Below are 100,391 nucleotides of genomic sequence, written 5' to 3' on the forward strand. Positions count from 1 at the left end.
TATACGTTTTTGCCCATGCAAAAACACCTCCGAATTTGTACTTTGTTCAAGTGTACCATTTCGAAGGTGTTTTATAGTGTCTCATTTTCTTAGGTCAGTCTACTCGCGTACATGCTTTTTATTAATGTTTTAAAAAAAAGAAAAGAAGGAATGGAAGTACAGGCTAAATACGAAAGGGTGTTACCAATGAATCAGCTCATTCTCGTTATGAAAGATGAAGATCATCAAAAGCCTCAATTAATATGGAAAAGCAATCAGGTAGATGATAAGGAAAACAACGAACTATTTGAACAACTTGCAGCGCAATTTGATGAATACAAGGTAGAAGCGATCGAAAAAAATGAACCATTCGTTACATTGCAATTAGAACCGGTTGAAGCAAACGAAATCGCTTCTTATAGCAGAGACTTCTCAATTGATGCCGAGAAAAAAGACCTGCTTCTAAATCAATTAAAGAAAAGCAATTTAGGTGAGTAGAAAACCAGCGCGGACCAGTCCGCGCTGGTTTTTTAGAAGAAGTCAATTAATCCTGGTTCATTACCTGGAATGAACCGACAGAATGAAGCAATTGCCTCGGCTTCTCCTGTAATTTGCCCACTCTTCAGATAAAAAGAAGGGCGACGATAGCCGAGCAACAAGCCGGTTAACGTTCCGATTGTTAGACTGAATTGAGGAGTGTCTTCGGTTCGTATACAGCTAATATGATTTTCATCAACCGATAAGGAGAAGGTCTGATTGTTCCACTCTGCAAATTCGTCCATAATAGTAAAGGTAAAATGCCCCTTGCCTGCAAACGGAAAAACAGACATAAAGCCTTCAACATCAACGATTCTAGCCATGAAGTAAGGGGAAACCTCTGCTTTTGTATGTGGATCAGGTAAAAAATAATGAAGTGTATCTGCGCCAGTAGCCGGTATAGAGGCTGATTGAATCATGGAGTCGTGTTGGCCAATGAAAGAAAAAATCGCTTCCAGCGCGGCGATATCGTTATAAATTAACTCATTGACCTCTAGCTTATTCTCTTTTACTTGGTACACCATATACGCGGCTGGAGTGCCTGAGTTATCAGTGTAAAGGGCTGTGTGAAAAGACGCGTACTTTTCTGCTAGGTTTCGCCACCAAAAATCTTCTCGGACTAACATTCCGTGACTGCATTGGTGTTGATAAAGTGTGCGAATACGCGGGTCGTTGAAAGAAACCCGTTCTATACTTCCATCGTAAACCGGCGCTGGCTTTGGCAGCTGCTTCTCCGTTAATTCAAAGCTTACCTCGTCGCAGAAAATCTCCCAGCCGTATTTTCGATAAAAAGGAACGGAAAATGGAGCTAAGTAGGATAGTAGTTGGCCATTCTCTTTCATCGTGTAAAGTGCATGATGCAAAAGATGTTTAACATGACCTTGACGACGGCCTTCTGGATAAGAGGCAACGCTCGCTATCCCACCCATCGGAACGGTTCTACCATGTAGGTTGACCTTAAGCGAGAGCAAGGTTAGTTTAGCTTGAATGGTGTCACGATGCTTTAATGCGAAATGCGCTGCGTGAGCTTGATCCCAAGCCCGTTTCGCTTTTTCACGCTGTTCTTCTTTGTCAGTAACTTGAAAGGCATAGCAGCCTAAATCATAGGCTTGCTCGAAATCTTCTCTGCCTAATTGATGAACGTCCACCAAATCTCCCCCTTTCTTATCTCGTTCAGTTTACCATGATCGATTGAACCGATGGAACTATGGTACAATCAAAAAAACTAGTTAAATGAGGTGTTCGTGTTGGAACAAGCCCTTACCTATTTACAACAGCATCGGGAAGAACATTTACAGGAATTAAACGATTTTTTGAAACTGAAAAGTGTAAGCTCATTATCCGAACATAAGCAAGATTTACGAGATACAGCCCAGTGGTTAAAAGAAGCATTTCACCGCGCCGGACTTGAAACAGTTGAAGTAATTGAAACAGCTAAGCATCCGGTTGTGTATGCAGAGTGGCTTGGAGCCGGTCCGGAGGCTAAGACGATCCTTGTATACGGTCATTATGATGTACAGCCAGTTGATCCGCTTCATTTATGGGAAACTGAGCCGTTTGAACCAACGATTCGTGACAATAAGCTCTATGCGCGTGGGGCTAGTGATGACAAAGGGCAGACATTTATGCATGTGAAAGCCGTTGAGGCAATGCTAAAAACCGAAGGAAAGCTACCGTTTAACGTGAAGTTTCTTGTCGAAGGAGAAGAAGAGATCGGTTCACCCAATCTTGATACCTTTGTTGAACAAGAAAAAGACAGGCTTGCGGCCGACGTCCTTATCATCTCCGACACGCCAATGCTTGAAAAAGGAAAACCTGCAATCTGCACAGGTCTACGAGGCTTGGCTGCGATTGAGCTAAAGCTAAAAGGCACGAAGGGCGATTTGCACTCTGGATTGTACGGAGGGGCGGTTCAAAATTCGCTGCATGCGCTTGTTCAGCTGCTGGGCACAATGCGTAACGACAGCGGCAAGATCATGGTTGAAGGCTTTTATGATGGAATTGAAGAACTTTCTACTGAAGAAAAAGAAAGCATTGCAGCACTTGGTAGTGGAGATGATTCAATGAAAGCCGAAGTTGGTGTCGATGAATTATTCGGAGAACCAGGGTACACGGCAAGGGAACGGACCTGGATTCGACCAACGCTGGAAATTAACGGTCTGTTTGGTGGGTTCCAAGGTGAAGGAGTAAAGACCGTTATTCCTGCTGAGGCAACAGCAAAGATTACGTGTCGCTTAGTCCCAGGACAAGATCCAATTGATATTCTTGAAAAGATTGAAGCGCATGTGAAAGCAAACACCCCGCCAGGAGTGACGGTTGAAACAGAACGTCATGATACCGGTAAGCCGTTTGCCGCTCCAGTCACGGATGAAGCATTTGCAGCGGCAGCGAGAGCCTACGAGCGTGTGTACCATACAGAGGTTGCCTACACGCGGATGGGCGGCTCGATTCCTGTCGTAGAAACCTTCGATACGCAATTGCATATTCCAATTGTGTTAATGGGATTTGGACTACCGAGTGAAAATTTTCATGCGCCAAACGAGCATTTCCATCTTGAGAACTATGACAAAGGCTTAGAAACGATTTTGGCATTTTGGGACGAGCTTTAACAGTAAGGACAAACGAATAAAAGGGAAGGGAGAGGAACTCCCTCCCTTTTTGTGTTGAATGCGGTATGAGAATTAACAAACTGCAAATAATAAGGCGAACAGGAATACATCCCCTATTAGAATGTAGTAAACTAAAGAAGAATGAACGTATCGGGAAGGGGTCAATTGCATGGGTTTGGAAGAAACACCAACAATTAGATTAATTGCGTTAGATATGGATGGGACGTTGTTAAACGACAGCCATGACATATCGCAAGGTAATCGAGAAGCGATTGCAGAAGCGCAGGAGTTAGGCGTTCCTGTCATGATTGCAACAGGTAGAACACGTGCGACTTGCGGAAAGTATGCTCAGTCACTTGGACTAAATACGTTTTTAGTCACAGCGAACGGTGGAGAGATTTATGACCATAAAGGCGAACTTTTCTCCGCAAATCATTTGGCCAAAGAAGCGGTTGATCATATTTATGAGTTAACTGCTGAACACGGTGTGCATGTCTGGGGTGCATCGTCAACCAACTTATATCGCGGTGAACTACCAGAAGAACGCCACAGTCAACAATGGCTAAAGTTCGGTTTTGACACGGAAGATGATCAGATACGTGAGCGTATTCGCACTGAATTACAGGGGAAGGGTATAACCGAAATAACCAACTCCAGCCCAACAAATATTGAAGTGAATCCAATTGGAATTAATAAAGCAATGGCGATTAAACTCGTTTGTGAAGAATTGGGCATATCAATGGATCAAGTCATGGCAGTTGGAGATAGCCTCAACGATATAGCCATGATTGAACAAGCAGGTTTAGGAATTGCAATGGGGAATGCCCAAGACATCGTTAAACGAAAAGCAGACTGGATTACGGCAACCAACATAAATGATGGTGTTGCCGCTGCGATACGAAGATGGGTTGTTTTACCACATGAGATGAGTGAAGACAGCGAGTGAAAACTCCTGTCTTTTTTTTTGCGTTGAAAAGAAATTCCTTGACAAAGTTGGGACAGGTAATTAAAGTTGCATTAAAGAAACTTTATTGTGGACAGGAAATTATTAAGGATTAATGCATACATTAAAAAAGTGACAATTTTAGGGGGAGATTGAAGATGAAAAACCAAACGCTAAAGCTAGGTATAGTAATGATTGGAGCGACAGGAATATTTGCTGCCTGTAACGACAATGGTGGTGACAGTGAAACGAGCGATACAATTAATGTTGTTGCGACGATTGCCCAAATTGGTGAGCCGCTTGAGCAAATAGGCGGTGACCTAGTTGAAGTCGAAACGATTATGGGACCAGGTGTAGATCCTCACCTATACGAGGCAACTCAACAAGACATTCAATTGTTGCAGAACGCTGATGTAATCTTTTACAATGGTCTAAACTTAGAAGCGCAGCTTTCTGATGTCTTTGAGAACGTCGACACAAATGCGTTGGCAGTCGGGGAAGCAGTGGATACAGGTGATCGCTTAGAGGATGAAGAAGAAGCGGGTATGGATGATCCGCACATCTGGTTTGATGTTAACCTGTGGACGCAAGCACTTGATTCTGCTGTAGAACGTTTAAAGGAAATGGCTCCAGAACATGCAGAGACTTTTGATGAAAACAAAGAAGCTTATTTTGCGGAATTAGACGAACTTCATACGTATTCGGTCGAGACACTTGCACAAATTCCGAGTGAACAGCGTATATTGGTTACGGCTCATGATGCTTTTCAATACTTTGGACAAATGAACGATATGGAAGTAGTCGGCCTTCAAGGGTTAAGTACAGAAGCGGAAGCAGGAATTGCCGATATTCAATCGACAATTGATACAATCGTTGAAAAAAATGTACCTGCTGTATTTGTGGAAAGCAGTGTAAATGATTCATCGATTCAGGCAGTCATTCAAGGAGCGCAAGAAGCAGGGTTATCTGTAGAACTAGGTGGAACACTATTCTCAGATGCGATGGGTGAAGCTGGTACCGATGAAGGAACGTACATCGGAATGTACCGCCATAATGTCGATACAATCCACGATGCATTAATGCAGGAATAAGCGAACAACGATGAACAAGATCATCAACAGGAGATGAAAAAGCATGGGTGTTCTTCATGTGAAAGACGTAAGTGCAGCATATCGAAAAAATACCGTATTAAAAAACGTTTCTTTTGATGTAGAAGAGGGTTCATTAACTGGCATTGTCGGGCCAAACGGAGCAGGTAAGTCAACGTTAATTAAAACGTTACTGAACCTGCATCCGCGCCTAGCAGGTGATGTTACGTTTTTTAACTCCGATTTTAAAAAAGAAAAAACACGCGTTGGATATGTGCCACAACGTGGCTCAGTTGACTGGGACTTCCCGACAGATGCCTTAGATGTTGTTTTAATGGGGTTATATGGAAGAATTGGCTGGCTAAAATGGCCGATGAAGCGTCACAAAGATAAAGCGATGGAAGCACTCAAAAAAGTTGGAATGCAAGATTATGCTAAGCGTCAAATCAGCCAATTGTCAGGTGGACAGCAACAACGCGTTTTTCTAGCGCGCGCATTAATTCAAGAAGCCGATTTGTACTTTATGGATGAGCCGCTTGCTGGTGTGGACGCAGCAACAGAGCGGGCAATAATGGATATTCTAAAGCAACTGCGTGAAGCCGGAAAAACCGTTCTGGTTGTGCACCATGATTTACAGACAGTCGCAGATTATTTTGATCATGTCTTATTTTTAAACAAAACCGTTATTGCTCACGGTACGACTGAAACAACGTTTACATCCGACAACATTGCCAAAGCATACGGAGGTGCTGTGCAATTTATGAAGGAGGGAGCGGCGAATGTCCATTCTGCTATCCATTAATTTTCAATGGGTTCTTATTAGCACCATCCTTCTTGGCATTGCATCTGGCATGTTTGGTACCTTAGCCTATTGGAAACGTCAAAGCTTAATGAGTGACGCGCTCTCGCATGCCGCACTACCCGGTGTTGTCATTGCCTTTATAATTATCGGGGAGAAGAATTTATTTGCGCTTATACTAGGAGCGGCGGCAAGTGCACTGCTTGGCGCTTGGTTTATTCATGTTATTCGCTCGTCCAGTCGAATTAAAGAAGATACGGCGATGGGCATTATTCTCTCCGTTTTTTTCGGGGCTGGAATTGTCTTATTGTCCATTGTAAACCAATCCGCTTCTGGGAACCAAAGTGGTTTAGACACGTTTATATTCGGTCAGGCAGCAAGCATGGTGCGGACGGATGTGTATACAATGGCTGGCCTAGCTATTGCCATTATTTTATTAATCGTCATCGCCTTTAAAGAATGGAAGCTTTATTTATTCGATAACGATTTTGCACGAGGCTTAGGGCTTCCCTCATCTGTTATGAACAGTTTTTATGTTATCGGGCTCGTGACGACGATTGTTATAGGAATTCAAGCAGTAGGCGTTATTTTAATGGCAGCTTTGCTCATTATCCCTGCAGTAAGTGCACGCTATTGGACGAACTCGTTTAAAACAATGATGGTTCTTTCAGCTATTTTTGGCGGATTCTCGGGCGCTGCGGGTACATTTCTAAGTGCGCAAGGCGCGGGCTGGCCAACAGGTCCCTTTATCGTCCTTTCAGCAGCGGTTTTCTTTTTGTTTTCTCTCTTGTTCGGAAGAGAGAAAGGCCTAATTGTTGAGCGTTTAGAGTTTAAATATCAGCAGCGAAAAGCGATAGCGCAAAATGAGGCTCCTGGCATGTTGAAAGAAGGTGGGCAGGAATGATTTCATATGAAGGCTGGATTTTAATTACAGGTGCGCTTGTTGGAATTACGTGTGGAATTGTTGGTGCGTATCTTGTTTTACGCCGAATGGCGATGATGGCGGATGCAATTAGCCATACGGTTTTACTTGGTATCGTCGTCGCATTCTTAATTACAAGTAGATTAGACGGCGTTCATATGCTGATCGGTGCCGTAATAGCCGGGTTGTTAACGACGTTCTTAGTACAATGGTTTCACTCAAAAGGTGTTCAGCATGATGCGTCGATCGGTGTGGTGTTTACAACGTTATTTGCGATTGGGGTTATTCTCATCTCCACCTCTGTTGGCAATGTTCACTTAGATGTGAAGCATGCCTTAATGGGGGAAATTGCTTTTATCCCATGGAATACGGTGAGCTTATTTGGTTTTGAGATACCGGTTGCCACACTCACCTTACTCATTGTACTAATCATTGTTCTGACGCTGATCCTTGCTTTATATAAAGAATGGAAGTTAACGGCGTTTGACCCAGCGCTTGCTTTAAGTCTGGGGTTACCCGTTGTCTTTCTTCATTACTTGTTTATGGGACTTGTCTCCATTACAACGGTAGCGTCCTTTGATGCTGTCGGGGCGATTATGGTTGTAGCGATGCTCGTTACGCCAGCAGCAGCTGCTTATTTGTGGACCGAACGCTTATCGGTCATGATTGGACTAAGTGCTTCGTTTGGGGCAATATCGGCGATAGCTGGTTATTATGTCGCTCTATGGTTAAATAGTTCGATTTCCGGAGCGATGGCGATGATGACCGGGGTTGTATTCTTAATTAGCTTCGTTGCTTCGCCCACTCATGGACTTCTAGCCAAATGGATTCGTCCGCCAGAAAAAAAGAAACAGGTTCCTACTAATTAGGAGCCTGTTTCTTCTTGTAGTTGTCTAAGCTGTCTTGATAATCGAGCAAACTCTGCGTGGTTGCGATCATCAAGTGCTTTATCAATCGCTGCGCGAATCAAGTTCATCTGATTTTCTGCAGTAACATGGGCAAGAACTTGGTTTGTTGCTTGTTCGTATGCTTGAAACTGCTTATACTGCCGGTAAGGTCGATGAATCGGCGTTTCGACTAACTGGCGGTATAAATGGTTTAAACGACGTCCGTAAAAGTGAACGATTAAATAAATTGGCTGGGACGGATTGGTTGTGATGTCTTCCAATGCTTTTGAGACATCATCGGTTTTTCGTTTTCCGTGAACATAAAAAAAGCCTGTTTCATCGGATTGTGTACTAGCGACTACCAAAGTCCGCCCACGAGGCTGAATGGTTTCTACGAATTGGAGCTGCGTGAGAAGATGGGGGGTTGACTGGATATGGATAAGAAGCGCCCGGGCATCTCTATGTTTTAAATGATGTTTCTCAACGAACCATTGTAGAAAACGCTTTTTTAATTGATTGCTCAAGCACTCCCCTCCTTTTTATCTATTAAAGCATGAAAAAAGCCGCAACTCTAGAAAAAGAGCGCGGCCTTGGTTTATTAAAATGTAAATTGAGCATCTTGGTTCGTGACAACCACGATTACTTTACCTTGATCAAGTCGCTCTTCTAATTGCTCTGATTCATTCTCAGAAAAACCGAGTTCTTCAAACTGCGCTCGAAGCTCGTCACCTTTTTTTCTAAACGTATTCTTAACGGCTGTTCCAATCCCCGTTTCAGACATAGAAACTTTGTTTGCATCGGCGTTATCAGCAACACGATCCGTTCGATCATCATCGTGCGTAATGACATAAATATCATCTTCTAATATATTTCTTGCTTTTAACGCTTGAACAACGTCAACTACTTCTTCATCATTAAAAAATTCTTTGTATACAGGTTTCATTGAAAATCGCCTCCTGGTATATGGATACCCAACCGTTTTTTCTTAAAACATGGACAAAGACCTATTTTTTTTGAAAGAAAAAAACAGACAATCGTTGTGTATTGTCTGTTAAGGATGATCTTCTTAAATTGCTGGTGGCTGCTGTTGTTTAATAATCCGATTTTCTAACACAAATGGACCAAACGGAATAATTGATGCAATACTGGCAAGCAAACTTGTTTTAAACGTCCACTGTTTGCTGAAAAAGAAGGAAGCAACAAACAACATATAAATGATAAAGAGCACACCATGCGCCATTCCAACGATTGAAACAGCTTCATGAATATCGAACATATATTTAAGCGGCATTGCAATAAACAATAGTAAGAGCAATGAAGCACCCTCGGTATAACTAACCCATTTGAACATTGATAACCCCCACCTTTCCATTCATTGATAGTATAGCAGTGTTTGTCCGAGATATGTATAGCATCGTAAAAAACAGATAAAAAGGTCGAGAGTCCTGTCACAAGAAGGTAACATTTTAATGAAAATGGAAGACCAGATTAGTGAAGAATGTTTCAGAAAAAACGATGTGCTATACTAGCGTTGAGGTGAAACAATGGAGTTTAGTGAACGGAATGTAACGATAGATGATGAACGAGCAAGAGCGATTAAATCAGGGTATCCCCTATTAGATAAAGAGGATGTTTCGATGCAGCCAGAGCAAGAAGGCGATATTGTTTGCATAAGAAATAAAGCAAACGAATTCGTCGCAAGAGCCTATTTAGGAAAGCAAAATCGTGGTCATGGCTGGGTCCTAACAACAAAGGAGCATCAGAAAATCGATGCATCTTTCTTTCAAAATAAAGTCGAGAGTGCAGTAAAAAAGCGAACGGACTTATATAACTCGAATGAAACAACGGCTTTTCGTGTCTTTAATGGCGAAGGAGATGGGATTGGCGGTTTGACGATTGACGATTACGATGGTTTCTATCTACTGACGTGGTATAGCGAAGGTGTTTACACCTTTAAAGAGTTTATCGTGCAGGCATTAGTGAATACCGTTTCTGTAAAAGGTATATATGAAAAGAAGCGCTTTGCAACCGATGGAAAATATGTGGAGGACGATGATTTTGTATACGGGGAACGAGGTCAATTTCCGCTCGTCGTTAAAGAAAGCGGGATGTTTTTCGCTGTTTATTTAAATGACGGACCGATGACCGGCATCTTTTTAGATCAGCGGAATGTAAGAAAGCAAATCCGTGATCGCTATGCGGCAGGGAAAAAAGTGTTGAATCTATTCTCTTATACAGGCGCGTTTTCCGTGGCTGCCGCACTCGGTGGTGCCTCCCAAACAACAAGTGTTGATCTTGCTAACCGGAGCAGAGCAAAAACAGAAGAACAGTTTCTCATGAACAGCATTCCACTTGAGCAGCAAAACATCGTTGTAATGGATGCCTTCCGTTATTTCTCTTATGCGAAAAAGAAAGAGCTTGAGTTTGATCTCATTGTGCTCGACCCGCCAAGCTTTGCCCGTTCGAAAAAGCGTACATTTAGCGCAGCGAAGGACTACAAAGCATTGGTTAAAGAAGCAATACCTGTGACAGCCCAAAATGGTGTCATTATTGCCTCAACCAATGCTGCCAATGTGTCGCTGAAGCAATTTAAACGAATGATTGAGTTAGCCTTTAAAGAAGAAAACAAAGCATATAAGCTTTTAGAAGAGTACGGCGTCCCAGCCGACTTTGCAACGACAGAAGCCTATCCGCAAGGAAACTATTTAAAAGTACTGATGATACAAGTGCTGAGCAAAGGGTGATCAAATGAGTAAAAAAGTAGTATTAGCAGAAAAGCCATCTGTTGGTCGGGATTTAGCTCGTGTACTTGGTGCTAATCAAAAAGGACATGGCTATTTTGAAGGAAAAGAATACATCGTAACCTGGGGACTGGGTCATCTCGTTACCCACGCTGACCCGGAACATTACGGAGAACAATACAAAAACTGGCGCTTAGAAGAGTTGCCGATGTTGCCGAAGCGCTTAGATCTCGTTGTTATTAAACAAACGTCAAGGCAGTTTCACTCAGTAAAAAAAGTCTTAAATCGAAAAGATGTTAGTGAAATCATAATTGCGACAGATGCAGGACGTGAAGGAGAGCTTGTTGCCAGATGGATTTTAGTGAAAGCTCATGTCAATAAGCCTGTTAAGCGTCTATGGATTTCTTCTGTAACCGATAAGGCAATTAAAGATGGCTTTAAGAAACTGAAGGACGGCAAGCAGTATGAAAACCTCTATGCTGCCGCCGAGGCAAGAGCCGAAGCCGATTGGTATGTGGGTATTAATGGTACAAGAGCGTTAACAACGAAGCATAACGCCCAATTATCATGCGGACGCGTGCAGACACCAACGCTCGCAATGCTTGCTGACCGCGAAAAAGCGATTCAATCATTTGTGCCGAAGCCATTTGAAACGGTGCAGGTAAAGACGCAGGACGGTCTTGCGCTGCGCTGGTTTGATGAGAAATCAGGTGATGAACGTATTTTTGATGCGAAAAAAGCTAAAGAAATTCAAGCGAAATTAAACGGCAGTCAGCTGACCATCACAAACGTGCAGGCCAAAACAAAGCGTGTCCCCGCGCCACATCTCTATGATTTAACGGAACTGCAGCGGGAAGCGAATAAGCGCTTTGGTTACTCTGCTAAAGAAACGCTTGCTTCGCTACAGCGTTTGTATGAACAGCATAAAGCGGTGACGTATCCACGGACCGATTCGCGCTTCTTGTCTTCAGACTTAGTCGAGACGTTAAGTGAACGCCTGCAGGCAATTGACGTGCAGCCGTTCCGCAAAACGGTTGCGACAGCAAAAAAACAAGGGTTATCTCATGCGAAAAAACAGATGGTGAATGATGCGAAAGTGTCCGATCACCACGCGCTAATTCCAACAGAGCAAGCGGTCGCAGCGAGTGCAATGAGCGACAAAGAATACAAACTGTATCAGCTCATCGTCCGCCGCTTTTTGGCCAATTTCTTTCCGCCAAGTGAGTTTGAGCAAACGACGGTTGAAGCAAAAGCGAATGAAGAGCTGTTGCGTACAAAAGGAGAGCGACTGATCACACCGGGCTGGCGTGCCGAAGATCTTGATGAAAGTGGAGAAGAAGCAGAAAGCAAGCTGCCGCAGTTAACAAAAGGTGACAATAAAGCAATTGCCAATGTGAGCTTAACGCAAGGGAAAACGAGTCCACCTCCACGCTTTAATGAAGGTTCTCTTCTAACGGCGATGGAAAAGCCTGCGCAGTTTATGGCGGAAAAAGATGCAGCTATTTCAAAGACGCTTGCTGAAGCTGGTGGGATTGGTACCGTTGCGACAAGAGCCGATATTATTGAGAAGCTCTTTTCAAGCTTCTTAATTGAGAAGAAAGGCAAGGAGCTTTATGTTACATCTAAAGCAAAACAACTGCTTGAGCTCGTTCCTGAAGAACTAAAATCAGCTGCTCTAACCGCGGAATGGGAACAGCGTCTTGAGCGCATTGTCCAAGGAAAAGAAAAGAAAGCTGCGTTTATTGCGGACATGAAGGAATATGCAAAATCGGTTGTAGGTCAAGTTAAAGCAGACACGACAACGTTCCGTCATGACAACAAAACGGGTGAGAAATGCCCTGAATGCGGCAAGTTTCTGCTTGAAGTAAACGGAAAAAAAGGCAAAATGCGTGTTTGTCAGGACCGTGAATGTGGCTACCGCAAAAACATCGCAATGACAACAAACGCCCGTTGCCCGAAATGTAAAAAGAAGCTTGAATTACGCGGTCAAGGCGAAGGTCAAGTCTTTGCTTGTGTATGTGGGCATCGTGAGAAAAAAGCCCAATTTGAAGAACGACGAAAGCATAGTAAAAATAAGAATGTCTCCAAGCGCGAAGTGAATAATTATATGAAAAAGCAAAACAAGGAAGATGATTTCGCAAACTCAGCTTTAGCAGAACAGTTAGCAAAGCTAGGTTTGAATAAGAAAGACTAAATCGAACCGTGTATCGTTCATTTGCGATACACGGTTTTTTTACAAGCTTTACAAACACTTTGCAAAACTTCGCTCGAGCTAAATCATTTCTTAACACCCGTTTGCTACAGTTTACTTGTACATAAAAAACGGTTGAGGAGATGGTTTGATGAAGAAACGATTCAAATCTTATGCAACGCTTGGACTTGTAGCAACGGTCATCCTTGGAGGAACAGCAGTATCCGCATCAGATGGTGGAGAACCAGTTGAACCAAGTAACCAGGCAAAGAACGTCATCTTCTTAATTCCTGATGGTTTCTCACAAAGCTATGCCAACAGCTATAAGTTGTATAAAGATGAGCTACCAATTTGGGATGAACTGAACCTATTCCGCTCCCACGTCATGACGCATTCGAGCAATGAAGCGATTACCGATTCAGCCGCGGCAGGGACGGCGTTTGCGACAGGAAAGAAGACCGATAACGGAGTGATTGGTTTATCTCCTGATGGGGAAGAGCTCCCGACCATTGTTGATATTGCTAAGCAGGCTGGAAAACGGACAGGACTTGTTTCTACATCAACGATTACCCATGCCACACCAGCCGCTTTTGCTGCAAAAGTAGAGTCTCGTGGTAGTTATACGGAAATTGCCAAGCAGATGATTGAAAACGACAATCTTGATCTGTTATTTGGAGGAGGACGCACTGAATTTCTCCCACCTGAAAGCGGCGGAATTCGTGAGGACGGACTTGATTTGATCGATTACGCTGAAGAGAATGACTATACATATCTTGAAACAAGAAGACAGCTTTTGAACTGGGATGGGGAAAGTGAAAAGATGCTTGGTTTATTTGCTGAAGAAGCATTGGAACCTGCATTTACTCAGCGGACGGACGAGCCTAGTCTAGGGGAAATGACGGAAACGGCTATTGAATTCTTATCAGCCGATGAAGATGGTTTTTTCCTAATGGTTGAAGGTAGCCAAATTGATTGGGCCGGTCATGATAATGATCCTCTCTATGCGATGACGGATACGGAAGCGTTTGAAGAAGCAGTCAAGGCCGCAATTGATTATGCGGAAGAAAATCAAGATACATTAGTTGTAATGGTTGGCGATCATGATACAGGTGGCATGGCTGTACACGCAAGCGAAGCAGCGCATCCGAAGCATTTAAAAGAAGTAAATGCGCTTGGGCTGGATATGGCGCAAATGGTTGACCACAACTACTCAAACCTACGAGACGTTTTAGAAGAACAAACAAACTTTGAGTGGACGGATGAAGAATTGGACGAATTAAAAGAGGCAGAATCGTTGAAGCTGGCAATCAACCACGCAATTAGTGAGAAAACAGGTTTCGGCTGGTCCTCTTATAATCACACAGGAATTGATGTCCCACTCTACGCCTATGGTGCAGGAGCTGAGAAGTTTAGCGGCACAATTGATAATACGGATGTTCCGAAGAAAATGCTTGAAGCATTAGGCTTAAGCGGACTTTAAAAAAGACATTGGCGCTCGCGCCAATGTCTTTTCCTATTTATTTTTTCGAGAAGTTCTCGACAAGCTCTTTTACGTCAATGCCGCTTGAAGCTTTTAATGTTTCTTGTAGACCAGCCATCAAGTCAGTCGCATAACCAGTAACGCGGTTAGCGCCACCGCCTTCGCCAGAACCTGATCCTGTGTCCACGACCGTAATTTTATCAATGTTTGAAAGTGGTGATGCCACTTCTCTTGCATATTCAGGCAGCATTTCGATAACCATGCTTAGTTTAGCTGCTTCGCCGTATTTCTCAAATGCTTCGGCAATCTTCTCTTTTGCTTCTGCTTCTGCAAGACCTTTCAGGCGGATAACGTCTGCTTCAGACTCCCCGCGAGCACGAACCGCATCGGCTTCTGCAAGACCATCAACCCGTACTTTCTCAGCTTCTGCTTTGGCCATCGCTTCAACGCGGTATTTATCCGCATCGGCTTCGGCAAAGTGTTTGCTCTTCTGTGCTTCGGCTGACTGCTCGACGGAGTAACGATCGGCATCGGCTTTTTTCTTTACTTCTGCATCATACTGTCGTTCACGACGAACAATCTCTTTCTCTTCGAGCTCAATTTGTTTCTGACGCTCAATAATTTGAATTTGCATTTGTTGTTCGGTTACGTCCTGCTTAGAACGCGCTTCTTGCAGGTGGTAAGCTTGGTCAGCTTGGGCTTTTGCTTGTTCCTGCTCGCTACGGTAAGCAGCCACTTTTAACTGATTGTTTTTCTCGGATTCGGCAATTTCCGTTGCTCGCTCAATTTCAGCACGTTTTGCTTGTGTATTTGCATCAGCTTGACGGATACGGGTTTCCTTTTCAGCGTCCGCCGTAGCAATATCTGCATCACGCTTTACTTGAGCAATTCGTGGTTTACCAAGTGATTCTAAGTATCCATTTGTATCGCGTAAATCTTTAATCGTAAAGGAGACTATAATGAGTCCCATCTTTGCTAAATCCTGTGAAGCTACTTTTTGAACTTCTTGCGAAAACCGTTCGCGGTTTTTATAAATCTCTTCCACCGTCATTGAGCCAAGAATCGAGCGCAAGTGACCTTCAAGTACTTCTTTCGCTTCCTGTTCGCGGTCTTCCCGCGTTTTACCAAGAAACTGCTCCGCTGCAGTCGCGATCTCACCGATTGAACCCCCAATTTTAATAATAGCGGTTCCGTCAGCGATAACAGGTACGCCTTGTTCGGTATACACTTCAGGCGTTTGTACATCTAACTTACTTGAAAGCAACGATAGAGGTTTTGCTTGTTGGAAAACAGGCATGACGAACGTACCGCCACCGCGGACAATCTTAATTCGATTGCCTGCCTCGTCCATATTCACGTTTTTCCCACCAAGATAGCTTCCCGTTACGATCAAAGCTTCATCAGGTCCGGCCGTACGGTAGCGAGTAACAAACACGCCGAGAAGCACAGCTAATATAACAACAACAATACCGATAATAACCATAATTTCCGTTGCCAAAATAAAGTTCCCCCTTCAAATCTGTAAGTTAAAAGTTAAAATGAGTCCTCAAAATCAAGTGGTGCTACATAAGCAATGCCGTGCTCTATTTTAACAATCACGACATTTGTTCCAGATTGAATGACCGTACCATCAACGCTAGAGGCGGTCTTTGAAATGGTCCCGCTATCTCCGCGCATGATCACTTCACCAAAGCCATCCTCAGGAATGGATAAAATGATTTCGCCTGTCCTCCCCTCTAAATCTTCATCACTATACGCATTTGATTCTTCCGTATGCTGAAGAGGCGTCAAGATGAAGAGATTAAATAAAATTGCGAGAATAAGTGCAATAGCCACTGCAATAGCAGCTGAGACCGGGCTTGTAAAAGGTGCAAAGCGTTCTAGTATGTAAGCCGAGGCCCCAAAAAAACTTAGCGTTGAAAGAATTAAAGTCGGTGAAAGCCAGCCATCAAAGACGTCAAACAAGCCATCGAGCACATCTGATAGTAAGACATAGATGATGGTGAGGCCACCGCTGACGAGAAGGATGGTGAAGTACATCGTTGTTAGTTCCATATCGTCACTCCTTTAACCTAAGTTTACTTTATATACGTAGGAAATAGGTGGAGAAGTTTCAAGAAAATGAAGAATGTTTTTTAGAAACGTAAACGAATGAGAATTTATTTCAACTATCTGTATAATGATTAAATAAAGGAGCTGGAGGTGTTCGGAGTGAAAGATGAAAAAGAATTGCCAGAACAGAGAAGAGAGAAATTGAGACAAGAAGAACTGAAGAACAATTCAATGGGGAACTTTTCAGATGCGGTTAATCGTTCACAAGGAGGTGGGTTAGTAGATTTAATCAACAGTCTAGGTTGGAAAGGGACTGGGGTTACTCTTTTCATTATAGTAACTGTTTTTATCCTATACAGGTTATTTTTTTCAGGATAATAACTGCTCAATGTCATTAGATGAAAGAAGTTTGTAGGTATTTGTCGATTTAAATTTAATTTTACTTATTTTAGCAGAATGTATATTGGGAAATATCTAATTTATCTTACATTTATTGTTTATTGCCTTTAAAATGGAAGTATTAAAAGAAAGGAGGTGGTAGGATGATTGAAACGAAACCATCAGAAGAAGTCGGTGCGAAAATCGTAGAATGGTACAGTTGCATTATCGCTCGTTCAATAGACGAGGCTGTTCTGTTACACGATGAAATTAAGCAGATGCTGAAGACGATGGAGCCTAGTGACAGCATTCTTGCCTACTATTCGCTTGTGGAATACCGCTATACGATGATGAGGGATCAAGCAACGAATGAACAAGCCGGAGAGGAAATGATTGAGCGCGTTTCATCAACAATAGATGAATCGGTCGATCATATGCTGCGGTACATGTACTATTTTGTAAGCGGTCAACATGAATTTATGCATCATCGCTACCGTTCTGCTATTCGCTTGTTTCGCAAAGCCGAGCGCCTGCTCGAATATGTGAATGATGAAGCAGAAGAGGCGGAGTTTCAATATTATATGGGGATGGCGCTTATGCAAATAGGGCATAATGCTTATGCTTGTTCTTACCTAGAAGAAGCAATCGTAATGTTTAAGCGGTTAGGTTATACGGAACGAATAATTTTTTCTACAAATATATTAGCAGGAATCTATTCAATTTCAAATATTCATGATAAAGCGAAGGAAATACTTGATGAAAATATATCCTTAAGTGCAAACTTTCCTTATTCAAGTCACTTAGTTACTTTTACAATGGGGATAAATGCTTACAGAGAAAAAGATTATTATAGTGCGAAAAGATATTTTGAGCAGAATATATCATCCGTAAAGTTTAAAAATTATCTTGTAACAGCAAAAGCTAGATATTGCTTAGCAAGAGTATTATTTATGCTTGGGTATCAGGATGAGGGAGAAAAAGAGCTAAAACAAGCAATTGAGGATTTAGAGCAGAACAATAGCAAGGAGTTCTTAATAAGATGTAACATACTTAAAAAGATTTTTGTGGAAAAGGATTTTATAGGTTTAGATCAAGAATTTGATGTATTAGAAGAACAAAATATGCTTTATGCATGTGAAGAACTTTCAGAAGAGCTGGCCACTATTTTTCATGAAAAACAAGAACTGGAAAAGGCACTTAGTTATATGAAAAGAGCTTATCGTGCAAAACAAAAAACGTTATCATTAGGAGTTGGTCTAGATTGAAAAAGTGGCTATTAGCAGTTGTTTTATTAGGATTAATAGCAGTTTCTCCATCAGCAAATACAGCTCTAGCAGATGTTGAAATTGAAACTTATGTTTTGCCTCATGGTGGACACTAACAAATGTGCCTGTGGGATAAAAAGTAATTTAAGGACTGTAACCTGTTTATAGCTTCAGTCCTTTTTGTATTACCCAATTTTTACTCTCCCAAGTTCATGCTTTTTTACATTAAAATATTAACCGCTTTTAAGTTAGTCTGATACCAAGGTAAAATCAATTATCATTATAGAAAAACAATTAAATCAGAGGAATAAACATTGCTCCCGATATTAATGAAAAAAACTGTGCGCCCTCGGCGACACAGTTTAATTTAGTTTCTTTAACGCTTTTTTTGCTGGGCCTTCAATGACGTCTCCTGTATAGGAGAACCGTGATCCGTGGCATGGGCAATCCCAAGTTAAGTCGGCGTGGTTCCAGTTGCATTCGCAACCGAGGTGGGTACAGGTTGTATCGACAAGGTGGACGTTTCCGTCGTTGTCTTTAAACGCCCCCGCTTTTTTGCCGTTATGCTTCACAACGGCTCCTTGTCCGTGATCGAGTTCATTTACATCTTCAACTTTGTGATTTAGCTTTCCTTGTATTAAATGCTTTGCGACGTTTACGTTTTCCTTGATGAAATGACGGATGCTTGGATCTGCATGGAAACGCATTGGGTGATAAAGTTCACTGTATGAACTGTTTCCGTCAATAATTAAGTCACTCAGTAATTGCGCCGCGCAAACGCCGCCAGTCATGCCCCATTTTCGAAAACCGGTTGCGGTGAGCACGCGAGGCTCAAATGTCGAAAGCGGACCGATGTAGGGAATATTATCAAGCGTCGTTAAGTCTTGGGCAGACCATTCTTGTTCAACTGAAAAGGATTGAAACTGGATGTCGGCAAATTCTTTTAGTGCATCATAGTGATTCCGCGCATCCATGCCTTGTCCTGCTTTATGGTGGTCACCACCAACGAGGATATAGGACTTACCGTTTAATGATAATCCCCGTAAAGAGCGCTTTGGTTGTTCTGCACATAAATACATCCCTCCTGGCCAAGTGGTGTCACTTGAACCAGCGACTACATAGGAGCGGTCAGCTTTAAGTCGTGACATATACAGGCCGCCACCATCGATAAAGGGAAAATGGGTTGCGGCAACAACAACTTTTGCTGTGACGGTCTGACCGTCCTGTGTATGAACCGTTACCGAATCTTTTTCATTTGTTACTTTTGTACAAACCGTATTTTCAAACAGCTGCGCTTGATTTGACTCAAGCTTTTTACACAGGTGAGCTACGTAACGCAAAGGGTGAAATTGAGCTTGATTGGAAATTTTAAGGGCTGCGCGAATTTCTAACTCAATCGGCAGGGAAGTGACCCATTCGTATGGAATATTTAATTTGTCATAAGCTTTCATTTCACGGCGTAATTGATGTTCGCCGTGGTGTGTTGTTGCATACAAAAAGGTATCTTCGTCGGTAAAGTCACATTGAATTTGTTCTTTTTGAACAAGGTTGCGTACGAAGGTTAGCGCATCGTTTTGAGATTGGTAATATTGCGATGCCTTTTCTTTTCCGAAAAACGAAAGAAGTTCGTCGTATATTAGGTCGTGTTGGATTGTCAGCTTGGCAGTGCTATGTCCAGTTGTTCCTCTGCCAAACTGGTTTGCGTCAAGTACAGCTACTTTTTTTCCGGCTTCAGCCAAAATATAAGCGGTTGTTATACCTGTAATTCCACCACCAACAACGGCAACATCTACATCTATATTGGCTTCAAGCGTAGGATACGCGGGATGATCTGAGGATAATTGCCAGATTGATTGAAGTGTAGATTGTGGTTCATTCATGGGTGACGCCTCCATCTATTGTAGTCTGTTATCTACGATAGACAAAAAAACAGGCTTTTAACCCAAAGTATGCTAAATTTTAACTTTGTCATCCTTTTTTAATGTAAAAAGATCAGAAAAGTTCGCGTAATCGCCATTTGTTTAAGTAGGCATTTGCTATACAATGAACAAATAGAACAAAAGCGGGAGGGGCGCCTATGAATAAGAAAGTCGAGAGCGGACTGTTATTTGCCTGGTTTACGTCGCTCGTTGCTACGCTCGGCTCGCTTTATTTCTCGGAAATAGAGAAGTTTGAGCCGTGTGCACTTTGCTGGTATCAACGAATTTTCATGTATCCATTGGTTATACTGATTGCGGTTGGTGTCATACGAAAAGATTCTGGCGTAGCGATCTATGCAGCGGTCTTATCCGGTATTGGCATGTGTATATCGATTTACCATTACGCAATGCAGAAGCTTCCGATTAATGAAGATGATGTGATTGGCTGTGGTCTTGTTTCGTGTACAGGTCAATACATTAACTGGTTTGGTTTTATCACGATTCCGTTTTTAGCAGGAACAGCATTTATTCTTATTTTTATAACAAGTTTATACGTTATTCGAAAACGTAAGGAGTGAAAAGCATGAAGCGATTAGCAATTATTGGTGGAGCGGTAGTCGTTCTTTTTATCGCGCTCATCGTTATTCAAAATATGGGGCAAAACGACAAGTTGGCAAACAACACGCAGTACGATACGGATGATTTGCGCCCATCCACGATTGATCAGTTGGACAACCCAAATTATCAAAACATCATCATGCCTGATGATTTAGCTAGTAAGCTCGAAGCTGGTGAAGATGCAGTTGTATATTTCTTCTCACCAGAATGTAGACATTGTGTGGAAGCAACGCCTGTTTTAATGGATGTTGCGGGTGACGAAGATATTGAGATCGACCAGTTTAATGTACTTGAATATAACGATGAGGCGGCACCTTACCAGATCCAGTCAACACCAACGATTATCGTGTTTGAAGATGGTCAAGAAGTACGTCGCATTGACGGCAATCGACCTGAAGAAACGTTTCGCGCCTTTTTAACGAATCAAGAAGTTGGATCGTAAGGCTGGGACAAAAGCATATGTATAGAATGAAGAGACGAATGATCCTACTTTGGATTGATCGTCTTTTCGTATATTCCAGGGGGAATGAGCGTAAGGAGAACCTCCTGCAGGACAGCACGAGTCTGAAGACTCTGGAGTGGCGGTTTTCCACGGAGGAGGCTGAGGCCGTGTCTGCGGAAAGCGAAGGATTCTCCTGTAGCGGTTCAGTAGCAGTGTTTGTAGAGCTCGTTCTATTCCAACCTTTTTAGTCGTCCGACTCAGGACTAAAGTCTTCATCTATTGGGTATAGTGTTTATCTAAGCCAATTAATGGAGGAGTCGGATGGAGAAAAAGTTACGTACCCCATTTAAGTGGGCTGGTGGTAAACGGCAATTATTGCCGCTACTGCATCAGTATGTGCCACTGCACTATGAACGCTACATTGAACCGTTTGCGGGAGGAGCTGCTCTGTGCTTTTCGTTAGCGCCGCCGAAAGCTTTGATTGGAGACGTAAATCAACCGTTAATAAATACCTATAAGGTGATACGTGATAAATGTGAACAGTTACTAGAAGATTTGCAGCTTCATCAGAATCAAGAAGCATACTATTACGCCATGCGAGATTTGGACCGTCAAGCTAATTATCAAGCGCTCTCTGCCGTTGAACAGGCATCCCGTTTTTTATTTTTAAATCGAACATCCTACGGTGGGTTGTATCGCGTTAACAAAAAAGGTCAAGCCAATATGCCGTTTGGCCATTATAAAAAACCAAATATAATGAACGAAAAAGTCATCCGGCAAGCAAGTTCCTATTTGCAACAAGAGCATATTCATATAGAAAAAGCTGATTTTGTGGAGACGGTATTACAAGCAGAAGAAAATGATTTTGTCTACTTTGATCCACCGTATTATTCGGAATCAAAGCGGTCGTTTGGGGCTTACACAAAACCATTTACGTTATATGATCATATTCGACTGAAGCGAATGTTTAAACAGCTCGATGAGCGCGGCTGCTACCTGTTACTTAGTCATTCAGATCATGCAATGGCAAGGGAACTGTACGGTGAATACCCGCTTTTTGCAACAAATGCGACAAGATTGGTGAACGCAAATGTACATGAGCGCATGGGCGAAAAAGAAGTACTGATTATGAACAAGCGTTTGTGGGATGAAAAAGCAGTTCTTGCATAGGGAATTTAATTATGGTAAGATTAATCTTTGAGAACACGGAGCGCCTTTTGTGCGGACGTACAAAATAAGTCTTTTGTAAAAGTAATTGATTAATAAGGCTGTCTCGATGTTGAAAGCGAGCCTTGCTACTGGCTTTTTGCATCAAGACAGCCTTTTCTATGCGCGAGAGGCGTTTCAATAAATTAATGGGGAGTTTTTAACACTTGGCACAATTTGAACAATTTGGTTTGGACGCATTAGTCGTTCAAGCTTTAACAAAGATGGGCTTCACAGAAGCTACACCAATTCAGCAAGATACAATTAAGCTCGTGTTGGATGGTAAAGATGTAATCGGTCAAGCACAAACAGGAACAGGAAAAACGGGAGCGTTTGGTATTCCACTTATTGATCGAATCGATGCTACAAATCCGATCGTACAAGGTTTAGTTCTTGCACCAACTCGTGAGTTAGCGAGTCAGGTAGAACAAGCTTTAAAACAATTCGGACGCGATAAAGGTGTTCGCACAACTGTTGTATACGGTGGCGAAGACTTCGGAAAGCAGATTCGTGCACTTAAAGCACGCCCGCATATTATTGTTGCGACACCAGGTCGTTTAATGGATCATATGCGTCGCAAAACAATTCGTCTTGAAACGGTTCAAACCGTTGTCCTTGATGAAGCAGACGAAATGTTGAACATGGGCTTCATTGAAGACATCGAGACGATCTTAGCAGAGACACCAGAAGACACGCGCCAAACATTGCTTTTCTCAGCAACAATGCCGCGTCGGATGGAGTCACTCGCAAGCAAGTTTATGAAAGACCCAACTCGCATCGCTGTAAAGGCGAAAGAAGTAACAATGGAAAACATTGCACAACAGTATATTGAAGTACATGAGCGTGAGAAGTTTGATGTGCTTTGTCGCTTGATTGACCTAGAGACACCGGAACTTTCAATTGTTTTTGGTCGTACAAAGCGTCGTGTTGATGAGCTTGGAGAAGCGTTAATTAAGCGTGGATACCGTGCAGAAGGTCTTCACGGTGATTTAAACCAAGCGAAGCGTAACAGTGTCCTTCGCAAGTTTAAAGAAGGTTTGATTGATGTACTTGTTGCAACAGATGTAGCTGCACGTGGCCTTGACATTAGTGGCGTCACTCACGTCTTTAACTTTGATCTTCCACAAGATCCTGAGAGCTACGTACACCGTATTGGTCGTACAGGTCGTGCAGGACGTTCAGGGATTGCAATTACGTTGTCAACGAAGCCTGAAAGAGACCATGTGAAGTTGATTGAGCGCGTATCTAAGAAGCGCATGACTCAGCGTCCAAAGCCTACGTATGAGGAGGCGCTTGAAGGACAAAAGAAGGCAGCTCTTCTTGAACTTCGTGAACTAGCTTCAGAAGGTGGTCAAGATCATTACCGTGTTGCTGCAAAAGAATTATTGCAAGAGACGGACGCAGTAACGGCATTGTCAGCAGCGTTGAAGTTGCTAACTAGAGAGCCTGACCAAACGCCGGTTAAATTAACAAGCGAAGCACCACTTCGTTCGAAGAAGCGTCCTGGTGGAGGCGGCGGTGGCCGTGATGGTCGTCGTCCACAAGGAGACCGTCGTTCATACAGTGGTCAAAAACGTCGCGACGATCGTCGTAGTGGCAGTGGAAGCGGACAAAAACGCAGCTGGGCTAATTCTTCAAGCAGAAGCGGTTCAAAGCGTCCATCATAAGGAATAGTGAGCTTACGGATTTTCCGTGAGCTCTTTTTTTGTAAAAAAAGTCATTTCTGTGTTACGCACCTGTATTTTATGATACGATCATGTTTAAGCAGATCTATACATAGTGTAAAGAGAGATACATAAATTAAGGAGCGATTTAATTGAACAATGTAAAACGTACAGGAGAACGAGTGCTTGGTATAATTGGACTCGTCATCTTCATGATTGGGGCTTTGTTATTTGTCGCCTTAGAAGTTGCGGAAAACCAAGGCTTTTTTGAAGAAATTGCGGTGGAAATGACCAACGAGAATAGTGATCTCCTTGCTGAACAAGGTGTTGCCCCGTTAACTGAGCAAGAAGCAAATGAATTTCTTGAAGTGGTTTCGTCGCTGAACTTCACAATGTTTGCGCTTGTTGCTTTTATTGCAGCCGTAGCGGGAATTGTTGCAGTTGTCATTATTAAGAACAAGCCCGTGATTGCAAGTATTTTATTCCTCGGCTCAACGATTTTGTATGCGGCCCTTGCATTTATCACGTTAATTTTTGTAGGACCATTAATTCCAATGCTGCTTTATATTATTGCGGGGATTATGGCACTAGTGCGTAAGCCAAAACAAGTAGACCCAGTTTAAAAAAGTGTCCCCAGGGCGCTTTTTTTATTTGAGAAGTTAACTGATATGTATGTCAGATAATCTAACAAATCGATTGCAGCTTGGCTGAAATCATCATAGAGTAGTAGTAAGAGAAAAGATGATAGTGCATCTTAAATTCAGGGGAGTGTTCGAGATGACGACACAAGCGCCAACGAGAGAAAGTTTGATTGAGACAATTCGGGAAACAATTGCAAAGAAAAATGTAGAGCTTTTGCACATGCAGTTTGTTGATATTGAAGGAATGTTGAAACATGTGACGATTACAGCTGATCAGCTTGATCAAGCAGTAAACGGAGAAACGATGTTTGATGGTTCTTCAATCACAGGGTTTACACCAATTAATCAATCGGATTTGTATTTAAATCCGGACTTAACCACGTTTGCAGTCTTGCCTTGGACAGAAGAAGAAGGTTATTCTGAAGCGCGATTCTTGTGTAGCGTAAAAAAGCCAGATGGCTCTGACTTTGATGGCGATCCGCGCAACGTTTTGAAAAAAACAGTAAAGCGTGCTGCTGATAAAGGCTATTCCATTAGTGTCGGGCCGGAACTTGAATTCTTTTTATTTGATACAGATGAGTTTGGTCAACCAACCCTTCGTACACAAGATGTTGGTGGATACTTTGAACCATCTCCAAAAGATGATGGAGAAAAAGTCCGCTTAGCGATTTACAAAGCACTTCGAATGATGGGCTTTACAATCGAGGCATCACACCATGAAGTAGCTGTTGGTCAACATGAAATTAACTTTAAATATGCCGATGCGCTCGGTTCAGCCGACGCAGCGACTACGTATAAATGGGTTGTAAAAACGGTAGCAAAACAATTCGGTTTACACGCGACGTTCATGCCAAAACCACTTGGTGGAGAAAACGGGAACGGCATGCACGTGAACATGTCCTTGTTTGATATCGAAAAGCAGGAAAATAGCTTCTACAATGAAGATGATAAGATTGCGCTCTCAAAAACAGCGTATCACTTTATTGCTGGACTACTTGATAATGTAAAAGATTTTGTTGCGGTGACAAACCCGCTTGTTAATTCATATAAGCGCCTTGTGCCAGGTTATGAAGCGCCTTGTTATATCGCTTGGTCTGCATCAAACCGTTCTGCGCTTGTACGTATTCCAGCAACTCGTGGAGCTGGAACGCGTGTTGAAATTCGCTGTCCAGATCCATCGGCGAATCCGTACCTTGCCTTCGCCGTTGTTGCGTCTGCAGGTCTTGACGGAATTGATAACGAAACAGAATGCCCTGCTTCGGTTGATGCTGATATTTTCAGCATGACGGCTGCTGAGATTAAGGAACGTGGCATTGAGAACTTACCAACAAGCTTAGAAGCAGCTGTAAACCGTTTTGAAACGGGAGAAATCGGCCGTAGAACGCTAGGTGATCATGCGTTCACTGTATACGTAGCCCTTAAGCGTAACGAGTGGGATGATTTCCGCACAAGTGTTCATGCTTGGGAGCTTGATGCGTATCAAAGCAAGTTTTAATTACGAAAGCTCGCTGCAACGAAACGTTGCAGCGAGCTTTTTTGTTAAGGTGCTTGTTCTAGGGCAAAGGGGACTTGGTGCGGTATAAACGTATATGGTGAGTCTTGATAATTGTTAAAGGAGACCACTAGATAGGATGGCTGATATGTATTTTCTTCTTCATTATAAGGAGCGGCGATTAGTGTGCTATCGGTACTTGTTAGCACGATGTGTAACTCATCTTCTTGATAGAATACTAAATAGTCGTTTTTCCAATGAATACTTTGATTGCCGATAAAAGAAGCGAGCTGTGGCAGCAGTATAAAAATGAGGAGAACATACAAAAGCCGTTTTTCTAACTGACGCTTTTGAATACTTTCCGGGATAAGGGCCTGAAACAACTCCTTAAACGTACCCTCTTTTTTAATTTGCCTTAAGAGTGTTTCTTGATAAGAAATCGTATCTCTACTGAAGAAAGGCATAATAAATCGATAAAGAATAAGGAGAAAAACGAAATAATAGAATAACTCAAATTCAAAAATAATGCCGGTGGCGATGTAAATAATGATGCTTGGAATGAGATTACGAGCGACGGCTTCCCAAAAAGGTGAAAGCTGTTTGTAAAACCATTGCAGGGCAACTTGAACAATGTAAACGGCAATTAAGAAGCCTGTTACCGCCGTAACAGCGATGATAATATGGTTTAAATAAATTTGTCCAAACAGTGCATCATCAATACCGTAATAAGAAAACTGGCCCATTTGAAAGCGATAGGCAACTAAGTAGCCGAGGACGGTTGCCATTGCAATAATAATAGCGGAATCATATGAAAAAAATTCTGTTGTTACTTTTCCTGTTGGTTTTATACCTCGCTTGCGTTTTCGCTTCATCTAGTCGGTTTCTCCTTTTGCAGACTTCATTGACAATTGTAGCATGCGCGCATACACTATAGTTATCAGAATCATGCAAATGGAGATGGTTTTTTTGACCGCAAGTTTGAAAACTAAAAAGAAGTACCACAACATACATAAGTCGAAGAGGTTGTTCGTTTTGAAAAAGCTATTTTTCAAACAACAACTTCTTTTTTTGTGGACTTTAGTAAGATAGAGGGGTGAAGCTATGATTGCATTAACAGGTGATTCGTTGACATTTAAAGAGCTTCAACGAATTTTGTACAATGGAGAAAAAGTAGAAATTGATCAAACCTGTCTCGAAACCATACATCAGAGTAGGCGGGCGGTTGAAACGATTGTTCAGGAAGGTAGAACAGTCTATGGCATTAATACGGGCTTCGGTAAATTCAGTGATGTGCGGATTGATGTTGAAAACGTAGAGGAACTTCAACGCAACTTAATTTTGTCACATGCTTGTGGAGTCGGACCGTTGTTTTCTGAGCGTGTCACCAAAGCAATGACCCTTCTTCGAGCGAATGCGCTTGTAAAAGGCTATTCGGGTGTGCGGCTAGTTGTTATTGAGAAGCTATTGGAGTTTGTTAATTTAGAGATTTACCCGTGTATTCCACAACAAGGATCGCTTGGAGCAAGTGGTGATCTAGCGCCCCTCGCTCATTTAGCGTTGGCATTGATGGGCGAGGGGGATGTGATTTACAAGGGGCAACGTATGTCAACAGCTAGCTGTTTTCAGCTGCTTGAGATAGTTCCGTTAACACTGCAAGCAAAAGAAGGGCTTGCGTTAATAAATGGAACGCAGGCAATGACGGCAGCTGGAGCTGTTGCTTATATGGAAGCAGAGCGACTCGCTTTTCAAGCGGAATGGATTGCTGCCTTAACAATGGAAGGTTTAAATGGGATTATTGATGCATTCGATGAGGATATTCATATTGCCCGAGGGTACCCTGAACAAATTGAAACGGCTGCAAGAATACGTGCGCACTTAGATGGAAGTCAGCTAATTACAAGGCAAGGAGAGATCCGTGTCCAAGATGCTTATTCACTCCGTTGTATTCCCCAAGTGCATGGAGCAACCTGGCAAACGTTGAAATACGTTAAAGAAAAGTTGTTAATTGAAATGAATGCAGCAACAGATAATCCACTTATTTTTGATGAAGGCAATAAGGTCATCTCCGGCGGAAATTTTCATGGTCAGCCGATTGCGTTAGCGATGGATTTCTTAAGCATTGCTGTGGCAGAATTAGGGAATATCTCGGAGCGCCGGACGGAAAGGCTCGTTAATCCTCAATTAAATGACTTACCACCGTTCTTAAGTGCCAGTCCTGGATTGCAGTCAGGCGCGATGATTATGCAGTATGTGGCGGCTGCGCTTGTGTCTGAAAACAAAACGCTCGCACATCCTGCAAGCGTCGATTCCATTCCCTCTTCGGCAAATCAAGAGGATCACGTCAGCATGGGCACAATTGGAGCGAGGCATGCGCTGCAAGTTATTGCCAATGTGCGCCAAGTGTATGCAATAGAAGCGATTTGTGCGATGCAGGCGGTTGAATACCGTGGGTTTGAGAAGATGGCGCAGGCAACTCAATCACTTTATCAAGAAGCGCGGCTTATTGTCCCTTCGATTGTAAAGGACCGCGCGTTTTATGTAGATATTGAAAAAATGAATAGTTGGCTCGATGATGTTGATATCGAACACATTGAGCAAAAAAAGCCTCTCGCGTGAGAGGCTTTCTTTTATTTAGAATCAAAGTGGTAGGCACCATGGGCAACGGAACCGACATACTCGTTTAAGCGGCTACCGTGTTTAATCGCTGCGGTGACGAAGTCTTTGGCAATATGAATTGCTTCGCCAACTTCTTTTCCTTTAGCGAGGTTAGCGGCAATGGAAGCAGCGAACGTACAACCAGCGCCGTGCGTATACGTCGTGTCAATCTCAGCGGATTCGAGCAACTCAAACGTTTCACCGTTATACCAAACATCTACGGCGTTGGCTGAATCAAGCTTGCTCCCGCCTTTAATCACAACATGCTTCGCGCCAAGTTCATGAATCGCTTTTGCTGCTGTTTTCATATCTTCAACAGATTCAATCTTTACTCCTGAAAGCTGAGTCGCTTCGAATAAATTAGGCGTAACCACAAAGGCTTTTGGTACAAGCACATCGCGTAAGCAAGCATCTGTTTCTGGATTTAAGGCTTCATCTGCACCTTTGCATACCATAACTGGATCAACAACAAGCTGATCAACACCATACTCGTCCACTTTTTTAGCAACAAGTTCAATAATCGCAATTGAACCGAGCATGCCTGTCTTTACGGCATCAACGCCAATTCCTTTTAACACCGTGTCAATTTGTTTCTCAACAATCGCCGGGTCCTGTGGAAATACTTCATGCGCCCAGCTTTTAAATGGGTTTTGCGCAACGATTGTCGTTAACGCGTTCATACCGTAAACACCAAGTTCTTGAAACGTTTTTAAATCTGCTTGAATGCCAGCACCGCCACTCGTGTCTGAACCAGCAATTGTTAATGCTTTGTATCGTTTCATATGCGTCTCTCTCCTTTTATCTATCTTGTGCTTATTATACTAAAAGATTTGCAATCATTAAAGCAAGCGATTGAGGTGGAAATCGCTTACTCTTCTTCCGATAAAAAGGATAGAGAGGCAGGGAGGAAGAATATGATTCAGAAGAAATTGATTGGTGGCTATGTTGCCATTGCTGTTTTAATGCTTTGCCTAGTAGGAGCAGTCTCGTTTTTTGGAGGATCGGTTAAGGACGTTCTTCATGAAAATGGAACAGAATCTTATCACACATTTGAACAACAAAATGAATCGTTGCAGATTTGGAATGAGATTGAAGCAAATGTAGCTGCTGCTTTGATCTCCGGAGAAGCTCCCGCTATTCCAGCAGATGTTCCTGAAGAATGGACAGAGCTTGTTACTCAGTTAGAAACAGCAGTTATACCAGCAATTGTCGAAGGCGACCTTGATGCAGCAAGAGTAGCATGGAATGCACAATTAGTTGAAGCAGGAGAGATTGGTGGATCTATTTTGCTAGAACAACAAACACTACTAGAGAATGGCATCGGGCAAATGGAAGAAGCAAGTGCAATGATTAATAACCAGATGCTAGTAGCTTGGGTGATTTTAGTTGTATCCATCGGCGTTGGGTTAGCAATTGCAATTCAGCAAGCGCGGATGGTTTTGATTCCATTGAGACGCCTCCTGCGCAGGTCAAACCAAATTGCCGATGGAGATTTTTCGAAAAAACCATTGCGACTTCATGTGAATGACGAGTTTGGTTTGTTTACACAGTCTTTTAATCGGATGACTTCAGAATTAAAAAAATCACTTGAACAAACAGCTGCTGCTTCAGATGGACTTGTAACGACTTCAGCTCATTTAACAAATCAAGCAGAGAAAACAATTAAGGATGCTAGCTACATTGAGTCTGCAAGTAAAGTTGTTGAGAGTGCGATCGCAAAACAAATAAAAACGAGTCAGCAAAGCGTTCAATCCACAGATGATTTAGCTCAACGAGTTGAACATATTACACTGGCCCTCTCTACCGCTGAGGACGCAACCGAAGCCGTTCATACCCTTGTTCATGATGGCACAATAAGAGTAACCGAATCTTCGAACCAAATGGACATTATTGCAACAAATACAGATCGAGCATCTGCCTTTGTCAATCAATTAAGCGGACGCTCTCATGAGATGCTACAAGCTGTCGATAGTTTAAGTGGCATTTCTAAGCAAACGAACTTACTTGCGCTTAACGCTGCGATTGAAGCAGAACATGCGGGTGAACACGGGCGAGGGTTTGCTGTTGTCGCAGATCAAGTCCGCAAGCTTGCCGCCGAATCTGAACAGGCCGCAAACCGAGTCGATCAAATGATTCGGTCCGTGCAAGCAGATGTTCTAAGCGTGTCAGCAGAAATGAAAACAGGAGAGGCTGGTATTCTTGCCGGAAAAAATGCGATGGAAGAGATGCGTGCCGTCTTTGAACAAATCCAAGAAGCGGTTGAAAAGCTTAATCAAGAAATCTATATTGTTTCGAATGCAACGCAATCGATTGCTGGAAGCACGCTTGATTTAACGGTGCTTATTTCTGATTTGAAAGAAGCGAGTGAGGAAAGTGGCGAACAAACGAAGAAAGCTGCACTTGCAGCAAGTGAACAACTATTGGTTATGCGAGAAGTGGTTGAGCATATCCTAAGAATAGAAGAGACTGCGCAGCATTTACAGGTTGCAGCTCAGACATTTAACTTAAAAGAAGAAAAAATGGAAGAGGAATAGGAACCCTTTTAAAAATTTCCATAGCGTAAGATGATAAATGCATGTATAATGATTCATTATATCTTATACTTATCCGTTCGGGGGATTTACAAATGAAAAGGGACATTACAATAAAAAATACATTATTATTTTTAATACCATCTTTAATCGGAATCTTTTTATTCATGACGCCACTTCCGTCAGTTGATGGCGATGGGAATTCGACCGTGCAGCTGCCGGTTAAATTTGCTGCAGATACGGTAATGGACGTCGTTCCAGAGAATGGACTTATTCTCACTGTAGCAATTGTGATGGCTATATCGGCCGTGTTATCGATTATTGCTACTGCCAGTAAAGGCAATCAGTCTGAGAAAAGCTCGTTTTGGTTTGATATTTTTGCAACAACACCTATCTGGATTGTGGTTCGTATCGTTGGAGCGATCTTCGGATTCATGGCATATTTTGGATTCGGTCCTGAATTTATTGTTTCAGGAGATACAGGCAGTCTTCTATTAGCTGATTTACTTCCGTTCTTATTTACGATCTTCTTATTTGCTGGACTACTGCTACCGTTACTGCTGAATTTTGGCTTAATGGAGTTTTTCGGTTCACTCTTAAAAAACATTATGCGTCCGTTATTCCGTTTACCAGGGCGTGCATCGATTGACTCAATCGCCTCATGGGTTGGTGATGGGACAGTTGGGATCATGATGTCAAACCAGCAATACGAGTCGGGAAAATATACAGCTAGAGAAGCTTCGATTGTTGCTTCAGCATTTTCAGTTGTCTCGATTACATTCAGCATTACAATTTTAGCGATGCTTGATATTACACATTTGTTTTGGCAGTTCTTTTTAACCTTGTTTGTAGCTGGATTTATCGCTGCTGTTATTACGCCACGTATTCCACCACTTAGCTTGAAGTCTACCAAGTATATTGATGGAAGTGAAGGAAGAGAAGAGCCGAAGGTGAAGCAACCTTTCTCAAGTGGTTTTGTTCAAGCGGTAACGCGGGCGGAAGATAGCTTTAAAAATGGAGACAACATTAAAAGCGGTTTGAAGAATGTGTTTGATCTATGGTTTGGTGTCTTACCAGTTGTCATGGCCATTGGTACATTGGCGGCAGGTGTAGCGACGTTTACGCCTGTGTTTGAATGGCTTGCTGTACCGTTTGTACCAATCTTAGAACTAATGAACGTTCCAGAAGCGGCCGCAGCAAGTCAAACCTTGTTGATTGGCTTTGCGGATATGTTACTCCCAGCAATTATTGCCGATTCATTAGGAATTACCACAGAATTAACGTTGTTTATTATTGCGGCTTTGTCCGTATCTCAACTTATTTACATGTCTGAAACAGGTGGCGTATTAATTGCCTCAAAGATACCGTTTACGTTCTTAGATGCAGTTCTTGTTTTTGTGATTCGGACGATTATTACGTTGCCAATTATCGTGTTAATGGCTCATATACTGTTGTAAACAGGAAGAATCGGCATCTTAGCCGGTTCTTTTTTCTGTTTGTCAGTAAGCAATTAGAGGCGTATGATTAAAAAAGAGAGACAGAGGAGGAGTGTGCCGTATGTCTATTTTGCATAATGACTGGCAGGAAATCATTGGAGAAGAATTTGAAAAACCCTATTATCAAGAGCTACGAGCATTTTTAAAGGAAGAGTATCAGAATGAAGTGATCTATCCTGAGATGGATGCGATTTTTAATGCGTTGCATTCAACCGCTTACGAAGATGTAAAAGTCGTCATTTTAGGACAGGACCCTTATCATGGTCCGAATCAAGCACATGGCTTGAGCTTTTCTGTTCAGCCGCATATTACAACCCCGCCCTCGCTGCGAAATATGTATAAAGAATTAGAAGCTGATCTGGGTTTTCCTCCAGTTGATCATGGTTACTTACAAGCTTGGGCAGATCAAGGTGTGCTTTTATTGAATACCGTTCTGACAGTTCGAAAAAAACAGCCTGGTTCTCATCAAGGTAAGGGGTGGGAGCTGCTTACGAATGAAGTTATTAAGCAACTCAATGCGCGTGAAGAGCCAATTGCTTTTGTTTTATGGGGAAAGCATGCTCAGAAAAAAGTGTCACTAATTGATACGCAGAAACATCTTGTTATTCAGTCGGCGCACCCAAGTCCATTTTCAGCTCATCGTGGATTTTTAGGTAGTCGTCCTTATTCAAACATTAATCAGTGGTTGGAAGGAAGAGGCGTAGAGCCAATCCAATGGCAGCTCCCTTTCAAAGCGGACTTATCGGCTTCAGATGATGAGTAAACTGTTATTCTTTGCGTCTTCGTTCGTGGTCGGCTGGGTTATGCAAGCGATTGGTCTGCCTGCAGGATGGTTACTTGGAGCGTTAATGACAGGCATGATTTGGTCTTTTTATATAGAAAAATTGATCTTTAGAAGTGAATTATTTACGCTGTCCCTAGCCCTTGTTGGTGTTGTCATTGGGTTCATGGTTGTACCAGAAGAAGTGTGGGCGTATCGAACCTTGCTGCCTGCGTTTATTCTGACATTAACGCTGACGTTGGTTGGCGGCATCGCCCTCGGAAAGTTATTCGGGAAATGGACGGGACTAAGTGGGAACACAGCTTTTTTCTGTTGTCTTCCAGGAGGCGCGTCTGAGGTCATTGCTCTTAGTGAAAGGTATCAGGCTGATCAGCGCATTGTTGCAGCTTTTCATACGGCAAGAATTACGCTATTTGTATTTTCTGTCCCGCTTATTGTGGGGCTCGGTGCGCAAACTTCAGCAATTGACCTTGTTGTTCCTGAGCAGGCGCTCTCATGGGATTTCATTTTAGTCGGAATCGCTTTTCTACTTGCGCTGTTCGTGTTTGGCTTAAGTCGTTTTCTAACCTTTCCCGGCGCACCAATGTTTATAGCCATCATATTTGGGTTTGCGGTACACCAGTGGGTCGTTCCTGCTTACAGTATGCCAAGTATTGTCATGGGAGTAGCCCAAGTATTAATTGGCTCTGTGATCGGCATGCGTTTTGATCGAAAAACACTGCACGAATTAAAACGAATTGGGAAACCGAGTATGCTGACACTGGCACTTTATATCCTCATGAGTCTAGGCTTGGCTTTCACGTTCTTTCTTTTAAGTCCACTGCCATTTTATACGACGCTTTTGGCGATTGTCCCTGCTGGAGCGGCAGAAATGGCCTCAACTGCTGCGACCTTGCAAATGGATGCAACCGTTGTAGCAACCTTGCAAATGTTACGTGTGCTTGCGTTATTTCTAGCCTTACCCTTTTTAATCCGTTGGTTCGCGAAAAAACCAATATAAAAAGCAGCTACGCCAACTCGGCATAGCTGCTTTTTCTTATTGAATCGGTGCTTTAGGTTGCGGCATCGTTACCGGTTGGCTTTTAACAGATTGATACGCACTTGTCATTGCTTGTGCATCCGAATCTTTTAGCTGAGGTACTTGATAGTATTGGTGCTTGTTCTGATAAAGGAAAATTTCATAAGCAAGCTCAATGAAATTAGGTACCGTATCAGCAACAATTCGACGAACAATTGGGTTTGTAATCTCTGAAGCTGCCATTCCCATTAAGGAAGCCTGTCCTTTAATTAAACCGAGCATGTGGGCAGAGAGTCCTGCTTCTTTTACGTCGGCCATTGAGCGGTTTGGCTTTTTTGGTTGGGAAGGTGTAATGCCAAACTGGACATCGTGCGAAAGCTTCATTTTGTAAACGCCAGTAGATTCACTTGGTTTTTGCCCAGTTGAAAAGGCTTCAGCAAGCACGTTGTACTGACTTTCAATGAATGAATACTGACGATCAAGTAAGGCGAGCAATTCTTGATCTTTAATAAACGTTCGAAAAATCATGAACTGATCAAGAACATTTATCATTCCAGCAATGATTTCGTGGCTATCAAATAAATCATGACCGCCATGATTTATTTTTGGCATGACTTGCTGAGAATTTATTGTCCCTTGCTGCTGCATCCCTTGTTGATTCATTTAATCACGATCCCTTCACGAATAGTAACGGGCTCACAACCCAGAATTAGTGTAGGCATCACTTAGGGAAACTATGCTAGAGAATTTACCCAAAAAACCATGTCAGATAAACTGACGTATTTATGGAACAATTCCGACATCGGTCTATAATAACCGTTATAGCTAGATATCGTGTGAGGGGGAGACGCACTTGGAAGAAGGAATCATCTTAATGGATAATCTGTGGTTAACGGTTGCTGCAATACTCGTTTTACTCATGCAAGGTGGATTTATTTTGTTAGAGGCTGGTTCAACAAGAATGAAGAACGCCGGGCACATTGCCGGTAAAACGGTGTTTACAGTTGGGATTGCATCACTTGTCTTCTGGGCAGTTGGTTATGGTTTTATTTATGGAGATGGAAATCCGATTATTGGTCTTTCTAATTTCTTTTATGGTGATTTTGCAGATGGATATGGGTCTGTTGATTTCTTTTTCCAATTAACGTTTGCAGCGATTGCTTTAACGATTGCTTTTGGGGGATTTGCTGAACGTGGTAAATTAGCAGCTTATGCGATCTTTGCCGTTCTATTCTCCGCTTTTGTTTATCCGCTTGTTGCGCATTGGATTTGGTCTGATGATGGTTGGTTAGCAGGCTTAGGAAAACAAGATTTCGCTGGTTCAACCGTTGTCCATTTAACAGGTGCAATGGCCGCATTAGCAGCGACCATTATGCTGAAGCCTCGTTTAGGTAAATACGGTAAAAACGGACAAGTGAATGATTTATCCGGTCATAACCAAGTATTTACGGCGCTAGGTGTGCTAATCCTTTGGGTTGGTTGGTTTGGGTTTAATGCTGGATCAACAGGTGGGGTTGCAGATGCATTCTTTGGTTATGTTGCTTTAAATACACAGCTTGCTGCAGGTGCTGGAACAATTGCTGCTTTATTCTTAGTTTGGGCAATCAATGGCAAAGCTGATGTGCCGACAACATTAAACGGTGCTTTAGCAGGTTTGGTTGCCATTACAGCATCTTGTGCGTTTGTAGAACCGTGGGCAGCCGTCGTGATTGGTGTAATTGGTGGACTCATCGTTGTCGTGAGTATGAAAATGTTTGATAAATTAAAAATTGATGACCCGATTTTTGCTTTAAGCGTGCATGGCATCGCGGGTATTTGGGGGACGTTATCAAACGGACTGTTTGCAACACCAGAGCTTGCTGCTTATAACGGAAGTGGAAGCGCCGGACTTTTCTACGGTGGCGGTTTTGAGCAATTAGGCGTTCAAGCATTAAGCGTTGTTGTATGCGCATTGTTCGCTTTTGTTGCCTCATACTTACTTCTGTTAGTAACAAAAGGTCTTGTTGGTGGCACGCTCCGAGTAACGGAGGAAGAGGAGATTTTAGGTCTTGATATGAGCGAGCATGGTTCGTATGGTTATCCGGAAAACGTCCAATCATCACATAGTAAAACAGGATCTTGATGATGGATTTGAATGCAATAAACGATAAGCTTGAACAGCATGAACAAAAACGGCTGAATGCCGTAAATCAAGCTGTAAAGCAAACGATTGCGGAGCTAGGGGACATCCCAGCTCCCTTTGCGTTTTTTTTGATGGGTAGTGCAGGAAGAAAGGAGCAGCTGCATGCGACGGATCAAGATCATGGATTGATCTGTCATTGCAGCGACGATCAGCTCCCATATTTTCGTAAACTTGGACAGCAGATCGTTATTCGAATGGAGCAAGCAGGATACGAACGGTGTTCGGGTGGGGTAATGGCCTCAGAAGTAAGATGGTGCAAAACGAATAAACAGTGGGAAGCGCAACTATCTGATTGGCTTAATCAGGATACATTCGAACACATCCGCCACTTGCTTACCTTTTTTGATGGTAGGGTCATTTACGGAGAAGCGGCTTATTTAGATGAGTTAAAAAAAGCGATTTTCATGGCGATTGATGAGAATCCCAGGCTCCTGTCTCGCTTTGCAGAAAACACAGGGAGGGTGCCACTTGCAATGAACATTTTTGGAAAACTTCTTGTAAAAAAGCATGGGTCAAATCAAGGAACACTTCATATAAAAGAACAGATCTTGTTTCCTTATGTTAATGGCATGCGTTTGCTCGCATTGGCGGAGAAAAGGCTTGAATCATCAACACTTGAACGAATGAAAGCTTGCTCAAATCATCTAGACACTACAATGATTAACTCATTTTCTGCGCTACTGGAAGCGCGGCTGAACTGGCAGACAGAATATCAAGCCTTCGCACACTTAAACCCCAAGTTTCTTTCAAAAGAAGAGCAAAAACAGGTAAAGCAGTGGGTTATTGAAGGAAGAAGACTGTACGACCATGTTGAAAAAGTAGTTGATGAACATGTTTAACTTTATGCGTCAGCTCTCAGCACGCTTAACCACAATGGATTCCTCATATCAAGCACCAAGCGCAAGCGATATGGCGAGACTTCGCTTTTATCAAAAAGAAGCGCAGCGTGATGTGTTGAATGTCCCGTTTCAAAAGTTGCCAATCGTTGTGTTTGATTTAGAGACAAGTGGCTTTAACCCTGATCAAGGCGACAGTATTCTTTCGATTGGGGCCGTTAAAGTGACTGGATCTGAGGTTCACGATGAACACTTTTATCATACAGTGAAGCCGAAGAAGGAACCGAGTCAAGCTATTTTAGATTTAACGGGCTTGACGATGAGAGAGTTAAATCAATCTGCATCGATTTCTGAAGTTCTGCTGGCTTTTTATGAATTTGCAAAGTCAGCGACCCTCGTGGCTCACCATGCCGCGCACGAACGAGCGTTTATGCGGCATCTTACCTGGCAGGAGCTCGGGCGGACGTTTACGCATCGTCTTGTTGATACGTCATTTCTAACTTCGATCACGGCCCAGCATCTGGAACATTTCGAGACGTTGGATGAGTGGTGCGCCGAATATGAAATTCCGATGAGCCACCGCCATCACGCGCTTGCAGATGCGCGGATGACGGCGAACTTATGGACAAAGCACATTACAATGGCGGAACACAGTGGATTTACTTGTTTAGCTGATATCTACAAGGAGCTTGCGACGAGAAAATAGGTAGATCTCTGTTTCATTTTTTAAATCAATTCATGCTATGATAAGCAGGTATCCGGAAGGAGGAGCACTTGTGCTTATTAAAGTAGAAGATTTAATCACGCAAATGGAACGCCAAATAGAGAATCTGCGTCGCTCTGCTGAACAGGACGATGTCGCGCGTGCGAAAGAAGCGGCGTTAATCATTGAAAGCTACTGTCAGCTTATTACAGCAAATGCTGGCGAGGTAAAGAAACAAGAGATGCCTGCTTCCTACGCAGTGCAGCAACCGCTGCCGACACTAACACCGCCAAAGCAGCAGCCGATCGCACCAACAACTGGAAATGACGATGGTGACGACAAGCGAAATCTGCTTGATTTTTAATTAGGGCTGTTCAATTTCACAAAAAGTGTCGAAGATGTTCATTCATCCTTCTGCACTTTTTTAATTTTTCAACCTACCTTTCACTTCTCAGAATAGGTGTTTGTTCTAATCTGGTCATTCTCAGGTAGGTGCTGTGAGCTTTTTTACCAAGTACAATTAGTGAAAAGTGATTTTAATACAAAAAAGGGCTGTCCCGATCAAGATCTTAATGATGATCTTGATTGGGACAGCCTCTTTCCTTAGGGGCGCCATTCAACAAACACACCGTTATTATGTGATTCATTGTCTTCAACATAATTAGGCTGTACGTGCTTTGCTTGCAGTCCTTGTTTGAACATGAATGTAAGGACGGGGTCAGTTAACTTGCCCGTCTGCACAAGCTCGACATATTGTTCTGGCGTGTAGGTGTGGGCGACGATGTGGTAACCGGGGATACGACAGACGGTCGCGTAGCGGTCTAGCTTTAAATCACGCACCGTTTGTTTACGGGCATCATAAAACGCTTTAGCTACACCTTGTTTGCGTACAGAAGGACGGACGCATAGGTCAATTCCATAAAGGGTTTTTCCCGTTGGATCATGCGTTCCTGCAATCAAGCCATTGTCACTCACTTCTGCCCAAGTGTGGGGCTGATCCGCATGATTGACCAAGAGAGATGTAGCGGAACCGACAACTTCACCATTCCATTCTGCTAAGAGAGCGCCTGTCGGAAACGTTTTAACATGGGAAGCAATTTCTTCTTGGCTCCACCAAAGTTCCGGTGGAAAAGGAGGTGGGAAGGCTTCTTTCTGTACCTGCAACAAGCCATCATAATCTGCAAGAGTATAAGGTCGAATGGTAATCATGAGACTGACCTCCTTCTGGTTACTTTTATAAGTAGGATAGCATGTCTGAAATAAGAGAGTCGAATATCTGGTTTTACATATGCTATAGTAGAGGCATTGATGAGAAGAAGGTGAAGAAAAATGGCAAAACTATTTCTCTTATTAGGTTCCATTATAATGGCTTTAGCCGTCGCAATTGGTGCTTTTGGTGCCCACGGCCTAGAGAGTCGACTAAGTGAACGAATGATGAAGAATTATCAAACGGGTGTTCAATATCATATGATTCATGGGTTAGGTTTAGTGGCAACGGCAATTTTAGCAGTGAAGATGGGTGCTAGCGGACTTTTGCAAGGAGCGGGCTGGGCATTCATCCTCGGAATTGTGCTGTTTTCAGGTAGTCTATACGTTATGGCTTTAACGGGTATCACGAAGCTAGGAGCAATTACGCCGATTGGTGGACTAGCCTTTATTGTTGGCTGGGTATTACTTGGAATTGCTGCTGTTCGTCATCTCTAATGCAAAAAAGCTTGAGCACAATGCTCAAGCTTTTTTTATCGTGGTGAGTATTGGGACAAGCTTGGTTCAGATCCATAATGATACGTATAATCAATGGGCTCATCAAATGTAACAAAATCCAAATTAACCATTAGCAATAAGTAATGTTCACCTGTTTCAGGATTTCCTAAAATAATATGGTCGCGGCCGGCTTCTTCTATGCGTCCGCGAAAGACACGGGCGTTCCATTCGCTGTTTCCTTCAAACGTTTGATGAACGGTAACGAATTTCCCTCTGTTTAAGCGAAGAATGTTCTCGATGAAGGATTGTTCAATCGGCAACATGCTCATATCTGATCCTTGCACAGATGTAGGTGTTTGTTGCTGAACAAAACCAGGTACGCCATAGTTCTGTGAAGAGAAATAACCTTGTTGTCCCTGAGGCTGCTGTGAATATTGAGGTTGCTGCATTTGCTGTCCGTAGTTCTGCTCCCCGCTCATTTGTCCATAGCCTTGCATTTGTTGACCGTATCCTTGCTGCTGCCGTCCGTCTTGCCATTGATTCGGGTACATGTACACCTCTCCTTACATCTAGTAGGTATTAAAAACTTCCTCACATTCTGCTGGCGTTGGTTGATAAAAACAATGCGCTTTGTAGCGTCCTGTATTCCACTGGCCCCACCACTCTGCTGGACAAGGACCGTCTGGGCGGAAAAACCATAATGAAAACTCAGCTGGATGCAATCGTTCACCGTTTACAACTCGGCGAGCTAATCGTCTATCTCTTTCACGAGCACGTTGATAAAAATAGCTTTTTTGAACGGCTTCAAATCCTCCTGGTGACTGAAAAGCCATATCAGGGATAGAATTTACGTTTGCAAAGTCTAGACATCTGACTCGTGTTCGATTAACCATGACGTTGCCTGCCATTAACATGCCTTCTTCGCCTTCACCCTCAGCTTCAGCACGCATTAGACGAGCAAGTACATCAATATCACTCGATGATGCTTTAATGACTGCCATTCTTCCACCTCCACAAAGATCGACTGACTATTTACCAAGTTCGGAAGCGTGTGCAACCACACAGGTTCGTTTAATCATATGAAGAAATAAAGAAGTTATGCAAAAAAAAGAATTTAAACAATTTGTTGAAATCAGTTTAAGTAGTGTGTTACTGTGTATATAGATATAAACACATGAACAGTGGAGGTGAGGTGAACAGATGAAAAAGGGCTGGCATTTAATGAAGGTTGAATTAGCGTACATGCCATTAAAACGCTGGATCTACTTGCTTGCAACAGCCTGTATAGCAGGGATTTCAATGGGTCTTATCGTGCCAATGCTCCTTGAGAACGCAATGGAAAGATCACTGCATTTCCTCGTTGGTTTTTTTATGTTCTGTCTTTGGTTTATGTATCCAACCATGGTTATTCGTGGCGATGCCTACCGCACAAAAGATCCTCATGCAAAAATGGTCGTGCCAGATATTTATATACTGCTGCAGTTAATGCCGTTGGCGCATAAAGAAAAAGCGTGGAACCGATTATTGAGCATGTTGCTTTTTGTTCTTCTATTTAATGGATTCGCTTACGCGGTTGCTGCAGTAACGATGATAATTGATGGAACAATCTCGACTATTGGGTTAGAGACGCTCGTTTATTCAGCAATAGGTTGGCTCCTGTTATCAAGTTTTAGCGGTCTTTTATTTGTTATTTCAGAGCCAGAATCACGCCAATATAGGCATCGGGATATGGGCATTTTTTTAATGGCATTGTTGCCCTTTATAGCAGTATTTGCTTTAATCGGCTGGTTGACTGATTTATGGTTTTTTGGAATTTTCCTTGAAGGCATTGTGTCGATGCCTCTTATGACTGTGGTTATTCTCGCTGTTCTTTTGATTGCCGGGGTCCGAGTCAGCATCAAGTACTTGGAACGAACCTTTGCAAAGGTTGATTATTATGTCTAGTTTACTGCCAATTACAATTGATGATATGAGCAGAACACCAATTTACGACCAAATCGAGGCCCAGATAAAAACATTAATTATCAGTGGGAATTTACCACCAGGAACGGCATTGCCATCGATCCGCAAACTAGCAACGTCTCTTTCTTGCAGTGTGATTACAACGAGGCGCTCTTATCAAAACCTTGAACAAAAGGGATACATTAAGACCGTTCAAGGTAAAGGAACCTTTGTGAATGAAATGGCGCAAACTGACCAAACAAAACAAAAAGAAGAGGCAGTAGAGAGCGGACTGAAACAGGCAATTGAGAGCGGTTTTCGCTACGGCTTTACGACAGAAGAGCTTGAGGCAATGTTTCTCAAACTACTAAGGCAAGGAGGGAACTGAGATGATTGTTTGTTCTGAAGTGGAGAAGAAAATTGATTCCACCTTTTCCGTTGGTCCATTAACGTTAACGGTCGAACCAGGCATCGTTACCGCTTTAGTCGGTTCAAATGGTTCAGGAAAAAGCTCACTATTACGGCTGATTTCAGGCCTTATTCAACCTGATCAAGGTTCAATATCCCGTTTTCAAAGAGAGGAAACGAACTGGCGCGAGAAAATAGCATTTATCCCTCAGTCGAGTAAGGGTTTTGAGAAATATACACTCGGCCATCTTGCTGCAATTCATCAAGTAGGCTTTAAGAATTGGGATCAGAAGAAGTTCGAATCATTACTTAAGCGATACGATCTCCCAGTTGATAAAGATGTGGAGGAGCTGTCGGGTGGGATGCAGCGTCAAGCGCTTGCAGTTCTCGCATTATCAAGGAGCTCAACAATGTTAATCATGGATGAACCATTGGCTGGAGTCGATGTCCATGCACAGGAGCGGCTTCAGCAAGACTGGCTTACTTATTTAGAAGAAGATCCAATCAGATCGATTGTTTTTGCAACGCATGTGCCGGATGAAATAAAGGATTTAGCTGATCAAATAATCTGTATGAACGCAGGTCATCTTGTTGGCAAGTATGAAAAAGATGAGTTGCTCTCACGCTATGCTCGTTTTTGGACGAATGAATCAATTGAGCAGGTACGAAACCTTGAAGGCGTTCATTCCGTATTTGAGAGAGGACCTCAAGTAGAAATCCTTTCAGAAGACCGTGAGAAAACAGAGTTAGCGCTCCTCGAGAAGCAACTAAATGTGACGCTGATTCAACCGATGAAAATGGCAGAAATTCTAAGAATGTTATTAAAAGAAGGAGAGGAAATAAATGACGCTCATTATTAATGATGTAAAAAAGAAGTTCGGGCAGCACCACGCAGTTGACGGAATATCACTTCAGGTAGAAAAAGGCTCAATGTTTGGCATGTTAGGAGCAAACGGAGCAGGAAAAACAACGACCTTTCGAATGATTTTAGGTCTGCTTGATCCAACTGAAGGGGACGTAAAGTGGAATGGAAATAGACTTTCCTATAAATATACAAACTTAATTGGTTATTTGCCGGAAGAAAGAGGCTTGTATCCTAAATTAACCGTTCGTGATCAGCTTATTTATTTAGGGAAATTAAAGGGCATGAAGAAAAACGCCATTATTGAAGAAATGAAGTTTTGGCTGGCCCGCTTTAAAGTAGAGGAGTATGAAACGAAGAAAGTAGAAGAGTTATCAAAAGGAAACCAGCAGAAGATCCAGTTCATTGCGGCTGTTTTACATAAGCCTGAATTATTAATTCTTGATGAACCTTTTAGCGGGCTAGACCCAGTCAATTCTGACATGCTGAAAGCTGCCGTTCGTTATTTACAAGAGCAGCAAACAACAATTGTCTTCTCCAGTCACCAAATGCGTAATGTAGAAGAAATGTGTGAAGACATTATGATGCTAAAACGAGGTAAGGCGGTTCTGCACGGTAATTTGAACGAGATTAAACGTAGTTATGGCATGAAGTCTGTGTCCATTCGCGCTGATTTTGATTTAACATTTCTTAAAAACAGTCCACATGTTGATAAGTTTACGGAGGCAAAAAATGGTGTAACGGTTCAGGTGGAAAATGAAGAGAAAGCGAAAATCATTTTTCAAGAACTAGCCGAAAAAGGTTTTGTACGTAAGTTTGAAGTAGAAGAACCAAGCTTGCATGACATCTTTATTGACAAGGTAGGAGGGGACGCAAATGAATAATTTCTGGACGATTGTTGGTCATACCGCATCAAGCCGTTTAAAAACAAAGTCTTTTGTTATCTCTACAATTATAACAATGGTTTTGATTATAGGAATTGTTAATATCGGTACGATTATTGATCTTTTTTCTGGAGATGATGAAGGCTCAACGCAAAATATAGCAGTCGTAGATGAATCTGATGGCGCAACAGAAATTGCCGAGGCGTTAGCAGCGCCACCAGAGGATGAAGAAGCATACATTTATCAGCTTATTAATCAACCTTTGGATACGGTAATCGAAGAAGCTAGAGATGGCGAATATGATGGCGTTGTTCAGTTAACCGGAACAACGGAAACACTTAATGCGACGTTTTATGGAGAAAACAATGGCATGGCGATGGATGTCCAGCAAGAGGTCCAACGCTTAAAAGAAGGCTATATGACGAGTGAACTGGATATTGATGAAGCTCAGCTTGCAGCGGTGTATCAACCGATTGGTTTTGAGCAGATGTCTCTTGAAGACGGAGAAGCAACTGAGTCAGCAGGTATGGGGATTGAAGCGAATATAACTGTATTCGCAGTTGCATACGTACTGTTCTTTATCATCATTACGTACAGCACGATGATCGCTACGGAAGTCGCAACAGAGAAATCGTCACGCGTAATGGAGTTAATTGTTTCAAGCGTCAACCCGATTGTGCAGATGTTTGCCAAATTAACCGGGATTGGCTTGACCGCATTTATAAATATTGTAACGATACTAGTTGCAGGTATAATTGGAATCTATGTAGGTGGCAATACGATATCGGACTTTTTATCAAGTGATTTCATTGATATAACCTTAATCGGCTATGGACTCATTGTACTGTTTCTCGGCTACTTCTTATTCGGTGGTATTGCAGCAATGCTTGGTGCACTAGTAAGTCGAACAGAAGATGTGCAACAAGCGGTACAGCCTTTGATTTATCTGGCGATGATTGGATTCTTTATTGTCACATTTGGAATGAGCAATGCTGAAGCAGCGTTTGTTAAAGTAGCCTCATACATCCCATTCTTTACACCACAGTTGATTGTGCTGCGTATTGGTTCTGGCACAATTGAAGTGTGGGAAATCGCATTACTATTAGTGATTCTGGCTATTAGTGCAGTAATTGTGAACCTTGTCGCCGCACGAGTCTATAAAGGTGGCGTGTTAATGCACGGAAAATTCTCCTTTAAAAATGGGATTAAACAGGCACTTGTTTTATCGAAAAAAGAAAAATAAAGATCCTTTTAAACAGGTTTGTTCTTGGTAGACGAGTGTGGTAAGATGGAAATATTGTGAAGCGGGATGATGGGAGGTGAAAGAGGGATGCTTGATATTTTTATGGAATTGACGCTTCTTTGGTTAAGTGTTGGTTTACTTGTTCCGATCATGGCTTGTTTAGCATATGAAAACATTCGACTCCATCGAATTCATGTGAAAATGAACCGGACGGTACGAAACACTGATACGACAGGGCGTTTGAAGTTAATGCCTCTTTCACCCGTTTTTATTCGAGTCAGACCAAAGATTCCATATTTCCGCGATAAAAGCTGCCAAGATGATGATGACCTGTTCTTTGTTGTCTAAGGAGATTCAGCTAGAGACAACAAAGGAGGAACAGATAAAAGATGAAAAGAAGAGTGTTACTGACGGCTAGTTTACTGATGATGGCGCTTGTATTAGCTGCCTGTGGAGTAAACGAGCCAATTACCGCAGAATCTGAAGGGTTCTGGAATTCGTTTTTTGTATACCCAATGTCTTTTTTAATTCAATGGTTTTCTGATTTAACCGGGGGTCATTTTGGTTGGGGAATTGTTATTGTCACGATTTTAATTCGACTGCTAATCTTGCCACTTGCGTTAAAATCACAGAAAAGCTCGCGAGCGATGCAGGCGTTACGTCCACAAATGCAGGAGATCCAAGAGCGTATGAAAGCTGCTGCGGGTAACCCTGAAAAGCAAAGAGAAGTACAAGCTGAGATGATCGGGCTTTACCAAAAGAATGGCGTTAATCCTGCTGCGGGTTGTTTACCTGCCATTGTTCAAATCCCAATTGTTATGGCTTTATACTTTGCGATCATGCGCACGGAAGCAATTGGTATGGGACCTGAAAGTGATTTTCTATGGTTTAACTTAGGCGAAGTCGATTATGTTCTACCGTTCATCGCTGGTTTAACGACGTTTATTCAGTTCAAGATGTCAATGAGCCAAATGCCTGCAAACCCATTAGGTGAAGGAATGCCAAATCCAATGAGCATTATGCTGTGGATTTTACCAGTGATGATTATCATCGCCGGATTAACTTTACCTTCTGCACTAGCCCTTTACTGGGTTATCGGTAATATCTTCATGATTATTCAAACGTACTTCATTATTGTCAGACCGAACATGACGAAGGAAGATGTTAAAGAAGATCGAGCATAAGAAAAAAAGCGCCCAAGGGCGCTTTTTTTTATACGTAAAAGTAATGAGCAAGCTGTTCTTTTTCAAGAATATTTCCGACGTAGAACGAGCCAAATTCGCCATAACGTGCAGAAACTTCATCAAAGCGCATTTCATAAACAAGCTTTTTAAACTGCAGCACGTCATCTGAGAATAACGTCACGCCCCATTCCCAATCATCAAATCCGACAGAGCCAGAGATGATTTGTTTTACAATTCCAGCATAGCCTCGACCAATCATACCGTGACTGCGCATCAAGTCTTTGCGCTGATCCATCGGCAGCATATACCAATTGTCTTCACCTTGTCTGCGCTTGTCCATCGGATAAAAGCAGACATGCTTCCAACGCGGGAGCTGTGGGTATAAGCGTGAACGTACATGTGGATTTTGATATGGATCTTCATTGGAGTCGCCAGCTAAGTAATTGCTAAGTTCGACAACTGAGACGTACGAATAAGTTGGAATGGTGTAGCTAGCTAAACCTGATTTATCGAGCGCAAGCTCAATCACGTTTAATTCTTCCATTGTTGGACGTAGAACCATAATCATTAAGTCCGCTTTTTGCCCAACGATTGAATAAAGCGCATGGCTTCCTTTTCCTTCTGATTCGGTTTGATTCCAGTTATCAAGTAGGGCAGTAAATTCATTTATCATTTGTTCCCGTTCTTCTGAAGGTACCGTCTTCCAAGAGGTCCAATCAATCTTACGGAAATCATGTAAAACATACCAACCATCAAGCGTTTTTGCTGCTTCGTTCATGTGACACCCTCCTAAATAGCATTAATCTACTTCAACTATACCACATGAGGATACCATTTTTTAAATGAACAAATTAACGACTTTTTTTATTCACAAAATGAGCAAGCGCCATGCGGTGTTCTTTGGATTCACTTGCTTCTCTTTGTGCTGTAACTTCACGTTCTAATACCTCAGCTAAATGGTGGTCAAAACTTTCTCTGAAATTTTCTTTCATTAAACGGTACGCTGTAGGTGGGAGTTTTTTGCAACGCTCGACATACGTATCTAACTCCCCGATGCTATTGATTAACCCAATTGATTTAGCTTCATTTACGTCAAATGTGTCCTTTAGCGCAAGCTCAAGCGCGGTTGGATAACCGACGAGTCTTGGCAGGAAGTAAGATGCTCCAGCATCTGGTACAAGCCCAATCTTTAAAAATCCAAGTCCAAAGACCGCTTCTTTATTAGCTACTCGATAATCACAGGCGAGGGCAATGCTTAATCCGGCGCCAACAGCAATTCCGTTAATAGATGCAATAATTGGCTTGCCAATATGTGACATTAATGTGATCAACCGATTGTACGTTTCTCTTAGGACGCGGCCATAATTAAAATTCTCAATATCATTAAGATCGACTGCTTTTAAATCAGCCCCTGAACAGAATGCATCTCCGCTACCGGTTAAGACAATGACCTTTACATCTTTTCGTTCATCTGCTTCTTCAAATGCATCATAAAGCTGTTCGTGCGCCTCTTGGTTTAAGGCATTTTTTACTTCGGGGCGGTTTAGTGTAATCGTCGCAACATCGTTTTCTACATGTAAGGTAACAACTTCTGTATTCATAAGATCCTCCTGATTTTTTCATTCATTCTACCTTAAATCATTCGCTAAAGAATGACAAATACCCTCTTTTTGAATGTAAGCGCAATCTAAATGTCTATTTTTAAAATTGACGCTTTACGTAAGTCGGTTTCCTTTTTTATTAAACAAGGGTATCCTAAAATAGAGGTAGATTGAAATAAAATAAGGGGGTTTTTAAACGTGAGCGATTTATTTGCTGACATTAAACAGCAGGTAGGGTCACTTAAGCCAAGCATTGTTTTGCCTGAGGGCACAGATGAGCGGGTGTTGGAAGCGGCGGTTAAGCTTTTAACAGACCAAGTAGTTGAACCAATTGTGATTGGAAATAAAGACGAGATTGCGTCTCTTGCAGATAAATTGAATTTAATTATTGCCGATTTAACGATTATTGATCCGAAAACCTATTCCCATTTAGATGAGATGGTTGAGGCTTTTGTTGAGCGTCGTAAAGGAAAAGAAACAGAAGAGTCGGCGCGCAAGCTGTTAATGGATGTTAACTATTTTGGAACGATGCTTGTTTATATGGAAAAAGCAGATGGTCTTGTAAGTGGTGCTGCTCATTCAACAGGTGATACGGTACGCCCTGCCTTGCAAATCATTAAAACGCAACCAGGCATTAAGCGTACATCTGGTGTGTTTGTTATGGTGAAAGAGGACAAGAAATTTGTTTTCGGAGATTGCGCAATTAACATTTCTCCAAATGAAGAAGAGCTTGCTGAGATTGCAACCGCAACGGCTGATACAGCTAAATTATTTGGGATTGATCCTAAAGTTGCGATGTTAAGTTTTTCAACGCTTGGCTCTGCATCTTCACAGGAAACGCAAAAAGTTTCCGCAGCGACAAAGCTTGCACAAGAAAGCCGTCCAGATCTTGTTATTGACGGCGAATTCCAATTTGATGCAGCGTTTGTTCCAGCTGTCGCTCAGAAAAAGGCGCCAGATTCTCCATTAAAAGGAGAAGCAAACGTATTTATTTTCCCAAGTCTTGAGTCTGGGAACTTGGGTTATAAGATTGCCCAGCGTCTTGGTGGGTACGATGCGATTGGGCCAATCCTTCAAGGTTTAAACAAGCCTGTAAATGATTTGTCCCGTGGGTGTAACGTTGATGATGTCTACAAATTAAGTCTCATCACTGCCATGCAGGCCATTACGCAAAAAGCGGCACATGTATAATAGATGAAAGCGTTCGGGATTTCCCGAACGCTTTTTTTATGGACGCAAACAGCGGTTATGTCGATCGACCACTCGCTCAAGCTGAGCTTCATAAAGCAATTCTTCTTCAGCAGAAAGAGGATCTTCATATAAGTGTAAATTAAGGGCATTTGCACTAGTTTTAGCTCGTTCAATAATTTGCGCAACGGTATAATTTTCATTTAGAAGTTCATTTAAAGAAGCCATTACCACTGGTTCAATTTGTGGGTAGTCAAACTTTGGTTCACTGTCTTGCACGGCTATTTTATACATATTCTTTACAGCAATGGCTCTTGCTGAACCACTTCCAGTAACGCATAAATAAATTTGGACAGCAATGCCGTTTCGAATCCGCCTTTGGGAAATTCCTGCGAATTTCTTGCCGCCAATGCTTAAATCATAGCTTCCTGGACAGTAAGAGCCGATAATTTCACCTGTATCAATTTGCACCTGGGGAAACATATGGCGAATAAGAGACACCATCCGCTCATAGCCTTCATTAATTGAGAACGTTGCTTCACCAGGAAAGATCAGCGAGATGTTTAATACACCTTTATCAAGATAAACAGCAAGTCCACCGGAATTGCGAACAACAACGTCAATGTGTTGCTTTTGTAAAAAAGTAAATGCCTCCTGAATATATGTCAATCTCGTGTCTTGTGTACCAAGGACAATTGTATCATTGTGTACCCAAAAGCGTAATGCAGATTGATTTTTCTTACCAGCAATTGTGCAAAGCATATCATCATATGCAAACGAACGGAGTGCACTTTCGCCCATGTAATTCGTACTATTATCAACCATTCGGCATTGTTCGAATGTGCCAGATGCAGACTGAAAAACCATGAAATCCTTCCCTTCACCTAATTAATGCTAGTATACCATGAAAGAATCGTTCCTATAAAAAGGAAGTTGCGCAAATGCGATTCAACCGTTATACTGAAAAAAGTTTTACAAAGAAAGCGATTAACAAGATCGCCTTAAAAGAGAGAACATTATAGAGGGAAACGATTGAACGATTGAACACTATTGCTTGTAGAAGATTGGGGGAAATTAGATGAATAAACTGACGATTAAGATTTTAATAGGACTATTTTTGGGAGCCGCTTTAGGTCTCACCATGCCCGCTGTTTATCAAGAAGGATTTGATTGGCTTAATCAATATGTTCTTGATCCAGCGGGTTCAATCTTTTTAAGATTAATTATGATGGTTGTTGTACCACTTGTATTTCTTTCCTTGGTTGTAGGGGTTTCTGACTTAGGAAGTCCAAAACAATTAGGCCGAATGGGTATGAAAACCATTGCGTTCTTTTTAGCAACATCTGCCATATCGTTAACATTAGGTATCGCTGCGGCTTTAGTTATACAGCCAGGAACACCGAACTTACTTGGTGAAGGTGTTGCTGAAGAATATCAACCACCTGAAGCTGTTCCGGTGATGGATACATTAGTAAACATCATTCCTGAGAATCCGATTCAAGCTATGGCTAATATGGAGATGCTGCAAATCATTGCATTTGCAATTTTTGTAGGACTGGCAATGGCTGTATTAGGTGACAAAGTGACTACTGTGAAATCCTTCTTTACACAAGCAAATGACATTATGATGAAAATTGTAACCTTCGTAATGGGATTTGCGCCAATCGGGGCGTTTGCTTTAATTGCTTCTGCTCTAGGTGAAGCTGGATGGGGCGCAGTTGGAGACTTACTAGCCTATATGCTGACTGTAGTAGGGGTTCTGTTTTTCCATATGTTTGTTGTCTACAGTTTAATCGTGTGGTTCTTAGGAAGAATGAACCCACTTACCTTCTTTAAAGGATTTGCTCCGGCAATTACGATGGCTTTCAGCTTGTCGAGTTCAAATGCTGTCCTACCATTATCAATGAAGTCAGCACAGGAAAACTTAGGTGTTTCTAAGCAGGTATCTGGTTTTGTGCAGCCGCTTGGAGCAACGATCAACATGGACGGTACCGGAATCATGCAAGCCGTTGCGACTGTATTTATTGCTCAAGTTTACGGGCAAGATCTTTCACTTTCAGCGATGCTTGTTATTGTGTTAACAGCGACCTTAGCAAGTATTGGCACGGCTGGTGTACCTGGTGTTGGAATGATTATGCTTGCGATGGTGCTAGCCTCTGTTGGCTTGCCAGCAGAAGCGATTGGCTTAATTATCGGGGTAGACCGTATTTTAGATATGATGCGTACATCTGTTAACATCACAGGTGACGCGGTTCTTGCTGTAATTGTTGACCGCAGCGAAAAGAAGCGTGGCGCGATCGACGAAAACGGAAACGCTACTGAAGCGTCTTAATAAACGAATAAACCTGAGTGAGGGAGTTGTGTCAGCACAGCTTGCTTCATTCAGGTTTTTCTTTTTCAATTAGAAAAGATGCTTTTGTTGCAGAGAACTGACGGATATAATAAAAGAAAAAAGAGGATAGGGGGGACGGAAATTTGAACAAAGAACTTAAAGAAGAAAAAGTATTTAAGGACCCTGTCCATCGGTATATTCATGTCCGTGATCAACTCATTTGGGATTTGATTGGAACAAAGGAATTTCAACGATTAAGACGAGTACGTCAACTAGGAACAACATCGCTGACGTTTCACGGCGCGGAGCATTCGCGCTTTAACCATTCGCTTGGTGTGTATGAAATTATGAGGCGACTCACAACAACGTTCTCAGGCAAAGTGCACTGGCGCGAGGAAGATCGGCTTTTAGCGTTAACCGCGTCGCTGCTACATGATATTGGGCACGGCCCATTTTCCCATTCCTTTGAGAAAGTATTTGATACTGATCACGAAGAGTGGACACGGAAAATTATTCTTGGGAAAACAGAAGTGAATCAAGTATTGATACAAGTTGATCCCACATACCCTCAAGCAGTCGCCGATGTGATTGAAAAAACGTCGGCTAATAAATTGGTAACGAGCATGATTTCCAGTCAAATTGATGCCGATCGCATGGATTATTTATTGCGTGATGCCTATTATACGGGCGTTAGCTATGGTCAATTTGATTTAGAGCGCATCTTGCGCGTCATGCGACCAACAGAAGATCAAGTCGTTGTGAAAGCGAGTGGAATGCACGCGGTAGAAGATTACATAATGAGTCGTTATCAAATGTATTGGCAAGTGTACTTTCATCCAGTGACGCGAAGCTCTGAGGTCATTTTAAGCAAGATCTTAAAGCGAGTAAAAGCATTAACAGAGGGCAACTATTCGTTTAAGCAAGAGCCGATTCATTTTCACTCTATCTTCTCTGGGGAAATGACGCTGCAAGACTATTTGCGTCTTGATGAATCCGTTATGCAATTCTATTTTCAATGCTGGCAAGAAGAGACAGATCCAATTTTAGCCGATCTATGTGATCGCTTTTTAAACCGACGTTTGTTTGATTACGCTGAATTTCATCCAAAAGAACGGATTTATGATTGGAGCAGACTGACGCAGCTGTTCGCCCAAGCAAACATTGATCCTGATTACTATCTTGTGATGGATTCTTCTTCTGATCTGCCGTATGATGTTTATCGCCCGGGTGAGGACGAACGTATTCCGATCCAATTATTGTTGCCTGATGGAAGCTTAAAGGAGTTATCCAGTCAATCGGACGTTGTTGATTCAATTTCAGGTAAAAAACGAACCGATCACAAATTGTACTTTCCAATTGACCTTATCATAAATGACCAGATCGATCCTCAAATTAAGAGCGAAATTCGCTCCATTATCGGCTGGTAAGGAAGGAGATAGGCTGTGCTTACAAATCATCTTCACCTCTTATCTTTTTTTGCGATAACGGGTGAGGCGATCCCTAAAAGTAAAATTCAAAAGATGGCTTATATCGCAAAGCAAATGGGTATGCCATTAAATGAACGGTATCACTTTCATCGGAATGGACCGTACTCAGAAGCGTTAACGGTGCGCATTGAAGAGTTGTGTAACCTCCACTTTCTAGAAGAGAAGCGTGAGAAAGGAAGCGTAACGTATCATTTAACTACTCAGGGACAGACATTTCTTGATCAATTTCATTTTTCACCTAATGCCTTTGAATCACTGTGTCAGAGGTTAAATCACTGTTCGAATGTCTCATTAGAAATTATGTCTTCCATTCTCTACTTTGAACAACGAGATGGACATGCTGGGAATTTTATTGAGCGGGCACGTTCAATCTATGAAGAAAGAGAGCTGACAGATGCTATGAACAGCTTAGAAAAACAAAGAAACGTCGGTTTGTTTAACTAATGCTCACAGTATTACATCTTCTTTTACAGCCATTTTGTAGTTATGGTGAGCGGTTTTCGATAAACTAACAATAGTCTAAGAAAACCAGTTGAAGAAGGGTGGGACCATCTTGGTCAGCTTCGCGGTGATTTTACTATTGTTTGCTATTGGCATCCCTTTGCTTCTCATATTGTTTTTACATGCACCATTACTTGGAATACTGGCTGTTGCAGTCATTTGTATAAATTGGTTTATCGTACCGAATCTTTATCGGAAATATACGCGTGTACACCACTCGCAAAAGAAAGACGGACTTTCCTAGGAAAGTCCGTCTTTCTTTTATTTGTCACTTGTCCGAATACCGGCTTGTGCAAAGTTCGTTGGCTTCATCTCGTTAATAATGATGGAAACACGTTCTGGTGGCGCATCAATTGTTTCGGAAACGGCTGCGGTCATTTTTTCTACTAATGCTTTCTTCTGTTCATCGGTACGCCCTTCTAACAGTTGAATGGTTACGATTGGCATTAAAAAAGCCCCTTTCATCTTTAAGTATGTCCAGTATACCAGATGAAAAGGGCTTCTTATAAAGGAATTACTCGTTAAATTGAGCAAGCAGTTGATTTACTTGACTATCAACTAAATCAGCTACTAAAACGTAACGATCAGGCGCGAAACCAAGTTCATTAAACGGATAACAGGTTGTCACCGTTAGCTGCGCTTCATCAGTTGAAACGATAACCGTGCGATCATCTTCATCAACAATGCGAACTGTATGCACAACATAGGTATAGGTTCCACTTTTTGTTTGAACAATCAGTTCGTCGCCCTCGCCAACGTCGCCTAAGTTGCGGAATACGGTGTTGTTATGACCAGAAAGAACGGAATTATCGGCTTCACCAGGCAACACGCTCCCCGCAAAATGGCCAACGCCGCGATCCAACTCCGGATCATCCGTTCCGTGAATGAGCGGAAATGCTGTGTTTAAAACTGGAATGGTTAAAACACCCATTTCCTCGCCAATCTCAGGTTGCCAGTTAAGAACCTCTTCGTTATATGCTAGTTCAACGGCATCATTCTCACCTGCTAATTTAAGTGGTGCCGGCACAGATGCCAGCACCTCCTCCTTAGGCATCGTTTTAAAAAGAATGTAGCCATGCAGCAGCTTAAATCCAGTTGTTGTTGTCAGGTAGAGCCCACCAACAAGTAAACTGAGAGCAAATAAGGTCAGGAAAACCTTTTTCTTATTTGTTTTTTTTCGCCGAGCCAAGGTTACGCTGCCTTCTTTTCACGTAGAACACGACGGAATACAACCGCACCAACAACCATTAAGCCTAAACCAAGCATCATATAAAGCGGATAGTCACTTGCTGTTTTTGGCATTTTTGCGCCATCAACGGTTTTAGTAAGTTTGCCAGACTGAGTGTTGTCGTTGCCGTTAGTATCACTACCGCCAGATGAAGGGCTCTGTTTGTCCGACAAATCTATATCATCAAGAGATGGTTTTTTGTTTTTAGCATCTTCCACTTCTTTACCAATATTATTAACGTCATCTACTACTTTTTTAACGAAGTGTGAATTAAACATTTCAGCTGTAATGTAGAAATCAGCAAGGAACTGCCCGTCTGCATCATATAATTTCACAAGCAAATCATATCCTTTAATTGCGTTTCCGCTCATTAAAGTCTCAAAAGTGATTGGTTTTGGATCTTCGCCAACTTTATCCAAGAAGAATTCAGGATGAAGATCAAGAACATCGATTGCTTTTTGACCAATTGCGAATAATTCAGCAACATCAGCTGCATTTAACTCGCGAATCGATTCAAATCCATCGAATTGATACGCTCTATTTTTTAAATCTTCAAGATCGCTAGCAAGGTGCGGGTTGTTTTCGCTAATGTACCAGAAATGATCATACAATCTAAACTCTTCCTCATATGAAAGCGAAAACTCTTTTAAGAATCCTTCAAAGTCAGGATAGTAATAGTCTTCTTCTGTCTCAATGTATAAAATAAAATCCACAATCCAATAAAATGTGTTGTAAAAAACAAAATCAAGCGGGGACATACCTTCAAACCACTCGTCAAGATAAGCAAATGCATCTTCACTTGTAACGCCATAAACGTCTGCTAATTCAGCAACAATGTTGTTAACATCTTCTGTTGTTAAACGGTATCCAAGCATTTCAGCAAGTTCGTCTACACTTTCAAAATCATAAAGAGACATCTGATAAAAATCAGTAAGGTGTGTAACAAGTTCTTTTTCCGTAACTTGTGCTTCTTCAAGATATTCGTCAAGCTCGTCCTGGTTTAAATCATGTGCCAAACTAAGACCTGGTGTGATAAGTGCAAGAATCAATGAAAAGATGAGTGATAAAGATAATAATTTCTTCATGTGTTCCCCCTATATTCGATTGTAAGATTTTGCCTAGCAAAAAGTATTATATAGTCAAATAGACGTATTTGTCAGCAAATTTTTGATTATTTTATAAAAACTTTATAATATCAGCTAGATGTTCTAAATTTCGACTAAATACTCCAAAATACTCTATGATGCTTTTAGCTGATGAGCGTGAAATGCTTCCTGCAAATAAGTGTGATACAATGCAGGAAAGATAATCTGGAAAAAGAAAGAGGGCGGATGAACGTGGATTTGCTCAATAATGATAATTTAAAGAAAGCGAAAAAATCTTCAAACTTTACGATTTTAAGCAATGACTCAACGGACGGACATGGCGGATATGGAGCTGGAACGATTAATTTGGATCATGTTACGCCACTATTTATTGATATAGATGAAGAGGAAGCGTTTGTTGATATGGGGGCCTTGCACGCGCGTTCATTAGTAGAAAAGCGTGTGAAATTCATTTCCAACCAAGAAGAAGTCCCAACTGAGGGCTTAAAGCGCTATTGGCTTGTATGGGTAACGATTGGAATGAAAGAGAAGAAACCATACTACAGCGGCGTTGCTGGTTGCTATATGACGGTAAATAAGCAGGCGAAACGCGGGTACAAGAGTATGCCGGAGCATGTGAATAACATGGATAAATCGATGAAGGGCAAGATTTTTGTTGATCAAATGGATTATGCATCACGTCAAGTGCTCAAGCAGTTCCTGCAAAATCACAACGAGGCGTTTTGGACTCATTCAGAGAAAGAACTCCATGAAGCGTTGGATCTGAACTGATTTTGAACAAATTGTGAATAAGTATGTAACATACTTGTTTCTTCACGCTTGTTCGATTACTCTTAAGAATGTACTAGGACAAAAAAGTAGCCGAGCGGTGTTTTCACCGCTTGGCTATTTTTTTATAGTTGGTTCAATTCGTCCACAAGTTCAGAGAATGTCTTCATTGCTGCTTCAACTGGCTCTGATGTTGTTAAATCAACGCCTGCGCGTTTTAATAGTTCAAGTGGATCATCTGAGCTACCGCTTTGCAAGAAGGTTAGGTAGGATTCTAACGCGCCTTCTTTTTGCTCAAGAATACGAGAAGCAATTTGAATCGCTGATGCGAAACCTGTTGCATACTGGTATACGTAAAATGCTCTATAGAAGTGAGGAATGCGCGACCAACCATACTTCACTTCATCATCAAAGACGATGTCTGGTCCGTTGTAGGTGCGGAATAATTCTTCGTAAAGCTCATTTAGGCTTTCTGCATCAAGTGGCTCGCCTGCCTCAGCACGTTCGTGTGTTTGTTTTTCAAAATCAGCAAACATGACCTGTGTGAAGAATGTTCCTCTAAATTGTTCAATGAAATGATTAAGTAAATAAGCACGCATTTTCGTATCGGTTGTTTGATTGAGCATGTAATGAATTAACAAGATCTCATTTACAGTGGAGGCAACTTCAGCTACAAAAATACGGTAATTAGCTGTAATTTGCGGCTGGTGCTTACTGGAATAATGGCTGTGTAAAGCATGACCCATTTCATGAACGAGTGTGAACAAGCTATTCAAATCATCATGATGGTTAAGCAGGACAAATGGATGTACGCCGTAGACGCCCATATTGTACGCGCCAGAACGCTTTGCCGGTGTTTCTCGTACATCGATGTAACGCTTTTCTTTAAATTCCTTTAACCGCTCAACATAGTCGGTACCTAATGGCTTTAAGGCTTCAATCATTTTATCGTATGCTTCGTCATAAGGAATTTCTGCTTTAACCCCAGAAACGATTGGTGCATTTAAGTCATACTGTCTTAATTCATCCACACCAAGCTTTTCTTTGCGAAGACGAGCGTATTGATGCAATGGTTCTATATGTTTTTTGGCAGCATCAATTAGTTGCGTGTAAACAGTAAGGTCAATGTTGTCAGAAAACAATGCTTTATGAATGGCCGAGTCATAATTGCGCACCTTTGCCATTGTTGCATTTGTTTTGACCTCAGCGGCGAGCGTTGTAGCGATGGTGTTATTGAGTTCAACATACGGCTTGTAATACGCTTTATACGCTTCTTTTCGGACGTCTCTATTCTCATCTTCAATCAGCTTTGAATACATCCCTCGTGTAAGCTGTACGCGTTCGCCTGCTTCATTTGTTACCTCGCCAAATTGAATATCAGCGTTATTTAACATGTTAAACGTGTCTCCAGGTGCTTGGAACGACTCGCTTAGCTGGGAAAGTAGCTCTTCTTTTTCTTTTGTTAATACATGATCTTTGAAACGAAATGATTTCCAAAGCTCATCTTCAAAATACTCAAGCTCTTTTTCCTCTGACAAGTAGCTACGTAATGTTTCTTCTTCTAGACTTAGTAGAAACGGCATAAAGAAAGAAGTGGATTCGCTTACTTTTACGCCGAGTTTTGTTGTTTTTGAGCTTAGTTTCTGAGCGTGAGAATCTCTTGTATCAATGTCACTTAAGAACATTGTATAAGCAAATACTTTTCTAATATGAAAAGAAAGCTCTTCTTGCGTTTTTAAATAGTGAAGCAAGCTGGATCCATCGGTAATCTTACCATCGTATTCTTTCAGTTTGTCAGCGAGCTTGGAGCATTCATCTAGCTTTTCTTGCCAAGCTTCTTCATTGGCAAAAAGGTCGGTTAAGTCCCATTTCTCTTCATTTGGTACATCTTTCCGTGATTGATAAGTCTTCATGTTGATCTTCCTCCTAAACGAGTATCTCCCTCTAGTTTAGCACTCATCGCTAGAATTATGTTTAATCGCGACTTCAATTTTTAAAAGGAATGCGAATTTTGTCAAATAATTAGGAAATATTAGTCTGTAGCCTATGCTATACTAATTAGAAAGGGTGGTGAATGATGCTTACAGCAGAGCAACGGAAAGCAATTCACGGTTTGCAGCAAATTGTAGAGAAAGAAGACGTCATTCAGCTTAAGTTAAATTGGGATATGTTGGCGAGTGAAAATCGATCTGTCAACAGACCGGAAGATTATTTTCATTATGACGCAAATGGAAGGTTACTTGGTTTTTTGGCTATTTATCAATTTGGCGATAAAGTAGAATGCTGTGGAATGGTTGACCCGATGGCAAGAAGACAGGGGATCGCCCAAAAACTATTTAATGAGGCAGTGAAAGATTGGGAAACGGCGTCACAATTTCTGATTAATACACCCGTTTTATCCAGTAGCGGTGCTTCCTTCTGTGAAGCAAATGGAGCGAACTATGCGTTTACAGAACATCAATTGGTTTGTAGTGAACTGCCCATTCCTTATACGAAAACAGGTGTTAAAATTAGACCTGCGGTTGCAAATGATGAAAAGATGATTTTACAATTCGACGAAGATGGATTTGGTTTAACGAAGAAAGAGGCAAAATCGCTTTATTCAAGTCGTGGGACACAGGGAACTTACATGATTGAAGAACACGGAGAACCTGTAGGAAAACTACGTCTTGATCGGCAAAAGAAAGAAAGCTGGATTTATGGTTTTGTGTTAATGAAAGCGAAGCGCGGCAAAGGAATCGGACGCGCGGCATTAACGGATATTGTTCATCGAGAGGTTAGCAATGACAAGACAGTTTGGCTTGATGTAGCGGTCGATAATGAGGCAGCGCTATCCTTGTACAAAACATGTGGTTTTACGGCAGATGGTGCGCAAGCTTATTATGCCTATAAATAAAGAAGACGTCCCGTCATCCAAACGGAACGTCTATTTTTATTCTAGTTCAAACTCTTCGTCTTCTTCCAGCACATCCGGCTGACTTGGATCGCCGTCTTCAATACTAAACCATTTGAAGAATCGTTTAAAAAAGCCATCTTTCTTTTCTTCCGGTTCTTCTTGTAATTCTTCTGCAGCTTCAGGAGAAGAACAGGATTGAATCGGTGCCGTTCCTTGCAGAAAAGCTGTTTGTCTTCCACCAGGACATGCGTCATTAGCGAGTAATCCAGTGTGAGGGTCAATCGTCGCATACTCTACACCAGCTGGTTTCTTAAAAGGAAGCTTTAGCTCGTCCTTCATTGAAAATTCCATCAGGTCAGCCCAAATACGTTTAGCGACCTGACTTTCTGTCTGATTGATTTCTTTGTCTTTATCGTAACCAGTCCAGACGCCGATAACAAGTTGCGGCGTATAGCCTACCATCCAGCTATCTCTAGGGGTCGAACCAGACTTACCAGCTGTAGGATGTGTGAGCTGTTTGGCGACGCTACCTCCTGTAACAGAGGTATAGCTATTAAGCGCTGGCTCAAACACACCTTGCATCATATGCGTTAGTACATAAGCTGTATCTTCGTGCAGTACTTGGCGTACTGGGGGTTTCTGTTCGTAAACAAGCGTTCCATTTGTATCGGTCACGCTGCGAATAAAAATCGGTTCGATTTGTTTTCCACCATTTGCTAGTGGTGAGTAAGCATTTGTCAAATCGATGATGGATACAGGCTGAGCGCCAAGAGCAAGAGAAGGCCTTTCAGTAAACGGACCTAAACCCACGTTTTCTCCAACAGAAACGAGTTCACTTGTGCCAATGGAAAGGTGAGTCTTTACGGCATAAATATTATCGGAATAAGCAACGGCTTCCAGCATCGTGATGTAATCATCGGCATAGACATTGTTGAAATTTCTTGGTGCATACTCCTCGCGCCCATCATCATAAGAAAAAGCTGTCGCTTCACTTAAAAAAGTGGACATCGGAGTAAATCCACTTTCAAGCGCTGCATAATAGAGAAATGGCTTCAGCGTGGACCCTGGGTTTCGTTTTGCTTGCGTGGCCCGATTAAAGGCACTGGCCTCATAGTCTTTACCGCCAACGAGTGCTTTCACTTCACCATTGCGAGGGTCGATCGCGACTAAACCAACCTGCAGCTCGGAATCGGGCATATGGGTATCGACTAATTCTTCCGCTTTTGCTTGAATGGCTGGATCAAGCGTTGTTTCAATTTTTAATCCGCTTGTTCCTATACGATCTTCATCAAAATCAGTTTGTTGATTGATTAGCGCTTTTACATGATCTTGATAATAAGGCGCAATTTCCTGAGCTTCAGTCGCCGCTTGATCTACAAACGCCAGCTGCTCTTTTTTAGCTTCATCCGCTTCTGCTTGCGTAATAAAACCAACGGATGCCATGCTGTCTAAAATTAGTTCTTGTCTTGCTTTTGCGCGCGGCAGGTCATTACGCGGTGAATAATAGCTTGGCCCTTTTGGAATACCTGATAACATAGCTGCTTCTGCGAGAGTTACGTCTTTGGCAGATTTGCCAAAAAAGAGCTGGGAGGCAGCTTCAATTCCGTAAGCACCATGTCCATAATAAATCGTATTCAAGTAGCCAGTTAAAATCTCGTCTTTCGAAAAATTCATTTCTAAGCGCAACGAATACAATAGTTCGTTCCATTTGCGCATATACGTTTTATCGTGGGACAGGTAGAGATTACGAGCGTACTGTTGCGTTATGGTACTTGCACCTTGTGCTTTATTTCCAGACTGGATGTTTGCAAGTACGGCACCACCGATTCGTTTTAAGTCAAAGCCATAATGGGAGTAAAATTTACGGTCTTCTATGGCAATCGTAGCTTGTGGAATGTATGGCGCCATGTCGTCTAACGTAATTGTAAACCGATTTTGTCCATCTTCATCATTACCAATTATCGTGCCGTCACTCGCTAAATACTGTGTCGGAAGTGCAAAATCAATTGGTGGAGGACCCTGCATGCGTGTATAAGAGAGAAGGACGATTAAACCGAGCGTAAAAGCCATAAATAAAAGCAAAATAAAGCGAAACAATAATCGCGTCCGTTTAAAGCGTTTCCGCTTGTTTCTTGTAGCTGGTATCAATTGGCTCACCTTTCCTTTTAAAGGATACTAACCAGTTTGGGAAGAAACGTTAAATTTTAAACAGGAGTTGCAATTCCGTGGACATCCGATATACTTGCTCTTAGCATAGAAAACTAGTGCACAATAATGGTTGATTGATGAGAGGTGACGATCGTGGAATTTTGGTTTACAGAAAAACAAACAGAACGATTTGGCATTACAATGAAAATAAAGAGAACGTTGCATACAGAAAAGACTGATTTTCAACAATTAGATATGGTTGAGACAGAAGAATTCGGTAATATGTTGCTGCTTGATGGTATGGTAATGACGACAGAGAAAGATGAGTTTGTCTATCATGAAATGGTCAGTCATGTGCCGCTATTTACGCATCCTAATCCAAAGCATGTATTAGTCGTTGGTGGAGGCGACGGCGGGGCGATTCGTGAAGTGATTAAGCACCCGTCTGTTGAAAAAGCAACGCTTGTAGATATTGATGGCAAAGTGATTGAGTACTCTAAGAAGTATTTACCTACAATTGCCTGCGCATTAGAGGATGCCCGTGTTGATGTTCAGGTGGATGATGGATTTATGCATATTGCAAAGTCTGAGAACCAATATGATGTAATCATGGTTGATTCCACAGAACCAGTTGGACCAGCTGCGAAATTATTTGAGCGTGGGTTCTATGAAGGGATTTCAAAAGCGTTAAAAGACGATGGCATCTTTGTCGCACAGACGGACAACCCGTGGTTCCATCAAGAGTTAATTACGACTGTCTATAAGGATGTGAAGGAAATCTTCCCAATTACGCGTCTTTACACAGCGAACATTCCAACATACCCAAGTGGCTTATGGACATTTACAATTGGTTCAAAACAGCATGACCCACTGGAAGTACCAGAGTCACGCTTCCATGAGATTGATACAAAATATTACACGCCGGACATCCATAACGCTTCCTTTGTACTGCCTAAGTTTGTCCAAGATTTACTGAAGTAGGATGGTGAAGAGCTAATGCGCTTTGATGAGTCTTATTCGGGCAAAATATTTATTATGAGTCGTGCAACCTATGAAGAAGCTGACGCTGTTATTTATGGAATGCCAATGGACTGGACGGTTTCTTTTCGTCCAGGCTCGCGTTTTGGCCCTGCGCGTATCCGCGAAGCATCACTCGGATTGGAAGAATACAGTCCTTATGCAGACAAGCATTTAGAAGAAGTCGCTTATTTTGATGCTGGCGATATTCCATTACCTTTTGGAAATGCTGCGAGAAGCTTAGATATGGTTGAAGAATATGTTGATACGTTAATCAAGGACGACAAATTCCCGCTTGGATTAGGTGGAGAACACTTGTTATCTTGGCCAATCTTTAAAGCGATGTATAAAAAATACCCAGACTTAGCAATCATACATATTGATGCACACGCTGATTTGCGCGAAGAATATGAGGGGGAAGTATTGTCTCATTCAACGCCAATTCGAAAAGCTTGTGGTTTAATTGGGCCAAGCAATGTTTATTCTTTCGGGATTCGTTCTGGAATGAGAGAAGAGTTTGCTTATGCAAAAGAGTCGGGCATGCATTTGTTTAAATACGATGTGGTGGAGCCTTTAAAACAAGTGCTTCCACAACTAGCAGGAAGACCTGTTTATGTCACAATCGACATTGATGTACTTGATCCGGCCTACGCTCCAGGAACAGGAACAGCTGAAGCTGGCGGCATCACTTCAAAAGAACTGCTTGAGGCGCAAAAATTAATTAGCGAATCGGACTTGCAGATTGTTGGTGCTGACTTAGTAGAGGTAGCGCCTGCTTATGATCAATCCGAACGAACCGCTATTGCCGCAAGTAAATTTGTTCGAGAAATGCTGCTCGGGTGGGTTCATAAGAAACAAAAATAAACAGGGAACACGCAAGGAAGCAGCTTGCGTGTTTTTGAGTTAAGTAGAAATGAACAAAACAAGTTCAAACATTGCAACCCGTATACAAACGCAGTAAAATAGAATAGGAAGATACTGCGTGTATGAAATATAGAATGGATGAATAAATAATGAAACGAAAAGTCCAGATTTCATTTCAAACAATGACTTTTGTTGAAGGACAAGAACCTGATTCATTTTCATTTCAAACAGAGGGCGACTTGTATGTGAAAGGGAATGCTTCTTATCTGAGATTTAAAGAAGCGCATGCGCATCAACAAGATGTGTTCTCAACAATGAAATGGGATGGAAAAGAGCTTATGCTCATTCGACAAGGAACGATTATTATGAGACAAAGCTTTGTCGCTAAGCAAGAAACGCTTGGACGCTATGTAACACCTGAAGCCTCATGGGAAACAAGGGCAAAGACGGACACATTACTTGTCCAATTACCAAAAGCAGCAAAGCAAAAAGGAAAGATATATATCCGCTATCAGTTCTTTTTACAAGGACAAGCTACAGGAGAGCATGAAATTAGACTATCGATTGAGCGAAAAGATGAATAGATGCCTTGCAAGGAATCGCTTGGTATTCCTTGCATTATTTTATTGAATAAGTGATCTGGTAGATGTGAGAAGGAGAGCCTCAAAATGAACAGTATGGAACAACGAAAAAATCAATTAATACAAGAAATTCATGAAGCTGTTTTGCGTGCAAATTTAGCGGATTTAGCAACGATTCCCATCGTCATCTTAGAAGCACCTAAAGACAAAGCCCATGGCGATTATGCCACCAATATGGCAATGCAGCTGGCGAGAATTGCCAAGAAAGCACCGCGTCAAATTGCTGAAGAACTAGTCCAGAACATTGATAAAGAAAAAGCCGGAATTCGTGAAATTGATGTTGCTGGTCCTGGCTTTATTAACTTCTTCATGGATAATGCCTATCTTCGTGATATTATTCCAGCTGTATTAGAAGCAGCTGAGCAGTATGGCGAGAGTAAAGTAGGAAACAATGAAAAAATCTTAATCGAATTTGTTTCGGCTAATCCGACTGGAGATCTTCATTTAGGGCATGCTCGTGGTGCTGCTGTAGGAGATTCACTCGCGAACGTAATGGAAAAAGCCGGCTTTGATGTAGCGAGAGAGTATTATATAAATGATGCTGGAAACCAGATTGATAATTTGGCTTTATCTTTACAAGCGCGCTATTTGCAGGAGCTTGGGCACGATGCAACGATGCCTGAGGATGGCTATCAAGGTAATGATATTATTGAGATTGCAAAAGAGCTTAAAGCCGATGTGGGAGATGAGTATGTCCACTTAACTGAAGCTGAGCGTCTTTCCTTGTTAAAAACATACGGTTTGAAAAAAGAGCTAGATAAAATTAAGCAGGATTTACAGGCATATCGCGTTGAGTTTGATCATTGGTTCTCAGAAACATCATTATATGAGTCAGGTCAAGTTGAACGTGGCCTGCAAGTATTGCGTGAACAAGGTGAGACGTATGAGCTTGATGGAGCTACTTGGTTGCGCTCCACGACTTATGGCGACGATAAAGATCGTGTGCTCGTTAAACAGGATGGGAGCTATACGTATTTAACACCGGATATCTCTTACCACTTAGACAAATTCGATCGTGGTCACCATCGTTTAATAGACGTTCTTGGCGCAGACCATCATGGGTATATCCCAAGAATGAAAGCTGCCATTCAAGCATTGGGCTATGATGCAAACCGTTTTAATGTCCAGATCATTCAAATGGTCTCGCTCTTCCAAGGCGGAGAAAAGGTAAAAATGAGTAAACGAACTGGGAAAGCAGTGACGCTACGTGAACTAATGGAAGAAGTAGGCGTTGATGCGACGCGTTATTTCTTCGCAATGCGAAGTGCAGACACTCATCTTGATTTTGATATGGATTTAGCTGTCTCTAAATCAAATGAAAACCCTGTGTATTACATTCAGTACGCACATGCACGTATCTGTTCCATCCTTCGTCAAGGAGAAGAGTTGGGGTTAGCATTTTCCGTAGATACAGATTTGTCGGCACTAACAGGTGAAAAAGAATACGATTTGTTAAAGGCGATTGGTGATTTTCCAACTGTAGTTGCCGAAGCTGCAGTAAAGCAACTGCCACAGAGAATTGCCAACTATGCTTATGATTTAGCACAGACTTTGCATAGCTTCTATAATGCGAACCGCGTCATTGATGAGGAAAGTAAAGAGACTTCAACGGCAAGATTAGCCTTAATGAAAGCAACGCAAACAACGATAAAAAATGCGCTTGCCTTAATTGGAGTTCAAGCGCCGGAGAAGATGTAAGCAATGGACGTTCTTTGGTGGCTTCTCATTGGACTGTTTTTTGTTGCCAGCTTTGTTGGACTCATTGTGCCGATTATTCCCTCGGTTCTCGTTTTATGGGGAGGATTTCTCGTTTATTTGTTTGCTCTTTCTGGAACGCTAAGCGTCTGGTTCTGGATAGGAATGAGTGTGTTAACGGTCTTTTTATTAGTCGTAGACATTTTGGCGAATATTGTGTTTGTCAAGCGAACAGGCGGAACCAAATGGGGTGAACGGTCTGCCTTGATTGGCGTCCTAATTGGTGCGTTTGTGTATCCTCCATTTGGATTAATTTTAGTTCCGTTTGCGCTCGTTTTTATCACCGAGCTCATCCAGCAGAAAACGGCAGGAGAAGCAGTTAGGGTTGCTTTTGCTTCCTTTCTTGCCTTCTTAAGTGGCACCTTTGCAAAAGCCGTTGTCCAAGTTGTAATGATCGTTTGGTTTTTTATAGAAGTATGGTTATAACGCATAAAAAGACGACTTATCTAAGATAGGTCGTCTTTTCATTGTGAAGAATACAAAACGTAACCTGTAGCAAGTGGAACTGGATGTATAAAGCAAGTCCTATTACAGTAGTCCAACAAATGGGGTTGCGATACGTTCCTTTACCTTATCAAGCAATGGTCGTTTGAACAACTTCTCTTCGGTTACGTTTGTCGATGTTGAAAGATCATAATCAAACACAGTCTGCATAGAAGAAACGAGAGTAGGGTCCGTTGTGATGCAGGACATTTCATCATTTAAATGCATGCTGCGCCGATCAAAGTTGGCTGTTCCGAAAAAACAGGTTTGCTTATCGACAATCATGGCTTTAACATGATAAAAACCGCGGTAATAATGATAAACAAGAACACCCGCATCAATTAATTCACGTAAAAAAGGGGTGGCCCCGTGCTTGACCAGAGGGTGGTCTGCTTTTTCCGGTAAAACAAGTGAAACCGTTACGCCACGTTTGGTTGCGGCAAGAATGGACTCTTGCAATGCTTGAGTCGGGATAAAATAGGGTGAGCCAATTAACAGTGATTTTGTGGCATCATTAATTAGCTTAAGCAGCTGCTCCTCAAGGCCAACGCCTTGTGTACTTATAAAATAAAGTGGCTGTTTTCCCTCGAGCAAAGTTGGATAAAACGATTGGCGATTTGGAAGCTTTGTTTCTTTTGCAAAATCGGTCAGAAATTGGCTTTGGATTGGCTTACTGCCTTCACCTGTTATTCGGAGATGATAGTCACGCCAGAAGCCAAAAAAAGGATTTCTACTCAAATATTCATCGCCGACGTTAAAGCCACCAATGTAGCTAATCGCACCATCAATTACCGCAAGTTTGCGGTGATTTCTCTGATTAAAAGAAAAAAAGAATAGGGGCCATCGCGCGGGGGCTGAGCATTGATAATTTACGCCTGCTTTAGCAAGCTGCTTTTTTAATTTACGGTTAATCTTGCACCCGAATTGATCAACGAGCAGCCGCACTTCAAGATTTTCTTTAGCCTTATCGCAAAGAGCGTCAATAACCCGCTGACCGGTCGAATCACTGCGGAAAATATAAAATTGAATATGCACATGTTTCTTTGCACTGGCAATATCATTTAATAGAGCGTCAAAGAAATCTTCCCCGGTTATAAAAAGCTGTGTATCGCTGTGATAAGGTCCTGATAAGGAAGGCTCATCTTGACGTCGCAGTTGGCGTAAGCCCTTATTGAAATCAAATCGACACCACAAACAGATTACTATTGCAATTGAAGCAACGATTATCAACCACAACATCACTCCTCTTCCTTTCTACAGTAAGGTAATCACTCAAGTTTACAATCATCTTATCGTTACCCAAAAGACAAGAAACATCCAAAAAGATAAAAAAAATTACATTGACTGAATGCTCATTCATTCATCTTGTGTTATACTACGCTTAACAATGGGTTGGGGAGGTACATTATGGAAGTCAATACAGCATTACTCATAACAAACTGGGCTTTATTTATTCTTGTAACCGGTTACGCTGTTTTCTTGTTTGCTTATCTTGTCATCACACGCATTAAATTTATTCAATTGGGTAAAAAAGCAGAATTCGACCATTCGATGAATGAACGGATGCAAGAAATCTGGAAAAATGTATTTGGTCATAAAAAATTAATGAAAGATAAGAAAAGTGGGTTCATTCATATTCTCTTTTTCTATGGGTTCCTGCTTGTGCAGCTTGGGGCAATCGATTTAATCTGGAAAGGCTTAAACCCGGGAAGTCACTTGCCATTAGGGCCAGTTTATCCTTATTTTACGCTTATGCAAGAGATTGTCGTGGCCATGATTTTAGTTGCTGTTGTCTGGGCATTTTACCGCCGCTATATGGAAAAGCTTGTCCGTCTTAAACGTGGTTGGAAAGCCGGGCTTGTCCTCATTTTTATTGGTGGATTAATGATCTCCAAGACAATCGCAAAAGGAATGGAAATGATCTGGCTGGGTAAGGAGCTATCGTTTTACGAGCCACTAGCGTCAGCAGTTGCTTTTGCTGCTAGCAGTATTCCTGTTTCAGTAGCCAGTACGCTGTTTTTTGTCTTTTGGTGGGCTCACCTCTTGTTCTTGCTTACTTTTTTAGTGTACGTACCGCAATCAAAGCACGCGCATTTAATTGCTGGACCTGCAAATGTATTTTTAGGAAGAACGCACAAGGTCGGTCGTCTTGCTACAGTTGACTTTGAAGATGAAGAGGCGGAAAGCTTTGGTGTGGGGAAGATAGAAGATTTTAATCAAAAACAGCTACTTGATTTATACGCGTGTGTCGAATGCGGTCGTTGTACGAATATGTGTCCAGCTACGGGAACAGGTAAAATGCTCTCGCCAATGGATTTATTATTGCGGATGCGCGATCATTTAACGGAAAAAGGGGCAGCGATTACGTCACGCACACCGTGGATGCCAGCATATGCTTTTGGCGGAACACAAGCAAACACACTTGCTTCAAAAGGCAGAGATGAGGCGGCAGCTGGCTACGATGTATCTTTAATCGGCGATGTTATTACTGAAGAGGAGATCTGGGCTTGTACAACATGCCGCAATTGTGAAGATCAATGTCCGGTAATGAATGAACATGTTGATAAAATTATTGATTTACGTCGTTATCTTGTTTTAACCGAAGGCAAAATGGATCCTGATGCACAGCGAGCCATGCAAAACATTGAACGTCAAGGAAATCCTTGGGGAATTAGCCGGAAAGAACGCGAAAACTGGCGTGATGGTCGTGATGATATTGACGTACCTACCGTGAAGGAGTTAAGTAAAAAAGGCGAGGAATTCGAATACTTATTCTTTGCAGGTTCAATGGGTGCATACGATAATCGCAGTCAAAAGGTTGCACAATCGTTTGCTAAATTATTAAATCTTGCAGGTGTCTCATTTGCGATCATTGGCAACAAAGAGAAAAACTCGGGCGATACACCAAGACGCTTAGGAAATGAATTTTTATTCCAAGAACTTGCAAGCGCTAACATTGAACTGTTCCAGAAAAACAATGTCAAAAAAATCGTGACAATTGATCCACATGCATACAATACGTTGAAGAATGAGTATCCTGATTTTGGTCTAGAAAATGTTGAAGTTTATCATCATACGGAACTTCTTGCAAAATTGTTGCAGGAAGGTAAGCTAGTTCCGACGAAAGAAGTAAATGAAACAATTGTGTTCCATGATTCTTGTTATCTTGGACGATATAATGATGTATATGATCCGCCACGAGAAATTTTGAAACATGTGCCTGGAGTAAAAGTTGTTGAGATGGAGCGCAACCGTGAGAATGGTATGTGTTGTGGCGCAGGTGGAGGCCTAATGTGGATGGAAGAAGACAAAGGCCAGCGCGTAAACGTAGCTCGTGCTGAACAAGCTCTTGCAGTTGCTCCATCCGTTATTGGGAGCGCCTGTCCGTATTGTTTAACGATGTTAAGTGATGGAACAAAAGCATTAGAAAAAGAAGATGACGTTCAAACGCTCGACGTAGCAGAGATTTTAGAGAAATCAATGGAACAGACAGCTTAACAAGATTCGCTTAGCGAATCTTGTTTTCCCAAAATTAGTGACCGAGCGTTCGCTCGGATAAAGGAGACAGGTCGATGAAAACCGTTATAGTTAGTGGCGCACGCACTCCAATTGGAAAAATGGGTGGAGCTCTCGCTTCATTAAAAGCAACAGAGTTAGGTGGAATCGCATTAAAAGAAGCGTTAAAGCGAGGTGATATTGCTACTGATCAAGTTGATGAGGTCATTATGGGCAACGTGCTTCAAGCAGGAGTTGGTCAGCTGCCATCACGACAGGCCATGCAACATGCAGGGCTGCCATGGTCGGTTAAGACGGAAACAATTAATAAAGTCTGCGCTTCAGGAATGCGCGCCATTACGATGGCTGACGTAGCCATTCGTGCCAACGAAGCAGAAGTCATCTTAGCAGGTGGCATGGAGTCGATGTCAAACGCGCCTTACTATATGCCAAAAGCCCGGTTCGGGGCAAGAATGGGAGATACGTCGCTAATAGATGGTATGGTTTATGACGGTTTAACCTGTTCTTTTACGAATGTTCATATGGGTGTTTACGGCAATCAAACAGCAGAAGAGTTGAATCTTTCACGAGCTGAGCAGGATCGATGGGCGGAAAGAAGCCAACAAAAAGCAGTTGAGGCGATTGAAAGCGGTATCATGAGTGAGGAGATCGTACAGGTAGAAGTGAAGTCTCGAAAGGGTACAACAGTTGTTAAACAGGATGAGGCACCTCGCGCAGGAACAACGAAAGAAGCGCTTGCATCACTTAAGCCTGCGTTTGGAAAAGATGGAACGATCACTGCAGGAAACGCCCCTGGGGTAAATGACGGTGCTTGTGCAATGGTGCTTATGAGTGAAGCAAGAGCAAAGCAAGAGCAAAAGCAAGTATTAGCAACAATTGTTGCACATGATCGAATTGCGGTTGCCCCAGAGGATTTTCCGAAAACACCAGGACTCGTCATTAAGACGTTGTTGGATAAAGCTGGAATTGAGCTTGCGGAGATTAAACGCTTTGAAATTAACGAAGCGTTCGCAGCCGTTGCGCTAGCAAGCAATCAGTTAGCGGGGCTTGATGAAGAGAAAGTAAATGTCAACGGTGGTGCGGTTGCATATGGTCATCCAATCGGCGCAAGTGGGGCTCGAATCGTGCTTGCGCTGGCGTACGAACTGAAGCGTAGTGGCGGAGGATATGGCATTGCTTCCATTTGCAGTGGTGGTGGTCAAGGAGATGCGGTATTAATTCATGTGGAGGGTCAGGAATGATTAAAAATGTAATGGTCATTGGTGCCGGACAGATGGGTGCAGGTATTGCTGAAGTGTTTGCGGCAAAGGGATTTTCCGTTTCCTTACACGATCGTGAAGAAGCTCTTGCAATCAAAGGAAAAACAGCGATGGAAGCTCGTTTGCGGAAATTAATTGCTAAAGGATACGCTGCCGAGGAAGATGTGCAATCAACGCTTGAGCAGATTCATCCAACTGCGGATTTAAGCGTAGCAAACGAGATGGATCTTGTCATAGAGGCAGCAACTGAGAATATGGAGATTAAGAAACAGATATTTGCAGAGCTTGATCAAGTTGTTGGACCGAAGACAATTTTAGCGACAAATACATCCTCGTTGCCAATAACAGACTTAGCAAGCGTCACGCAAAAACCTGAGCGTGTCATCGGTATGCATTTCATGAATCCAGTTCCGCGCATGAAGCTAGTTGAGGTCATTCGCGGTCTTGCTACAACGGATGATGTATTTGAAACCATTGTAAGTTTATCAAAGCAGCTTGATAAAGTGCCTGTCTCGGTTGAGGACTTCCCTGGATTTGTTTCAAATCGTATTCTAATGCCGATGATTAATGAAGCGATTTTTACTTTGTATGAAGGAGTTGCGTCCGCTGAAGACATTGATACGGTTATGAAACTTGGAATGAACCACCCAATGGGGCCACTTACACTGGCTGATTTCATTGGATTGGATACTTGTTTATCGATTATGAATGTACTCCATGAAGGTTTTGGTGATGACAAGTACAGACCGTGCCCGTTGCTGAAAAAGTATGTTCAAGCTGGTTGGTTAGGGAAAAAATCAGGTAGGGGGTTCTTCCAGTATGAGTAACGTGATGTTCAACGAAGAACAATTAATGATGAAAAAAATGGTGCAGGAGTTTGCAAGAGAACAAATTACACCTGTCATTGAAAGAATGGAAGAAGAAGAGTACTTCCCACGTGATGTTTTGAAAAAAATGGGGGATTTAGGCTTGCTCGGTGTACCCATTCCTGAAAAATATGGCGGGGCTGGAATGGATTTTGTTTCTTACATCATTGCCGTACATGAAATCTCGAAAGTTAGTGCGAGCATCGGCTTGATTATGAGCGTTCATACATCCGTTGGAACAGTACCGATTGTTTTATATGGTACAGAAGAGCAAAAGCAAAAATATGTTCCTAGACTCGCTTCTGGTGAAATGATCGGCGCTTTTTGTTTAACTGAGCCCAATGCCGGTAGTGATGCAAAAGGGTTGCAGACGAGAGCGGTAAAAGATGGAGATAACTACGTTTTAAATGGTTCAAAAGTGTTTATTACCAATGGGGGCGAAGCAGGAACGTACCTTGTCTTTGCGGTAACGGATCCAAGCGCGGGTTCTAAAGGAATCTCTTGTTTTATTGTAGAAGATGGCACCGAAGGACTCTTAATTGGAAAGAAAGAAAAGAAACTTGGACTTTATGGATCTTCCACGACAGAAGTGTTGTTTGAAGACTGTCGTCTAAGTCGCTCTCAGCTGCTTGGTGAAGAAGGTGAAGGATTAAAAATTGCGCTAGCCAATTTAAATTCAGGACGGATCGGCATCGCGGCACAGTCGCTTGGAATAGCTGAAGCGGCGCTTGAAGCTGCAAGTGGTTACGCAAACGAGCGAAAGCAATTTGGCAAGAAGCTGCTTGAACATCAAGGTTTAGCGTTTAAGCTTGCTGACATGGCCACAGATACAGAAGCTGCTAAGCACCTTACTTACGCAGCGGCTTTCCTAAAAGAACAAGGTCTACCATGTGCGAAAGAAGCATCTATGGCTAAGTTGTTTGCTTCTCGCACAGCAATGGATGTTTCAACGAAAGCCATTCAAGTATTCGGCGGCTATGGTTATATGAAAGAGTACCCGGTGGAGCGCTTTTTTAGGGATGCAAAAGTGTGTGAGATTTATGAAGGAACAAGTGAAATTCAACAGATGGTCATTTCGCGGCATTTATCTAGCTAGATGCAGGAATAATTACTTCATGATACGATAACGGTGGCAATCATGTAGCAGGGAGTAGGTTGAGAACATGACTAAAAAGATCGTTCCATCGATGGTTAAAGATGAACAATTAATTAAAAAACGGCGAGAACAGATGATAAAAGGAGCGGTCAGTCTCTTTATAGAAAAAGGCTTTCACCGGACAACAACTCGAGAAATCGCGAAAGAATCTGGATTTAGTATTGGAACACTTTACGAATACATTGGGACTAAAGAAGATGTACTGTATTTAGTGTGTGACTCCATTTATGATGAAGTGATGGACAGTGTAACCAGTCAACTCGATTCTAAGGGGACAGCATTAGAGCGTTTAAAAAAAGCCATCCGTGCTTATTTCTCTGTTGTGAATGAGAAGCAAGAAGAAGTTCTTGTTATGTATCAGGAAACAAAGTCATTGCCAAAAGAGACACTTCCCTATGTATTAAAAAAAGAGTTTGAGATGGTTACGCTTATGACTTCTTTCATTAGAGAGTGTGCCAAAAGCAACGAAATGACCATTTCAGAGAAGGAACAAGATCTGCTTGCTCACAACATCCTCGTTTTAGGTCAGATGTGGACATTTAGACGTTGGGCCGTCCAAAAGAATCAAGATATTGATGAATACATTGAGCAACAGACAAAGCAGCTACTTGCGTCTTATGTGCAATAAATACCGCGTGGCGATAACGCCTGCGGTTTTTTGATTTTAACTGGTAATAAACTTTATTCTTGTTTATAATGGGACGTATGATTTTATCAGCTAATGGCTTACAATAGATAGGCGAGACTAATTTGGATGATGATGGAAAGGGTGTGCTCGGTTGTGGTTGAATTAAATGCCTTAAGTAAAGAAGAACTTGCAGAAATGTCCATGGTAGAGACGGCTTATGCGCTTATGGTAAGTGAACATAAGTCTTATAATTTTTATGATTTGCTGGAGGAAGTTGCAAAACGAAAAGGACTCTCAAAATCTGAAATGGATGCAAAAATTTCCTTTTTATATACAGACCTTAATATTGATGGACGCTTTTTAACGCTTGGCGATAATCAGTGGGGTTTAAAAGCATGGTATCCACATGAACAGTCGGAAGAAGAAATTACAAGTTCAGTTAAACCAGCTAAACGTCGTAAGAAAAATAAAGATGATGAAGACGAGGATTATCTACTGGATGACGAGCTAGAGGAAGACGAGTTCGAAGATCTTGAGGATGAGCTTGATGAATTGGCTGATGAAGAAGATCAAGATGACGATGAAGAAGATGATAGCGATGAATTCTCTGATAAAGATGAAGATCTAGATGACTATGGTGACGAGGAAGAGGACCAATCCGAGGAAGAAGAAGATTAATTGTTTTCTTGACTTCTGAGGTAGGAGTCGGTAAAATCATTTTTGGGCTCATCATGAGCTTATATAATGGAAATGATAAACAAAAGTGCGCCCCCATCTATGGGTGACGTGTCACTTTTGTTTTTTTTTTTTTTTTGATAGATGTACGTATAAATTCAAGATCCCCTTAAAATTGAAGGAGGAAATGTGATGTCAACAAAATATATCTTTGTAACAGGTGGAGTTGTCTCTTCTTTAGGGAAAGGTATTACTGCCGCTTCTCTTGGTCGTTTATTAAAAAACCGAGGTTTGAAAGTAACCATTCAAAAGTTTGATCCATACATTAACGTCGACCCAGGAACAATGAGTCCTTATCAGCATGGGGAAGTATTTGTAACCGATGATGGTGCGGAAACCGATTTGGACTTAGGTCACTATGAACGATTTATTGATATTAATTTAAGCCAGAATTCAAACGTAACAACAGGACGCGTTTATTCAACTGTATTGAAAAAAGAACGTCGTGGCGATTATCTTGGCGGAACGGTACAAGTTATTCCTCACGTTACGAATGAAATTAAAGAGCGTGTTTTTAGAGCAGGTCGCGAAACAGGTGCAGATGTTGTTATTACGGAGATTGGTGGAACTGTCGGCGATATTGAGAGCTTACCGTTTCTAGAAGCAATTCGCCAAATTAAAAGTGATGTGGGCATGGATAATGTGCTTTATTTACACTGTACGTTAATTCCTTACTTAAAAGCAGCGGGAGAAATGAAATCAAAACCAACGCAGCACTCTGTAAAAGAATTACGTTCTCTTGGTATTCAACCAAACGTCATTGTGGTGCGGACAGAGCGTCCAGTACCAAGTGAAATGAAGGATAAGATCGCCCTTTTCTGTGATATTCGAAAAGAAGCAGTTATTGAAGCGAGAGATGCGGATACGCTTTACCAAGTACCGCTTGATCTTCAAGCGCAGAATCTTGATCAAATTGTTTGTGATCATTTGAAGTTAAATCCTGGGAAAGCGAATATGGACGAGTGGAATGCACTTGTTGATCGCGTAAACCATTTATCAAAGAAAGTACGTATTGCATTAGTTGGAAAGTATGTTGAACTACAGGATGCTTACTTGTCAGTAGCGGAAGCGCTTCGTCATGCTGGTTACAATGTTGATGCTGATATTGATATTAAATGGGTTTACTCAGAACAAGTAACAGCTGCAAACGTTGCTGAACTGCTGCAGGATGTGGACGGAGTTCTAGTTCCAGGTGGATTTGGTGATCGTGGTATTGAAGGTAAGATTGAAGCAACACGTTATGCCCGCGAGAATAAAATTCCGTTCTTAGGAATTTGTCTTGGTATGCAGCTAGCGTCGGTTGAGTTTGCGAGAACGGTGCTAGGTTTAGATGGAGCAAACTCAGCTGAGTTAAATCCTGAAACACCCTATCCAATTATTGATCTCTTACCTGAACAAAAGGATGTAGAGGACTTAGGTGGAACGCTTCGTCTTGGACTATATCCATGTAAGTTACAAGAAGGTACGGTTGCTCGCACAGCGTATGGTGAAGAAGTGATTTATGAGCGTCATCGTCATCGCTACGAGTTTAATAATGAGTACCGTGAGAAAATGGAGCAGGCTGGGTTTATCTTTTCTGGAACAAGCCCAGATGGACGCTTAGTTGAAATTATTGAGGTGGCGAACCATCCGTTCTTTGTAGCGAGTCAATTCCATCCTGAATTTGTTTCAAGACCAACAAGACCTCAACCACTATTTAGAGAATTTATCCGTGCTTCCTTGGAAGGACAAGCTTAAGATACAGCATATGCTGTATCTTTTTTTGTGGAAGCCCTTGTTTATTGTTTGAAATGATAAAATTATAAAAAAAATCGATGTTTCAGAAGAGCTCGATTCGGTTATAGGTAGTGGCATCAACTTCATGAAGAGGGGATACAAAGATGAAAGCAGAAATTATTCATACCAATCGGTTCTATTATGAAACAGCGGTTGAGCAAAGCTTAAATTCGTTTCGCTTAAAACCAAAGACGGACGAGTTACAGCGATTGCTGTCTTATCGAGCTGATATTAATCCTGCATCAACAACGGCCCAGCAGGTGGATATTTGGGGGAATAATGTAGAGACCTTTTTTATCGCGCAATCCCATCAATATTTAGAAATTAAGACAACGTCGATTATAAGTGTACAAAGAAGCCCAATTATCGATCATCTTGATTACACAACGGAAATGAAGCGTATCTTTCATTCGGAGCTGTTTCAAAACCAATACCTTGCTTCACTAAAACAAACGCCTTATACGTCGATCTCATTTGATCAAGCAGAAAAGGTTGTAACTGAAGTAGGCGATGCATCAAATCCGCTCGTTTTTTCCAAGAACCTTATGTCCTATTTGTTTGAAAAATTTACTTATGATACGGATGCTACCGATGTAAACACGCAAGCGAACACGGTCATCGAGTCTATGCGGGGAGTCTGTCAAGATTATGCCCATGTAATGCTCGGGATCTTACGCTCACAAAAAATTCCAGCACGTTACGTAAGTGGTTATCTCTATGTCGGAGAAGATTCTGCTTTAATTGGAGATGCGGCTAGTCACGCTTGGGTAGAAATTATGGCCCCCGGTATTGGTTGGATTGGACTTGACCCAACGAATAATGTGGAAGCCTTGGAAAATCATATCATTGTTTGCACAGGCAGAGATTATGCGGACGTTAGCCCAGTTGAAGGTGTTTATCGTGGTGGTGGGCAATCCTTAGACGTAAGCGTTGGTGTACGCTTATTAGAAAAATAAAGCAGGGAGGAATCCCTGCTTTTTAGTCTTCAAATTCAGTAAGAATGTCTTGAACAAGAAGGTGAAGTTGGTTATAAAGAAATAGAGCGGCAATTGTACCTGGATGACCAATGCGATTTCCTTTATCATCAGGGACAAGCCCTTTTGTTGCATGAGTAACTAAAAGCACATCACACGCATCTGCAATAGAGTCCATTTGTTTAGATGCAACAACAATTGTCGGTGTTTGCGATCGTTGGCATAATTCTAGTAATGCTAGTGCTTGATTTTCTGATGTGTCTGATAAAAACAATAAGACTCGGTCTCGAGACGTCAGCTGCTGATTGTCTAGAATCGTGGAATGCGGCAGAGGTTCAGAACCAGCTGTTACAGCAAGTTCAAGTGCGCCAAATGGATCGAATGCCTTAACGTAAAGTGTGCCATCAGCGGAAAGAGCTTGGGCAAGTAACCTGCCTGCATCTTCAAATGATTCAACCTGTGTTTCATTTATTTTTTTGAACAAACCGGTCAGTTGTGTCGTGTACATTTTATCCAAAATACTCGTATCCTTTCAAACCAAATGATTTGCCTATCATTTTAGAGGGAAGGTGCGTGGATTGCAAATAAATAAAGGAATGGGAAGAAAAAACGCGAATTAGATTAGAATATACGTTGGGAGTAAAGGGAGGATTCGTATGAACCATAAAGTGCTTATCGTTGATGATCAGTTCGGAATAAGAGTTCTGTTAACTGAGGTGTTACAAAAAGATGGTTATGAGATGTTTCAAGCAGCGAATGGGAAAGAGGCATTGGATATCCAGGCAATGGAGGATATTAGCATTGTTTTATTAGATATGAAAATACCTGGCATGGACGGTGTTGAAATACTAAAGCAATTAAAACAAAGACAGCCATCTATTAAAGTCATTATGATGACGGCTTATGGAGAACTAAAAATGGTTAATGAAGCACTGGAAAATGGTGCGATCAGCTATATGGCAAAACCGTTTGATATTTCTGATGTTCGTCAAGCAATCCGAAAAAATTTGATCAGCTGATCCAATCGTAAATTGGTATCGCTTTCTTAGAATTTCCGTCTCTTTCCTACGTTACATCCAAAAAAGTTATGCTATAATGGACACGATCTATGTATTAGTGTGCAGAGATGAAGTCGAATAACAGCGTTTTTTTGCTAACGTACATAACTTCACTATCTGAGGTTATTTTAACAAAGAAATGTTGGACCCTCGTTCCGTCTGTTGCAGAGAATTTAAGGAGGACAATTATGCCTTTAGTGTCTATGAAAGAAATGTTGAACAAAGCGAAAGCGGAAAGCTACGCTGTTGGACAATTTAATTTAAACAACCTTGAGTTTACTCAAGCGATTCTACAAGCAGCAGAAGAAGAGAAATCTCCTGTTATACTTGGTGTTTCCGAAGGTGCCGCTCGTTACATGGGTGGATTTAAAACCGTTGTCGGATTGGTTACAAACTTGATGGAAGAATACAATGTCACTGTACCAGTTGCAATTCACCTTGATCACGGTTCAAGTTTTGAGAAATGTGTTGAAGCGATTCATGCTGGATTCACTTCTGTCATGATTGATGGTTCCCATTATCCGCTTGCTGAAAACATCGCCTTAACAAAGCGCGTTGTTGATGTTGCACACGCACTTGGTGTCTCTGTTGAAGCTGAACTTGGTCGCATTGGTGGACAAGAAGATGATCTTGTTGTAAGTGATGCTGAAGCGGCATACGCGATTCCTGAAGAGTGTAAAGAGCTTGTTGAAGCAACAGGCGTTGATTGTTTTGCTCCTGCTCTTGGTTCTGTGCACGGTCCTTACAAAGGTGAACCAAACCTTGGTTTTGATCATATGAAGACGATTGATTCTATGGTAGGTATTCCACTCGTATTACACGGTGGAACAGGGATTCCGACAAAAGATGTTCAAAAAGCAATTGAATTTGGTCATGCGAAGATCAATGTAAACACGGAAAGCCAGATTTCATCTGCTAAAGCAGTTCGTGAGACACTTGAAGCTCAACCAGAGCAATATGACCCACGTAAATATTTAGGACCAGCTCGTGATGCCATCAAAGCAACAGTCATTGGCAAAATGAAAGAATTTGGTTCTTCAAACAAAGCATAATAAGCTGATTGCAAATCGAATAAAAGCAGTCCCGACGGCTGCTTTTATTTTCATTTTAAATGTAACCGTTTTTTTAGAAAGGGGATACGTATGAAATTTTTTATTGATACAGCCAATTTAGACGAAATTAAAGAGGCGAAAGAGCTTGGAATATTAGATGGGGTTACAACAAATCCATCATTAGTAGCAAAGGAAAACGTTGATTTCCACGAGCGAATCCGACAAATTGCCGCAGTTGTGCCTGGAAGTGTAAGCGCAGAGGTTATTGCTTTAGACGCTGAAAACATGATTAAAGAAGGAAAAGAATTAGCTGCAATCTCGGAAAATATCACGGTAAAAGTACCGATGACAGTTGATGGGTTAAAAGCAGTTCATGCCTTTAGTGAGCTGGGAATTAAAACAAACGTAACGCTCATTTTCTCCGTACCTCAAGCTCTTCTAGCAGCGCGTGCTGGAGCAACATACGTATCACCTTTCTTAGGAAGACTAGATGATATTGGGCATGATGGTCTTCAATTAATCTCTGATCTAAAAACGATTTTTGATACGCATGGTTTGCCTACACAAATCATTGCTGCCTCCGTTCGTCATCCAATTCATGTAAACGAAGCAGCAAAACGAGGCGCACATATTGCAACCATTCCATTAAAAGTAATTAAACAATTGACGCTTCATCCGTTAACAGATAAAGGAATTGAAGCATTCTTAGCTGATTGGAACAAGTAAACAGACGTAATGATGGAATCCAACCGCTTTTAACGAAGTTTGGTTATGCGGCACACGTATGATTAACTGGTAGTAAAGGAAGGGATTTTGATGCATAAGTTACTAATTGAAGGTGGCCACACGCTTGAAGGTTCGGTACAAATAAGCGGTGCGAAAAACAGTGCGGTCGCCTTAATTCCAGCAGCTATTCTAGCGGATAGTCCTGTTGTGATTGATAATCTACCCGCTATTTCTGATGTGGAGCTTCTCGCTGAATTGCTTCGAGAAATTGGTGGCGAGGTTGAAATGGATCAGCAGATGATGAAAATTCATCCAGAGAACATGGTTGCCATGCCGCTTCCGAATGGTCGAGTGAAAAAATTACGAGCTTCTTATTACTTAATGGGTGCGATGCTTGGTAAGTTTAAAAAAGCCGTAATTGGTCTTCCTGGTGGATGTAATCTAGGTCCGAGACCGATCGACCAGCATATTAAAGGTTTTCAGGCACTTGGCGCAAGAGTAACAAACGAGCAAGGTGCGATTTATTTGCGTGCGGATGAACTTTATGGTGCGAAAATCTATTTAGACGTTGTTAGTGTTGGGGCAACAATAAATATTATGCTTGCTGCCGTGCGAGCTAAAGGTAGAACAGTCATCGAAAATGCAGCGAAAGAGCCAGAAATTATTGATGTGGCAACGCTGTTATCTAGTATGGGTGCACGGATAAAAGGAGCTGGCACGAACGTCATTCGAATTGATGGAGTCGATCAGCTTCATGGCTGTACGCATTCGATCATCCCCGATCGAATTGAAGCGGGAACGTATATGATTATGGCCGCGGCAATTGGGCAAAAGGTGAGAATTGAGAACATTATTCCAACGCATGTTGAATCTGTTACGGCGAAGCTTCGCGAAATTGGTACAGATGTTGAGGTGGATGATGATCAAATTATCATAAGCAGGGGCGTTGCAAAAAAAGGTGTCGATATTAAAACCCTTGTCTATCCTGGTTTTCCAACGGATCTGCAACAGCCTTTTACCAGTCTACTGACAAGCGCTGAAGGAACGAGCATCGTGACTGATACAATTTATGATGCCAGATTTAAACATGTGGATGAACTCAGACGTATGGGTGCAAGTGTAAAGGTCGAAGGTCGTTCAGCCATTGTAAACGGGAAATCGTCGTTGCAAGGGGCAAATGTTCGCGCGAGTGATCTGCGAGCAGGCGCTGCTTTAATAATTGCTGGTCTAATGGCTGATGGCATTACCGAAGTATCCGGTCTCGAACATGTTGATCGTGGCTATGAACATTTAGAAGAAAAGTTAAGCAATCTAGGCGCAAAGATTTGGCGCGAAGAATTAAATGAAGAAGAGATTGAACAAGCTAAGCAAGCATAGAAGAAAGTCAATCAGGAGGATACATTAAATGGAACGTAGTTTATCAATGGAGCTTGTCCGTGTAACAGAAGCAGCAGCGCTTGCATCAGGACGTTGGATGGGAAGAGGCAATAAGGAAGAGGCTGACCGTGCAGCAACTGAAGCAATGCGTGATGTGTTTGATACGATTCCAATGAAAGGAACCGTCGTCATTGGTGAGGGAGAAATGGATGAAGCACCAATGCTTTATATTGGTGAGAAACTAGGAAATGGCTATGGTCCACGAGTTGACGTGGCCGTTGATCCACTAGAAGGAACAAATATTGTTGCTTACGGTCAATGGAATGCCTTAGCTGTGCTAGCTGTGGCAGATCATGGTAACTTGCTACATGCACCTGATATGTATATGGATAAACTAGCAGTAGGCCCTGAAGCAGTAGGAAATGTCGATATTGATGCGCCAGTACTTGATAATTTAAAAGCGGTAGCAAGAGCAAAAAACAAAGACATTGAGGACTTAGTAGTTGTTATATTAAACCGTTCGCGTCATGAGAAACTAATTCATGATGTGCGTAAAGCAGGAGCTCGCATTAAACTGCTACCTGACGGCGATGTTGCAGCGGCTGTTAATACGGGATTTGATGATACAGGCGTTGATTTATTAATGGGTTCTGGTGGAGCTCCTGAGGGCGTCTTGGCTGCTGCTGGCTTGAAATGTCTTGGTGGTGACTTCCAAGGCCGCTTGCTTCCTCAATCTGATGGTGAATTAGAACGTTGTAAGAAAATGGGCATTGAAGACGTCAATAAGTTGTTTAGAATGGAAGACTTAGTAAAAGGCGATGATTGTATCTTTGCTGCTACAGGTGTAACGGACGGAGAACTTTTAACAGGAGTGCGTTATAAAGGGATGAACGCCGTTACCCAATCAATCGTTATGCGAGCGAAGTCTGGAACGGTTCGATTCGTTGATGGAACACACAGCATGAAGAAAAAACCAGGATTGGTTATACGTTAATAGTTGAGGGGGATTTACGGATCTCCCTTATTTATGATTGATTATTTTACACAGATATGGTTAAAATAAACGTTAGAATACCCTTCATCAAAAAACTTTCTCCAATTTCCTTCCTTTGTTCATTCTCATTTAAAAACAACTAAATACGGTGGCTAAACGTTTACCGTTAAATAAAAAAGAATATTTATAGAAGTGTGGTGACCTTTAGTGAGCGTAAGTATTGCTGATTTAGAAAGCATGAAGCTGAAAGAGCTTTATGAACAAGCTAAAACATTTAAAGTCTCTTATTACAGTAAACTAACAAAAAAAGAATTGATTTTTGCTATTTTAAAAGGACAAGCTGAACAAGATGGTCTTTTATTTATGGAAGGCGTTCTCGAGATCATTCAGAGTGAAGGGTTTGGTTTCTTAAGACCGATTAATTATTTACCAAGTACGGAAGACATCTATATATCGGCTTCACAAATTCGTCGCTTTGATTTACGTAATGGGGACAAGGTCTCTGGAAAAGTAAGACCACCGAAAGACAATGAGCGTTACCATGGTCTGCTACATGTGGAGGCTGTCAACGGTGATGCGCCTGAAACAGCGAGAGAGCGACCTCATTTCCCAGCGCTAACGCCTCTGTACCCCGATGTAAAGATTGATCTGGAATCAAAACCAGGACGTGTTTCTTCTCGAATCATTGATATGATTTCGCCGGTCGGATTTGGTCAACGTGGATTAATTGTAGCTCCTCCAAAAGCCGGAAAAACATCACTAATGAAAGAAGTTGCTAATAGCATTGCGGAAAAGCATCCGCATGTTGAGCTCATTGTCCTTCTTATTGATGAACGCCCGGAAGAAGTAACTGACATGGAACGATCAATTAAAGGAGAAGTTGTAAGTTCAACTTTTGATGAAGTGCCTGAAAACCATATCAAAGTAGCCGAACTTGTGTTAGAACGAGCAATGCGTTTAGTTGAACATAAAAAAGACGTGGTTATTTTAATGGATTCCATTACGCGTCTTGCTCGTGCGTACAACTTAGTTATTCCACCGAGCGGTCGTACTCTTTCTGGTGGTATTGATCCTGCGGCGTTCCACCGGCCAAAACGATTCTTTGGTGCTGCAAGAAATATTGAAGAGGGTGGAAGCTTGACGATTTTAGCGACTGCTTTAGTTGATACCGGTTCACGCATGGATGACGTGATTTATGAAGAATTTAAAGGGACTGGAAACATGGAGCTACATCTTGATCGTCGCTTGGCAGAGAGACGCATCTTCCCTTCTATCGACATCCGTCGATCTGGAACGCGCAAAGAAGAGTTGCTTATGCCAAAACCACAGCTTGATAAGCTCTGGACGATTCGTAAAACCATGAATGAGTCACCGGATTTTACCGATCAATTCATTCGTCGAGTAAAAGACACGAAAACAAACTTAGAGTTCTTTGAAGCCATGGAAAAAGAAATGGCAGGAAAAAAGCGGAAATAAACATTTGAATAAAGTTCATCTTGCAAATCGAGAAGGACCTTGTTATAATTTCGATTATGTGAGGAAAACTCTGTTTCGAAGAGATTCAGGGCAAAAGGAGATGAAACACATGAAAACAGAAATCCATCCAAAATATCAAAAAGTTGTATTCTTGGATACAAGCACAGGCTTTAAATTCTTAACTGGATCAACTCGTGGTTCTGGTGAAACAATTGAGTGGGAAGACGGTAATACGTATCCACTCATTAAAGTTGAGATTTCTTCTGATTCGCACCCGTTCTACACTGGTAAGCAAAAGCTTGCTGATGCAGGTGGTCGTGTCGATAAATTTAAGAAGAAGTACAACCTATAAGATACAAGAAACAGGCAAACCTTTTGCCTGTTTTTTTTGTGTGTGGCAAAGAGGGTAAGGGGGGAGCTTATGGCGCAGCTTTTTTTCAAGTATGGCGCGATGAACAGCGGAAAATCGATCGAAATTCTAAAAGTAGCAAATAACTACGAGGAACAAGATAAGCCGGTTCTGATTTTTACATCTGGAATTGACACACGTGATGAAGTGGGTTATGTCTCAAGTCGAATTGGGTTACGAAGAAAGGCATTGTCTGTCTTCCCAACAACTGATATTTTTGAAATTGTTCAAGCTTGTAAAGAGAAACCATACTGTATCTTGATTGATGAAGTTCAATTTCTGTCAAAAGAACATGTGCTGCAGTTAACAAGAATTGTCGACGAATTAACCATTCCTGTCATGGCTTTTGGATTAAAAAATGACTTTCAAAATGAATTATTTGAAGGTAGTCAATATATGCTTACATATGCAGATAAAATTGAAGAAATGAAAACAATCTGCTGGTTCTGTCATAAAAAAGCGCTAATGAATTTAAGGGTTGATGAAGACAATAAACCGATTTATACAGGCGACCAGATTCAGATTGGAGGCAACGATTCCTACTATCCTGTTTGCCGCAAATGCCATAAAAACCCACCACTGTAACTGCTGCATGTGAAGCCCCTGTCTGTGGAACCCTAAGCATTGCCATGGTCTTGGCAAAAGGGGGAAACGCATGAGAGTGATTAAAGTAGGTTTAGTTGCGCTTTTTGTTTTAACAGGTTGTTCAACGGAGGGCATGGATGCAAACAGCATTCATCAAAAGCATGATTACGGCATGGGTGCATTTGGACCGGGTCCATTAAACTTTGAGCATATGCAGGGAGAAACGTTTGAGCCTGGTCAGACGAATTTGGGCACAAGTTATATTAATCCAAGCGTACCGCACCGCACGCTTGAAGAGGATGCCCGTCAGGTCGAAGGTATTGTAACGAAGCAGGGCTTTCGTTCAGGAACTGCCTTTGTAAACGGAGGTCACATCTATGTAAAGGCCCATCCGAATGAGCATTGGAGCAAAAAAGAGACGGAACAGCATTTAATTGATTTGAACCGAGCGTTTAAATCAGAGATTCCAAGGTATCGTGTGCACGTCCGCTAAAAAAAAGCACCTCGACATGAGATCGAGGTGCTTCTTTGTTATGAACGTCTGCGGGCGGTTTGCTGTAATGGGTCCCAGACGCTGTTAAAGGGTGGAGAATAGCCTAAATCAAGGTCTTCCAACTCTAACATCGTCATCCCGTGATAGAGCGCTGTAGCTAACACATCGCAGCGCTTATCGACACCCTTTGTGCCAATGAACTGACCACCTAAAACAGCCCCTGATTCAGCGTGATACTGTAAGCGAATAACAAGTGGTTCATGCGTCGGATAATAAGCTGCGACATGAGGGAGTTTTGCTTGCACGCACTTATAAGGGAAGCCCATCTCCTCAATCTCACGCGAGGAAAGACCGGTCCGCGCCAATGTTAACTCAAAAAATTTGTAGATTTGCGTTCCGACAATGCCCTTAAAGGCTCTAGGATTTCCGCTCATGTTCAAGCCGGCGATACGTCCTTGCTTATTGGCATGGGTGCCAAGCGGGGCGTACGTATCCTTTTGAATCATGCGGTTGTATTGGGTTGCACAGTCACCTGCTGCGTATATGCAATCAATGTTGGTTTCCATGTATCTGTTGACTCGAACAGCGCCGTTCTGGTCAAAATGAATGCCCGTTCCTTCCAAGAACTGTGTGTTCGGGCGGACGCCAACCGCAACAATAACAAGGTCTGTTTCACAGACAGACAAGTTGGTCTCGATACTTGTTACATTGCCGTTATCATCGCCGTTAAATCCGATAATATCGTGGTTTAAATCAAGCTGAACGCCTTTTTCAATTGCTTTTTCGTGGATGTGATCGGTCATCTCCTTGTCGAAGTTCATAGCGAGTCGAGCGGAGCGCTCAAGAATGCGCACTTGATGACCATCTTTACAGACGTTTTCAGCAATCTCAAGACCGATTGAACCACCACCGATAATGGTAATGTTGCGTTTCTGTCCAGTAATTTCTGAGAGTATTCTTTTTGCGTCAGGAATCGTTTTTAATGTATATATCCCTTTTAAATCAGGGTTTTTCCAGTCTGGAATAAAGGGTCTAGCTCCTGATGCGACTAGGAGCTTATCGTAGGGTACTTCGAATTGGTCTCCGTAAACGATTTTTTTGCTCACATCAACTGACGTTACTTCATGGTTCGTTCGTGCATCAATGCCGTATTTAGTCCGGTATGTGTCTGCCGTGCGAGCGACCAACTTTTCTTCGGAGTCGATTTCGCCACCAATCCAATAAGGTAGGCCGCACTGAGCATAGGAATAATGTTCTCCTTTTTCGAGTACGGTAATATCCGCTTGGTTATCTTTACGAACAAGCTGCATCGCCGCACTCATACCTGCAGCATCGCCACCTATAATGACATATCTCAATAAGATCCCGCCTTTAGAATGAATTATTGCTAGTATTCCCGTCATGAGCTGTTAACAAACCGATTGGAAGTCACATTGACCGCTGTAAAGCCAATATACTATAATGAGGAAGGTATCCACCGCAATAAAGATGAGGTGACATTATGTTAGAACGATTACAATCGGTAGAAGATCGTTACGATTATTTAAACGAACAGTTAAGTGACCCTGAAGTAATTAGTGACGCAAACAAATTAAGAGAGTACTCGAAGGAACAATCTCAAATTGAAGAGACGGTTCAAGCGTATAGAGAATACAAGCAAGCAAGTGAACAGCATGCTGAAGCAAAAGCAATGCTCGGAGAAAAGCTAGATGATGAAATGTACCAAATGGTTAAAGAAGAATTAGAAGAGCTTACAAACCAGAAAGAGCAACTTGAGTCTCGATTAAAAATTTTACTGCTTCCGAAGGACCCGAATGACAATAAAAACGTAATTGTTGAAATCCGCGGGGCTGCTGGAGGAGATGAAGCGCAGCTTTTTGCCTCTGATTTGTTTAAGATGTATCACCGCTTTGCAGAAATGCAAGGGTGGAAAACAGAAATCATCGAAGCTCAAGCGAACGAAATTGGTGGCTATAAAGAAATTATCTTTATGGTAAATGGAACAGGTGCTTATTCAAAGCTTAAGTATGAAAATGGTGCCCATCGAGTTCAGCGTGTACCAAAAACCGAATCAGGTGGTCGGATTCATACATCTACTGCGACGGTTGCCGTTCTCCCAGAAGCAGAAGAGGTTGAAATTGATATACATGAGAAGGACATTCGTGTAGATACGTTTACTTCCAGCGGACCAGGCGGGCAAAGTGTTAACACAACAATGTCGGCTGTTCGTTTAACGCATTTACCTACTAATACGGTGGTTTCTTGTCAGGATGAAAAATCTCAAATTAAAAACAAAGAAAAAGCAATGAAGGTTCTCCGCGCACGTATTTTTGATAAAGTTCAGCAGGAAGCTCAGGCTGAATATGCGGATGCTCGTAAAAGTGCAATTGGTACAGGAGATCGCTCAGAGCGCATTCGAACGTACAATTTCCCGCAAAGCCGCGTGACAGATCACCGCATTGGATTAACGATTCAAAAGCTTGAACAAATTCTTCAAGGTCAGCTTGATGAAATTGTCGATGCACTTATTGTCGAAGAGCAATCTGAAGCAATGAAGCGGGCTGCAGAATAATGGGACCAAAAATATACGAAGCTCTTCGTTGGGCTTCGTCTTTTTTGCTGGAAAAAGAACTTGAAGCGCCAGCAGGTGAGTGGCTGCTACGTCACCACACTGGTATGGAACGTTCCTCATTACTTGCGAGCATGCACGATGAACTGAGTGAACCGGTTTGGCTTGCCTTTCAAGCTGATGTGGAGAGATTAACAACCGGAATTCCGGTGCAACACCTCATTGGAAGTGAACAGTTTTTTGGTCGTACTTTTCGTGTCTCTGAGCATGTTCTCATTCCGCGACCGGAAACGGAAGAACTCATAGCACAACTGCTTGAAAAAATGCCTGAGAAACCACTTTCCATTGTTGACATTGGTACAGGCAGTGGGGCAATTGCAATCACGATCAAGTTAGAACGTCCGGACGATCATGTCGCAGCGATTGATCTATCGAAACAGGCGCTTGAAGTGGCAAAGGAAAATGCAGTACGTTTAAGTGCAGCTGTGGAATTTCACCAAGGGGACTTACTAGCCCCCCTCGCTGGGCAAACGTTTGATGTACTGATTTCAAATCCTCCTTATATTCCTGAAGGTGACAAAGATTCACTCTCTATTCAAGTGAGAGAGTACGAGCCGCACGGGGCGCTATTTGCCGGTGTTGATGGCCTTGAGATCTATCGCCGACTTGCGCGTGAGATGCCCAAGTATACAAAGGTCGACTCAATTATTGGACTTGAAATAGGAGCTGGGCAAGGAGAAGCCGTACAAGCATTATTCAAAAGTGCTTTTCCCAATGCAAATGTAGATATTTGTTTTGATATAAACAAAAAAGATCGAATGATTATTGTTTCTGGAGATATGAGTCGTTCATAATGTCGAACGGTTTTTCGTTTAAATCAAGCCGCCCCTGACCAAGCTATGGAGGAAGGGGCGGTGCTTACATTGAAACCAAAAGCAATCATTTATCTATTAATCTCTTTATTCGTCGGTTTAATGAGTTGGGAAGCGCAGAACGCACAAGCAGAAGGACAGTTTCATCAAGAAGTGAGTGCTGAAGATGCGATCCGTTTACGTATATTAGCAAATAGCGATTCAATTAGTGATCAAGCTGTAAAGCGTGACATTCGTGATGAAGTCAATGCCGAAATAACAAAATGGGTAACTGAGCTAGATTCAATTGAAGACGCAGCTGCTGTCATTCAAGGAAACATGGCCACGCTTGAAGAGATCGTTGCTACAGAGTTAGCAAAAAAAGGGCTGGACCAATCGTTCACAGTAGCGTTTGACAGCGATGTCTCTTTTCCAACTAAATTGTATGGAAATATCGTTTATCCAGCTGGGCTTTACGAAGCCGTACTTATTACGCTTGGTGAGGGTCAAGGAGAGAACTGGTGGTGTGTGTTATTCCCACCATTATGCTTTGTTGATATGGATAATGCTGAGGCTAAACAAACAGAAGCGGAAACACTGCAGGAAGAGCAAGAAGTGGAAGAAGAAGTTGAAACCTCTTTTTTTATTGTTGATATGTTTGAATCTGTCTGGGATCGGTTATTTGGATAATAGGAATATTGGTACAAGCTCCCTCATAGGATGAAACAAAAGGGGGAGACTTGGATGTCTTTGACGGTTAGAAAAATGGAGCAAACAGACTTACTGGCGATTCAGCACTTATTTGCGCGTGTTGGCGCTCAGACACAAATAGAAGATAATTGTTCATTTGTTGTTGTGGAAAATGCAGCAGGATCGATTGTTGGTACAGTTGGTCTGGAGAAATCTGGTGACGTTGGCCTGTTAAGAACAATGGTAATTGACAGTGAGAAAACGCATTCAATGGCTGCGATCGAGTTTATTCAGCTGGCATTGGCGTTTGCCCATACAGAAGGTGTAAAGCGCGTTTTTGCGCTCAGTTCGGGAAAAGCCGAACTGTTTGAGCCACTTGGATTTGAACAATTTTCAGTAACGTCAATACCACATGAAATCCAACAGATGGATCATTTTCAAGCCATCATGAAGGAAGATCAGGCAACGGTTTGGTCTTATGACTGTTCGCCTTCTTAAAATAAGCTGTGGATTTGTGGATAATATCTGTGAATAGCGAAAGGGTCAATTTTAAAAAAGGGTGATTTATCAACTTATAAACAGGTTATCCACAGACCGTGGATAACCTGTTTTTTCCTACTATAATAAGATTCAATCTATTAAGTGATTGCTCTTAAGTGGTGATATATAAAGGTTTTGTGAAAATGCTATAATGGAAAATGGAGCTAAGAAAGAGGCGAACAGATGATGAGTTATAAACAAACAAAAACATGGGTTGTGGATAGTGGAGAAGAAAGTGAGGAGCAAATCCTTGATTTACAAGAGGCGGGAATGTGGATAAGGGATGGAAAGCTTGTGGCGTTTCCGACTGAAACGGTTTACGGTCTTGGTGCTAATGCGTTTTCAGAGGAAGCAGTTCAACGCATTTTTGAAGCCAAAGGCAGACCAAGCGACAATCCATTAATTGTTCATATTAGTGATGAAGAACAACTAGATGGTTTAGTAACAGAGGTCTCAAATAAAGCGAAAGCATTGATGGAAGCCTTTTGGCCGGGTGCATTAACGCTTATTTTTAACGCGAAGCCAGTTGTTGCAAAAAACGTGACAGCGGGTCTTAATACGGTAGGTGTGCGCATCCCTTCACATCCTGTAGCGAGACAATTATTAAGAGAAGGACAGCTACCTGTTGCGGCACCTAGTGCAAATCGTTCAGGTCGGCCTTCCCCGACCACAGCCGCTCATGTATTACTTGATTTAGACGGAAGAATTGACGGGATTGTAGATGGAGGAGAGACTGGTATCGGACTTGAATCGACTGTCTTGAGTGTTGTGCACGATCCACCAATTCTTTACCGACCAGGTGGTGTGACTGTAGAGCAGATTGAAGCGATTATTGGTGCGATAAAGGTTGATCCCTCCTTGCAGCAATCAGTGGCGCAACCACTATCACCCGGTATGAAGTACGCTCATTATGCGCCAAAAGCAACTGTTGTTTTAGTTGAGCATCGCGAAGAATTAGAAAGAGCGGTTGTCGAGGCGAAAAATCATGGCAAGAAAGTAGGCGTGTTTGCGACCGTTTCGAAATCAGTTTCCTATGCAGATGAAGTGATTGTTGCCAACGGCTTGGAAGAGGTGGCGCATATGCTTTACGGTACGCTGCGAGAATTTGATAAACGAAATGTTTCCACCGTTTTTATTGAGTCTGTGCCAAAAGAAGGACTGGGACTGGCAATCATGAATCGACTTGAAAAAGCAGCTGGGAGTAAAAAATGAATGAAGAATTGGGCTATATGCCACGACCAAAAGACGATTGATCGTTAAGATGATCGTCTTTTGGTCGTGGCTTTCAAATAAATAAACACAATACATCTAGTTCTGCCGATAGTCACTATGTTATGATCATTCCATAAAAGTAGAAATGAGGGAATATATGGGGAAATCAGCACCGTTTTTTTCGTATTCAACTTATGTTGAGAAAGATACTGATCTTGTTATAGGCGCGATTCACATGAAGTGGGAACGAAAGGAATGGGAAATACCTTATTACATTGTGTCAGATGAGGTATTTGCTCTGGAAGAATCGGAATTTGATAATAAACCAGACGTGCAGGATATGTTAGGAATGATTTCTTTTTTCTATAATGAATCAGACTTAACGTTAACGAGTGTGCTAATCCTAAAAGACATTCCTGAAGACTTATTAAAGATGAGTTCTTTTGGAGAATGGCTTGATGAATGGCAACGCTATTTCCTTTTAAGCGGTATAAGTGATGTTGGTTATATTCTATCCACAAATATGGACTATAGTGAAGAACTAGCAGAGCAATTACGGGAGCATGGATTTGATGAGGTGCTCACTTCTGATAAAGAAGCAAAAGCATTTTATTACTATTCGTCTGCTTATATACAGCCTGTGGATTATCCAGATGATGTAGATGGAGCAGTATTGCAGAATATGAAAGATAACGGTATGGATATGTCTTTGCCGCATGAAGTGGAGATTATATTAGTAGCGCCTAATAAAAGAGCGGCAAAAAAAGCAGCGAAAATAGTGAAGTTGCAAGGGTATGATGTTGACATCCAAGATGAGGAAGAGGGTGTCGCGTTAATGTGTACAACGGAAATGGTGCTAACCCATGCTTCAATCGTTAAGCGCTTAGAAGAATTAACGGAATTAACAGAGGAATTTGGGGTTGAAATTGACGGCTGGGGCGCGATGATTGATTAAACGCTCCTAATAAAGTAATCGTTTGACCGAGGATCAGTGGACAACAATGTCTGCTGATCCTTTTTCTGTTTAATCAGCCTGTCTAAAACCAGAAGGACGTGCATACATTCAAATAGCATGTTTTTGTGGGAGGCGTTAAACAATGCACGAGATTGTGACGATATGTATAATGGCAGCTGCTTTAGGAATGGATGCATTTTCGGTAACGCTCGGAATGGGCATGATGGGCTTGAGGGGTCGACAGATCTTTAAAATTGGTTTAACAATTGGTGCTTTTCATATTTTTATGCCTCTGCTCGGAATGGCTACAGGTCAATGGCTGTCGAGTAAGTTTGATGTCATTGCGACATACATAGGCGGAGGATTGCTGCTCATTATCGGTGTACAAATGATTTTGGCCTCTTTCTCAAACCATGAGGATGATGGGAAATTAAAACCAGTTGGGTTTGGTTTACTTTTGTTTGCCGTTGGTGTCAGTCTCGATAGTTTTTCTGCAGGCCTGTCATTTGGAATTTTAGGAACAAAGGTCGTGTTAACGGTGCTATGTATTGGTTTTATGAGCATGGTATTGTCATGGCTTGGTCTCTTAATCGGCTCCAAGTTTCATAAATATATTGGAGCGTATGGTGAGTTACTAGGTGGGCTTGTGCTTATTGGATTTGGCTTGAAAATTATGCTTCCGCTTTAATCATTCCTTTCATTTGGTTATGCTAGAATAATGGAAAAGAAATGAAGGAGTGGATAGGATGAAGAAAAAAAGAGTTTTATTTGTATGTACAGGTAATACGTGCCGTTCACCATTAGCCGAAGTGTACTTAAACCACTTAGCGTCAGACCAGTATGAAGCAAAATCAGCTGGTGTTTTTGCTGGGGTTGGGGCACCAATCTCAACCGGATCAGCAGCGGTCTTACAGGAAGAAGGGATTGTATTTAATCATCGCTCTCAACCTGTATCGGCAGAATTAATGGAGTGGGCTGATGTCGTGTTGACCATGTCATCAAGTCATAAGCAGCTGTTAAATGAGCGCTATCCTCGTAAATCCATTCAAACATTAAAAGAAGCTGTTGGTGATGAAGCGAGTGATATCGCCGATCCTTTTGGTGGATCAACTGAGCAGTATCTCGCTACAGCTAATGAAATTAAGTCAGCAATCGAACGTTTTCTTAAACAAACAAAAACATAAAGGGTGAATAATGTGGAAGTGAGAACGAATGTCCGAAAAGGGTACAAGTTTAGCATACGAAAAAAAATGGTTTTTGGATTTAGTGGTGTCGCTGTTATTACATTTGCAAGTAGCGCTATTATTTTGTACTTTTTTGCGGACTTCTTAACTTCTGCACTTAATATAACTCCCCAATGGGTAACGCTTGGTGTGTTACTTCTCGGCGTTTTGTGGAGTGCGCTTTTAGGATTTCTTTTTTCAGCTTTTATTACAAAGCCACTTAATCAATTAGAGCTTGCGGTAACGGAAGCGGCTGCGGGCAGAATTGAACAGGAAGTCCATCTTTCCAAGTCTGATGATGAACTTCGTGCGCTCGGAATTGCCTACAATCATATGATCAACAATCTAAGAGAGATGGTTCAAGATATTGAACAAAATTTTTCGGAGACGGATAAGCGTGTGCAGAAACTGAGTGAAGCAACAACGCGTTCTTCCAATCAAGCTGAACAGATTGGGTTAACAATGGGTGAAATTGCGAGTGGTGCAGAAGGTTCGGCACAGGCGATTCAGGAAACAGTATTCTCTCTTGAAAATACAACCGACATGGCCAATCAAATGAAAGAAAATGCACGGCTATCAACGGACCGGTCGCTTGAAATGGTTTCATCGCTTGAACGTAGTAGAGAAATTACAGCGGCTTTAGTAAAGGGCATTAGTGATCTAACGAATAAGCAGGAGCGTTCGCTTGATTCAGTTCACCGGTTAGAACAGCAGACTCAAGAGGTAGAAACGATTACCACATTTGTTGGATCAATTGCAAAACAAACGAATTTGCTCGCATTAAATGCGTCGATTGAAGCGTCTCGAGCAGGAGAGCATGGACGTGGTTTTGCTGTTGTGGCAAGTGAAGTGCGCAAATTAGCTGATGAAAGCACTCAGGCTGTAGCGTCTATCACTGAATTAATTGGTACAATTCAGCAAGAGGTCAAGCATGTTGTGCTAGCGATCGAAGAGCAGGTTCAAGTTGCTCGTACTCAAAGTGACGAAGGAGCACGAACGACCGAAGCGATCACAGAGATGGAAAGAACCGTTAAGACGGTAGCCGATATGATAAAAGTAATCTTAGAGTTGTCGGACAAGCAGCAGCAATCAATTGAAGCGAGTTCTGCTAAGACAGAAGAAGTAGCGGCGATTGCCGAAGAAACATCGGCAGGAGCACAAGAAGTGACAGCAATGACAGAAGAGCAGGCGAAAGCGTTGGAAGAGGTTGCAACGTTATCACTTGATTTAACAAATCAAGCCAAGCAATTGAAGACAACGATTGAAAAGTTTACAATAGAATCAAACCAATAGAAGCGTCGTTAACGGACGCTTTTTGTAATGCTAAAAACACAAGGAGTGTTTCGAATGAAAATTGCAATTGCTTCTGATCACGGTGGAGCGAATTTAAAGCAAGAAATCGTCAAGCTTTTAAATACGCTCGAATTGTCATATGAAGATTTAGGTGGCGCATGTGGACATTCGGTTGATTACCCTGACTATGCTTTGCCGGTAGCGGAAAAAGTAGCGAATGGTGAATTTGACCGAGGAATTCTTATCTGTGGAACGGGCATTGGCATGTCAATTGCTGCAAACAAAGTAAAGGGTATTCGCTGTGCGCTTGTTCATGATGTATTTAGTGCAAAAGCGACAAGACAGCATAATGATACAAATATGCTAGCGATGGGCGAACGTGTAATTGGACCAGGTCTTGCGGAAGAAATTGTTCGTGCTTGGCTCGGAGAAGATTTTGAAGGTGGTCGTCACAGTAATCGTATTAATAAAATTACTGATTATGAAAAGAAATCCTTGTAATGAGGATTGAAGCTGAACTTGGTACTCTGTTAAACGAGTTTCAACAACAGGCTCCTTTAAAAAAAGGCTCGTTGTTTGTTATAGGTGCTTCTACAAGTGAAGTGGGCGGTGGCCAAATTGGTCAACAAGGTTCTGAGCAGCTGGCGAAGGAACTTTATGCCGCATTCAAAGCGTTTCAACAGCAAACAGGTGTCCACTTAGTGTTTCAATGCTGTGAACATTTGAATCGAGCGTTGGTTGTGGAGCGAGAAGTAGCGGAATCTTTTCAGCTACAGGAAGTGTTTGCTGTGCCTGTTCGAAACGCAGGTGGCGCTATGGCTGCTCATGCATATCGGCAGTTCGATGATCCTGTTCTTATTGAGTCGATTTCGGCGCATGCCGGGGTTGATATTGGGGATACCTTTATCGGTATGCACTTAAAAGAAGTGGTTGTACCGCTGCGTTTAAGTCGCAATCAGCTAGGATCGGCACATGTTACGTACGCAACAACAAGGCCAAAGCGCATTGGTGGAGAACGAGCTGTTTATCATTTAAGTGAATAATTGTGATTGTTTATATTAAAATTTACGGAAAAAGACTATGTTTTTTCGGTTTTTTAAGATAAAATCAATGGATATTAGACTAAAAAACGAACGGAAGCGGGGAATGGACATGGCTGATTTAAAAACACAGGATCCAACATTATTTGAGGCAATTGAACTGGAGTTAGGGCGTCAGAGAGATAAAATCGAATTAATTGCTTCTGAGAACTTTGTAAGTGAAGCGGTAATGGAAGCGCAAGGTTCTGTACTAACCAATAAATATGCAGAGGGTTATCCAGGACGTCGTTACTATGGTGGGTGTGAATACGTCGATATCGCCGAGAATATCGCTCGTGATCGTGCAAAGGAATTATTTGGAGCGGCCTATGTTAATGTGCAGCCGCATTCAGGTGCCCAGGCGAATATGGGGGTTTATTTCACAATCCTTGAGCAAGGCGATACCGTGCTTGGGATGAACCTTTCTCACGGTGGTCATTTAACGCATGGTAGCCCGGTTAACTTTAGTGGCGTTCAGTATAATTTTGTCGAGTATGGTGTGCGTGAAGACGATCAAACAATCGACTATGACGTTGTCCGCGAGATTGCAAAAGAAACAAAACCAAAGTTAATTGTAGCAGGCGCAAGCGCGTATCCGCGTGAAATTGACTTTAAGAAATTTAGAGAGATTGCTGATGAAGTTGGGGCTTTCTTGATGGTTGATATGGCGCACATTGCCGGTCTTGTAGCCGCAGGCGTCCATCAAAACCCAGTACCACACGCCCATTTTGTAACGACGACGACACATAAGACGTTGCGTGGTCCTCGTGGTGGAATGATTTTATGTAATGAAGAAACGGCAGAAGAATATGGTAAGAAGTTAGATAAGTCGATTTTTCCTGGAATTCAAGGTGGTCCACTCATGCATGTGATTGCAGCTAAAGCCGTATCGTTTGGTGAAGCGCTGCAAGATGACTTTAAAGCGTATGCTAACCAGATTGTTGTTAACGCTAAGCGCCTCGGGAAGAAGTTGCAAGCAGAAGGTGTTGATATTGTATCAGGCGGTACGGATAACCATCTATTGCTGATGGATTTACGTTCCCTCAACTTAACGGGAAAAGTGGCGGAAAAAGCGCTCGACTCAGTTGGAATTACAACGAACAAAAACACCGTTCCGTACGATCCACAAAAACCGTTCGTAACAAGTGGGATTCGTATCGGAACTGCGGCCGTTACTTCAAGAGGATTAGACGAAGAGGCGATGGATGAAATCGGTGAACTTATTGCGTTAACATTAAAGCATATTGAAGATGAAGATGTATTGAAATCTGTTGAAAAACGCGTTGGAGAATTAACACAGAAATTCCCTATGTATCCCAATTTGTAATACAGGAAGCAGTTATCTATAAAGATAACTGCTTTTTCTAGTAGCTTATTTAAGATCGCTCTTGAATGAACAGGTAGTTTTCGGGTAAAATCGTTCAGAAGCATGTCGAAGAATGACGATTAACGAAAAGGAAGTGAGCCAATGGGTAAGCTGCATGTACTAGACCATCCACTGATTCAACATAAGTTGTCTTATATACGTGATAAAAATACGGGAACAAAAGAATTTCGTGAGCTTGTTGACGAAGTGGCCGCTCTGATGGCATTTGAAGTAACTCGAGATTTACCGCTTGAAAATGCAGAAGTTGAAACGCCGGTCGGTCCAGCACAAGTGAAAAAACTAGCAGGCAAGAAACTCGGTCTTGTGCCGATTTTAAGAGCTGGGATTGGAATGTCCGAAGGCATCTTGCGGATGATTCCAGCGGCGAGGGTAGGCCATGTTGGCTTATACAGGGATCCACAAACATTGAAGCCAATTGAGTACTATGTCAAGCTTCCAAATGACGTTGAGGAGCGCGAGCTGATTGTTATTGATCCAATGTTAGCAACGGGAGGGTCAGTTGTTGAGACGTTGAACAGCTTGAAAAAACGTGGCGCAAAAAGCATGCGTTTAATCTGTCTTGTTGCAGCTCCTGAAGGTGTTGCTTATGTACAAGAAGAGCATCCAGATGTGGACATTTATTTAGCGGCTCTTGATGAGAAGTTAAATGAAAAAGGCTATATCGTTCCAGGACTTGGAGATGCTGGTGATCGCTTGTTCGGAACGAAGTAAAATGTAGAAGAAGAGCCCAATTGGGCTCTTCTTTTTCTATATGTTTAAGTGCATAGAATGTCCCTAGCTTCGCCATACTACACGGTACGACACGTTGTAGGGGAGATTAAGTATGAATCAATTACGTGGCATTGGGCGGGTATTATTTATTGGGTGTATCGCTTTAATTTACTCAATAAGTACGGTACCGAGTGCATGGGCAATGCCAACTGAAGAAATGAGTGAAGAAGGTTCAAGTAAGCGAATTGTTATTGTGTCTGCTTCCGGAGATGTGGAGATAGCAGTTGATGTCGTAGAACGAACCATTTCTTCGGCGACCATTAGACATGTCTATAAAGATGTATACGGTGGATTTTCTTTAGAAATTGATGAGAAGGATATCAATCGTTTAAGTGATTTAAGTGTGATTCAGCGAGTAGATGATATTGCACATTATCAGCCGAGTTTAGAAGGAAGTATCCCTTTTATTGGGGCAGGCAAACAGCTAACTCGAAGTGATAGTGGATCTAGTAATGGGTTAACGGGTAAGGGCGTAAAAGTTGGCGTTATCGATACCGGAGTTGATTATAAACATCCTGATCTTCGCAATAATTACAAAGGCGGTTATGACATTATTGATGAAGACGACGATCCGATGGAAACGAAGATGAGTCAAGGTCCTCCTACTTTACATGGAACTCATGTGGCTGGAATTATTGCAGCGAACGGACGGATAAAAGGGGTTGCGCCCGAGGCGGAAATATATGCGTACAGAGCCCTTGGTCCGGGAGGGCAAGGAACGACTGAACAAGTATTAGAAGCAATTGAGAAGGCTGTCGCAGACGAAGTTGATGTGATTAATTTATCCCTTGGCAACACCGTCAATGGACCAGATTGGCCAACAAGCTTAGCTCTTGATCGGGTGGCTGAAAAAGGCGTTGTTGCTGTTGCATCAAGCGGAAATAGTGGTCCGAACATGTGGACTGTGGGCTCACCCGGGACATCCTCAAAAGCCATTTCAGTTGGGGCTTCGTTGCCACCGGTTGAATTTCCTTACCTTACCGTAAAACAAGATAAAGATAAGCGAATTGAGCTCATCCCTCTTGCAGGTTCAAATCCATGGACATTAAAACGAGAATTAGAACTAGTTGATATGGGGCATGGATTGATTGGTGATTATAAAGACAAGCAGGTAAAAGGAAAGCTAGTGCTTGTAAAACGAGGACGTTCTACATTTGCAGATAAAATGAGCACGGCAAAAAAAGCAGGAGCTGCTGGTATTCTTGTCTATAACCATTTAGACGGTGACTTTACCGGAGGAACGCTCGAACCAATTGACTTAATTGGCGGGAGTGTGTCTAAAGAAGTAGGGGAAGAGCTGGTTGCACTTATACATGAATCAAAAAAACCAGTTCATGTACAGACGAAGTTTGAACAGAAACAAGATTTAATTGCTGGATTTAGTTCAAGAGGTCCTGTAACTGAAACGTGGGAGATGAAGCCTGATTTAGTTGCCCCGGGTGTTGCAATTCAGAGCACTGTGCCAAATGGCTATTTTGCTTTGAATGGAACAAGTATGGCAAGTCCTCATGTTGCTGGAGCAGCGGCATTACTTATTCAGAAGCACCCTGATTGGACACCTGAGCAAATAAAGGCGGCTTTAATGAATTCCACTAAGCGCTTGAAAAATGAGCAAGGAGTCGAGTATTTGCCTCATGAACAAGGTGCTGGACGACTTCAAGTTGATAAGGCGTTAGAAGCAACAACACTGGTCTATCCTAGCTCGTTAACCTTTGGAGCATGGAGTGGGAAGGCGGCACAAACGAGAAGGACATTGTCCGTTACGATCGAAAATACGAGCGACCAAGAAAACCGTTTTACCATTGATCCCCCTATTGGAGAACTCGATGGTGTGAATTGGGAATCGGTGGAAGACGTAACGATTCCACCAATGCAAAAGCGGGAGGTCACCTTAACGGCAGAAATTAATCCAGCACTTCTGCAAAATGGACTTCATACGGGTCACGTGAAAATTAAAGGAGATGGCTCTGAGGTCAATCTCCCCTACATGTTATTTATGGAGGAGCCGAACTATCCTCGCGTAATGGCTTTTCAGTTTGCGCACAGTGATAAAGCGCATGGGTACTATTATGAATACTATCTACCTGGAGGAGCAGAGGAGTCCGGTGTTGCTCTTTATGATCCTGATACGTTTGAATTCAAAGCACATTTAGTGAAAAATAAAAAATCAGCTAGGGGAATGGTTAGTGGTGAACTCGACCATCTAACCGTTGAACCCGGAAGGTACAAAGCGCTTATTTATGCAAAAAATGAAGGGAAAGAAGATACAATCGAAACCTTCATTGATATTGGCGAAGAGTGGTTGCCACCTGTAAAAAAAGAAAGATAGTCAGCAAAGAGATTCTCTTTCCAGGCTGTTGAGAAAGTAATTTCTCAACAGCTTTTTCTTATTTATAGACACCTAAACAAAAATACTCTTGTTATAATGGAAAAAAGAACGGAAAC

Annotated in this window: 102 protein-coding genes; 78 read left to right on the forward strand and 24 right to left on the reverse strand. The window is 42.1% G+C overall.

Going from position 1 to position 100,391, the window contains the following annotated elements; all coding sequences use genetic code 11:
• The first annotated feature begins 186 nt into the window (after positions 1–186).
• Positions 187–477: a hypothetical protein gene (locus JOC54_RS18595; RefSeq protein WP_204468204.1), complete on the forward strand. Its 291-nt coding sequence runs from the start codon at positions 187–189 to the stop codon at positions 475–477.
• A gap of 32 nt (positions 478–509) precedes the next feature.
• Here JOC54_RS18595 and JOC54_RS18600 read toward each other — a convergent pair whose 3' ends face one another.
• The gene (locus tag JOC54_RS18600) at positions 510–1,664 is read right to left on the reverse strand and encodes a GNAT family N-acetyltransferase (RefSeq protein WP_204468206.1); all 1,155 of its coding nucleotides are present in this window, start codon (positions 1,662–1,664) and stop codon (positions 510–512) included.
• A gap of 96 nt (positions 1,665–1,760) precedes the next feature.
• Here JOC54_RS18600 and JOC54_RS18605 point away from each other — a divergent pair, with 96 nt between their 5' ends.
• The 6 genes from JOC54_RS18605 (at position 1,761) to JOC54_RS18630 (ending at position 7,746) form a co-directional block, all read left to right on the forward strand.
• Complete coding sequence (locus tag JOC54_RS18605; protein ID WP_204468208.1) at positions 1,761–3,125, forward strand: dipeptidase; 1,365 nt, start codon at positions 1,761–1,763, stop codon at positions 3,123–3,125.
• 169 nt (positions 3,126–3,294) lie between these two features.
• Positions 3,295–4,071 (forward strand): Cof-type HAD-IIB family hydrolase, encoded by a 777-nt coding sequence (locus JOC54_RS18610; protein ID WP_204468211.1) that lies wholly within the window; start codon positions 3,295–3,297, stop codon positions 4,069–4,071.
• A 155-nt stretch (positions 4,072–4,226) separates the two neighbouring features.
• A complete protein-coding gene (locus JOC54_RS18615; protein ID WP_204468213.1) occupies positions 4,227–5,159 on the forward strand; it encodes a metal ABC transporter solute-binding protein, Zn/Mn family in 933 nt (310 codons plus the stop codon).
• 43 nt (positions 5,160–5,202) lie between these two features.
• Positions 5,203–5,958 (forward strand): metal ABC transporter ATP-binding protein, encoded by a 756-nt coding sequence (locus JOC54_RS18620; RefSeq protein ID WP_035418979.1) that lies wholly within the window; start codon positions 5,203–5,205, stop codon positions 5,956–5,958.
• Entirely contained in the window at positions 5,936–6,859 is a 924-nt protein-coding gene (locus tag JOC54_RS18625; RefSeq protein WP_204468216.1) for a metal ABC transporter permease, read from the forward strand. The genes JOC54_RS18620 and JOC54_RS18625 overlap by 23 nt, the downstream gene beginning before the upstream one ends.
• Positions 6,859–7,746 (forward strand): metal ABC transporter permease, encoded by an 888-nt coding sequence (locus tag JOC54_RS18630; RefSeq protein WP_054794533.1) that lies wholly within the window; start codon positions 6,859–6,861, stop codon positions 7,744–7,746. The genes JOC54_RS18625 and JOC54_RS18630 overlap by 1 nt, the downstream gene beginning before the upstream one ends.
• Here the strand turns inward: JOC54_RS18630 and JOC54_RS18635 are convergent.
• The 3 genes from JOC54_RS18635 to JOC54_RS18645 form a co-directional block, all read right to left on the reverse strand.
• Entirely contained in the window at positions 7,743–8,288 is a 546-nt protein-coding gene (locus JOC54_RS18635; protein WP_035418981.1) for a YpiB family protein, read from the reverse strand. The genes JOC54_RS18630 and JOC54_RS18635 overlap by 4 nt on opposite strands.
• Positions 8,289–8,362: 74 nt before the next feature.
• Positions 8,363–8,707, reverse strand: a complete 345-nt coding sequence (locus tag JOC54_RS18640; RefSeq protein ID WP_035440796.1) for a YflT domain-containing protein — start codon at positions 8,705–8,707, stop codon at positions 8,363–8,365.
• Between the two features lie 123 nt (positions 8,708–8,830).
• The gene (locus JOC54_RS18645) at positions 8,831–9,115 is read right to left on the reverse strand and encodes a DUF3817 domain-containing protein (protein WP_235194515.1); all 285 of its coding nucleotides are present in this window, start codon (positions 9,113–9,115) and stop codon (positions 8,831–8,833) included.
• Between the two features lie 193 nt (positions 9,116–9,308).
• Between JOC54_RS18645 and JOC54_RS18650 the strand changes: the two genes are divergently transcribed.
• The 3 genes from JOC54_RS18650 to JOC54_RS18660 all read left to right on the forward strand — a co-directional run bounded on the left by JOC54_RS18650 (position 9,309) and on the right by JOC54_RS18660 (position 14,176).
• A complete protein-coding gene (locus JOC54_RS18650; RefSeq protein ID WP_204468218.1) occupies positions 9,309–10,508 on the forward strand; it encodes a class I SAM-dependent rRNA methyltransferase in 1,200 nt (399 codons plus the stop codon).
• Between the two features lie 4 nt (positions 10,509–10,512).
• Positions 10,513–12,699 (forward strand): DNA topoisomerase III, encoded by a 2,187-nt coding sequence (locus tag JOC54_RS18655; protein ID WP_204468221.1) that lies wholly within the window; start codon positions 10,513–10,515, stop codon positions 12,697–12,699.
• 148 nt (positions 12,700–12,847) lie between these two features.
• Positions 12,848–14,176: an alkaline phosphatase gene (locus JOC54_RS18660; protein WP_204468224.1), complete on the forward strand. Its 1,329-nt coding sequence runs from the start codon at positions 12,848–12,850 to the stop codon at positions 14,174–14,176.
• Between the two features lie 37 nt (positions 14,177–14,213).
• On the opposite strand, the gene floT is transcribed toward JOC54_RS18660, so the two are convergent.
• Complete coding sequence (gene floT, locus JOC54_RS18665) at positions 14,214–15,659, reverse strand: flotillin lipid rafts scaffold protein FloT (RefSeq protein ID WP_035440809.1); 1,446 nt, start codon at positions 15,657–15,659, stop codon at positions 14,214–14,216.
• A 50-nt stretch (positions 15,660–15,709) separates the two neighbouring features.
• Positions 15,710–16,231, reverse strand: a complete 522-nt coding sequence (locus tag JOC54_RS18670) for an NfeD family protein (RefSeq protein ID WP_054794511.1) — start codon at positions 16,229–16,231, stop codon at positions 15,710–15,712.
• 156 nt (positions 16,232–16,387) lie between these two features.
• Between JOC54_RS18670 and JOC54_RS18675 the strand changes: the two genes are divergently transcribed.
• Together JOC54_RS18675 and JOC54_RS18680 are read left to right on the forward strand one after the other, a co-directional pair.
• Complete coding sequence (locus JOC54_RS18675; RefSeq protein WP_204468226.1) at positions 16,388–16,606, forward strand: DUF6366 family protein; 219 nt, start codon at positions 16,388–16,390, stop codon at positions 16,604–16,606.
• 164 nt (positions 16,607–16,770) lie between these two features.
• The gene (locus JOC54_RS18680) at positions 16,771–17,871 is read left to right on the forward strand and encodes a response regulator aspartate phosphatase (RefSeq protein WP_204468228.1); all 1,101 of its coding nucleotides are present in this window, start codon (positions 16,771–16,773) and stop codon (positions 17,869–17,871) included.
• Between the two features lie 362 nt (positions 17,872–18,233).
• Here JOC54_RS18680 and JOC54_RS18685 read toward each other — a convergent pair whose 3' ends face one another.
• Positions 18,234–19,751 carry an FAD-dependent oxidoreductase gene (locus JOC54_RS18685; protein WP_035418986.1) on the reverse strand — a complete coding sequence of 506 codons (1,518 nt, stop codon included), beginning with the start codon at positions 19,749–19,751 and terminating at the stop codon, positions 18,234–18,236.
• 197 nt (positions 19,752–19,948) lie between these two features.
• Here JOC54_RS18685 and JOC54_RS18690 point away from each other — a divergent pair, with 197 nt between their 5' ends.
• The 6 genes from JOC54_RS18690 (at position 19,949) to glnA (ending at position 25,856) form a co-directional block, all read left to right on the forward strand.
• Positions 19,949–20,368 (forward strand): disulfide oxidoreductase, encoded by a 420-nt coding sequence (locus JOC54_RS18690; protein WP_035418987.1) that lies wholly within the window; start codon positions 19,949–19,951, stop codon positions 20,366–20,368.
• Positions 20,369–20,373: 5 nt separating this feature from the next.
• Complete coding sequence (locus JOC54_RS18695) at positions 20,374–20,850, forward strand: thioredoxin family protein (protein ID WP_035418989.1); 477 nt, start codon at positions 20,374–20,376, stop codon at positions 20,848–20,850.
• A gap of 321 nt (positions 20,851–21,171) precedes the next feature.
• Positions 21,172–22,020 (forward strand): DNA adenine methylase, encoded by an 849-nt coding sequence (locus JOC54_RS18700; protein WP_204468231.1) that lies wholly within the window; start codon positions 21,172–21,174, stop codon positions 22,018–22,020.
• Between the two features lie 203 nt (positions 22,021–22,223).
• Complete coding sequence (cshA, locus tag JOC54_RS18705) at positions 22,224–23,723, forward strand: degradosome RNA helicase CshA (RefSeq protein ID WP_204468233.1); 1,500 nt, start codon at positions 22,224–22,226, stop codon at positions 23,721–23,723.
• Positions 23,724–23,872: 149 nt separating this feature from the next.
• The gene (locus JOC54_RS18710) at positions 23,873–24,343 is read left to right on the forward strand and encodes a DUF4064 domain-containing protein (RefSeq protein WP_035418995.1); all 471 of its coding nucleotides are present in this window, start codon (positions 23,873–23,875) and stop codon (positions 24,341–24,343) included.
• A 154-nt stretch (positions 24,344–24,497) separates the two neighbouring features.
• Positions 24,498–25,856 (forward strand): type I glutamate--ammonia ligase, encoded by a 1,359-nt coding sequence (gene glnA, locus JOC54_RS18715; RefSeq protein ID WP_204468236.1) that lies wholly within the window; start codon positions 24,498–24,500, stop codon positions 25,854–25,856.
• Between the two features lie 44 nt (positions 25,857–25,900).
• Here the strand turns inward: glnA and JOC54_RS18720 are convergent, their stop codons facing one another.
• The gene (locus tag JOC54_RS18720) at positions 25,901–26,725 is read right to left on the reverse strand and encodes a hypothetical protein (protein WP_204468238.1); all 825 of its coding nucleotides are present in this window, start codon (positions 26,723–26,725) and stop codon (positions 25,901–25,903) included.
• A 229-nt stretch (positions 26,726–26,954) separates the two neighbouring features.
• Between JOC54_RS18720 and hutH the strand changes: the two genes are divergently transcribed.
• A complete protein-coding gene (gene hutH / locus JOC54_RS18725; protein WP_204468240.1) occupies positions 26,955–28,469 on the forward strand; it encodes a histidine ammonia-lyase in 1,515 nt (504 codons plus the stop codon).
• Positions 28,470–28,480: 11 nt separating this feature from the next.
• Here the strand turns inward: hutH and pdxK are convergent, their stop codons facing one another.
• On the reverse strand, positions 28,481–29,290 hold the full coding sequence (gene pdxK, locus JOC54_RS18730) for a pyridoxine/pyridoxal/pyridoxamine kinase (protein WP_054794502.1): 810 nt from the start codon (positions 29,288–29,290) through the stop codon (positions 28,481–28,483).
• A gap of 132 nt (positions 29,291–29,422) precedes the next feature.
• On the opposite strand from pdxK, the gene JOC54_RS18735 reads away from it, so the two are divergent.
• The 4 genes from JOC54_RS18735 to JOC54_RS18750 all read left to right on the forward strand — a co-directional run bounded on the left by JOC54_RS18735 (position 29,423) and on the right by JOC54_RS18750 (position 34,316).
• Positions 29,423–31,042, forward strand: a complete 1,620-nt coding sequence (locus JOC54_RS18735) for a methyl-accepting chemotaxis protein (RefSeq protein WP_204468243.1) — start codon at positions 29,423–29,425, stop codon at positions 31,040–31,042.
• A 92-nt stretch (positions 31,043–31,134) separates the two neighbouring features.
• Positions 31,135–32,496 (forward strand): YjiH family protein, encoded by a 1,362-nt coding sequence (locus tag JOC54_RS18740; protein WP_204468245.1) that lies wholly within the window; start codon positions 31,135–31,137, stop codon positions 32,494–32,496.
• Between the two features lie 100 nt (positions 32,497–32,596).
• Positions 32,597–33,298 (forward strand): uracil-DNA glycosylase, encoded by a 702-nt coding sequence (locus tag JOC54_RS18745; RefSeq protein ID WP_204468247.1) that lies wholly within the window; start codon positions 32,597–32,599, stop codon positions 33,296–33,298.
• Entirely contained in the window at positions 33,291–34,316 is a 1,026-nt protein-coding gene (locus JOC54_RS18750) for an AbrB family transcriptional regulator (protein WP_239586829.1), read from the forward strand. Before JOC54_RS18745 ends, JOC54_RS18750 begins: the two co-directional genes overlap by 8 nt.
• Positions 34,317–34,352: 36 nt before the next feature.
• Here the strand turns inward: JOC54_RS18750 and JOC54_RS18755 are convergent, their stop codons facing one another.
• A complete protein-coding gene (locus JOC54_RS18755; protein WP_239586830.1) occupies positions 34,353–34,997 on the reverse strand; it encodes a spore coat protein in 645 nt (214 codons plus the stop codon).
• A gap of 211 nt (positions 34,998–35,208) precedes the next feature.
• On the opposite strand from JOC54_RS18755, the gene JOC54_RS18760 reads away from it, so the two are divergent.
• The 4 genes from JOC54_RS18760 to JOC54_RS18775 all read left to right on the forward strand — a co-directional run bounded on the left by JOC54_RS18760 (position 35,209) and on the right by JOC54_RS18775 (position 38,419).
• Positions 35,209–36,456 (forward strand): ammonium transporter, encoded by a 1,248-nt coding sequence (locus tag JOC54_RS18760; RefSeq protein WP_035419114.1) that lies wholly within the window; start codon positions 35,209–35,211, stop codon positions 36,454–36,456.
• A 2-nt stretch (positions 36,457–36,458) separates the two neighbouring features.
• Positions 36,459–37,355 (forward strand): DUF294 nucleotidyltransferase-like domain-containing protein, encoded by an 897-nt coding sequence (locus tag JOC54_RS18765; protein ID WP_204468252.1) that lies wholly within the window; start codon positions 36,459–36,461, stop codon positions 37,353–37,355.
• Positions 37,348–38,058 (forward strand): exonuclease domain-containing protein, encoded by a 711-nt coding sequence (locus JOC54_RS18770; protein WP_235194518.1) that lies wholly within the window; start codon positions 37,348–37,350, stop codon positions 38,056–38,058. Before JOC54_RS18765 ends, JOC54_RS18770 begins: the two co-directional genes overlap by 8 nt.
• A 70-nt stretch (positions 38,059–38,128) precedes the next feature.
• The gene (locus tag JOC54_RS18775) at positions 38,129–38,419 is read left to right on the forward strand and encodes a DUF5327 family protein (RefSeq protein ID WP_204468254.1); all 291 of its coding nucleotides are present in this window, start codon (positions 38,129–38,131) and stop codon (positions 38,417–38,419) included.
• A 239-nt stretch (positions 38,420–38,658) separates the two neighbouring features.
• Here JOC54_RS18775 and JOC54_RS18780 read toward each other — a convergent pair whose 3' ends face one another.
• Positions 38,659–39,264: a GNAT family N-acetyltransferase gene (locus JOC54_RS18780; protein ID WP_204468256.1), complete on the reverse strand. Its 606-nt coding sequence runs from the start codon at positions 39,262–39,264 to the stop codon at positions 38,659–38,661.
• A gap of 120 nt (positions 39,265–39,384) precedes the next feature.
• On the opposite strand from JOC54_RS18780, the gene JOC54_RS18785 reads away from it, so the two are divergent.
• Positions 39,385–39,759: a DUF423 domain-containing protein gene (locus JOC54_RS18785; RefSeq protein ID WP_035419005.1), complete on the forward strand. Its 375-nt coding sequence runs from the start codon at positions 39,385–39,387 to the stop codon at positions 39,757–39,759.
• Positions 39,760–39,794: 35 nt separating this feature from the next.
• On the opposite strand, the gene gerQ is transcribed toward JOC54_RS18785, so the two are convergent.
• Positions 39,795–40,310: a spore coat protein GerQ gene (gerQ, locus tag JOC54_RS18790; RefSeq protein ID WP_035419007.1), complete on the reverse strand. Its 516-nt coding sequence runs from the start codon at positions 40,308–40,310 to the stop codon at positions 39,795–39,797.
• Between the two features lie 18 nt (positions 40,311–40,328).
• Positions 40,329–40,760 (reverse strand): cell wall hydrolase, encoded by a 432-nt coding sequence (locus JOC54_RS18795; protein WP_035419009.1) that lies wholly within the window; start codon positions 40,758–40,760, stop codon positions 40,329–40,331.
• A gap of 199 nt (positions 40,761–40,959) precedes the next feature.
• On the opposite strand from JOC54_RS18795, the gene JOC54_RS18800 reads away from it, so the two are divergent.
• The 7 genes from JOC54_RS18800 (at position 40,960) to yidC (ending at position 46,281) form a co-directional block, all read left to right on the forward strand.
• Positions 40,960–41,703, forward strand: a complete 744-nt coding sequence (locus tag JOC54_RS18800) for a hypothetical protein (protein WP_204468259.1) — start codon at positions 40,960–40,962, stop codon at positions 41,701–41,703.
• Positions 41,696–42,088 (forward strand): GntR family transcriptional regulator, encoded by a 393-nt coding sequence (locus JOC54_RS18805; RefSeq protein WP_204468261.1) that lies wholly within the window; start codon positions 41,696–41,698, stop codon positions 42,086–42,088. Before JOC54_RS18800 ends, JOC54_RS18805 begins: the two co-directional genes overlap by 8 nt.
• 1 nt (position 42,089) lies before the next feature.
• A complete protein-coding gene (locus JOC54_RS18810) occupies positions 42,090–42,968 on the forward strand; it encodes an ATP-binding cassette domain-containing protein (RefSeq protein WP_204468263.1) in 879 nt (292 codons plus the stop codon).
• Positions 42,952–43,854, forward strand: a complete 903-nt coding sequence (locus JOC54_RS18815) for an ABC transporter ATP-binding protein (protein WP_035440774.1) — start codon at positions 42,952–42,954, stop codon at positions 43,852–43,854. The genes JOC54_RS18810 and JOC54_RS18815 overlap by 17 nt, the downstream gene beginning before the upstream one ends.
• Positions 43,847–45,097, forward strand: coding sequence for an ABC transporter permease (locus JOC54_RS18820; RefSeq protein WP_204468265.1), 1,251 nt, complete (start codon positions 43,847–43,849; stop codon positions 45,095–45,097). The genes JOC54_RS18815 and JOC54_RS18820 overlap by 8 nt, the downstream gene beginning before the upstream one ends.
• 87 nt (positions 45,098–45,184) lie before the next feature.
• On the forward strand, positions 45,185–45,445 hold the full coding sequence (locus JOC54_RS18825; protein WP_204468268.1) for a hypothetical protein: 261 nt from the start codon (positions 45,185–45,187) through the stop codon (positions 45,443–45,445).
• 41 nt (positions 45,446–45,486) lie between these two features.
• On the forward strand, positions 45,487–46,281 hold the full coding sequence (gene yidC, locus JOC54_RS18830) for a membrane protein insertase YidC (RefSeq protein WP_204468270.1): 795 nt from the start codon (positions 45,487–45,489) through the stop codon (positions 46,279–46,281).
• Positions 46,282–46,309: 28 nt separating this feature from the next.
• Here the strand turns inward: yidC and hemQ are convergent, their stop codons facing one another.
• Positions 46,310–47,059 carry a hydrogen peroxide-dependent heme synthase gene (hemQ, locus tag JOC54_RS18835; RefSeq protein ID WP_035419020.1) on the reverse strand — a complete coding sequence of 250 codons (750 nt, stop codon included), beginning with the start codon at positions 47,057–47,059 and terminating at the stop codon, positions 46,310–46,312.
• A 73-nt stretch (positions 47,060–47,132) separates the two neighbouring features.
• Positions 47,133–47,882: an enoyl-CoA hydratase/isomerase family protein gene (locus JOC54_RS18840; RefSeq protein ID WP_035419023.1), complete on the reverse strand. Its 750-nt coding sequence runs from the start codon at positions 47,880–47,882 to the stop codon at positions 47,133–47,135.
• 198 nt (positions 47,883–48,080) lie between these two features.
• Here JOC54_RS18840 and pta point away from each other — a divergent pair, with 198 nt between their 5' ends.
• Positions 48,081–49,073 (forward strand): phosphate acetyltransferase, encoded by a 993-nt coding sequence (gene pta / locus JOC54_RS18845; RefSeq protein ID WP_035419024.1) that lies wholly within the window; start codon positions 48,081–48,083, stop codon positions 49,071–49,073.
• Positions 49,074–49,109: 36 nt separating this feature from the next.
• Here the strand turns inward: pta and JOC54_RS18850 are convergent, their stop codons facing one another.
• Complete coding sequence (locus JOC54_RS18850) at positions 49,110–49,937, reverse strand: lipoate--protein ligase family protein (protein WP_204468273.1); 828 nt, start codon at positions 49,935–49,937, stop codon at positions 49,110–49,112.
• A gap of 211 nt (positions 49,938–50,148) precedes the next feature.
• On the opposite strand from JOC54_RS18850, the gene JOC54_RS18855 reads away from it, so the two are divergent.
• The 4 genes from JOC54_RS18855 (at position 50,149) to JOC54_RS18870 (ending at position 53,634) form a co-directional block, all read left to right on the forward strand.
• Entirely contained in the window at positions 50,149–51,402 is a 1,254-nt protein-coding gene (locus JOC54_RS18855) for a dicarboxylate/amino acid:cation symporter (RefSeq protein ID WP_204468275.1), read from the forward strand.
• Between the two features lie 143 nt (positions 51,403–51,545).
• Positions 51,546–52,829, forward strand: coding sequence for an HD domain-containing protein (locus tag JOC54_RS18860; RefSeq protein ID WP_204468278.1), 1,284 nt, complete (start codon positions 51,546–51,548; stop codon positions 52,827–52,829).
• A gap of 15 nt (positions 52,830–52,844) precedes the next feature.
• Positions 52,845–53,333 (forward strand): YwgA family protein, encoded by a 489-nt coding sequence (locus JOC54_RS18865; RefSeq protein WP_204468280.1) that lies wholly within the window; start codon positions 52,845–52,847, stop codon positions 53,331–53,333.
• Positions 53,334–53,442: 109 nt separating this feature from the next.
• Positions 53,443–53,634: a hypothetical protein gene (locus tag JOC54_RS18870; protein ID WP_157684342.1), complete on the forward strand. Its 192-nt coding sequence runs from the start codon at positions 53,443–53,445 to the stop codon at positions 53,632–53,634.
• Positions 53,635–53,651: 17 nt separating this feature from the next.
• Here JOC54_RS18870 and thmT read toward each other — a convergent pair whose 3' ends face one another.
• From thmT to JOC54_RS18885, 3 genes are all read right to left on the reverse strand, one after another.
• Positions 53,652–53,837, reverse strand: a complete 186-nt coding sequence (thmT, locus tag JOC54_RS18875) for a 2-hydroxymuconate tautomerase (protein WP_035419034.1) — start codon at positions 53,835–53,837, stop codon at positions 53,652–53,654.
• 67 nt (positions 53,838–53,904) lie between these two features.
• Positions 53,905–54,579, reverse strand: coding sequence for a class D sortase, LPxTATN-specific (srtD, locus tag JOC54_RS18880; RefSeq protein ID WP_054794487.1), 675 nt, complete (start codon positions 54,577–54,579; stop codon positions 53,905–53,907).
• Positions 54,580–54,581: 2 nt separating this feature from the next.
• Positions 54,582–55,703 carry a processed acidic surface protein gene (locus JOC54_RS18885; RefSeq protein ID WP_204468282.1) on the reverse strand — a complete coding sequence of 374 codons (1,122 nt, stop codon included), beginning with the start codon at positions 55,701–55,703 and terminating at the stop codon, positions 54,582–54,584.
• 252 nt (positions 55,704–55,955) lie between these two features.
• Between JOC54_RS18885 and JOC54_RS18890 the strand changes: the two genes are divergently transcribed.
• Complete coding sequence (locus JOC54_RS18890; protein WP_437183587.1) at positions 55,956–56,495, forward strand: YwhD family protein; 540 nt, start codon at positions 55,956–55,958, stop codon at positions 56,493–56,495.
• A gap of 122 nt (positions 56,496–56,617) precedes the next feature.
• Here the strand turns inward: JOC54_RS18890 and pepF are convergent, their stop codons facing one another.
• Positions 56,618–58,405 carry an oligoendopeptidase F gene (pepF, locus tag JOC54_RS18895; protein ID WP_204468285.1) on the reverse strand — a complete coding sequence of 596 codons (1,788 nt, stop codon included), beginning with the start codon at positions 58,403–58,405 and terminating at the stop codon, positions 56,618–56,620.
• Positions 58,406–58,569: 164 nt separating this feature from the next.
• Between pepF and JOC54_RS18900 the strand changes: the two genes are divergently transcribed.
• Entirely contained in the window at positions 58,570–59,388 is an 819-nt protein-coding gene (locus tag JOC54_RS18900; protein WP_204468287.1) for a GNAT family N-acetyltransferase, read from the forward strand.
• Between the two features lie 36 nt (positions 59,389–59,424).
• Here the strand turns inward: JOC54_RS18900 and JOC54_RS18905 are convergent, their stop codons facing one another.
• Positions 59,425–61,536, reverse strand: a complete 2,112-nt coding sequence (locus tag JOC54_RS18905) for a transglycosylase domain-containing protein (RefSeq protein WP_239586831.1) — start codon at positions 61,534–61,536, stop codon at positions 59,425–59,427.
• 153 nt (positions 61,537–61,689) lie between these two features.
• Between JOC54_RS18905 and speE the strand changes: the two genes are divergently transcribed.
• The 5 genes from speE to JOC54_RS18930 all read left to right on the forward strand — a co-directional run bounded on the left by speE (position 61,690) and on the right by JOC54_RS18930 (position 66,239).
• Positions 61,690–62,517 (forward strand): spermidine synthase, encoded by an 828-nt coding sequence (speE, locus tag JOC54_RS18910; protein ID WP_035419038.1) that lies wholly within the window; start codon positions 61,690–61,692, stop codon positions 62,515–62,517.
• A 15-nt stretch (positions 62,518–62,532) separates the two neighbouring features.
• A complete protein-coding gene (gene speB, locus JOC54_RS18915; RefSeq protein WP_204468289.1) occupies positions 62,533–63,417 on the forward strand; it encodes an agmatinase in 885 nt (294 codons plus the stop codon).
• A gap of 149 nt (positions 63,418–63,566) precedes the next feature.
• Entirely contained in the window at positions 63,567–64,001 is a 435-nt protein-coding gene (locus tag JOC54_RS18920; RefSeq protein WP_035419039.1) for a YwiB family protein, read from the forward strand.
• Positions 64,002–64,085: 84 nt separating this feature from the next.
• Entirely contained in the window at positions 64,086–65,756 is a 1,671-nt protein-coding gene (gene argS, locus JOC54_RS18925) for an arginine--tRNA ligase (protein ID WP_204468291.1), read from the forward strand.
• A 3-nt stretch (positions 65,757–65,759) separates the two neighbouring features.
• The gene (locus JOC54_RS18930) at positions 65,760–66,239 is read left to right on the forward strand and encodes a DUF456 domain-containing protein (protein WP_204468293.1); all 480 of its coding nucleotides are present in this window, start codon (positions 65,760–65,762) and stop codon (positions 66,237–66,239) included.
• 102 nt (positions 66,240–66,341) lie between these two features.
• Here JOC54_RS18930 and cls read toward each other — a convergent pair whose 3' ends face one another.
• Positions 66,342–67,535, reverse strand: coding sequence for a cardiolipin synthase (gene cls, locus JOC54_RS18935; RefSeq protein WP_204468296.1), 1,194 nt, complete (start codon positions 67,533–67,535; stop codon positions 66,342–66,344).
• Between the two features lie 168 nt (positions 67,536–67,703).
• Between cls and JOC54_RS18940 the strand changes: the two genes are divergently transcribed.
• The 8 genes from JOC54_RS18940 to JOC54_RS18975 all read left to right on the forward strand — a co-directional run bounded on the left by JOC54_RS18940 (position 67,704) and on the right by JOC54_RS18975 (position 77,188).
• On the forward strand, positions 67,704–69,794 hold the full coding sequence (locus JOC54_RS18940) for a (Fe-S)-binding protein (RefSeq protein WP_204468298.1): 2,091 nt from the start codon (positions 67,704–67,706) through the stop codon (positions 69,792–69,794).
• Between the two features lie 74 nt (positions 69,795–69,868).
• Entirely contained in the window at positions 69,869–71,053 is a 1,185-nt protein-coding gene (locus JOC54_RS18945) for an acetyl-CoA C-acetyltransferase (protein ID WP_204468300.1), read from the forward strand.
• Positions 71,050–71,898 (forward strand): 3-hydroxybutyryl-CoA dehydrogenase, encoded by an 849-nt coding sequence (locus JOC54_RS18950; RefSeq protein WP_204468303.1) that lies wholly within the window; start codon positions 71,050–71,052, stop codon positions 71,896–71,898. The genes JOC54_RS18945 and JOC54_RS18950 overlap by 4 nt, the downstream gene beginning before the upstream one ends.
• On the forward strand, positions 71,891–73,033 hold the full coding sequence (locus tag JOC54_RS18955) for an acyl-CoA dehydrogenase (RefSeq protein WP_204468305.1): 1,143 nt from the start codon (positions 71,891–71,893) through the stop codon (positions 73,031–73,033). Before JOC54_RS18950 ends, JOC54_RS18955 begins: the two co-directional genes overlap by 8 nt.
• A 67-nt stretch (positions 73,034–73,100) precedes the next feature.
• Positions 73,101–73,721 (forward strand): TetR/AcrR family transcriptional regulator, encoded by a 621-nt coding sequence (locus tag JOC54_RS18960; RefSeq protein ID WP_204468307.1) that lies wholly within the window; start codon positions 73,101–73,103, stop codon positions 73,719–73,721.
• Between the two features lie 153 nt (positions 73,722–73,874).
• Complete coding sequence (gene rpoE, locus JOC54_RS18965) at positions 73,875–74,399, forward strand: DNA-directed RNA polymerase subunit delta (protein ID WP_367617833.1); 525 nt, start codon at positions 73,875–73,877, stop codon at positions 74,397–74,399.
• Between the two features lie 189 nt (positions 74,400–74,588).
• Entirely contained in the window at positions 74,589–76,193 is a 1,605-nt protein-coding gene (gene pyrG, locus JOC54_RS18970; protein WP_035419046.1) for a CTP synthase, read from the forward strand.
• Positions 76,194–76,336: 143 nt separating this feature from the next.
• Positions 76,337–77,188 carry a transglutaminase family protein gene (locus JOC54_RS18975; protein ID WP_035419048.1) on the forward strand — a complete coding sequence of 284 codons (852 nt, stop codon included), beginning with the start codon at positions 76,337–76,339 and terminating at the stop codon, positions 77,186–77,188.
• Positions 77,189–77,210: 22 nt separating this feature from the next.
• On the opposite strand, the gene JOC54_RS18980 is transcribed toward JOC54_RS18975, so the two are convergent.
• Positions 77,211–77,714, reverse strand: a complete 504-nt coding sequence (locus tag JOC54_RS18980) for a DUF2529 family protein (RefSeq protein WP_239586837.1) — start codon at positions 77,712–77,714, stop codon at positions 77,211–77,213.
• 148 nt (positions 77,715–77,862) lie between these two features.
• Between JOC54_RS18980 and JOC54_RS18985 the strand changes: the two genes are divergently transcribed.
• From JOC54_RS18985 to JOC54_RS19025, 9 genes are all read left to right on the forward strand, one after another.
• Positions 77,863–78,225, forward strand: coding sequence for a response regulator (locus tag JOC54_RS18985; RefSeq protein ID WP_035419051.1), 363 nt, complete (start codon positions 77,863–77,865; stop codon positions 78,223–78,225).
• A 227-nt stretch (positions 78,226–78,452) separates the two neighbouring features.
• Positions 78,453–79,316, forward strand: coding sequence for a class II fructose-1,6-bisphosphate aldolase (fba, locus tag JOC54_RS18990; protein ID WP_054794476.1), 864 nt, complete (start codon positions 78,453–78,455; stop codon positions 79,314–79,316).
• A 90-nt stretch (positions 79,317–79,406) separates the two neighbouring features.
• Entirely contained in the window at positions 79,407–80,042 is a 636-nt protein-coding gene (gene fsa / locus JOC54_RS18995; RefSeq protein WP_035419052.1) for a fructose-6-phosphate aldolase, read from the forward strand.
• A 90-nt stretch (positions 80,043–80,132) separates the two neighbouring features.
• Positions 80,133–81,419 (forward strand): UDP-N-acetylglucosamine 1-carboxyvinyltransferase, encoded by a 1,287-nt coding sequence (gene murA / locus JOC54_RS19000; protein ID WP_204468311.1) that lies wholly within the window; start codon positions 80,133–80,135, stop codon positions 81,417–81,419.
• Between the two features lie 28 nt (positions 81,420–81,447).
• A complete protein-coding gene (gene glpX, locus JOC54_RS19005) occupies positions 81,448–82,413 on the forward strand; it encodes a class II fructose-bisphosphatase (RefSeq protein ID WP_035419054.1) in 966 nt (321 codons plus the stop codon).
• A 207-nt stretch (positions 82,414–82,620) separates the two neighbouring features.
• Positions 82,621–83,889, forward strand: coding sequence for a transcription termination factor Rho (gene rho / locus JOC54_RS19010; protein ID WP_204468314.1), 1,269 nt, complete (start codon positions 82,621–82,623; stop codon positions 83,887–83,889).
• Positions 83,890–83,998: 109 nt separating this feature from the next.
• Positions 83,999–84,241: a type B 50S ribosomal protein L31 gene (locus tag JOC54_RS19015; RefSeq protein ID WP_035419055.1), complete on the forward strand. Its 243-nt coding sequence runs from the start codon at positions 83,999–84,001 to the stop codon at positions 84,239–84,241.
• A gap of 69 nt (positions 84,242–84,310) precedes the next feature.
• Complete coding sequence (locus tag JOC54_RS19020) at positions 84,311–84,883, forward strand: thymidine kinase (protein ID WP_035419057.1); 573 nt, start codon at positions 84,311–84,313, stop codon at positions 84,881–84,883.
• Positions 84,884–84,953: 70 nt separating this feature from the next.
• Complete coding sequence (locus JOC54_RS19025) at positions 84,954–85,376, forward strand: hypothetical protein (protein ID WP_204468316.1); 423 nt, start codon at positions 84,954–84,956, stop codon at positions 85,374–85,376.
• A gap of 38 nt (positions 85,377–85,414) precedes the next feature.
• On the opposite strand, the gene JOC54_RS19030 is transcribed toward JOC54_RS19025, so the two are convergent.
• Positions 85,415–86,734 carry an FAD-dependent oxidoreductase gene (locus tag JOC54_RS19030; protein WP_035419060.1) on the reverse strand — a complete coding sequence of 440 codons (1,320 nt, stop codon included), beginning with the start codon at positions 86,732–86,734 and terminating at the stop codon, positions 85,415–85,417.
• A gap of 143 nt (positions 86,735–86,877) precedes the next feature.
• On the opposite strand from JOC54_RS19030, the gene prfA reads away from it, so the two are divergent.
• The 14 genes from prfA to JOC54_RS23260 all read left to right on the forward strand — a co-directional run bounded on the left by prfA (position 86,878) and on the right by JOC54_RS23260 (position 100,275).
• Positions 86,878–87,948 carry a peptide chain release factor 1 gene (prfA, locus tag JOC54_RS19035; protein WP_204468318.1) on the forward strand — a complete coding sequence of 357 codons (1,071 nt, stop codon included), beginning with the start codon at positions 86,878–86,880 and terminating at the stop codon, positions 87,946–87,948.
• On the forward strand, positions 87,948–88,799 hold the full coding sequence (prmC, locus tag JOC54_RS19040) for a peptide chain release factor N(5)-glutamine methyltransferase (RefSeq protein WP_204468320.1): 852 nt from the start codon (positions 87,948–87,950) through the stop codon (positions 88,797–88,799). The genes prfA and prmC overlap by 1 nt, the downstream gene beginning before the upstream one ends.
• A gap of 60 nt (positions 88,800–88,859) precedes the next feature.
• Complete coding sequence (gene spoIIR, locus JOC54_RS19045) at positions 88,860–89,486, forward strand: stage II sporulation protein R (RefSeq protein ID WP_367617834.1); 627 nt, start codon at positions 88,860–88,862, stop codon at positions 89,484–89,486.
• A 54-nt stretch (positions 89,487–89,540) separates the two neighbouring features.
• The gene (locus tag JOC54_RS19050; protein WP_054794471.1) at positions 89,541–89,984 is read left to right on the forward strand and encodes a GNAT family N-acetyltransferase; all 444 of its coding nucleotides are present in this window, start codon (positions 89,541–89,543) and stop codon (positions 89,982–89,984) included.
• Between the two features lie 228 nt (positions 89,985–90,212).
• The gene (locus JOC54_RS19055; protein WP_204468341.1) at positions 90,213–91,238 is read left to right on the forward strand and encodes an L-threonylcarbamoyladenylate synthase; all 1,026 of its coding nucleotides are present in this window, start codon (positions 90,213–90,215) and stop codon (positions 91,236–91,238) included.
• Between the two features lie 157 nt (positions 91,239–91,395).
• Positions 91,396–92,193, forward strand: a complete 798-nt coding sequence (locus tag JOC54_RS19060) for a ribonuclease E inhibitor RraB (protein WP_204468322.1) — start codon at positions 91,396–91,398, stop codon at positions 92,191–92,193.
• Between the two features lie 142 nt (positions 92,194–92,335).
• Positions 92,336–92,881, forward strand: a complete 546-nt coding sequence (locus JOC54_RS19065) for a manganese efflux pump MntP (RefSeq protein ID WP_035419071.1) — start codon at positions 92,336–92,338, stop codon at positions 92,879–92,881.
• A 58-nt stretch (positions 92,882–92,939) separates the two neighbouring features.
• Positions 92,940–93,377 (forward strand): low molecular weight protein arginine phosphatase, encoded by a 438-nt coding sequence (locus JOC54_RS19070; RefSeq protein WP_204468325.1) that lies wholly within the window; start codon positions 92,940–92,942, stop codon positions 93,375–93,377.
• 12 nt (positions 93,378–93,389) lie between these two features.
• Complete coding sequence (locus tag JOC54_RS19075; protein ID WP_235194521.1) at positions 93,390–94,709, forward strand: methyl-accepting chemotaxis protein; 1,320 nt, start codon at positions 93,390–93,392, stop codon at positions 94,707–94,709.
• A 54-nt stretch (positions 94,710–94,763) separates the two neighbouring features.
• The gene (gene rpiB, locus JOC54_RS19080) at positions 94,764–95,210 is read left to right on the forward strand and encodes a ribose 5-phosphate isomerase B (protein ID WP_204468327.1); all 447 of its coding nucleotides are present in this window, start codon (positions 94,764–94,766) and stop codon (positions 95,208–95,210) included.
• On the forward strand, positions 95,210–95,752 hold the full coding sequence (locus tag JOC54_RS19085; protein WP_204468329.1) for a TIGR01440 family protein: 543 nt from the start codon (positions 95,210–95,212) through the stop codon (positions 95,750–95,752). Before rpiB ends, JOC54_RS19085 begins: the two co-directional genes overlap by 1 nt.
• 109 nt (positions 95,753–95,861) lie before the next feature.
• Positions 95,862–97,115: a serine hydroxymethyltransferase gene (gene glyA, locus JOC54_RS19090; RefSeq protein ID WP_204468343.1), complete on the forward strand. Its 1,254-nt coding sequence runs from the start codon at positions 95,862–95,864 to the stop codon at positions 97,113–97,115.
• Positions 97,116–97,256: 141 nt separating this feature from the next.
• On the forward strand, positions 97,257–97,886 hold the full coding sequence (upp, locus tag JOC54_RS19095) for a uracil phosphoribosyltransferase (RefSeq protein ID WP_035419078.1): 630 nt from the start codon (positions 97,257–97,259) through the stop codon (positions 97,884–97,886).
• 112 nt (positions 97,887–97,998) lie between these two features.
• Positions 97,999–100,275, forward strand: a complete 2,277-nt coding sequence (locus JOC54_RS23260) for a S8 family serine peptidase (protein WP_204468331.1) — start codon at positions 97,999–98,001, stop codon at positions 100,273–100,275.
• Positions 100,276–100,391 lie beyond the last annotated feature (116 nt).

Origin of the sequence: Shouchella xiaoxiensis, from assembly GCF_016907895.1 — a bacterium.
Taxonomy (GTDB): Bacteria; Bacillota; Bacilli; order Bacillales; family Bacillaceae_D; genus Shouchella; species Shouchella xiaoxiensis.

Coding starts and splice junctions, on each gene's coding strand:
- JOC54_RS18595 (WP_204468204.1), top strand. CDS start 187: ATGAATCAGCTCATTCTCGTTATGAAAGATGAAGATCATCAAAAGCCT.
- JOC54_RS18610 (WP_204468211.1), top strand. CDS start 3,295: ATGGGTTTGGAAGAAACACCAACAATTAGATTAATTGCGTTAGATATG.
- JOC54_RS18615 (WP_204468213.1), top strand. CDS start 4,227: ATGAAAAACCAAACGCTAAAGCTAGGTATAGTAATGATTGGAGCGACA.
- JOC54_RS18620 (WP_035418979.1), top strand. CDS start 5,203: ATGGGTGTTCTTCATGTGAAAGACGTAAGTGCAGCATATCGAAAAAAT.
- JOC54_RS18625 (WP_204468216.1), top strand. CDS start 5,936: ATGTCCATTCTGCTATCCATTAATTTTCAATGGGTTCTTATTAGCACC.
- JOC54_RS18640 (WP_035440796.1), bottom strand. CDS start 8,707: ATGAAACCTGTATACAAAGAATTTTTTAATGATGAAGAAGTAGTTGAC.
- JOC54_RS18645 (WP_235194515.1), bottom strand. CDS start 9,115: ATGTTCAAATGGGTTAGTTATACCGAGGGTGCTTCATTGCTCTTACTA.
- JOC54_RS18650 (WP_204468218.1), top strand. CDS start 9,309: ATGGAGTTTAGTGAACGGAATGTAACGATAGATGATGAACGAGCAAGA.
- JOC54_RS18655 (WP_204468221.1), top strand. CDS start 10,513: ATGAGTAAAAAAGTAGTATTAGCAGAAAAGCCATCTGTTGGTCGGGAT.
- JOC54_RS18660 (WP_204468224.1), top strand. CDS start 12,848: ATGAAGAAACGATTCAAATCTTATGCAACGCTTGGACTTGTAGCAACG.
- floT (WP_035440809.1), bottom strand. CDS start 15,659: ATGGTTATTATCGGTATTGTTGTTGTTATATTAGCTGTGCTTCTCGGC.
- JOC54_RS18670 (WP_054794511.1), bottom strand. CDS start 16,231: ATGGAACTAACAACGATGTACTTCACCATCCTTCTCGTCAGCGGTGGC.
- JOC54_RS18680 (WP_204468228.1), top strand. CDS start 16,771: ATGATTGAAACGAAACCATCAGAAGAAGTCGGTGCGAAAATCGTAGAA.
- JOC54_RS18685 (WP_035418986.1), bottom strand. CDS start 19,751: ATGAATGAACCACAATCTACACTTCAATCAATCTGGCAATTATCCTCA.
- JOC54_RS18690 (WP_035418987.1), top strand. CDS start 19,949: ATGAATAAGAAAGTCGAGAGCGGACTGTTATTTGCCTGGTTTACGTCG.
- JOC54_RS18695 (WP_035418989.1), top strand. CDS start 20,374: ATGAAGCGATTAGCAATTATTGGTGGAGCGGTAGTCGTTCTTTTTATC.
- JOC54_RS18700 (WP_204468231.1), top strand. CDS start 21,172: ATGGAGAAAAAGTTACGTACCCCATTTAAGTGGGCTGGTGGTAAACGG.
- glnA (WP_204468236.1), top strand. CDS start 24,498: ATGACGACACAAGCGCCAACGAGAGAAAGTTTGATTGAGACAATTCGG.
- JOC54_RS18720 (WP_204468238.1), bottom strand. CDS start 26,725: ATGAAGCGAAAACGCAAGCGAGGTATAAAACCAACAGGAAAAGTAACA.
- hutH (WP_204468240.1), top strand. CDS start 26,955: ATGATTGCATTAACAGGTGATTCGTTGACATTTAAAGAGCTTCAACGA.
- pdxK (WP_054794502.1), bottom strand. CDS start 29,290: ATGAAACGATACAAAGCATTAACAATTGCTGGTTCAGACACGAGTGGC.
- JOC54_RS18735 (WP_204468243.1), top strand. CDS start 29,423: ATGATTCAGAAGAAATTGATTGGTGGCTATGTTGCCATTGCTGTTTTA.
- JOC54_RS18740 (WP_204468245.1), top strand. CDS start 31,135: ATGAAAAGGGACATTACAATAAAAAATACATTATTATTTTTAATACCA.
- JOC54_RS18745 (WP_204468247.1), top strand. CDS start 32,597: ATGTCTATTTTGCATAATGACTGGCAGGAAATCATTGGAGAAGAATTT.
- JOC54_RS18750 (WP_239586829.1), top strand. CDS start 33,291: ATGAGTAAACTGTTATTCTTTGCGTCTTCGTTCGTGGTCGGCTGGGTT.
- JOC54_RS18755 (WP_239586830.1), bottom strand. CDS start 34,997: ATGAATCAACAAGGGATGCAGCAGCAAGGGACAATAAATTCTCAGCAA.
- JOC54_RS18760 (WP_035419114.1), top strand. CDS start 35,209: ATGGATAATCTGTGGTTAACGGTTGCTGCAATACTCGTTTTACTCATG.
- JOC54_RS18765 (WP_204468252.1), top strand. CDS start 36,459: ATGGATTTGAATGCAATAAACGATAAGCTTGAACAGCATGAACAAAAA.
- JOC54_RS18770 (WP_235194518.1), top strand. CDS start 37,348: ATGTTTAACTTTATGCGTCAGCTCTCAGCACGCTTAACCACAATGGAT.
- JOC54_RS18780 (WP_204468256.1), bottom strand. CDS start 39,264: ATGATTACCATTCGACCTTATACTCTTGCAGATTATGATGGCTTGTTG.
- JOC54_RS18785 (WP_035419005.1), top strand. CDS start 39,385: ATGGCAAAACTATTTCTCTTATTAGGTTCCATTATAATGGCTTTAGCC.
- gerQ (WP_035419007.1), bottom strand. CDS start 40,310: ATGTACCCGAATCAATGGCAAGACGGACGGCAGCAGCAAGGATACGGT.
- JOC54_RS18795 (WP_035419009.1), bottom strand. CDS start 40,760: ATGGCAGTCATTAAAGCATCATCGAGTGATATTGATGTACTTGCTCGT.
- JOC54_RS18800 (WP_204468259.1), top strand. CDS start 40,960: ATGAAAAAGGGCTGGCATTTAATGAAGGTTGAATTAGCGTACATGCCA.
- JOC54_RS18805 (WP_204468261.1), top strand. CDS start 41,696: ATGTCTAGTTTACTGCCAATTACAATTGATGATATGAGCAGAACACCA.
- JOC54_RS18810 (WP_204468263.1), top strand. CDS start 42,090: ATGATTGTTTGTTCTGAAGTGGAGAAGAAAATTGATTCCACCTTTTCC.
- JOC54_RS18815 (WP_035440774.1), top strand. CDS start 42,952: ATGACGCTCATTATTAATGATGTAAAAAAGAAGTTCGGGCAGCACCAC.
- JOC54_RS18820 (WP_204468265.1), top strand. CDS start 43,847: ATGAATAATTTCTGGACGATTGTTGGTCATACCGCATCAAGCCGTTTA.
- JOC54_RS18825 (WP_204468268.1), top strand. CDS start 45,185: ATGCTTGATATTTTTATGGAATTGACGCTTCTTTGGTTAAGTGTTGGT.
- yidC (WP_204468270.1), top strand. CDS start 45,487: ATGAAAAGAAGAGTGTTACTGACGGCTAGTTTACTGATGATGGCGCTT.
- hemQ (WP_035419020.1), bottom strand. CDS start 47,059: ATGAACGAAGCAGCAAAAACGCTTGATGGTTGGTATGTTTTACATGAT.
- JOC54_RS18840 (WP_035419023.1), bottom strand. CDS start 47,882: ATGAATACAGAAGTTGTTACCTTACATGTAGAAAACGATGTTGCGACG.
- JOC54_RS18850 (WP_204468273.1), bottom strand. CDS start 49,937: ATGGTTTTTCAGTCTGCATCTGGCACATTCGAACAATGCCGAATGGTT.
- JOC54_RS18855 (WP_204468275.1), top strand. CDS start 50,149: ATGAATAAACTGACGATTAAGATTTTAATAGGACTATTTTTGGGAGCC.
- thmT (WP_035419034.1), bottom strand. CDS start 53,837: ATGCCAATCGTAACCATTCAACTGTTAGAAGGGCGTACCGATGAACAG.
- JOC54_RS18885 (WP_204468282.1), bottom strand. CDS start 55,703: ATGAAGAAATTATTATCTTTATCACTCATCTTTTCATTGATTCTTGCA.
- pepF (WP_204468285.1), bottom strand. CDS start 58,405: ATGAAGACTTATCAATCACGGAAAGATGTACCAAATGAAGAGAAATGG.
- JOC54_RS18900 (WP_204468287.1), top strand. CDS start 58,570: ATGCTTACAGCAGAGCAACGGAAAGCAATTCACGGTTTGCAGCAAATT.
- speB (WP_204468289.1), top strand. CDS start 62,533: ATGCGCTTTGATGAGTCTTATTCGGGCAAAATATTTATTATGAGTCGT.
- JOC54_RS18920 (WP_035419039.1), top strand. CDS start 63,567: ATGAAACGAAAAGTCCAGATTTCATTTCAAACAATGACTTTTGTTGAA.
- argS (WP_204468291.1), top strand. CDS start 64,086: ATGAACAGTATGGAACAACGAAAAAATCAATTAATACAAGAAATTCAT.
- JOC54_RS18930 (WP_204468293.1), top strand. CDS start 65,760: ATGGACGTTCTTTGGTGGCTTCTCATTGGACTGTTTTTTGTTGCCAGC.
- cls (WP_204468296.1), bottom strand. CDS start 67,535: ATGTTGTGGTTGATAATCGTTGCTTCAATTGCAATAGTAATCTGTTTG.
- JOC54_RS18940 (WP_204468298.1), top strand. CDS start 67,704: ATGGAAGTCAATACAGCATTACTCATAACAAACTGGGCTTTATTTATT.
- JOC54_RS18945 (WP_204468300.1), top strand. CDS start 69,869: ATGAAAACCGTTATAGTTAGTGGCGCACGCACTCCAATTGGAAAAATG.
- JOC54_RS18950 (WP_204468303.1), top strand. CDS start 71,050: ATGATTAAAAATGTAATGGTCATTGGTGCCGGACAGATGGGTGCAGGT.
- JOC54_RS18955 (WP_204468305.1), top strand. CDS start 71,891: ATGAGTAACGTGATGTTCAACGAAGAACAATTAATGATGAAAAAAATG.
- JOC54_RS18960 (WP_204468307.1), top strand. CDS start 73,101: ATGACTAAAAAGATCGTTCCATCGATGGTTAAAGATGAACAATTAATT.
- pyrG (WP_035419046.1), top strand. CDS start 74,589: ATGTCAACAAAATATATCTTTGTAACAGGTGGAGTTGTCTCTTCTTTA.
- JOC54_RS18975 (WP_035419048.1), top strand. CDS start 76,337: ATGAAAGCAGAAATTATTCATACCAATCGGTTCTATTATGAAACAGCG.
- JOC54_RS18980 (WP_239586837.1), bottom strand. CDS start 77,714: ATGTACACGACACAACTGACCGGTTTGTTCAAAAAAATAAATGAAACA.
- JOC54_RS18985 (WP_035419051.1), top strand. CDS start 77,863: ATGAACCATAAAGTGCTTATCGTTGATGATCAGTTCGGAATAAGAGTT.
- fba (WP_054794476.1), top strand. CDS start 78,453: ATGCCTTTAGTGTCTATGAAAGAAATGTTGAACAAAGCGAAAGCGGAA.
- fsa (WP_035419052.1), top strand. CDS start 79,407: ATGAAATTTTTTATTGATACAGCCAATTTAGACGAAATTAAAGAGGCG.
- murA (WP_204468311.1), top strand. CDS start 80,133: ATGCATAAGTTACTAATTGAAGGTGGCCACACGCTTGAAGGTTCGGTA.
- glpX (WP_035419054.1), top strand. CDS start 81,448: ATGGAACGTAGTTTATCAATGGAGCTTGTCCGTGTAACAGAAGCAGCA.
- JOC54_RS19015 (WP_035419055.1), top strand. CDS start 83,999: ATGAAAACAGAAATCCATCCAAAATATCAAAAAGTTGTATTCTTGGAT.
- JOC54_RS19020 (WP_035419057.1), top strand. CDS start 84,311: ATGGCGCAGCTTTTTTTCAAGTATGGCGCGATGAACAGCGGAAAATCG.
- JOC54_RS19025 (WP_204468316.1), top strand. CDS start 84,954: ATGAGAGTGATTAAAGTAGGTTTAGTTGCGCTTTTTGTTTTAACAGGT.
- prfA (WP_204468318.1), top strand. CDS start 86,878: ATGTTAGAACGATTACAATCGGTAGAAGATCGTTACGATTATTTAAAC.
- prmC (WP_204468320.1), top strand. CDS start 87,948: ATGGGACCAAAAATATACGAAGCTCTTCGTTGGGCTTCGTCTTTTTTG.
- JOC54_RS19050 (WP_054794471.1), top strand. CDS start 89,541: ATGTCTTTGACGGTTAGAAAAATGGAGCAAACAGACTTACTGGCGATT.
- JOC54_RS19055 (WP_204468341.1), top strand. CDS start 90,213: ATGAGTTATAAACAAACAAAAACATGGGTTGTGGATAGTGGAGAAGAA.
- JOC54_RS19060 (WP_204468322.1), top strand. CDS start 91,396: ATGGGGAAATCAGCACCGTTTTTTTCGTATTCAACTTATGTTGAGAAA.
- JOC54_RS19065 (WP_035419071.1), top strand. CDS start 92,336: ATGCACGAGATTGTGACGATATGTATAATGGCAGCTGCTTTAGGAATG.
- JOC54_RS19070 (WP_204468325.1), top strand. CDS start 92,940: ATGAAGAAAAAAAGAGTTTTATTTGTATGTACAGGTAATACGTGCCGT.
- rpiB (WP_204468327.1), top strand. CDS start 94,764: ATGAAAATTGCAATTGCTTCTGATCACGGTGGAGCGAATTTAAAGCAA.
- JOC54_RS19085 (WP_204468329.1), top strand. CDS start 95,210: ATGAGGATTGAAGCTGAACTTGGTACTCTGTTAAACGAGTTTCAACAA.
- glyA (WP_204468343.1), top strand. CDS start 95,862: ATGGCTGATTTAAAAACACAGGATCCAACATTATTTGAGGCAATTGAA.
- upp (WP_035419078.1), top strand. CDS start 97,257: ATGGGTAAGCTGCATGTACTAGACCATCCACTGATTCAACATAAGTTG.
- JOC54_RS23260 (WP_204468331.1), top strand. CDS start 97,999: ATGAATCAATTACGTGGCATTGGGCGGGTATTATTTATTGGGTGTATC.